A 115,343-nucleotide genomic window follows, 5' to 3' on the forward strand; every position below is an offset into this window, starting at 1 on the left:
TCCGTTGGTTGATGCGGGCGCTGTGGCGCCAATTGCAGGCTGGCGGCCTAAGGCACATTTCTTTGGTCTTGTTCGCCCTATGGGCGGGCTTGATGGTGGGTGCAATGGCGCTGCTGGGCGGCCCGATGGCACACCAGAAGGCTTGGCGACATCAATTCGCACCATAACGGCAAGCCTCACCAGGAACTGCTTCAGTTGCTTGCTTCGGCAAAACGAATTTTGCAGGTCCGACTGCTTACTTGAGCTTGCCCAGCGCCACCCGGTATTCCTCCAGCTTGGCCTCGTAGGCGTCCGCCTCGCCGTAGTCCAGGAAACGGTTGTAGCGCGAGTGCGTGCCGAGGATCTTGTGGGCGTGTTTGATCGGGCAGAAATACTGTTCCGTGCGCGCCAGGATCTCGGCCATATAGCCCATCAAGCCATTGCCATATTCGCAATAGGTGCAGTGGAACTTCTCGATGAAGTTCAGGTAGCCCAGCTGATGGCGGTCAAACACCAGGTAGTCGCTGCGGCGCACCTTGCAGATGCCGTAGATGGGAAAGCAGGCCCATTGGTAGAAGCTGACGCAGGCATCGAGCAGCAGCAGCGGGATCACCATGCCGTAGATCAGCGGCCCGGTGATCAGGTTTTGTGGCCTGTTCGTCACCAGCCAGCGCAAGAAATTGGTCTTGAGCTTGCGATGCGCTTGCCGGACCGAACGCTCAAACTCGACACGCTTGCCTTTGATCTGGAAGAACATGCGGCTCTCCTGATCATGGACGGCGCTGTGCAGCTCCGCTTCGAGGGCGGCCATCTGGGCCAGGATTTGCTTGATTCGATCATTCATCGCTCAGCATAAACCTGTGCAGCCCCGCTTCGCTGCGATATCTGCTGGTCATGCGCGCAAGGGTCTGTCTTGTAGCGGTGGTTCCGTGTGCGGTGTCGAACAGACGCCGCCGCCGCAAGCCCTTAAAACCGTCTCATCGAACCGCCACCGGCTGTTAACGGTGGTGGCAGCAGCAGAGGTCTCGAATCATGCCAAGCACCAACAGCAAGTTAGCTCGCCTCGCTTTCGCGTCGCTTGCCTGAGCAATGTCGAGGCGACTTATCTCGATCGGCCTGCTGGGCGCACTCGTGGCTTGCGCGGCCTTGCCTCCCATTGATGAAGGCGCAGCGGCCAAGCTTGCGACCCCGCTAGCCTGGTCAGGGGCCTATGCGCCTGGCCCGGGCGATTCAAGGGTCAGCACGGCTTCGCTGGTGGCTTGGTGGCAGCGTTTTGACGATGCGCAGCTGGAACTGCTGGTCGGTCAGGCGATGCTGGCCAATACCAGCGTGCAAGTGGCCCGCGCTTCGCTGCGTCAGGCGCAGGCCTTGCGAGATGTGGCCGCCGCAGCCCTGTGGCCCCAACTTGACGGCTCCGCTTCGGCGCAGCGCGGCACGCTGGGCGGCCATAGCAGCGGCAATAGGTTTCAACTCGGCGGCGATGCCAGCTGGCAGATCGATCTGTTCGGCGCCCGCCGCGCCGGCGTGGACGCAAGCGAAGCGCTTGTTGGAGCGAGTCAGTCCAGCCTGGGCGATATGCAGGTGCAGATCGCTGCGGAAGTCGCGCTGAACTACATCTTGCTGCGCACGACCCAGGTGCGCAGCGTGATCGCTGGCGAGAATCTCGCCAGCCAAGAGGAGACGCTGCGGATCACGCTGTGGCGCCAGCAAGCGGGCTTGGTCACCGCGCTGGAGGCCGAGCAGGCGCGCGCCGCCGTCGAGCAGAACCGGGCGCTGCTGCCCCTGCTCCAGACCAGTGCTGTGCAAACCCAGCATGCTTTGGCGGTCTTGACGGGCCAAGCACCCGCTGCGCTGCCAGCGCTCGTGGACGCCCGGCTGGCGCCCACCGTGCCGCAGGCGCGCGAGGGTCTGAGCTTGAACGTCCCGGCCGAGACCTTGCGTCAACGCGCCGATGTGCGTGCCGCCGAATTTCAGGTGGCGGCCGCGCTGGCGCGCGAGGGCCAGGCGCAGGCGCTGCGTTTGCCCAGCTTTGCCATCGGTGGTTCGCTGGGCTTGAGTGCGGTCTCGGTCGGCGCGCTCGGCAACAGCAGCGCGGTGCTCGGCAGTCTCTTGGCCAGCGTGAGCTTGCCGATCTTTGATGGCGGTGCTTTGAATGCCCAGGTGCGGGTACAGCAGGCGGCCCTGACTCAGGCGCAACATCAATATCGCGCCGCTGTGCTCAGCGCGTTGCAGCAGGTGGAAGATGCCCTGGAGGCCTTGCGTGGCGACCGGCAGCGGCTGGACAGCCTGCGCTTGGCCGCCGACGCGGCCAACAATGCCGCTTTGCTGGCCCGCCAGCGCTACGGAAGCGGCCTGATCGATTTTCAAACCGTGCTGGAAACCCAGCGCACGCTATTTGCAACTCAGGACGGCGTGGCTCGTGCCAGCGCCGATGTCGGCAGTGATCAGGTGCGCTTGTTCACGGCCTTAGGGGGCGGTTGGTCGCCCACAGCGGGAACCCAGAACAGATGAACGCAGCCAGCCCAGCGGTGGATCCGCCGACCGCAGCGACGATCCCGCCCGTGTCGACCGCCGTGCCCGGCGCCGACATGAACACGCTGCTGGGTGAGCCGGCTGCGCTGCCCTGGTACCGCCGCCGCTGGCTGTGGATCGCCGTTGGGGCCGCGCTGCTGGCGGCGGCAGGCCTGGGCTGGTGGCTGATGGGGCGCGCTGCCAAGGCCGCGCCCAGCTACAGCACCGCGCCGGTCACGCGCGGAGACCTCACGCTCAGCGTGACCGCCAATGGCACGGTGCAACCGACGCGCTCCATCAATATCGGCAGCGAGCTGTCCGGTACGGTGTTGAAGGTCAATGTCGATGTCAATGACCGTATCAAAAAAGGCCAGGTGCTGGTGGTGCTGGACACCGCCAAGCTGCGCGGCCAGATCCAGCGCTCACAAGCGACCCTGGCGGCCGCGCACTCCCGCCTCGAACAGACCGGTGCAACCGTCGCCGAAGCCCGCGCCGCGCTGGGGCGCCTGGAAGAAGTCGCGCGGCTGTCCGGTGGCAAGGTGCCGTCCAAGGCCGAACTCGACAGCGGCAACGCCACGCTGGCCCGCGCCATCGCTGACCAGGGCAGCGCAAAGGCCGGCATCAGCGATGCCTTGGCCGCCTTGTCCACCGACCAGATCAATCTCTCCAAAGCCTCGATTGCCGCGCCGGCCGACGGTGTGGTGCTGACCCGCGCGGTCGAGCCGGGCAATGCAGTGGCGGCCTCGCTGCAGGCCGTGACCCTGTTCGTCGTGGCCGAAGACTTGGCCCGCCTGCGCCTATGGGTCTATGTGGACGAGGCCGATGTGGGCGCGGTCAAGGTCGGCCAGACAGCGGTGTTCACGGTCAGCGCCTACCCGAGCCGGCCGTTTCCGGCGCGCATCACGCGGGTGGGCTTTGGCTCGACCATCACCGACAACGTCGTCACCTACCTGACCTACCTCGATGTGGACAACGCCGACCTGAGCCTGCGCCCGGGCATGACGGCCACGGCCACCATCGTCGCCACCCAGCGAAAAGATGTGCTGCTGGTGCCCAATGCGGCTTTGCGTTATGCGCCCAGCACGGCAGCCGCCGCCGCGAAGAAGGGCATTGCGTCCGGCATAGCTTTCGGCCCGCCCAAGACCGAGAGCCGGCGCCGGGGCGCAGCTGATGGCGCCAGCACGGCAGCAGCGCGCCAGGTCTGGGTCTTGCCGCTTGATGCCGAAGGCGTGGCCATCAGCGGCGGCGCGCCCAAGGCCGTGGCCGTGGTGCCCGGCATCAGCGACGGCCATATGACCGAGATTGTTGGCGGCGAGCTGAAAGTCGGCATGCGGGTCATCACCGCGCAGCAGACGGCGAGCGCCAAATGAACGAGCACCTGAGCGAGCAATTGATCCAATTGCGCGGCGTCAGCAAACGCTATGGCAGCGGCGCGGCCGAGCTGTTGGCGCTGAAGGGCATAGACCTGGACATTGCCGCCGGCGAGTTTGTCGCCATCATGGGGCCGAGTGGCTCGGGCAAGTCCACCGCCATGAACATCCTGGGCTGCCTGGATACGCCCAGCAGCGGCCAGTATTTGTTCAAGGGCGCGCATGTCGAAGCGCTGTCGCGCGATCAACGCGCGCGGCTGCGCCGGCGCTATCTGGGCTTTGTGTTTCAGGGCTTCAATCTGCTGGCGCGCACCTCGGCACAAGAGAATGTGGAGCTGCCGCTGCTGTACCGCGGTGACAGCGCGGCCGCGCGCCGCAGCGCGGCCGCCAAGGCCTTGGCCGATGTGGGTCTGGCGGGCTGGGAGCAGCACACGCCGGGCGAATTGTCGGGCGGCCAGCAGCAGCGCGTGGCGATTGCGCGTGCCATCGTCACCCAACCTGCCGTGGTGTTGGCCGACGAGCCCACCGGCAATCTGGACACGCAGCGCAGCCACGAAATCATGGGCTTGCTTATGGCGCTGAACCGCGATCACGGCATCACCGTGCTGATGGTGACGCATGAGCCCGATATGGCGGCCTACGCGCGGCGCATGGTGACGTTTGTCGATGGCCGCATCGCCAAAGATGTGCTCAATCCGAACCCGACGACTGCCGCGCCGGCTCTGAGCGCCGTGGAGACCGTCTGATGCTGTTCAGCGTCTTCATGCTCGCCCTGCGCTCGGTGCGGCGCAATGTGCTGCGCTCGTTTCTGACCGTGCTGGGCATCGTCATCGGCGTCAGCGCCGTCATCACCATGGTGACCCTGGGCAATGGCGCCACCCAGGCGATCGAGCAGAAGATCACCAGCCTGGGCACCAATTTGCTGATGGTCAGCCCGGGTCAGCGCATAGGCGGCGGTGGCGGCGGTGGCGGCGTGCCGCAGTTTGTCGAAGCCGATGGCGAGGCGATCTCAGCACAGATCGGCGGCGTGGCGGCCGTCGCGCCGCAGGGCCGCTCCAGCGCCACCGTGGTGGCGAATGGGCGCAACTGGGCCACCACGGTGGTCGGCAGCAGCAACGCCTGGTTCGAGACCGGCAATTGGGAGCTTGCCAGTGGGCGGCTGTTTGCGGCCGATGAGCAGTTGTCGGGTGCGGCCGTGTGCATCATCGGCGAGACGGTGCGGCGCGAACTCTGGGGCGCCACGGTCGGCCAAACAGGGCTGGGTCAGCAGTTGCGGGTGAAGAATTTTTCCTGCGAGGTCGTCGGCATCCTGGTCCCCAAGGGCCAAGGCGGCATGGGTGACCAGGACGACACCGTGCTCTTGCCGCTGCACACGCTGCAGCGGCGTGTGACCGGCAGCCGCAAGGTCGGCGTCTTGCTGGTGTCCATGCAAGACGGCAGCGACAGCGCGCCGCTCAAAGCCAGCTTGCGCCAACTGCTGCGTGAGCGGCGCCACCTGGCGGACAGCGACGACGACAACTTCAATATCTTCGACACCCAGCAACTCGCCGAGACCCTGTCCAGCACCATGGGCGTGCTGACCAGCTTGCTCGGCGCGGTGGCGGCGGTCAGCTTGCTGGTGGGCGGCATTGGCATCATGAACATCATGCTGGTCAGCGTCACCGAACGCACGCGCGAGATCGGCCTGCGCCTGGCCGTGGGCGCGCTGGAAAGCGAAGTGCTGCTGCAGTTCCTGATCGAGGCGGTGGTGCTGTCGGCGCTGGGCGGGCTGATCGGCGTCATCATTGCCACGGCGGCGTCCTATGTGCTGTCGGGCGTGATGGGCGTGCCCTATACCTTCGATCCCGCTATCAATCTGCTCTCGCTGCTGTTCTCGGCCGCCATCGGCATGGTGTTTGGTTACTTTCCGGCGCGCCGTGCGGCGCGCATGGATCCTATCGAAGCGTTGCGGCACGAATAGTCCCGGCAATGTCCGAACTACTTATATTTACGGAGACCGAGCGATGCGCCGTCATACTGAAAATCACCGCAGCGAGCGCATTGGCTGGCTGCGCGCCGCCGTGCTGGGCGCCAATGACGGCATCGTCTCGACCGCCAGTCTGGTGCTCGGTGTGGCCGCGGCCGGTGCCGAGCCTCGCTTGATTTTGCTGACCAGTGTGTCGGGGCTGATTGCCGGCGCGATGTCGATGGCGGCGGGCGAATTCATCTCCGTTCATTCGCAGCAAGACACCGAGCATGCCGACCTGGCGCGTGAGCGCGCCGAGCTGCAGCAAGACCCCGCCGCTGAGCTGCGCGAATTGACGGGCATTTATGTGGGCCGTGGTCTGGACAAGGACTTGGCCGAACAGGTTGCCAAGCAGTTGACGGCCCGAGACGCGCTGGGCGCGCATGCTCGCGATGAGTTGGGGCTGTCCGACACGACTGCCGCGCGTCCGACCCAAGCCGCGCTGGCCTCGGCCGCCAGCTTCGCGGTCGGTGCGGCTCTGCCGATCGCCGTCGTCGCCACGGCCTTGTCGGCGTCGTTGATTGTCTGGGTGTCGGCCTCTTCGCTGGTTTTTCTGGCGGGCTTGGGCGCTGTCTCGGCCCAGGCCGGCGGGGCGCCGATTTGGAGCGGCACTTGGCGTGTCGCGTTCTGGGGGGCTGTGGCCATGGCCGTCACCGCAGGAGCAGGGGCCTTGTTTGGTGTGGTGGCTGGTGCTTGAACCCTGAAAGCCGGCATCAAATGAGCCTGCAATAAGGCAATCAGGCGGGCTCGCGTTGCTGGCTCTGCTACTGCTGCCGGCCCATCCTGAAGGCCCAGGATGCTTGCGGCCCGCAGCTGCGGGCCGGCAAAGCCAAACTCAGGACTGGCCCGAAGCCTGCTGCTGTTCACGCCGGTTGCGGCGCAGCAAGAATGCCGCCAAACCCAGGCCTGCCACCCACAGCGGGGAAGCGGCACCGCCGCCGCCACCGCCACCATCGCTAGGAGCTGGCGTTGGGGTAGGCGTTGGAGTAGGAGTTGGAGTTGGAGTTGGAGTTGGCGTCGGAGTCGGAGTGGGCGTGGGCTCTGGTGTTGGCACTGGCGGTGTGAAGGCGGTGCTGCCCTGCAGCGTGCCGCAGCTCTTCAGTGCGGCGCTGTTCAGGATCAGCGCATCGCGCTTGGGTGCGGCGTAGCTGCTCGGTGCGTGGGCAAATTTCAGTGCTTCTTCGGCGTCCAGCAAGCCCGCCCCGCAGGTATCGGATGTGCAGGTGCAGCGGCTCTTATTGCTGACCGTGCAATAGCCCAATGCAGGGGCCAGCACATGCGGCCTGGCACTTGCTTTCAGGCCGGCTTCGATTTGGGCCAGTGTCAGGGTTGGATTCAAGCCCCACATCAGCGCAGCTGTGCCGGCGACTTGCGGTGCGGCGAAGCTGCTGCCGCTGACGGCCGCGTGATAGGACGGCGGTGTGCTGGTGAGATTGGGCTTGTAGGTCGAGACGATGCCGCTGTCGGCCAGCAAGCTGTCGCAAGTGGCGCCGCTGTCGCGGTCACCACCCGGTGCGGCCAAGGCAATCTGTTTACCGAAGTTGGAATAGATCGTCTTGAAGCCTTGCTTGTTGACGGCAGCCACGCCCATCACGCCGGCGCAATTGGCCGGCCGGCCTACAGCGCCGCGCAGATTGCCGGCCGCCGCGACGATCAGCACGTTCTTGGCGCGCAGAGCGGCAATCGTATCGGTGTAGAGCTTGGCGGCGGCCGCCACATCTTTGTCGGCATCATTGATATCGCACGAGGTCAGACCTGCGTAGCCAATCACCAGCACCTTGGCTGGGTGCGGGTTGGTGGGCACGCCGCTAACGGGCAATCCCACCGACCAGCGCATGCCGTCGACCATATCGGCTACGGCCGCGCCGCACTTGCCCGACACCCGCACCGGCATCACCTGCGCGTTCCAGTTGATGCCGGCCGAGCCGGCCTTGTTATTCGTCCATGCGCCAATCTGGCCGGCCACCAGGGTGCCGTGCCAACTGCTCTTTTCGCTCACCAGGCAGCCGTCCCAAAGCGCCTTGTTGGCGTCGAACTCGGCCTGCGTCAAGGCGTCGCCGGGGTCGATGGTGTTGGCGCTGCGACCGGTGCCGCCGTTGTTGGCGTATTCGGGTTTGCTGACGAAGTTGTAGCCGTTCACCAGCTTGCCAGGGGGCAGCTCGGGGTGGTCGACCAAGCCGGAGTCCAAGACGGCCACGACGGGCGAGCCCGCGCCGGTGCTGATGTCCCAGGCCTTGGTGAAGTTGGCCGCAGCCGGGTTGCTGCTGGCGTTGTAATCATCCAGCCACCACTGCGCATCCTTGGCGTCTGAGGCGCGGAACAAGGTGTCATCCGGCACCATGGCGCGCTGCTCGCGGGCATTGACTGTGACGAAGGCAACACGCTTGTCGGCCCGCAAGCGCTCAAGCAATGCCCGGGCTTGCGTTTGAGTCAGCGCCTGCTGGGCTTGCAGCAAATGCCAGCCCGAGCCCATGCCGCGCTGGTAGTTGAGCCCCAGCTGCAGCTCGGCCAACAAGGCCTTGACCTGCTCGGCCGAGCTGGCCGAACTGCTCAGCTGCAGCAGCAGCCCGGGGGCTTGCGACTGCTTCGCCTGGACCGAGGTGAGGGCTTGGGAGGCGGGCGCGGAGGCTTGCGCACCGAGGCTCGGCAGGCCAACTGTGGCAATTGCGGTAACTGCGAGCAGCTGAAAAAGACGCGCGCGGCCGGCGGCGGCACGCAAGGTGGGGAGGGAATTGGTACGCATGGCGAGCAAGTTAGCGGCGCGCCGTGAAAGGCCTGTGACAGATGAGGCATTCGGCTCATGTTTGGCTCATGTACGGCGGGTTCGGGGCACTTGGCGGGCAAAAAACAAACAAGCGAGAGGGCGCTGATCGGCTTGCGCCTGTCACATCACTGTCATTCACGGCGCAGTCACAGCAGATGAATACAGTCGCGCCACTCGTAGCTCCTTCGGCTCATTGTTCACGGTGTTTTTCAGCGTTTTGTTCGTCATGCCCCAGTTCCTCGTCAGCTATCTCGACTCCGCCCGCCGACCTGCCCAAGCGCAGGTTTCGGCCGTGGACGCGCAAGCCGTGGCGGCGTCGCTGGGGGTGGCGCCCGCAGCCCTGATCTCGGTTCACCCTTTAGGTGGCGGTGAGAACCAATTGAGCTCAGCGCGCAATGTGCAGCGCTTTCCTTTGCGCCAATTCGCGCAGCAGTTGTCGGTGCTGTTGAAGGCCGGCATCCCGCTCTTGGAAGCCTTGATCACCTTGAAACAAAAGGAAGAGCAGGGCGGCGGCAGCAGTACCGCTGCACTCGACGGCGTGATCGCCCGTATCCAGCTCGGCGAGGCCTTTTCGACTGCCTTGCGCAGCCAGCCGCAGGCCTTTGATGCGCTCTTTATTGCGGTGGTCGAATCGAGCGAGCGCAGTGGCCAAATGGCGCATGCGCTGGCCGAGCAGGCCGACTATCTGGCCTGGGCCGAACAGTTGCGCAGCAAGCTGGTGGCGGCGGCCATTTATCCGGCCACGCTGATCGCAGCGGGCACGGCGGTGGTGATGTTTTTGCTGGTCTTTGTGGTGCCGCGCTTTGCCGGCTTGCTTGAAGGCGTCGGCGGAGATCTGCCCTGGGCCTCGCGCATGCTGATTGGCGTCGGGCAGTTCTGCGGCGAGAACCCTTGGGTGGTGCTGGGCCTGGGTTGCGCGCTGCTGGCCGGGCCGGTCTGGGCTTGGCAGCGTGGCCTGCGCCAAGCGTTGCTGTCACGTTTATGGAAGTTGCCCTTGCTGGGGCCAAAGTTGCATCTGCTGGCCTTGGCGCAGTTCTATCGCAGCCTGGCGATGTTGCTGCTGGCCGGTGTGCCGGTGGTGCCGGCACTGCAGACGGCGCGCGGCGTGATTGCTGGCCATCTGCAAGCCCAGCTAGACCGCTGCATCGCTTCTGTCTGCACGGGCGAGCGGCTCTCGCAAACGCTGGAGCGCGAGGGTCTGAGCACGCCGGTGTCGCTGCGTATGTTGCGGGTCGGTGAGCGCAGCGGCGAGATGGGCTCGATGCTGGCGCAGGCGGCGGCGTTCTACGACGAGGAGTTGACACGTTTGAGTGACTTGGTCACGCGCTTGATCAACCCGGTCTTGATGCTCTTGATGGGTCTGGTCATAGGCACGGTGGTGGTGCTGATGTATCTGCCCATCTTTCAATTGGTGGAGCAGGTCAATTGAGTGCCGCCTTAGCTTTGAGCGCAGCGCTGGGCCGCTTGCCCAGCGACGAAGCGCCCTGGGGCTTCAGCTTTGAGCAATGGACTCAGGCCGAGGCGCAGCGCTGGCGGGCAGTGCTGGCGGTGTCGGCGGCAGGCCGGCTGGCGCTGCTGGCCGACCGTGAACATGACGCGATGCTGCTGCAGCGCATCGAAGCCAGGTTGCAGCGCGCGCTGCGCTGGGTCAGCGGCACAGCCGAGGATGTGGACGCGGCGCTCGGCGCTGGTGAGCAGGACTTCCGCGCACTGCAAGATCTCGGTGAGGGCTTTGCGGACGGAGCGGTGGGTGAACAAGCGCAGGAGCTTTCGGCGCTGAATCTGAGCGAGCAGGCCAGTCCGGTCGTGCGCCTGCTCGATGCGACGCTGTATGACGCGTTGCAGGACGGCGCCAGCGACATTCATTTCGAGACTCATCTGCGCGGCCTGAAGGTGCGCTTCCGAGTCGACGGTGTGATGCTGGAGATCAAGAACCTCGACGGCACGCTGGCGGCCGAGCAGTTGGTGTCGCGCCTGAAGGTGATGGCCGAGCTGGACATTGGCGAGCGTCGCCTGCCGCAAGACGGCCGCTTCAAGCTGCGCATGCAAGGGCGCGAGATTGACTTCCGCCTGTCCATCATGCCCAGTGTGTTCGGCGAAGACGCCGTTGTGCGTGTGCTCGACCGGGCGCAGATCCAGGCACAGGGTTCGCTAACGCTGGATTCGCTTGGCTTTGAGCCCGAAGCGCGGCTGGCCATCCGGGCGCTGGCGCGCCAACCGCACGGCATGCTTTTGGTGACGGGGCCAACTGGCAGCGGCAAGACGACCACGCTTTATGCGGCGATCTCCGAGGTCAACACCGGCCAAGACAAGATCATCACCATCGAAGACCCTGTTGAGTACCAGCTGCCCGGCGTCGTGCAGATTCCGGTGAATGAAAAAAAGGGCCTGACCTTCGCGCGTGGACTGCGCTCGGTCTTGCGGCACGACCCCGACCGCGTGATGGTGGGCGAGATCCGTGACGCCGAAACCGCACAGATCGCGGTGCAGGCGGCGCTGACCGGGCATTTGGTTTTCTCCACCGTGCACGCCAACAACGCCTTCGATGTGGTCGGCCGCTTCATGCATATGGGGCTGGACCTTTACAACGTGGTGGCGGCCTTGAACGGCGTGCTGGCCCAGCGCCTGATGCGCATCAACTGCCTGCATTGCCGGCGACCGGTCAGCCCCAGCGCGGCAGAGCTGGAGGCGCAGGATTTGCAAGCACTGGCTGGCGACAGCTTTATGCAGGGCAGCGGCTGCACGCATTGCCGGGGCACCGGCTACAAGGGCCGCCGCGCGGTCTCGGAGCTGCTGTGTTTGGACGATGAATTGCGCGACTTGATTGCGGCCCGCGCGCCCATGAGTCGTATCAAAGAGGCTGCGCGCGAGCGCGGCATGCGCACGCTGCGCGAGGCTGCCGTGGCGCTGGTGCGGCGCGGCGAATCAACTTTGGAGGAACTCGATCGTGTCACGCTTGCAGACTGATTCCGTCTTTTCCCGTTTTATTCAAAAGCTCAAAGCCTGGCAAGTTGCGCGCAGCTTGCCGGTCGCTTCGCTGTACTGGGGCGAGTCGGGTTTGTGGAGCTATGAAAACGCGCGCGCGGGTCAACGCTGGCCCGACTTCGAGCAATGGTGTGCGGCGCATCCGCGCCAGCAAGTGCGCATCTGGGTCGGCGGGGCCTGGGTGCATAACGTCAGTGTGCCGGCCGATATGCCGCTGGCCGATACACAGGCCGTCAGGGCCTATGCCCGACTGCAATTCGTCCATTACTTTGGCGCGGCCGCGCAGGCCTGGCCCTTGGCGGTTTGGTCGCAGGGCACGCAGCGCAATGCGGTGGCGTTGCAGGAGCAGGCGGGCTTGAGTCTGAATGCTTTGACTTCGGCGGCCTTGACGCATGGCGTGCGCATCTTGTCGGTACGCCCGGCCTGGAGCCATGCCTTGGCACAAGCCGCGGCCACCGACAGCGTCTGGGCACAGGCTGAGAGCTCAGGCCTGGGGCTGCTGGAAGGGCGGATGCTGAGCTGGCTGAGCCTGGCGCGCGGCAAGGTGGTGGATGTACAGCAACGCTATCTGGACCAGGGCGATGCGCCCGAGTTGCAGTCCTTGCTGCAGCGTTTGCAGCCTGCAAGCGGCAACAGCCATGCGCCCAAGCTGATGGGCTGGGGCGGCGATACGACCGCGCTGACGCTGGACGCCTCGATTGCCGAAGGTCCACAAAGCGCGCATTGGTTGGCGGCGGGGACCGTGAACTGATGTTTGGAATGGCGATCAGAACCCCAAGTGCAACAACTTGGCCGCAACCCGACTTCATGCCCGCGCCGCAGCGCCCGGGCGTTTTGATGTGGGGCTGGCTGTTGATTTCCGCCGCAGTCCTGCTGGCTCTGGCTTGGCGCTGGCAGGACTTGCAGGGTCAGCGCGGGGTCTTGGCCGAACAGGCCGCCCTCCTGAATAAATTGGCCGCTGTTGAGAGCCGTATGGCGAGCGGCGTGGCGCCCGCAAACGCGGCCGAGCTGCAGCGCCGTGCCTGGGGCTTGTACGCGCAGCTTCAGCCCAAAGCGGGCGAGGATTGGGCCAGCCGTTGGCTGGCGCTTGAACAGGCCTTGCCGGCGGGTTTGCAGCTGCAGGCCTTGGAGATGGTGGGCGCAGAGATGCGTCTGGAAGGGTTGGCGCCCAGTGCCGACCTGGTGATGCAGCTGGTGGACAGCTTGGCCCTGCAGGTGGCGAATCAGCAAGCCGCTGCAGCAGAAGCTCGGCAGGAAGTGGTGCTGACTCGCTTGCAGCGGCCCGAAGGTGTGGCCGAGGCGGAGGCCGGCAATGCCCTGCGCTTTGAAGTGGTGCGCCGACGTGCAAGCGCGCTGGGGCAGCGTTCATGATCAGCCCGAGCTTGCTGCTCCAGGCCCAAACCGAACGTCTGCCCGAGCCACTTCGGCAGGGGCTGGCGCGTATGGGTTGGCCGGGTGCTTTGGCAGCCTTGCTGAGCCTGCTAGTGTTGTTGCTATTGCTGTGGCTTTTGCCTGCCCAAGAGAGGGCCTTGGTGTCGCAGCGCGAGCACATACTGGCCCAACGCCAAAGCCTCAAGCAAGAGCAGCTGCGGCGCAAACAGCAGTCGCCGCTGCGATTTGTGCATAGCTTTCCTGCTGACAGCGAGCGCCAGGCCCGTACTGCCGCGCTGCTGGCGCTGGCCACCGAGCTGGGACTGCCCTGGCCGCGCAGCGAGTTTCGCTATGCCGCCGAACCGGCCTCGGGCCTGGGCTTGGCTCAGTACCGCATCTCGATGAATGTGAATGGCAACTACGAACAAATCAGGCGTTATGTCAGCGAAGCCCTGCGCTTGGACCCGGCGCTGAGCTTGGAACTGCTGAAGCTGCGCCGCCTGCAGCCCGGCGCGCCCGAATTGGCGGCCGAGCTGAGCTGGGTTTTGCATATGCAGATGCCTGGGCAAGTCGCAGAGGCTGCAGAGTCTGCAGCGGCGGCCCCGGCCGCCTCGGCCCCACTGGAGCGCAAGCCATGAGGGCACAGCTGCGCAGCCGCTTGTTGATGGGGGCATTGTCCCTGAGCTTGGCGGCGACTGCCTGGGTGGCGAGTCGCGAAGAAGAAGAGGGCGCTGCATCCAACACTGCCGCGCAGGGTCTGCCTCGAGTGGGTCTGGCGAAACCGGCGCCGCCAAAGTCGCAAGCATGGCCGGCGGGCTGGCCTGCGGCGCTCGCTGCGCCTACGAGCAAGGACGGCCCGGCTTGGCCGGAAGCTGCTGCAATAGCGCGCCAAAGTTGGGGCCTCGCCGCTGTTGCTGAAGCAGACATTGCGTCCGCGCCGGCGCCGAGCAAGGCCAAGGCCGGCCCCGGAGACAGCGCCGCCGAGGCTGCGCCTCCTGCGGCCCCGCTCATGGACTATCAACTGCTCGGCCGCATGGACGAAGCCGGCCGCCCCCGCATCGTGCTGAGCAATGCGCAGCGCACGCTGGTGCTGGGCGTGGGTGAGTTGATTGACCAGCAATGGCGTATTGATGCGATCGGACCGACCGGCGCCCAGCTCACCTGGCTGGCCGGTGGACAAAAACAAAACCTGGCCTTTTCGAGCCCTTAAAAATGACGTTTCCTGTCCCTTCAGTTCGCCACCTCGCTGGCCTGAGCCTTGTGTTGATCTTGGCGGCATGTGCAGCGCCGGCGCTGCGCGAATCGGATGCGCTGCTGCAGCGCGGCGAACACGAAGCCGCCTGGCGCATGTTGCGCGATGCCAGCGCGGCCGCGCCGCAAGACATGTCACTGAGACTGGCCTACGCGCGCCAGACCGAACGCAGTTTGCTCGCGCTGGCCACGCAGGCGGAGACGGCCCGCGCTGTGGGTCAACTCGACCTGGCCGAAGCGCTGGTGCAGCGCATGGAGATGGTCGATGCCCAGTCGCCTCGCACCAAGGGCCTGCGGCAGTCCATTCAGCGTGCTCGCTTGCATGAAGCTCAGGTGCGTCAAGCCAGTCAGCAGCTGCAGGCCGGGCAGCTGGACCAGGCGCGCGCCACCGTGCAGCAAGTACTGGCCGAAGACCCCGGCCAATCTGGCGCGCTGGCGCTGAATCAGCAGCTGCGGCAGAAATATGCGCCGCCGCCGCTGCCTTCTGCCCTGGCTGCAGCTTTTCAAAAGCCGATCAGCCTGGAGTTTCGCGATGCGCCATTGCGCACCGTGTTCGAGGCGATGGGGCGAGGCGCCGGCGTCAACTTTGTGTTTGACAAGGAGGTGCGCGGCGACGCGAAGGTCACGATTTATCTCAAGGAAGTCACGCTGGACGAAGCGATGCGGGTGATCCTGTCCACGCAGCAGCTCGAGCGCAAACTGCTGAACGACAAATCGGTGCTGATTTACCCCAACACCCAAGCCAAGCAGCGCGAGCATCAGGAACTGGTGACGCGCAGCTTTTACCTCAATAACGCCGACGTCAAGCAGGCTCAGGCTTTGGTGCGCATGATGGCCAAGACGCGCGATATCTTCATCGACGAGCGGCTCAATCTGCTGGTGGCCCGCGACACGCCGGAGGTGATCGCGATGATAGAGCAGCTGATTGCAGGTCTTGATTTACCCGAGCCCGAGGTGATGCTGGACGTCGAGGTGCTGGAGATCGAGACCAACCGGGACGATCAGTTCGGCCTGCAATGGCCTTCTGAAGTTAACTACGGACTGCCGGGTGTGAGTGGCTTGGTCGAGTTAGGTCAGCGCAGCGCTTTTCGCAGCATGGTGGCCAACCCGGTGCTGACAGCCAAGCTCAAGGGCGGTACCGGCGCCAGCAATGTGTTGGCCAACCCCAAGCTACGCGCTCGCAACAAAGAAAAAGCCAAGATCCAGATTGGCGACAAGGTGCCGGTGTTCACCAGCACATCGACTGCCAATGTGGGCGTGTCCACTTCGGTGACCTATATCGATGTGGGCTTGACGCTGGAGGTGGAGCCCAGCATCCAGCTCGACAACGAGGTGGTGATGAAGGTCAACCTCGAGGTCAGCAACCTTGGCCTCAAGGAAAGTTCGGGCGGTGCCCAGCCGACCAGCGCCTACCGCATCGGCTCGCGCAAGGCCAGCACCTCGCTGCGCCTTCGGGACGGCGAGACGCAGGTCTTGGCCGGCCTGATCAGCGATGAAGACCGCAAGAGCATCAGCGGCCTGCCTTACTTGTCCGAGGCGCCGCTGCTGGGCCGCTTGTTCGGCGTGCAGGGCGATAACCGCAAAAAGAGCGAGATCGTGCTGCTGATCACGCCGCGTGTTCTGCGTAACCTGAACCTGCCGGAAGCCAGCCGCACGGTGCTGGCCTCGGGTTTCGATGCCAACCCGGGCGCCGAGGGCGCGCGCCTGCGGCCGGCCGCAGCGGTGGCACTGCCGATGGCGGGCTCGGGTGGGGTGATGGGCATCAATGCCACTTCACCAAATTCACTGGCTCTTTCGCCAGCGGGGCAGGTTTATGGTCAAGTCCCGCCTGGCACCCCCGTTTCCCAAGCTGAACTTGAAATTCAAACCACCGGCAATACTTCGGTTGGCGACACCCTGTCGGTGACGCTATACAACGCATCGTCGGTCAAGTTGCGTGGCGAAATGCGTTTCGATGTTAGTGTTTTTATGCAGGCCGAAGCCGCAGTGCCAGGTAGTGTTGCATCCAACGGCTTGATTGAATTTGAGTTGGCGGGTAGCGGCGAGAGGGTCGTCGTGCTGAGGGCTCGCCCAGGAACAGCGGGCAATCAATCCAATATTGAATTGAGTAACTTGGTTGCCATCAGCCCACAGGGCGAGACCTTGCCGGTTCGCGTAAACGGAAACACCAGTGTTTCGGTCACCGACAACTAGAACAAAGCCGCACATACGCGGCTTTACCCTGGTCGAAATGTTGGCCGTGGTGACCATCGTCGGCATCCTGGCGGCTGCCGCCCAGCCGCTCAGCGTCTGGATGAACAAGCGCCATAAAGAAGGCGAGTTGCGCCAGGGGCTGCGCACGCTGCGGCTGGCGCTGGATGCTTACAAGCAGGCGAGCGTGAACGGGCAGATCGTGGTGGCGGCCGATGCCAGCGGCTACCCGCCGAATCTGAATGCCTTGGTCGAGGGTGTGCCCGATGCCAAAGATCCCAAGGGCCGCAAGATCTACTTTCTGCGCCGCCTGCCGCGTGACCCTCTGGCCGACCCAGGCTTACCGGCGGCGCGCTCCTGGGGCTTGCGCAGTTATGACAGCCCGGCCGATGCACCGCAGCCCGGCCGCGATGTATTCGATGTCTACTCCCAGGCCAGCGGCATCGGCTTGGACGGCACGCGCTACCGCGACTGGTGATCTGCAGCATGACCCATCGACGCATCAGCCCTGCGCAGGCAGGCAAAGGTTTCACCCTGATCGAGCTGATCGTGGTGATGGCCATCGTTGCCTTGCTGGCCAGCATTGCCGCGCCGCGCTACTTTGCCAGCGTTGACCGCGCGCGTGCCAATAGCTTGCGCACTTCGCTGCAAGTGATGCGTGGCGCGATCGATCATTTCGTCGCCGACAAAGCCCGCTATCCAGAGTCTCTGCAAGAGTTGGTCGATGCGCGCTATCTGCGTCAAATTCCCGAAGACCCGCTGACCAGCAGCGCATCGACCTGGATCGCGCTGACGCCGCCGCCCGAGGCGGAGACGCTCGGCCAAGTGTTCGATGTGCGCAGCGGCAAGGCCGGCCGTGCGCCGGATGGGAGCTTGTATGCGGATTGGTAAAGGGAAGCCTGCAACAAACCGCGGCTTCACCTATTTGTGGCTGTTGTTCGTGGTGGCCTTGGGTGGTGTGGCCTTGGCGAGCCTGGGCCAGCGTCAGCAAACCGTGCAGCAGCGCGAGCGCGAGGCCGAACTGCGCTTTCGCGGCGAGGCGATTGCCAGGGCCATTGAAAGTTATGTTCGTTCTAGCCCGGGTGATACCAAGGCCTTGCCGCAGCGGCTAGAAGAACTGCTGGAGGACAGGCGCAGCGGCACGGTGCGGCGACATTTGCGCCGCCTCTACCTTGACCCCTTTACCGGTCGTGCCGACTGGGCGCTGATTCAAGGACAGCTGGCGTTGAAACCTGCGGCACAGAACGGCGCCGTCGACGAAAGTGAACAGCTTTTGCACAAGCGGCCGGAGTTCGGCGCGGCACCGGGCATCACTCCCAACCCTGCGCTTGGCAGCGTCACGATCAGCGCCGAGCAAGGCGCAGCGCTGGCCAGCGGCATCGTCGGCGTCAGCAGTCGTTCGCGCGCGCTGTTGCTGGCCACCGACGCTTTGCCCAATGGAGTTGGCGCTGGATTCGCGCCAAGCAGCGCAGGGCCCAAGGCTTCAAAACCGAGGGTGTCCCAGCTGCAGTTTCTCGCCGCGAGTGATGTTGTGCAGTCGGAATGAGCCGAAATGATCCGAACGGCTCATATCCATTTGTATTTTTAAACACCCGGTCATCTGGCCTCACTAAAGTCCACCCGCAGCCAAGTGCTGTTGGTCCAAGGTTCTTTCTATCCCCCGTCGCGCCTATGTCAACCCCACCATGCACAACTCTGAAATGAATGACGCTGTGCTGCTGAGCAACAGCCATATTGAAGCCATTGTGCGTGCGGCCGAGCAGTCTTTGGACGTGCGGCGCCGCTACCAGTTTTTTGTCTGGACGCAAAGCAATCTGCAACTGCTGATCCCGCACCAGGTCGCCATCTGTGGCGCCTATCAGCGTGCGCAGCGAGAGCTGGTGTTCGATGCCTTCAACAACGTCACGATCGCCGACGAAGTGCTGCTGAGCCTGACCGCGCCGCGCTGTGTGCTGATGCAGCAGTTGCAAGGCCTGTGGCTGGAAGCGCGTTGCAAGCCGGTTCGAGTGACGGTCGAGCAGTTGGAGGGTCAGGCCTTGCAGCCGCAGTTGGCCGGCTTGCGCGCGGCCGGCATCCTCGAATTGCTGGTGCACGGCGTGTCGCGCCCGCAGCGGCCCAGCGAGATTGAGAGCTTCTTTGTATTTGCACTGCAAAACGCCAAGCTAACGCCGCAGCACAGCAGCTATCTGGAGCTGATGATGCCGCATATTCACGCCACTTGGCAGCGCGTGCAAGTGGTCGAACGCGAGGTTAATACCGCGCCGCAGCCAACCCCCGTCAACGGTGCACGCCAGTCCGGCATCACCGAGCGCGAACGGCAGATTCTGTCCTGGCTGCGTGAGGGCATGAGTAATCAGCAGGTCGGCGAGGTCTTGGGCATCAGCGCGCTGACGGTCAAAAACCATGTGCAAAAAATCCTGCGCAAGCTCAACGCCGCCAACCGCGCGCAGGCGGTTGCGCGGGCCATGTCGATGAATTTGCTGGACCGCGCGCCCGTGGAACAGGTCAAACCTGCGGCAGTGGCTGTTAGCGCAGCGGCGGTCATTTGAAATTTCTTCTTGTTGTTTTTCGCCAGGGCCGACCCCCTGAACTAGGGGGGTCTCGGTTCAATCCATGCATCTACCTAGTCCGATCGGACCGTGAATTACTACCGAAGCTGCGTCATGTTGTCACAGGCGCAGGTCAAACTTCGGGTTGTACCTGAGGGCGCAGCTCTCAACTCGTTCTTTGTTTTTGGGGTCACTCGACCCAGGCGCCCAAAGTCACCGCCAAACACAAGCTTGCTTCTAGTCCCCCAAGTAGAAGAAAGCATGAGTTTCAGGGGAGGCAGTACAGGCGTAGCGAGTTGGCCCGGGGTGGTCTCGGTGCTGGCTCCAAGGCTCTGTAAGTTGTTTTACAGAAATTGACCTGTTTCCTAACGGAGAAAATTATGCAATTCAAGAAAATCGGTTTGGCCGCATTGGCTGCAGCCTCGTTCACTCCTGCATTCGCGACTATCGCCACCGGCTGGGGCGCCGCGACAGGTGATGCCGAGTTGGTGTTCATTGCCTATAACGACAAAGGTTCGTTCACCAAGGATCTGGGCATCACGACCAACCAGTTCCTTGTTCAAGGTCTCAACGTGAGCGTGCTGGGCAGCGAGTACAGCCGCTTCCAAGCGCTGGGCGGCACAGGCACGGTCTGGTCTTTGCAAGCGACCAACCAAAACGACTTTGGTGCCAATCCCTTTGAAATCAACACTTGGATCACCAAGAACAGCAGCCAAGTTGCCGGCAACCTGACCAACGCGCTGTTCAACAACGCGTCGCAAAATTTGGCTGGTTTCTTCGCTCAATCAGACCTGTCGGCCAATAACGCTGGCATCGGTCTTGATGCAGGTGTGAACAACATCGAGTGGACAGGTTTGGTTGGCACCGAAGACTACGCCAATGGCTACACCAACCTTGGCAATACCTACGGTGCGAGCAGCGCTGTTGGTGAAGCCGCCGACATCGTTTACCTGACAAGCTCGGGCCCATTTGCTAGCTCAAAGGTTCTCGTTGTTCCGTTCACAACGGTCCAGGTCAATTTTGACGGGTCGACCATTACTGCTGCAGCGACTCTGGCTCCAATTCCAGAGCCAAGCACCTACGCCATGTTGATGGCCGGCCTGGTTGGTCTGGGCTTTGTTGCTCGCCGCCGCCAAGCCTAAGGTCTAAGCCTGGCTCGAGGGCCAGGCCTCCTTGAAAGAGACGCCCAAGCTGCAGTAGCAATGCAGCAGCTTGAGGCGTAGCTACGCCCAAAATTTAAATATTGATAGGTCTCACATGAACATCATTCGCACATCAGCCATCGCAATGGCTTGTTTGGCCGCCATTGGTTCAGCCCACGCGTTGACCCCTAGCGAAGTCGTCGCCGCGCGCACCGCTGGCACCTTGAAAGAAATCAAGATCACTGGCGCGTCCGCCCTGCGTTTGGCTTTGGGTGGCTTCATCCAGGCTGACTTGGCCGACGTTTACCCTGCCGGTCACCCTAAGGCCGGCCAGCCTTCGTTGGACGTGTTCTACAACGACGCCGCAGGCGCAAATCACCGTGCCTACTCCTTCTTGCTGAAGACTGCCGTCGGCGGCTGGCCAGTCGGTACACCAGTTTTGATCACTAAGCGTGACCAAGGCGGTTCCGGCCAAGGCGTTGGCCCGCTGATCACGGCCGATGCGACCCAGTTGCACATGAAGGTCGATGCAACTTGCACCACACCAGCGGGTAGCGTTTCGCCAGCAACCGACATCCAAAAACCCGGTTTCCTGTGCGCAGGCACGGTTGCTGGGATGGCCGACGCTGGTCTGTCCGACGTCGAACCCTCGTTGCTGGAAAACAGCATCAACGCCGGCTTGGGTCGCTCGGTTGCTAATCTGGATTCCGTTGGCTTTGTGCAGAATATCTTCGGCGTCGCCGTCAACAAGAATCTGTACCTGGCTTTGCAAAAAACCCAGGGTTTGGTTCCAGTGACTGCAACTGCCATCGACGAATCTGCTGCCAAGCAGCCTAGCCTGCCTATCCCGTTTGTGCGTGGTGTCTTGACCGGCCAACTCCAAGGTAGCACCACTGCCAAGAAGGGCTGGAATCTGGTTGTCGACGCTACGGCTGACGCCAACGCCGTGAACAAAAAAGTTAACGTCTGCCGCCGCGCCGCCAGCTCGGGCACGCAAGCTGCGTCAAACGCATTCTTTGCCCAAAATCCATGTGGCGGCGGTGACAAGTATCCCGTGGCTGGCCCGGCACTTTCCACTGGCGGTACTACTGGCGTCTTGGGTGCCCTCGGGTCAGCCGCTTACAAGGCTGATACCAGCACTGGCGGGGTTGAAACCTGCCTGGGCACGACAGTGCAGAACATCGTCGGCGCTTATGGCTTGGCTGTGATTGGTCGTGAGAATAACCCAACCCCTAACGTCAATGGCGTTGTGGGCGACAAGGGCTACCGTTATGTCAAGCTGAATAACGTCGCTCCTGAGCGTGCCAACGTTGTCGATGGTTCTTACGAGTTCGTGTATGAGTCCACGATGCAATGGGCCAAGAGTGGTGCAAACGCACCGGCCGGCGACAAGCTGACCTTGCTGCAACTGTTGCGCAATAACATGGGCAAAGCCGCTGTTTTGTCTGGTTTGGATGTTGACTTCCAAGCCGGCCTGGCCGCTGTGCCTGCCAGCTTCACTGGTGCTTGGGCTGATCTGCCAAAAGCCACTCGCGACTTCACTTCGCACTCCTCGCGCAAGTCCGCTGCTTCTTGTACTGCAGTGACGACCCAGTATTGATGGTCGTTGGCTAGATCAACTGCCGCACCAGCTCAGTTGATCTGAATCCAGGGGCGAGCGGAAGCCTGGCTTTTTGCTCGCCCCTTTTTGCCGTCATTGAGGTCATAGACGATGACTCCAACGACAAGTTGGGTGCTGTGGTCGCGGAATGCTAAGCCCACATCTGAACGACTGTTTGAATGAATGACTGACTGATTTTTTTGATTGCCTGATCGAGTTGCCGACCATGAAAAAACCTGTTCAACCCCTGCTTCGCGCCACAACCCTGAGTCTGGCAATCCTGGTGCCCAGTGCCTCACATGCACTGATTTCTGGTGATGGCACCTCCGAATCCGGCGTCTTTCCGGAGTTGGTGCTGGTGGTGTTTGATCCGGTCAAAAGAGTTTCCTATACCAAGGACCTGGGTTTGCTTGTAGCGCCTGCCAAGGCCTGGGACGAGGGCGTCCCCGTGCTTGATCCCGCCAAGAATTTCTTTGTTCAGGCCCAACAGGACGGTGGCTACCAAAAATTTTTCGACCCGCTTAATACGGACCCAAATTTCCAAGCATTTCTCAACAAATCAACCGAGTCTGTCAATCAGGTATGGGGTGTCTATGCCGGCTACGGAGTTGGTGTGATCGGTTTTGTGCCCACCAATTTTTATACCACGCTGAGAGTCGACGACAGCACGGGTGGTCCAGGGAAGCTGGTCAACCCTGAATACACTGCGCTGACGAAGTATAAAAATGGCGTTGCGGCAAATGCCGCTTTGAATTGGGTTAGCTATGTGGCCGACTTGAACCTTGGCGGCTCTCAAAACCCGAACAATAGTCATGGCAACATTGATACGGCACATGAGCAAGCAAACTACGATTTGCAGGGTTCAAGTTTCGATCTCGAAAGTTCGAACAGTTACGCCGGACTCTTTTTCTCACCCTCGGGTGAGCCGAGCAATCCTGGTGGGACGCTCGGCACCTTCAATCCTGTCGGCAGTTCGTCGTGGTTCTATAGCTTGAAGCCGTCAAGCGAAACCGCGAACGGCGTTGTTGATATCGACGAATTCGACAATCTGAGTCATGACGGATATTGGGGTTTGGCCACTGTCAAGGACGAAAGTACAGGCGGCACTCAATACATCCTTAGTTTCACCTTGGAAGCGCATTTGACCCCTACATTTTCGGCGTTAGGCCAGCAGCGCCGCAACTTGACCGATTTCTCCGCCCTTTATGGTGGCGCGCGCGTGTTGGCGGCCTCGAAAGATGAGTTCGCAGGCTGGACACCGAGCAAGACACTCGATGTCAGCCCGGTGCCAGAGCCTTCGACCTATGGACTTTTTGCCCTTGGCCTGTTGTCCTTGGGGTTGCGCGCTAGGCGCCAGCAAGTCTGATAGTTATCGCCGCTATTCACTCCCCCTGTACTGCGGGGGTTTCTAGCGAGCCGGCATGAGCCGAACGGCTCATGCCTTTCACAACCGATTCACCGGCCCTGGTGACACTGCGTCCATGGAACTTTTTCACAAGATCCGCGCCCAAACTTGGGCGCGGCTTTATTTTCGGCGCGGCTTTTCTGTCGCCATGCTGCCGCTGGCTGGCTTAGCCATCGGCTTAGCATCATCTGCGCCTGCGTTGGCCCAGCCCGCTGTAGAGGGCGCAACGGCTCCGGCTGCAGCAGCCATTACGGCGCCAAAGTTCGATATCTTCGAGTTCGAAATCGAAGGCAATTCCCGCCTCAGCGAGATGCAGATCGAGGCCGCGGTATTGCCTTTTCTGGGGCCGCAACTCGGCATGGCCGAGGTCGAGGCGGCCCGAGCGGCGCTGGAGAAGGCCTACCAGATGGCGGGTTATTTGACTGTGTTTGTCGACGTGCCCGAACAGCGGGTGGATGGCGGCGTGATTCGTTTGACGGTGTTGGAAGGTCGCGTGGGCGCCATGTATGTGACCGGTTCGCAGTATTACGCGCAAGGCCGTATTCGCGCCGCAGTGATCGAGCTGGCGCCGGGCCAGGTGCCTAACTTCAATACCGTGCAGCAGCAGATCGCCTCGGTCAGCCGTGGCGAAGAGAGGCGCGTGCAGCCGGTGCTGCGGCCGGGCCGCGTGCCGGGCACTGTCGAGGCGGAGTTGAAGGTCGAAGACAAATTGCCGCTGGGCGGCAGCGTCGAGATTAGCAATGCGGCGGCAGCCAACACCGATCCGGTACGCATGGCGGTCAATCTGCATTACGACAATTTTTTGCAGCGCGACCATGTGGTCTCGCTCAGCCTAATGGGCGCTCCGCTTAGCCCGAGAGAGTCCCGCGTGCTGGTGTTCAACTACACCGCGCCCTTGGCTGGCGGCGACAGCCTGACTTTCAGCGCGATTGATTCGAGCAGCGATCTGGAGTCACTGGGTGGCACGCGCGTGCTCGGCCGCGGCACCACGCTTGGTTTTCGATATGGCATGAACCGCTCCTTGGCTGAATCGGTGCATTCCATGAGTCTGGGCTTTGATTACAAGAACCTGACCGAAGATGTGCGCACCAGCGGCGGCGTGATCGCATCGCCGCTGCAGTACATGCCCTTGCAAGTGGGCTACAACGGCGCCTGGTGGGGTGAGGCACTGCAACAGCAACTCAGCGTGACGGCGGTGCTAGGCCTGCGGCCGCTGCTGCAAAAGACCCGCGACGACTGCCAGTTGCTGGACGGCAGCTTTGGTCAAGCCGATCAATTCGCCTGCAAGCGGCGCGGCGCCGATGGCGGGTTTGCTACGCTGCGCGGAGATTGGCGTGCGACACAGCGCTTTGCCTCTTCCGAGCTCGGCCTGCGCTTGAGTGGCCAGTTAGCCAATCAGGCGCTGACTAGCGCCGAACAATTCTCTGTCGGTGGCGCCGATACGGTACGGGGTTATGACGAGGGAGCGGTCGCTGGTGATCGCGGCCTTTTGGCTTCGCTGGAGCTGCGCAGCCGCAATCTGGCACCTGGCCTTTTGGCGGTCTTTGAAGGCGCCACGCTGCCTGCCTTCAGCGAGATCGTGTTCTACGGCTTTGCCGACGCCGCGCAGGTGAATCTGTTCAACCCCGAACCCGGTCAGCAAGGGCGCACCCCGCTGCTGGGCACGGGCTTGGGTTTTCGTTTGGCGGTGCAGCCTGGCCTGAGCCTGAACTTCGACTGGGCGCAGCGCCGCAAGCCGGTACCGAGCAATCCGGTCGCGTCTTCCGAGCATGTGCATGTGCGGGCCGGCCTGCGCTTCTGAGCGGATCGCGCCAAGACCCGCCTGAACACCCGCGCCTTTTGAATCCAACGCTTCGATAGCAGTAACAGACACCCGCCATGGCCTCCATTCTCATCACGACACCGAACCACAAGTCCGCGCCGGCTGCGGCGCGTAGTCGCGCTTTGGGCCGGTGGATGCTGCATCCCTTGGTGGCGGCCTTGTCGGCGGCCTTGCCGCTGAACGCGCAAACAGCGCCGGCCATTAATGCGGTGCCCAAGGCCGTGCCGGGCACGAGCTTGCAGGGTTGGCGCGTCAATGGTAGCGGTCAAGCTGCCTTGCCCACGGCAATCCCCAATGCCGTTGGCGGGCTGGATATGCGTATCCAGCAAGACAGCCAACGGGCGATTTACAAATGGCAGAGCTTTGATGTTGGTGCGGCCAGTTCGGTCACCTTCGACATGGCGCAGCCGGGGGCCAGTGCCCTCAACCGCGTCAGCGGCGGCAACCCGAGCCAGATCTTCGGCAAGCTCAGGGCCACCAATGGTGGCGAGTTGTTGATTTACAACCCGAACGGCATTCTGTTCGGCAGCGGCGCCAGCGTGGATGTGGGCAGCTTGCTGGCCACCACGCTGGGCCCGAAGAACGCGGACTATTTGAACGGCTTTGTCGGCAATATCACCGGCGGCTCGGCGGCGTTTCGCTACGACAGCGCAGACGGCGCGCCTTATGTCGCCAGCTCCAGCTTTGTTCGTGTCGAGCCTGGCGCCGAGTTGAAGACCGCCGAGGGCGGCCGCATTTTCTTGTTCGCCAAACAAGTCGAGAACAAGGGAAGCTTGACCGCGCCCGGAGGCCAGGTGGTCTTGGCCGGCGGCGCCGAGGTTTATTACAAGCAGCCCAAGGACGAGGCGGTTTATGCCTCCGAGGTCAATACCAATGTGCCGGCCTTGCGCGGCTTGCTGGTCGAGGTGGGCAAGGCTGGCATGAGCGGCCCGGATGCTGCTGGTGCCGCGATCAACAATACCGGTGGCGTGATCAACACGCCACGCGGCAACACCACGCTGGTCGGCATGGCAGTTAATCAGTCCGGCCGAATCAGCGCCAGCACAAGCGTCAGCCAGAACGGCTCCATCATGCTGCTGGCCCAGGGGGACGCGCTCGATGCAGCCGGCGACAACATCAGTACCGGCGACCCGCGCTATAAGCGCGCGTCGAACAGCGGAAATTTGCTCCTGGGCTCCGGCAGCCGCACCGAGATCTTGGCGGACGGCCTGGGCGCCGACGGCAAGCCCCTGCTGTCGGACGATAACGCGACCTTTGTACGTTCGCGCCTCGATTTGGCCGGCGCAGATATCAACATCGCCCAAGGTGCCGAGATCGTTGCACCCGGCGCAATAGCGCAACTGCAGGCGCTAAAGACTCCCAACTATGTGGCCGGCTTGGTGGACAGGCAGCGCCTGGACCTGAGCGGTCAAAGTGGGCGCATCGTCATCGACGCAGGTGCCCGCATCGATGTCTCCGGCACCCGCGACACTGAATTAAGCGTGGCCCGCAACTTCGTCACCACCGAGCTGCTGGGCAGCAATGATTTGAAAGATGCGCCACTGCAAAAAGAAGGCCTGCTGTACCGCAACAAGGTGACGCTGGACATCCGCCAAAGCTCGTCCATCCTGGGCGACCTGGAAAGCTATCGCAAGGGCGTGCAGCGCAGCGCCAGCGAGCGCCTGGCCAGCGGCGGTAGCCTGCGTTTGCTGGCTGGCGAGGGTGTCTACAGCCATGCCACGTCGATGCTGTCGGTGGCCGGTGGACAGGTGAGTTATGCGGCCGCCGAGGTGCGCCCGACGTTGGTGTTTGGCAGCAACGGCCAAGCCTACACGATGAACAATGCGCCCAAGGAACTGTTGTACACGGGCATCAGCAATGCCGGCGTCAACAAGGTCAAGTACGATCGCTGGGGTCCGGTGGTGACTTATGGCAGCTTGTTGTCGGCTCAAGCTGAGGCAGGCTATCTGGAGGGCCGCGCGGCCGGCAGCTTGACCATCATTGCCCCCCACGTGACGCTGGACGGCGGCCTGGCGGGCGGCACGGTGCTGGGGCGTCGGCAGGCGGCCAGCCTGGATGCATTGGCGGCGGCAGGGCAATTGCGTCTGGGTGCCTTTAAGCATGTAAGTGACTTCGGAGACGGCAGCTATGACGGCGCGATTCTTGAGCGTTTTGTGCTGGGCGGCAGTGCCGCTCGGCTGAGCGAGTCGCAATGGGCTGATCTGCGCAGCAATTTGCAAGCGCCTCTGATTTCGCCGTCAGGTTTGTCAGCCTCTCGTCTGATGGCCTCGAACTTCGGCGATGTGGTGGTGGTGGCAAAGCAGGATGTCAGCCTGAGCGATAACCTGACCCTGGCGGCTGGGGCCAAGCTGAGCTTGCTGTCCGAACAAGGCTTGGTCAAGGCGGGTGCGGACGTGCGGGCGCCGGCGGGTTCTCTGACGCTGCGCAGTCTTGGCGGTGTAGTCGAAGTCGCGCCGTCGATCAAGCTCGATGTGTCGGGGCTGTGGGTCAATGCTGCGCACGATTCGCAGGCGCCGCTACAAGGTTTGACCGGTGGCATCCTGACGCTGCAGTCTGGCAGCTCGGTCACGTTGGGCCAAGGCGCGGTGCTGGATGTGTCCGGCGGGGCCTTGATGACCGGCGCGCTCAAGCTGGGTGATTGCTCCGCCGATCGTATTTGCGGCGCTGCGGCCGGGGCCATTGTGCTGAGCAGCGGTGTGGCGAGCTTTACCGAGGATGCAGCTTCGCGTCGGCTGGATTTGAGCAATGCGGCGCTGCGCGGCTATTCAATGACGCAGGGCGGCAGCTTGAGTTTGGTGGCTGCTTCGGTGCAACTGACTGACGGCGTTAGCAGCAAGCCCGACGCAAATCTGCAGCTTGGCAGCGAGTTCTTCAGCCAGGGCGGGTTTCAAAACTACACGCTAGATGGCCGCAGCTTTCTGACCATCGCCGGCGGCTTTCAACTCAAACCGCAATTGCAGCTTTGGCAGGCCTCCGCTGCGACCCGCGTGGCGGCCAGCACGGCGGACAGCGCCAAGGTGCAAGCGCTGATGCAGGCCGGCTCGCAGACCACCGGCTTCGCCAAACCTGTCAACATCAGTTTGGCCTCCAGTGGACTCGGCGTCGCCCGTCCGGAAGGGCAGCTGAATATGGCCACTGGCAGCGCCATCTCGCTGGCCCCGACGGCCAAGCTGAACTTGGCTGCAGGCACGAGCCTGATGGTGGACGGCAGCCTGACGGCCCCCGGCGGCCAAGTCAATCTGCGCCTGAGCCGCAACACCAATGTCCAGGACGTCAACACCCCCCGCTATTTGTGGTTGGGTGGCAATAGCCGCATCGATGTGGCCGGCCAGCGGCAAATGCAGCCCAGCAACGACGGGCTCTTGCAGGGTCGAGTTTTGCCCGGCGGCAGCGTCAACCTGGAGGTCGCAGGCAGCTTGGCCTCAAGCCTTGTCTGGCAGAGCGGCGGAAAGATCGATATCAGCGGTGCGGTGGGAGAACTGGACCTCAAGCAACGCGTGGCGGGCAGCGAGCAGCTAACGCGGCAGACCGTCGCCAGTGGCGCCGGCAGCCTGACAGTGCGTGCCAATCAGGACTTGTTGCTGGAAGGGGACTTGCGAGCTTTTGCCGGCGCCAAAGATCAGGCCGGCGGCAAAGTGTCTGTGCGGCTTGAGCTCGGCACGCTCACCGGCAACACCGATCAGTTGCCGCCGCTGCGCGAGTTGCGCGTGGGCCAGCAACAGACCCAAATCGCTGCCAATCTCAGCCCCGAGCAGTTGAAGGGAGCGACCGAGTTGAAGGGCAGGGCGCTTCTATCGGCCGCCGCCTTGCAAGCGTCGGGGGCGGACGAACTGAGCCTGAGCGCGCGTGAACGTATCGCCGTCGATGGCGGCGTTAGCCTGAATCTGGCGCGCGCCATCAGTTTGGATGCGCCTGTGGTGGCCATGTCTGGCGACACTGCGGCCAGTTTGTCTGCCTCCGATCTGGTTTGGGCCAATACCCAGGCGATCGTGGAAGCCACTGCAGGCAAGCGACCGTTGCCGCAAGCCAGCACAGGTGCGTCCAAGCTGACATTGCAGGCCAGCGAGCGTCTGCTTTTGGACGGCGAACTGGTCACCCAAGGTCTGGGCAATTTGAGCCTGCTCAGCGGCGGTGATCTGCTGCTGCAGAGCCATAGCTACAAACAAGGTTTGCTGTTCGGCAGCTTGACGACCTTGGCCGATGTGCGCCTGAACGCAGCGCAAATCTTCCCCGCTACAGATACCCAATTCCAGTTGTCTGCCAGCGGCCACAGTATTGAATTTGGCCTGCAAGGCACAACCACGCCTGCCGCTCCCTGGAGCGCAGGCGGCTCGCTGCTGGCACAGGCTGACACGATTGCGCAGGGCGGGCGCTTGCGCGCGCCCGCCGGCCGCATCGAGTTGCAAGGCGCCAAGAGCGTTGGTTTGCTCAGCGGCAGTGAGACCAGCGTCAGCGCCGCCGGCCAAGACTTGCTGTTCGGCAATTGGTCGGGTGAGAAATGGTTTGCACCAGGTGCCGAGTCGGCCGTGCTGACGGCCAGCGCCACGCCGGCCAAGTCGCTGGTGTTGAGCTCGGCTCAAGGCAAGGTTCGGGTTGACGCCGGCGCCAAGCTTGATTTGAGCGGCGGCGGCAGCTTGCAGGCCTGGCAGTTTGTGCCCGGCCCCGGAGGCTCTACAGACGTGTTTAGCGGCATTGACGGCGCTTTTGCCATCGTGCCGGCCGTCGCCAGCGGCGGCCACGCCGACGTCAAACTGACAGAAGCATCCACAGCGCCAAGTTCTGGACGCCAGATCACGATCGGCACCGGCGGCCCGGTTCCTGCCGGGACTTACACCCTCTTGCCGGCTCGTTATGCCTTGCTGGACGGCGCGTTCTTGCTGCGCCCTGCCGCAGCGGGTACGCCGCTGGCGCTGGGCACGGCGCTCAAGCGTGATGACGGCACGGTGCTGGTGGGTGCGAAGTTAGGTGTAGCCGGCACGCAAGTGCTGGACGCTCAAAGCAGCACCTGGCAAGTCCTGACCCCCGCGCAGGCGCGCAAGGCCAGCGAGATCCGCATGGCCGAGGCCGACTCATTCTTCAGCGCCTTGGCAGCCAAGCAGGACCGCGCCACACCGGCGATGAGCCGCGACGCTGGCAGCCTGGTGGTGACCGCTCAGCGGGTTGACTTGCAAGGGGCGATGCGCTTTGACGCGGCCAAGAACAAGGCAGGCTTGCAAGGCAGCGGCGGGGCGGCGTTCTTCGCTGCCGATCGTATCCAGGTCGGCGGCACGCCGTCGGCGCAGGACGTTGACATGCTGTGGCTGAGCCCGGCACAACTGTCCGACCTCGGCGTGCAAAGCCTGGTGCTGGGTGCCGCACCGGCCAGTTTGAGCGAGCCGCTCAAGCTGAACGTTCGCAGCAGCACGGTCAAAATTTCGAGCGACGCCACCCAGCCGCTGCGCACGCAGTCGCTGCTCTTGCTGGCCAAGGACAGTTTGAGTTTGGGCCAGGGCGCCACCATCAGCGCTTTTGTACCCGAGGGCCCAGCTTCCTCTAATTCATCCGCAGGCCAGGATTGGCGCGTTGCTGGTGACGGTGCGGCCATTTTGCTGAGCGGCAATGCCGCCACTGGCATGACGCGCAGCGAGGCCAAGCGCGAGATCGGTAGCCTCAGCATCGCCGATGGCGTGAGCTTAACTGCGAGCTCTGGCAGCCTGCTGCTCGATGCCACCTTCTCCAGCAGCTTCGGCAGCGGCGTGAACCTGGCTGCATCGCACATCGGCATTGGCGCACCGCGCATCCAGATTGGCGGCACTGCCGCCGTGGTCAGCGACAGCCTGCTGTTGGACGGCGCTCTGTTGACCAAGGTCAGCCGCGCAGATCAACTCATGCTGCGCAGCTATTCCAGCATCGACTTGTTGGCCGGCGCCAGCCTGGGTTCGGCCAGCCTGGGTCAGCTGAGCCTGGATACACCGCTGCTGCAAGTGTTAGGCGATTCCAATGCCGGAGCTGGCCGCGTGCAAGCGGCCAGTCTGGTGCTGGGCAATAGCACGGGCCTGCTGGCGCCCGCACCGGTCGAAACAGCGCAAGGCAAGCTGTTGCTGACCGCTGGCGACAGCATCGTGGCCAGCAAGGACCGCGGCAACGTGATGCTGGCCGCAGGCGAGCAACGTTGGCATGTCGCGCAGGCTGAAGTGTCGGCCGAGCGCGCCTTGCTGCTCAGTGGCAAGAGCCGCCTGAACGTGGACGGTGAATTGCTGGTGCGCACGCCCGTGCTGAAGGCCAGCGTGCTGGCCGATGCCGATTGGCAGGTGCGCGGTGCTGCTAGCCTGTTGACTCATCCCGCGCAGCCGAGCGTGAGCCTTTCGGCGGCCGACGCCGTTGTGGCCAGCCGTTTGGCCATCAAGGCTGCATCGCTGGGCCTGAATACCTTGATTGATTTGCCGGCGGGGCAGCTGAGCCTGCAGGCGACTGGGCAAGACGCCGATGTGGTTTTTGACAACTCGGCGCGGGTGAATGTGGCCGGCCGCAGTGTGGCCATAGGCACGGCGCCTAACGCACCGGTGGCGCAAGTGGCCGCAGGCAGCCTGACGGTTCGCAGCGAGCATGGTGATATCGAAATGCGCGCCGGTGCGCTGTTTGATTTGTCGGGCTCAGGACGTGAAATTGGCGCCGAGGGCGGCGATGCCGGGCGGCTCGAGCTGAGTGCGCCGGAGGGTGGCTTGACTCTGCGCGGTGAGCTGAGCGCGGCGGCGGGTTCTGCCAAGCGTGGTGGCAGTTTGAGTCTGGATAGCAGCGTCGCGCTGGATATGGCGGACTTGAGTCAGGCTTTGAAGCAGGCCGGCAACTACGCCTTTGCCGAAAGCATTGCGGTGCGCAATCGCGTTGGTGCTCAGATCCTTCCCGCAGCGGCAAGCTTTAGCGCCCAGCGCATTGCGCTGACGACGGATGGCGGGGCCTTGACGGTTGCCGGTAGCCTGAGCAATGCATCTGCCGCCGAGGCGGGCTATATCGCCCTCAATGCCCGAGATGACATCACCGTCCTGGCAGGTGCCAAGCTGAGCGCCAAGGGAGGCGAGGGTGGCACGGTCAGCCTGAACAGCCAGCAAGGCTGGCTGAATTTGCAGGCCGGCAGCATTGATGTGTCCAATGCTGCCGGCCAGACCGGCAGCGGTGAACTCTTGTTGCGCGCCGCACGCCAGGGACAGGATGTGCGGGTCTCGGCAATCCAATCCAGTTTGACCGGTGTCAGTCGCGTCGACGTTGAGGCCTTCAAGGTCTATGACGGCGTCAAGCAGTTGTATGACGGCGTTGCGCCAACAGCTGCGCCGACCCTCGCGCCCACTTTGGTACCTACGGCGGGGCCGACCAAGGCGCCTACTGCGGGACCGACACTGGCGCCAACGTCAGGGCCGACCAAAGAACCCACAACTCCGCCAACGGCGCCGTCCGACGGTAATGGCGCAACGACCGGCAACGAAAAGCCACCGGTGTCGCCAACGCCCCCGCCCGGCCTGTCCGCTCAGCCCAGCGATGCCGGTGTCCCCGGCTCGGGCGACCAGCCCTCGTCGGGAACGCCAGGAACGACCAAGGATACCAAGCCGCCGCCCGCACCTACCGGGCCGACGGTGTCGCCCACTGCCTCACCTACGGCTGTGCCGACCGTTGCACCTACGGCTGCGCCGACCGCTGCGCCTACGGCTGCGCCGACCGCTGCGCCTACGGCTGCGCCGACCGCTGCGCCTACGGCTGCGCCGACCGCTGCGCCTACGGCTGCGCCGACCGCTGCGCCTACGGCTGCGCCTACGGCTGCGCCGACCGCTGCGCCTACGGCTGCGCCGACCGCTGCGCCTACGGCTGCGCCTACGGCTGCGCCGACCGCTGCGCCTACGGCTGCGCCTACGGCTGCGCCCACCAACCCCTCTGCCGGCAATGGCGGTACGACTGGTACCGTGAAGCCCCCGGCGCCGCCCACCGGGCCAACTGTTGCGCCCACCGCAGGCCCAACTGCTGCACCAACCGCCGCACCAACCGCCGCACCAACCGCGAGCCCAACGATCGCTCCGACAGTGGCGCCAACTGTGCAACCGACCGCTGCACCGACGACCGCCCCAACGGTCGTGCCGACCTCGACCCCAACAGTCGCCCCGACGGTTTCACCCACGGTCGCACCAACCATTGCTCCGACGGCTGCACCCACCAACCCCTCGGCCGGCAATGGCGGTACGACGGGCACCGTGAAGCCGCCGGCACCGCCGACTGGGCCCTCGACCGGGCCAACTGTGGCGCCAACCAGCGCACCGACCGATCCCTCGGCGGGCAATGGGGGCACGACCGGCACCGTCAAGCCGCCGGCACCACCCACCCAACCGTCCGTCGCGCCAACCGGCGGCCCGACGGTGGCTCCTACTGCGACCCCAACCGTCGCACCGACGGCGACGCCAACGGTAAGCCCGACGGTCGCTCCAACGGCCGTCCCAACGGTGACTCCGACTGTTTCACCCACGGTCGCACCGACGATTGCCCCAACCGTTGCACCAACGGTGGCACCTACCCTGAGTCCCACCGTGGCGCCGACTGTTCAACCCACCGTGCAACCAACCACGCCACCGGCCGATCCAGCAATGCTGGCTCTCAGCCAGGTCGTGGCCGACAACCGCGCCTTCATGGGCACCGACAACGGCAGCGCCGAAACAATTGCTGCCCGACTCAGCAATGGCAACACCGACCTGAAGCGCATCTTGCTGGTGCGCCCCGGCGCCGAGATCCGTGGGGCCGAGGACCTAAAGCTGCAAAGCAACTGGGCCATGCCAGTGTTGAGCAAGGCGCAGGTTCAACAGGCGCCACATGCCGGCGAGGCGGCGATCACGTTGCGGGCGGCCGGAGATCTGTTCCTTCAGGCAGATTTGAGCACTGGCCTGCGGCCCTCGCCGATTGAGGGTCAGGACTTGATTGGCACCTCTGAACGCGCCGGCGCAATCCGCCTAGTGGCCGGCGCCGATTTGAGCAGCGCCGACCCGATGGCAATCCAGGCCCTGGACTCGCAGGCGCAAGCCAAGGGCTCGCTCTTCATTGGCCAGACTTCCGGCGCGGCGGTCAAGCTGCGCAGCACGGTCGGGCGCATTTCACTCGCGGCTGCGGGTGATATTCAGTTGTTGAACCCTGGCGCTACCGTGCTGAGTCTGGGCGCGCCGGTCGGCGTGCTGGACGTGGTGGTCGAACCCACCGATCCGACAAGCCCCGAACTGTCACCGTCCGATGCGGGCGCCGAGGGCTTGGCCGCAGTCGGTTCGCTATTGCGCGCGCAGGCCGCCGCTAACGCCGTTATCTTGGCCGAGGGCGACGCTACTGAGCCCTCGACCGGCAATGGCAACAGCACGGGCAATGTGAAGCCCCCCGCGCCTCCGACTGTACCGGGGCAGACGGCGGAGCCCACGACGACGCCGACACCCGGGCCAACCCAGTCACCGACCGTGGCGCCCACCCCTAGCCCAACAGCGCCGCCAGTCGTCATCGACCCCTTGCCGGTCACGACCCATCAATTCATCCTCGAAGGTATCAGTCAAGATCTGGGCAGCAGCGGTGTCAGTCCCTTCACCCAGGGTGGGCGAGGCATCACCTTGCAGGCTGGGCGCGATATCAAGGGTGCGGCTCCGGTGGAGTCGCAGCGCTATGTCAGCGATTGGCTGTGGCGTGCCCGTAGCAGCGATGTGAACCGAGCCTGGTTTGCCCGCGCCGACAAGTTCCAGCAGGGCTTTGCGACGCTGGGTGGCGGCAATATCAGGGCCGAGGCGGGCCGTGATGTCTCGCAATTGCGCGTGGCTGCTGCAAGCAGCGGCTACGCCGGTTTGTCGGCCGATGCTGCTGCTGCGATGAAAGCTGCAGGCACGACAGCGATCAACCAGCAGTTCGGCGGCGGCTCCGTCTCCGTACTGGCTGGGCGCGACGTGATCAGCGGGCAGTTCATGGCGGCGCGGCAAGGCCTGGATTTGAAGGCGGGCGGCGTGGTGCGCAGCGACACCGCGCTCAGCACCAATCTGGATCCCGGATTGCAATTGATTTATCAGGACGGCCAGGTGCGGGTGCAGACTGGCGGCAATGCGACCGTGGCCAGCGTGCGCAACTTTGCATATGCCTATATCAACCCCGACAACAATTTGGGCCGCGACCTGAGCCTGCCGGCGCTTGATTTCAACGCGAGCTTGTTCTTGCAAAGCGCCGGCGGATCGATTAACTATCTGGGTGCCGATCAGGTGCGGGCAACCGGGGTCAGAGGCAATGAAGTGTCCTATGTATTGCCGGCTGATCTGCGCATCTTGGCGCCAAAAGGCTTGGTCAATATGGGCACGTCGCTGCAATGGAGCGCGGCAGCCGATCCTGGCAAGGCCCGCACTGTACTTGCGGCCGAGCAAGACTTGGATTTGGGCCGATTTGAGGTGTTGGCCTTGGCGGCTCAGCCTGGGCAGGCTGCCATAACCGGCTCTGACATGCTCAGCTTGGCACTGGGTTTGCAAGAGGCGCGCACCTTCATTCGCGATACAAATCGGTTGGCAACTTTGGATCAGAGCAATCGAGTTCCTGTCCAACTGGTCTCGGGTGGCGGCGATGTGAGGGTTGACAGTGTGCTGGTATCGGCGCGGCCGTTGGAGCTGACGGCAGGTCGGGATGTACGGTTTGCCCAGTCCGGTCAGGTCTCAATTCAACACCAACCGGCTGCTACGGGGATGGCACAGGAAAGCTCGGTCATCAAGGCAGGCCGTGATCTGGCCTTCAGCAGCAGCAACTCCACCGCCGGCATCAACATCGCTGGCCCAGGTGAACTCTTGGTGCTGGCAGGTCGCGACATCGACTTAGGGGGCGGTGCCGGCATCGTCGCCAATGGCAATCTTGCCAATAGCGTCTTGCTGCCCGCGCAGGGCAGCAATGTGACCGTGGTGGCTGGCCTGCGAGAAGACGGCGCCGACTACCTCGCGGCCACTCAGCAGGGCTTCCATGTGCTGGGTGCATCCGGCTTGACCGGCAAACAGGGCTTGGCCTTCAAGTTGCTCGGCGGGACAGAGGCTGATTTCGATCGCCTGAGCAGCTCTGCTCAAATGGACGCACTGCGCGGGCTGCTCGGCGATGCGCGTATGGACGCTGCGCTGGTGAGTTATGTACGCGGTTTGCCGGCGCGCTCCAATGCGGCCGAACAGCGCTTGCGTATGGCTAACTTGCTGGGCAAGCCGGTTGCCGATGCGGCAGTGGATACGGCCTTGAAAGACGTTGTCAGCTTGGTCGAGCCCGCCTGGTCAAGCCTCAGTGCGGCCCAGGCGCTCAAGTTCAGCGTCGAGCTGAGCGAGGCGCAGCGCGCGTATGCGGTCAATCGGGTCTTGCTCGCCCAGCTCAGCGCCCTGCCGGCATCCAAGCGAACTGCGCTCTTGCAAGCTCTGGGTGATCCGGCGCAACTGAAGGCCTTGGCCAGCTATGTGCAGACCAACACCGGGGAGGCCTTGACCATCGCGCCCGAGCAGGCCTTGGCACGCTTTGAGGCCTTGCCTGTCGAACGGCAGATGCCATGGCTGAATAGCGTCCTGATGGCTGAATTGCGCTCGGCCGGCCGGGCGGCCTTGCAACTCGATGGTGACGAGCGATGGAGCCGTTATGGCAGTGCCTATATGGCGATCGACATCTTGCTGCCTCAGGATAGGCCTAAGGCACAGATCTTGATGTCGTCCAGCCAGATCAAGACCATGCAAAAGGCCGACATCACCGTCATCAATCCGGGCGGTGGTGCGGTGGCCGGTGACTTGGTGGCCAAATCGGTCAAGGCCGGCGGCAAGAGCGCCACCGATCTGGGCTTGGTCACGGTCAGCGGGGGCGATATCAACACGGTGGTGGCCGGCAACTTCGAGGTCAACTCATCGCGTGTCTTCACGCTCGCCAAGGGCAATGTCTTGATGTGGTCCTCGGCCGGCAATATCGACGCGGGCCGTGGTGCCAAGACCGTCAGCGGTGCTCCCGCGCCGGTTCTGCGCCTGGACGCCGAAGGCCGCCTGGTGTTTGACACCTCCGGCTCCTTCAGCGGCAGCGGCATTGCCGTCTTGAGCACCGGCAGCGATCTCGACTTGCATGCGCCGACCGGCGAAATCAATGCCGGCGAGGCGGGCATTCGCTCCAAGGGCAATGCCTTCCTCGGTGCCGAGCGTCTGGTCAATGCGAATGACATCAAGGTCGACGGCGCGCGTTCTGGCGCCGCGCCCGAAGTGGTGGCGGCCGCTCCCATCACGGTGCCGGCGAGCGACGCGGTGACCAATGCCGCCTCCGGCCTCAACAGCGCGGAGAAGGACGACGACGAGAAGAAGCGCCGCCGTAGCCGCCGCAGCCTTTTGCTGGAGTTCCTCGGTTTCGGCAATAGCTGAGCCTGCCCAGATTCACACATTCATGCCTTCAGTCAAATTCTTCTGGATCATCAAAATGCGCAAAGCAAGTTTTCGTACCGGCCTCTTGGCCCTCGCTCTGATCGCCTCTGCCATGCCGGGCGCCGCCCATGCCTGGTGGAACGCTGACTGGAGCGGCCGCACCCGCATCACCTTGAACACCTCGGCGCAGGGCACCGAGACCAAGGAGGCCGCCAGCAATGTGGCGGTGGCTGTGCGTCTGCATTCAGGCAATTTTGATTTCACTTCCGCCAAGGAAGATGGCTCCGATCTGCGCGTGATCGCGGCCGACGACAAAACGCCACTGAAGTTCAGCATCGAGCGTTTTGACGGTGTCAACGAACTGGCTGTCTTGTGGGTGCAGATGCCCAATGTGCTGCCGGGCAGCGACAAGAATCAGTTCTATGTCTATGCCGGAAATGCCAAGGCCACCGCCGAGCCCGGCGACTCGGTCGCGGCGGCGGGCTTTGATGCGGCCACCGTGGCGGCCTTTCATTACAGCGACAAGGCCCCGGCCGGAGCTGACCATCAAGGTGGCGTCAAGCCGGAGTCCATCCTAACGATTGAGCCCAACGGCTTGCTGGCGGCGAGTGCCAAGCTCAGTGGTGCGCCCATCGTTTATCCCTTGAGTGACAAAACGATTGTCGACGGCGGCAATCAGTTGACGGTCAGCCTGTGGGTCAAGCTCGATGATGTGGCGAATGCCGGCGTCTTGAACTGGGGTGGGCTGAATTTGCGTGTCAAGGGCGGCAAATTGATCGCCAATGCGGGCAAGACAGAGCTGTCAGGTGGTGAGGTTGCGGCCGCCAAATGGACCCATCTGGCCCTGCGCTTGGGGCTGGGCAAGGCGACCTTGTTTGTTGGCGGCGTTCAGGTGGCGCAGGGCGATATGGCCACGCCGACCTTGGGTAGCAGCTTGAAAGTCGGCGAGGGTGCCGTGGGCTTGCTGGATGAGTTGCAAGTCTCCAGCAATTTGCGCAGCGCCGAGTGGCTGGCGGTGTCGGCCGGCGCGCAAGGTGCGGAGAGCCGCTTGGTGGCGTCACAGCGCGAAACAGCCGAGAGTGGCGACGGCGAAGAACATGCCGGCCATTTCGCTATTCTGGTCAAGAACCTGACTGTTGATGCCTGGGTGGTCATCATCATTTTGGGCATTATGTTTGTGATCGCCTTCTGGGTGACCGTCAGCAAAGCGATCTTGGTCAGCCGTGCAGCCAAAGACAACCTGAGCTTCTTGAAGCGCTTTCGCGATGCCGACAAGGACTTGTTGACGCTGGCTGCGACGCGCAAGCACAAGCACTCGCCCTTGTTCCGCCTCTATGAAGCCGGCATCGTCCAACTGGAAAAACGCAAGGTGGGCCAGGCTGGTGGTCCGGTCTTGAGCGGCCCTGCGATGAATGCAGTCAAAGCCTCGGTGGACGCCGACTTTGTGCGCGAGAACGCCCATCTGAACTCGAACATGGTGCTGCTGACGATCGCGATTGCCGGCGGCCCCTTCCTGGGGCTGCTGGGTACGGTGGTCGGCGTGATGATCACCTTCGCTGCGATCGCGGCCGCCGGCGACGTGAACGTCAATGCCATCGCTCCAGGCATTGCATCGGCCTTGCTGGCCACGGTGGCGGGTCTGGCGGTCGCGATTCCGGCGCTGTTTGCCTACAACTACCTGGCCGCGCAGATCAAGAACGTGTCCTCGGACATGCAAATCTTTATCGACGAGTTCATCACCCGTGTGGCTGAGCTGCACGGTGCGCCCTGAACTTCATCGCGTCCCCGAATTCATCCTCGCCCTGATCCGGAGCAACAGCTATGTCGGCCGACGTCAAAAGTGACAACCAACCCTATGACGACATCAACGTCACGCCGATGCTGGACCTCGCCTATGTCTTGCTGGTGGTGTTCATTATTTTGACCACCGCCTCGGTGCAAGGCGTCAAGGTCAAGTCGCCGACGACCCATGCGACCAGCAATCTCGCCAAGCCGCAAACGCGTGCGATCACCATCACCGCCGACGGTGCCGTGTATTTAGATGCCTATCCGGTCGACATGGATCAGTTGCGTGACACATTGGCGCAGTACAAAGCAGGCAATCCGGCTTTGCCGGTGGTCTTGAAGGCTGACGCGGCGGCGCAGTACGACAAGGTGATGCAGGTTTTGGAAGTGGCCAAGAAGCTGGATATCACCGAGATCGGCTTGGTCACCAAGCGCGCCGCCCCCGAGTAAAAAGAATCAGGCACAAGCCATGCAAGTACAAAATGAAGTCAAGCCGATAGACACGATCAACGTCACGCCGATGTTGGATCTGGCCTATGTGCTCTTGGTGGTGTTCATCTTGATGACCACCGCCTCGGTGCAGGGCATGTCAATCACCATGCCCAAGCCCAGCAACAAGCCCAGTACCGAAAAACATGATCTGAAGATCGTCCAGGTGATGGAGGGCGGCGGCGTCTTGATCAACGGTGTCGGCGTCACGCTGGCCGAACTGGAGGCACAGCTCTCTCAGGCCAAGAGCCGCGACCCGCAAATGTCAGTGGCCATCAAGGGCGACGCGCGCACCCAGTACGCCAGCGTGGTCGCGGTGATCGACCTGTGCAACAAGCTTCAAGTCAATATGGGCTTGGTGACGGCCCGTATCGGCACCTGAGCCGGCAGCCGAAGGATTGAATCATGAGTGGATTGGCAGAAGATCATCTGGATGACGCGCCCGGCCGCAAATGGCTGATCAGGCTGGGCGTGGCCTTGGCATTTTTGGCTGTAGTGGGTGCCGGCATATGGGCCGTCAAGGGGCTCAAGAGCAATGAAGCGCCCAAACAAAAGGTCGCCAAGATCAGCATCTTGCCCGACAGCCCGCCGCCCCCGCCTCCGCCGCCTAAGCCCGAGCTGAAGAAGCCCGAGCCGCCCAAGGACGAGCCCAAGCAGGTGATGCGTGACGAGCAGATCAAGCAGGCCGAGGCGCCCAAACCGGCCAATGAGCCGCTGAAGATGGAAGGCGCTGCGGGTGATGGGCCGAGCGCTTTTGCGGCCGGCTCGGTCGGCAAAGACTACAGCGGCGGCACGCCGGCCAGCGGCCCGGCTGGCGGCGGCGCCACCCCCGCCGACCGTGCGCAGGAGCGCTTTTACGCCAACAGCGCCAAGCAACTGCTGCGCGATGAACTCGAGCGCCGGCTCAAAAGCGACGCCGCACAACTGACCGCCACGTTCGCCATCTGGTTGGAGCGTGACGGCAGCATTCAGCGTTATGAATTGACACCCAGCGGTGACAACGGCAATGACACGGCGATGCGCCTGGCGCTGGATGAAACCAGCCGCCAGTTCAAGTTGCCCCCGCCGCCGGCGCTGACCCAGCCAATGCGCTTTCGACTCAGCGTGCGTCCGCAAGCTTGACGCTTGAAGACCAGCTATCGACCGAAATTTCCTTTCCCCTATTTGTTCCCCATCATGACCAAAGCCAAGCAGGGCACGACGTGCCCGCCATCAAGCTCTAGCGCTCTCAGCCTTTCAGCGCTGGCCATTGCCGCCGCCTTGGGCTGCGCCTTGCCCGCCCAAGCCCAAAGCATCATTAGCGCCGACGAGAAGCAAGAGCTGGCCGCTTTGCGCGCCACCACCCAAGCGCTGATCGAAGCCCTGGTTGGCCAGGGCTTGATCACCCGCGAACGCGCCGACGCGATCGTCAAGCAAGCCCAACAGCAGCAGCAACAAAGCGCGGCACCCCAGTGGGGCACGCCCCTGGCTGCTGGTGCTGCCGCTGGTGCTGCCGCCGGCGCAGGCACGGCTTCCAAGGTCGTGCGCGTGCCCTATGTGCCGGAGACCGCACGCCAGCAAATGCGCGACGAGATCAAGACCGAGGTGCTGGCGCAGGCCAAGAGCGAGCGCTGGGGTGAGCCGGGCGCCATGCCCGATTGGTTGGGCCGCATCCGCATTGGCGGCGATATGCGCGTGCGTGCGCAGGGCGATATGTTTGACGACGGCAACGTGCCGGCTGCAATCTACCGCGCTCAGACCAGCTCGCCCGCCTGGGCGCCCGACCTCAGCAACACCAACACCAATCGTGAGCGCTTGACGCTTCGAGCGCGCCTGGACGTGGATGCGCTCTTGTCGGACCAAGTGCAAGCCGGCATGCGCTTGTCGACCGGCGGCCTGACCGGGCCAACGTCGACCAGTCAAACCTTGGGAGGCAATGGCGGAGGCTTCAATCGCTACAGCTTGACCTTGGACCGCGCCTGGTTGCACTGGCAGCCTCCGGTCGGCTTCCAGGGTTTGAGTGCCGACTTTGGCCGCATGCCCAACCCCTTTTACAGCAGCGACCTGACCTGGTCGGATGACCTGAACTTTGACGGCATTGCCGCCAATATGAAGCATTATGTTTCACCGCAGCAGGGCTTCTTTGCCAATGCAGGTCTGTTCGCGCTGGAGGAGCTGAATCTCAGCAGCCGCGACAAATGGCTGATGGGCGCGCAGATCGGCGGCGAGTTCACGCTGGCCAAGGGCACGCAGCTCAAGCTCGGCTTGGCCATCTATGATTTCAAACACATTGAGGGCGTGCGGGAGACCGATCCGCCGCCGAGCGGCCCGCGTGCCGGCACTGTGAACTACTTTGCCAGCCAATATCCGGCCGGCTGGCGCCAAAAGGGCAATACGCTGATCAATATCAATGACCCGACCAGCGTGGCCGCGCCGACCTGGGGGCTGGCCTCCAAATTCAGGCCAGTCAATTTGACTGCAGGATTGAGTGTGGCGGCGCTCGCGCCGGTGATGTTGAACTTCAACCTGGACTGGGTCGAGAACACCGGCTTTGATTTGAACGACGTGCGTCAACGCGCCGGCATGGCGCTGAGCGACTTGGCCGCTAAGACCACCGCCGTGCAAGCGCGCGCGCAGGCGGGCAGCGCAAAACTGGCCAAGCGCGGCGATTGGCAGAGTTTCATCACCTACCGCTATATGGAGCGTGATGCCTGGGTTGACGCCTTCACGGACACCACCTGGCATCTGGGCGGCACCAACTACAAGGGCTGGTCCATGGGTGCTAACTACGCCTTTGACCGCAACTTCTGGTTAAGCGGGCGCTGGACCAGCACCCGCAATCTGGACGATAACGTGCGTTTCCTGGCGGTGCCGGGCGACCCGACTTCTGTCAGCGGCAACCTCAGCAGCGCGCCGCTGCGCATCGATGTGATTCAGCTCGATCTGAACGCGCGCTTCTAAGGGGTTGAGGATGAAGCCATATTTGAAGAAGCTCTTCTTGCTGTCTTGCTGTGCGGGTCTGTGTGCGGCCTTGCCTGCGCAAGCCCAGGACGCCAAGGTTTCCAAGGAACGTGAAGCGCTGCGCCGCACGCAGTCTGCGCTGAAGGCGGCGCAAGAACAGCAGTCCAGCTTGACGGCTGAGAAGGCCAAGCTAGAGCAGGAAAAATTGTCGGCCGAACAAGAAGCCGGCAAAGCGCGCGCCCAAGCCTCCGGCCAGGCGAGCAAGCTCAAAGGCTTGGAGCAGCAACTGCAAAAGCTGCAGGCCGATCTGCAAGCCAGCGAGGCTGCGAAATCAGCCTTGGAGGCTGCGGCCGGGACGAGGGAGAAGGAGTTGCAGCAGCAGTTGTTGGCGGCCCGCCGCGAAAGCGCAGAGCGCCAGCAGGCGGTGCAAGTGACCGCGCGTCTGCTGGAGCGCAGCACGCAGGCCTTGCAAGACGCCGAGGCCAAGAACCGTAAGCTGTTTGCGGTGGGTGAAGAAGCGATCAAACGCTATCTGAGCCGCACGCCCTCGGAGATCACCGGCATCAATGATCCCCTGTTCGGCTTCAATGACATCCGCCTGGAGAACGTGGCGGAGGACTTGCGAGGGCAGATGGATGCGCAGCGGGTGATCACCACGGCGCAGTCGAGCTCAAAATGAAGAGCAGGCTCTAAAGCCCAAATACTGGCCTCGGTTTCTTGCTCAGTAGCCGAAGCGTGCCTTGTAACTCAGCGGTGCAATGCTTCGGGCCGCGTAGTCGATGCCGCTGAAGGCGGCGTAGTCGGCTAGGCTGCGCTCTTGCCCCAAGCCGTACTGCCCTAAATCTGCGCCATGCCACAACAAATGAGCCAGACGGCGGTTGGCGGCTTCGCTGAGCACGCCTGAGCGCTGCTGGCGCTGCGCGTCCAATTCGGGCGACCAATGCATGGGCCGGCCCGAACCGCCGGGGCCGACATAGTGGTGATAGAGCGGCACGGCGGGTACGTGGAAGATGTCCCAGCCGCGTGTCCAGGCGCGCAGCGCGAAGGCTTGCTCCTCACCGTGAAAGTACAGAAAAGGATCGTAGGGCAGGGCGTTCACCAACTCGCCCGGCGCAAACAAGCAGCCGGCCGCGATGTGCAGGCCCAGCACCGGTTGATCGCTGGCCACCGGTACCGCTTCGAAGTAAAGCACCGGGTGCTCGGCCGTGAATGCACAGTCGGTCTTGACCACATGGGCCAGTACTTGCTTGGACACCAGTTGCGCGACCGGTTGGCCGTCCTGCATCTGAAAGGGGTTGGGGTAGGCGGTGATCAGGCAGCGCGGGTTCAGCACTTGGCAGGCATGGCCCCAGCGCACAAGGCGCTCGTCCCAGCCGGGCTCGAACCAGGTGTGGGAATCGACCTGCAGGAACCAACGCTCGCCTTGGTAGAGCGACATCGCGATCGCACGCGCCCAGCAAGGGCCGCGGGCTTCGAGCGGGTTCAGGTGCACCATGCGCAGCTGCTGCGCGTAAGGCTCAGGAATCTGCAGGCGCAGTGTGGGCATTTGTTGATCGACCACGCCGATGAAGACCCGCTCCGGTCGGCTGGCCTGGCTCAAGGCGCTGCGAATGGTGAACTCCAGGAGCGGATCGCAAAAAGACGCGATGCTGATGAAGATGCTGTCCTCTAGCAAGGCGCCGGCCGATGGATTGCTCACGCCGGCCGGTAGACGGTTTCGCGCCAGTGATTGACCAGGCGCAGGCGTGCAGGGCGAACCAGCGTTTGCGGATCGTGGAATTCGTGAATCGGCACGGCGCCTGCGTTGATTTGCTCCACCAGTTGTTTCAGACTCACGGGTGCAGGCAAATAGCCGCGCAAGAGAAAGATCGACACCGAGCGGCAGTTGTCCCAGGCCCACAGGTCATGCCAGCCCAGATCGCGCTCGCTCCAGACCGACACATGGGCCTCGGAGATCACGCCGTCGACAATGCCTTGCAGCACGAACTCGGGCGAGATGACCAGCGTATAGGCGCTGCGATAGGCAAGGAAGTTGAGTAAATCAAGGCCCGCGCTCTTGGGCATATGTTCGATGCAGTCGCCCAGGATCGTCAGGTCATATTGGCGGTCCAGCGCCTGGTGCTGCCAGTCGGCGGCTGTGCCGACGTGGAGCTCGTGATAAAGCTCGCGCAGGCCAAAACGCTCGATATAGCTGCTTTCCGCCTCGATGGCGCTGCGTTTGCAGTCGGGTGCCAAGCGGCTCAGCAATTGGCCATATTTGCCTGCGCCGCAGCCGATGTCGAGCGCAGTTTGCGGTGCAATCGCCGCAATGAGTTTTTCCACCAGGGAATCGAAGACGACAAAGGATCCGGGCATCGCGCCATTGTCGGCAAAAGATATGACGGCGGTTTGACGGTCGATCTGGAAAAGTCGCCAGCCCCAAAGCAAAAAACCTGCCGAGGGCAGGTTTAATGTGTTGAATCTGAAGGGGTGGTTGACGAGCCTTACCCCGGCACTGGTCACAACGGTTGGGGCTGCTTCGTTCCCGACCTGACCCGGTTGGCCGCGCTTCCATGCGAGGAGGCCCGTCAAGGCGGATTGTAAACGATGGCCCGGCTGGCTTGCGCCGGGCTGTTGGAAATCCGCTCAGCGCAGCTGCAAATCGTCGTCGCTAAAGCGTATGTTCAGCGGTTCGATCAGCAACTGTTTCGGGCCTTCTTCCAGCTGGCCGGCAATGATGGCGTCGATGCCGCAGGCCTTGGCGACCTCGACCGTGCGGGCCGCATCTTCGGCCTTCACAAAGATCGCAAAGCCCGCACCCATATTTAGCGTGGAATAGGCCTCGCGGTCGTCTTGCTTGGCTTGCTCCTGCATGAAGCGCAGCACCGGCGTGACGGGCGGTACGCTGTGAATACGGTATGTGAACTGAGCCTGATGGCGCAGCAGCTTGCGCCAGCCGTGGCCGGTGATATTGGCGCAGTAACGCGGCAGGATGCCGGCCTTGAACAGCGCCTCGGTGACCGGCGAGTACAGCGTGGTGGGCGCGAGCAGCGCGTCGCCATAAGTCAGGCCGGGGGCAATCTCGGTCAGATAGCCTTGCGGCAGGCGCTCGACCAATTTGCGCGCCAGGCTCAGGCCATTGGCATGGATGCCGCTGGAGGCCAGCAAGACGATGACGTCACCGGCGCCGAGCTTGTCGCCCACCGACAGACGTTCTTTCGGGTTGATCAAGCCGGTGCAAGATGCGGCGAGGTCGATACGACCGGCTTCGACGATGCCGGCCAGGGCCGGGGTCTCACCACCGCCCCAGGCGACCTGGCAGGTGTCGCAGGCGCGTTTCCAGCCTTCGACCAGGCTTTGTGCGCGTTGCTTGTCGCCGAACCAGTCCGAGCCGCCGGCGGCCCAGTAGGCTTGTACGACCAGCGGCGTGGCGCCGACGGTGATCAGGTCGTTGACGGCCATCGCAATGGTGTCCTGCGCGATGCTGTCGTAATAGCTTTTGCCGGTCAGCTCGCGCATTTCGTCTGCGACCAGGGTCTTGGTGCCCAGGCATTCGACGATGGAGGCGATGTAGAACGGGCCAACGTCGACCACATAGGCCGATTCGCCGCGCGAGGCCAGCACTTCGGTGAAGCCGTGCGCCCCGAGGTGAGCGCCGGTGGCGGCGGCTGCGCGCTGGGCGCTGATCTTCAAAGGATCGATCAAGTCGTAGTTGACACCGGCTTGGCTGTAGCTGAGGGTGTCGGCGGAGGAGGGGGCTTCGTGCGTGCTCATGGGGCGGGATTATCGGTCACTCTGTGCGTGTCGCGGCGCGCCTGCTGCTGATTGTTTCCGCTGGGTCGCTAGACCCAGCTCGCCCGGGGACTTGTTGAGAGGCCCGTAGAATCCACGCCCATGAGCTACCAGGTCCTCGCCCGCAAATATCGCCCCCACAGTTTTGAAGAGCTGGTGGGTCAGGAGCATGTGGTGCAGGCCTTGGCCAATGCCTTGACGCAGCAGCGTCTGCACCATGCTTATTTGTTCACCGGCACACGCGGTGTCGGCAAGACCACGGTCTCGCGCATCCTGGCCAAGAGCCTGAACTGCACCGGTGCCGATGGGCAAGGCGGCATCACGGCCACCCCATGCGGCGTTTGCGATGCCTGCCGCGATATCGATGCGGGCCGCTTCGTCGACTACATCGAACTCGATGCGGCCTCGAACCGGGGTGTCGAGGAGATTTCGCAGTTGCTGGATCAGTCGGTTTACAAGCCGGTGATGGGTCGCTTCAAGGTCTATATGATCGACGAAGTCCATATGCTCTCGAATACCGCCTTTAACGCGATGTTGAAGACGCTGGAGGAGCCGCCTGACTATTTGAAGTTTGTGCTGGCCACCACCGACCCGCAAAAAGTGCCGGTCACCGTTTTGTCTCGTTGTTTGCAGTTCAACTTGCGTCCGATGGCACCGCAAACCGTGCTGAGCCATCTGCGCCAAGTCTTGCAGGCCGAAAACGTGCCGGCCGACGCCGGCGCCTTGCGGCTTTTGAGCCGCTCGGCACGTGGTTCGATGCGCGACGCGCTGTCCTTGGCCGACCAGGCCATTGCCTTCGGTGCGGGCAGTCTGGTCGAAGAGGGTGTGCGGCAGATGCTGGGCAGCGTGGACCGCGGCCATGTGATCGCGATCCTGGATGCTCTGATCGCGGCCAATGGTGCCGATGTGGTGGCACAGGCCGATGGTTTGCGCAGTTTGGGGCTTTCGGCCGCTGGCACACTGGAGGATTTGGCCGGCTTGCTGCAGCAAATGGCAGTGGCGCAAGCCGCGCCGGGCGCCTTGGATGAGCAAGACCCGGATACCGCTGAAGCCGAGCGTTTGGCCGCGCTGCTGCCGGCCGATGAGATACAGCTGATGTACAGCATGGCGCTGCACGGCCGCCAAGAGCTGGCCCTGGCACCGGACGAGTACGCTGGGCTTTTGATGGTCTTGTTGCGCATGCTGAGCTTTCGGCCTGTAGGCACCAGCGGCGCACAGCCCAGCAAGCCCAGCAAGCCCAAGCCGCAGGCGGCTCCCTCCAGCGCGCCTTTGCTGCGGCCGCAAGCGGCGCAAGCTACGGTGCGGGCGCCGCTACCTCCTCAAGCCTCCCTTGCCCCCGCCGATTCACCCGTCCTTGCGCCGAAAGTGGCCGTTGAACAGCCGCCCGTAGCGACGCCATTGCCCAGCCCAAAGTTGCCTGATGATGCTGTAGCCGAGGTCGGCCAGGCGGCTGAGTCTGCAGCGCTGAGCTTGCATGTGGTACCTGTCGTCGCGCCTGTGGTGGCCTCGGCGGCAGCCCCTGCGGCTGCCCCTTTTACGGCCCCCTTTACTGCACCTGCGGTCAAGCCGGCCCTGCTGGAGCGTGAACCTGCGGCCGGCGGCCACAGTGCGCGTCTGCGCCCCCGGGCCGTCGAGGCCAAGCCCGCTCCCGCTGCTGTTGCGTCGCCCGAGGCGAGCGACGAAATGCCACCCTGGATGGATGCCCCACCTGCCGACGATGAAGGCGGCGGCGCAGAAGAATCGTTTTATGAAGCGGCAGACGATGGAGATGGTGAGCCGTCGTTGCAGGGCCAGGCTTATGCCTCCACTGCCGGTGCCGATGTGGCGCTGCACCCAACACCGCTTGGCGAGCGCTGGGCCGAACAAATTCGCCCCATGGGCTTGTTGGCCTTGACGCGTGAATTGGCCGTCAGGTCGGAGTGCGTCGCTGTGGAAGAGCAGGGCGAAACCTTGCTATGGCGCTTGCGGGTGGAGCGCGAATCCCTGCGCCAACCGGCGCTCAAGGACAAGTTGCAGGCGGCGCTGGCGGCATTTTTGCAGCGCCCGGTGCTGATTGAATTGGAGGCCGGCGTGGCGCATGATTCGCCCGCGCTGCGTGATGCCGCGCAAGTGCAAGCGCGTCAGCGGGCGGTCGAGCAGATCGTGGTTCAAGACCCATTGGCTCAGCAGTTGCTGGCCCAGTTCAAAACAGCGCGCATCGTGCCGGGCTCGATCCGGTCGCATTGAATTTTTTTGGAAAAAAGAGGAGTACGAAGATGATGAAGGGTCAACTCGCAGGTCTGATGAAACAAGCTCAGGCGATGCAAGACAATATGAAGAAAGCGCAGGACGAACTGGCGCTGGTCGAGGTCGAGGGTCAGTCGGGCGCGGGCTTGGTTAAGGTCGTGATGACCTGTAAAAACGACGTTAAACGCGTCACCATCGACCCCAGCTTGCTGGCGGACGACAAAGACATGTTGGAAGATCTGGTCGCCGCGGCCTTCAATGATGCGGTGCGCCGCGCCGAAGAAGTCAGCGCGCAGAAAATGGGCAAGCTGACGGCCGGCATGCCGATGCCGCCCGGCATGAAGTTCCCGTTTTGAACTTCATTTGATGATGCGCTGATTGGTGACTGCACTCGAAACCCTGATCGAGGCGCTCAAGCGCCTGCCCGGCGTGGGCCAGAAATCTGCTCAGCGCATGGCTTATCACCTCTTGCAGCATGACCGGGACGGTGCCGCGCGCCTGTCCCTGGCGCTGCGCGCAGCGGCCGAGCAAATCGGCCATTGCCGGCGCTGCCATACCTTCAGCGAAACCGAGATTTGCAGCATCTGTGCCGACGTCAGCCGCGACCCGGCGCTGCTTTGCGTGGTGGAATCGCCAGCCGATCAGGCGGCCCTTGAGCGCACCAACTCTTACCGGGGTTACTACTTTGTGCTGCTGGGGCGGGTCAGCCCCTTGGACGGCGTAGGCACGGCGCAAATCGGGGCGGCGGAGTTGCTCTTGCGTGCGGCCGAAACCGGGGTGGCGGAAGTGATCCTCGCTTGCAGCTTTACGGCCGAGGGCGAGGCAACGGCCCATGTCTTGGGCGAAGCGCTGCGCTCGCGCGGCATCCGTGCCACCCGCTTGGCGCGTGGCGTGCCGGTCGGCAGCGAATTGGAGTATGTTGATTTGGGCACGATTGCCCATGCCTTGGTCGACCGGCGCTGACGCGCTGGCCGCCTGCCTCACCCACTTAGAGGATTTTCATGACGATTGCCAACTATTGCATCTTGCTGGCCTGCGCCTTGCCGATTGTTTGCGCCGGTCTGGCCAAGTCGGGCAGCTTCGGGCGGCCGCGTCGTGAGGGTGGCTATGACAACCACGACCCGCGCGCTTGGGCGGCCCAGCTGACAGGCCGCAAGGCGCGCGCCAACGCCGCTCAGGCGAACAGTTTTGAGGCCTTGCCGCTGTTCATCGCGGGTGTTTTGGTGGCGCAGCAGATGAGCGCGCCACAAGGCCTGGTGGACGCGCTGGCGCTGGGCTTTATTGCCGCCCGCGTGGCCTATATTGCGGCCTATCTGGCCGACTTGGCCAGCCTGCGCTCGGCCATCTGGGCGGTCGGCGTGATCTGCAGCGTGGCGCTGTTTTTCAGCGCCAAGTAGGCGCTAAATAAACGCGCCACCTCGGCGCCAAGCCCGGCTCAATCAGCGTTTGCTCATCTGCCGGGCGGCGCTGCTGGAAGTCGGTGATGCGCCGCCGCCCGATTTGATTGCCACCGTGCGCGCTGCGCCGGGCTTGCCACCGGTCTTGGCCGCTGGTGCCGCCTTGGCCGCTTGGCCGGGCTTGCCCGCTGCATTGCCGGGCTTGGCCATGGCAAGCCGCTTGGTCGGGAAGGCTTGGTACATCACCACGGTCTGGCCCGGCTTGAAGCTGGCCTTGACCCCGACCTTGTTCCACTCGGCCACCTGCACCGAGCTAACGCGGTAACGGCTCGCCAAGCTCTCCACCGTTTCGGCCTTGCCGGCCTTGACGCTGATGCGGCGCAGCGGCGGCGTGTCGGCGGCCAGGTTGATCGAGGCGTTCTCGGCCATATGCTCGGACACGTCTTCGATGCGATGCGCCGCTCGCGGCACCAGCAGCGTCGAGCCCTGCAAGACCCGCATGCGCGGCGGAATCTTATTGATCTCGCGCAGCTGCGCTTCGCTCATGCCGACTTGCTTGGCCGCAGCGGCTGGGCTCATCGTCTGCGTGACGGTCCAGGCGGTCCAACTCGCCAGCGGGCCGCGGTGCGCGGCCAAGGCCTCGGCAAAAGTCTTGGCGTTGTCGTAAGGCAGCAGCATCTGGCCTGTCACGGCCGCCAGCATCACTGGCTTGTTCATCTGAGGGTTGAACTGCTTGAATTCCTCGACCGTCATGCCGGCCAAGCGCGCGGCCAGATCGACGTCGATATCGCGGTCCAGCGTCACGCTGAGGAAGTAGGGGTGGTTGGACATGGCCGGCAGATTCAGGCCGAATTTTTGCGGCGCCAGCACGATGTTCTTGACCGCCTGCAGCTTGGGCAGGTAGTAGCGTGTTTCGTCCGGCATCTTCAGATTGTCGTAATCGGTCGGCAGGCCGGCTTTTTGGTTGCGGGCAATGGCCTTTTGCACATTGCCCTGGCCCCAGTTATAGGCCGCCAAAGCGAGTTGCCAATCTCCACCGAACATCTTGTTCAAGCGGGTCAGGTAGTCGAGCGCGGCGCGGGTGGAGGCGAGCACATCGCGCCTGTCATCGCGGAAGATGTTTTGCTTCAGGGCGAAATCTCGGCCCGTGGCCGGTACGAACTGCCACATGCCCGAGGCCTTGGCGGTCGACATCGCTTGCGGGTTGAACGCACTTTCGATAAAGGGCAGCAGCGCCAACTCGGTCGGCATGCCGCGCTTTTCGACCTCTTCGATGATGTGAAACAGGTAGCGGCCGCCGCGCTCGGTCATGCGCTGCACATAATCGGGCCGGCTGCTGTACCAAGTTTCGGCACGGCGTACGCCGTCGTTTTCAAGCTCAGGCATGGCGAAGCCGCTGCGCAGGCGCACCCAGAGGTCGGCCGAGGCGCGCGCCTCGTTCAGATCGATGGCGACGCCCGGCTGAAGACTGTCTTCCAATACGGGGTGAGCGCTGTCCGCTGGCTTGGCGGTGTCAGCAAATGCAGCAGGCTGTGCAGACGCGCTGGCCGTGGGGCTCCAGGCCCGCGGCAAGGCATTGCGATCGCTGCCGGGGCTCAGGTCTTGCTGCGGCGGGCTGCTGGCGCAGGCGCTGAGCAAGCCGGCGATGACGATAGCGCTCAAGCGCTTGAGCAGCGCTGGCAACTGGACTTTTTTCATCGGTAGTCGTTCTTCCATTGACGCAGCTGTGTGAACACTGCGACCGGGTCAGAGACCCGGGTCTGGTTTGAAAACGCTTGAGCCGCCGCCATCACGGCCGGCTCGCTGCAGCGCAAAAAGGGGTTGATCTGCAACTCCAGAGCCAAGCTGGAGGGCAGGGTGGGCAGGTCTTCACTGCGGCGCTGTTCGCACCATTGCTGATAGGCCGCCAGTTCGGGGTTGTCCGGTTCGACCGCGCGCGCAAAGCGCAAATTGGCCAAGGTGTACTCATGCGTGCAGCAAACGCGGCTGGCGCTGGGCAGCGCCGCTAGGCTTTGCAGCGAGGTAAACATCTGCGCCGGCGTGCCTTCGAACAAGCGACCGCAGCCGCCCGAGAACAGGGTGTCGCCACAGAACAGCAGCGGTGCGGCGCCGTCACTGGGGCTTTCCAGATAGAAAGCAATATGGCCGGCGGTATGGCCCGGCACGTCGATGACTCGAAAATCTTGGCCCAGCAGGCGGAAGCTATCACCGTCTTGGCAGGGCGTTATGGGAACAGGCATCTGCTCATGCGCCGGCCCAAAAACAGGCGCCTGCTGATGCGCCAGCAAGGCACTCAGACCGCCAACATGGTCGCCGTGATGATGCGTCACTAGAATGCCAGCCAGACGCAGCGAGCGCGCTGCCAAGGCGTCAAGTACCGGGGCCGCGTCACCCGGGTCGACCACGAGGGCTTCGGCTCCATCGTGCAACATCCAGATGTAGTTGTCCGCAAAGGCAGCGATGGCCTCAAGTTTCATGCAGTCAAACCCAGATCTGTTCCCACTATTTCACGTCCATGGCCAGTGAAACCGCAATTATAGAGTTGGCCGCATGGCTGCAGACCCCGCCCGGGCGCTATTTGCTGGCCTGGGAGCAAGCGCAAATGGACGCGGCCGTGGTGGATCTGTTCGGCTTTCATGCCTTGCAGCTGGGTTTGCCTGAACTGCCGGGGCTGCGCAGCAACCGCATGCCGCATCGCTGGGTTGCGCTCCAGCACCCTGAGCAGGCCCAGGCCGGCGCCCTGGCCGGCCCCGGTGTGGCCCTGCACTGCGAGTTTGACAGCCTGCCCTTCGAGAGCGGCAGCTTGGATCTGGTGGTCTTGCCGCATACGCTGGAGTTGGCGCATGACCCGCATCAAACGCTGCGCGAGGTGGAGCGGGTCTTGCGGCCGGAAGGTCGCTTGGTGATTTTGGGGCTCAATCCGGCCAGTCTTTGGGGGCTCAGGCAAAATCTGGGCCAAGTGCTGCCGGGTGGTCCTCGGATTTATCTGCCGCAAGACGGTGATTTCATTGGTTACTGGCGCTTGCGCGACTGGTTGCGTTTGCTCAGTTTTGATGTCGAGGCCGCGCAATTCGGCTGTTATTGCCCGCCTTTGCGCTCGGCTGCTTGGCTGGAGCGCTGGGCCTGGGTCGAGCCTATCGGCGGGCGCTGGTGGCCGGTGCTGGGTGCGGTGTATTTCATCAAGGCGGTCAAGCGTGTGCACGGTATGCGCTTGATCGGGCTTGAGCGAAAGCGCGTCGCTAGGCGCAGCGCTGCACCGGCGGTCGCGGTGCAGCAACAACATAAAGAACAAGGTCCATGAATCAAGCAGTTACTCCTTCCCCTACATTGGCCGGTTCGGCAGCACCGGCAGCAAAGATCGCCAGGCCCGTGGTCGTCATCTACACCGACGGTGCATGCAAGGGCAATCCGGGCCGCGGCGGTTGGGGCGCATGGCTGAGTGCCGGCGGGCATGAGAAAGAAATGTCCGGCGGCGAGGCCAACACGACCAATAACCGCATGGAGCTGACCGCAGTGATCGAGGCCTTGGCCTCTCTGAAGCGGACTTGCGACATCACCGTGTTTACCGACAGCGAGTATGTCCGCAAGGGCATGACCGAATGGATTGGCGGCTGGCAGCGGCGCGGCTGGAAGACGGCCGATAACAAGCCGGTCAAGAACGCCGACCTCTGGCAGCGACTGGACGCCTTGCGCAAGCTGCATCAGGTCGAATGGCGCTGGGTCAAGGGGCATGCGGGCGACCCTGGCAACGAGCGTGCCGACGCGCTGGCCAACCAAGGCGTCAACGGCGTCTCTCGCTGAGGGTTGCCGAGCGGCCGCGCTGGCTTTGCTTGAGGCTCGCGTTCAAGTTCAGGTTCAGGTTCAGGTTCAAGTTCAAGTTCAAGTTCAAGTTCATTTGAAATTTGTGCGTTGTGCGTACGCTTGTCGTCGCTGACAGCCTCAAACACGTATTTCATGCCATTTGCTCGGCGAGGCCTGTGGACTGCCGCTAGAGTGCGCACCGGAGACTCGCATGACTGTTCACAGAAAATTTCACACCGTGGTGGCCCTTGTGGCTCTTGTTGGACTGAGTGGCGCCGCTTATTGGTGGCAGCACCGGCCGGCTCAGGCGCAAACCGCCCAAGCCTCTGAGGCGAAGCCGGATGCAAAACCGGGCTCGAAGGCCCCGGGCGCAGCCGGTGGCAAGGAAGCCAGCGGCCCGATACCGGTCGAGGTGGGCAGGGTCGAATCGGTCTTGCTGCCCGATGACGCGCAGACCGTCGGCACCCTGAAGGCGCGCCAGTCGGCGCTGCTCAGGCCCGAGGTCAGTGGGCGCATCGTCAAACTGGGCTTCACCGATGGTCAGCGCGTGCGCCAGGGCCAGTTGCTGGTGCAACTCGATGACAGCTTGCAGGCGGCGCAGCTGCAGCAGTCACAGGCGCAGGCCAGCATTGCGCGCTCCAGTCTGAAGCGCAATAACGAGTTGCTGGCGCAGGGTTTTGTCAGTGCCAGCGCGGTTGAGCAAGCGCAGTCGGTCTTGCAAGTGGCGGAGGCGCAAGTGGCGCTGAGCCAGGCGCAACTGCTGCGCATGCAGGTGCGCGCGCCATTTGATGGCGAGATGGGTATTCGCAGCGTCAATGTGGGCGACTACGTCAAGGACGGCAGTGATCTTGTCAGCATCGAAGACAGCTCCATGATGTGGGTGGACTTCCGCCTGCCCGAACGCTTTGTGCCGCGCCTGAAGATGGGACAACAGGTCGAAGTGATGCTGGACGCGCTGCCAGGCAAGTCCTTTACGGCCCAGATTGCGGCCTTGGATACGCAGCTTGATGCTAATGGCCGCTCGCTGCTGGTGCGGGCCAAGTTGCCCGCCGGCACGCCCGAGCTGCGCTCCGGCTTGTTTGCCCGTGTGCGGGTGTTGTTGGCCGTGCATCAAAACGCCTTGCTGGTGCCCGAGGAGGCCTTGGTGCCGCAAGGCGGCAAGCAATATGTGATCAAGCTGCTGGAAAACGGCGCTGCGCCGCCGACTGCCCAGCGCATCGAGGCCAAGCTGGGCCTGCGCTTGCCGGGTAAGGTGGAAATTTTGGAGGGCTTGAAGGCCGGTGAGCGCGTGGTGACGGCCGGCCAAGCCAAGCTGATGCGCGGCGAGGGTCAGGTCTTGAAGATCATCGACGTCGATAAGCAGGGCGTCCCGCGCGGTGCGCCAGCCTCCTCGTCCCCCGGCATCTCTGCCAGCGCGGCCAGCCGCTGAAAGGCCCGCGATGCGAATTTCCGAAATCTCTATCCGTCGCCCTGTCTTTGCGACGGTGATGTCGCTGCTGCTGATCCTGGTCGGCATCGTGGCCTTCGGGCGCCTCTCCTTGCGCGAGTATCCGCGCATCGACGAGCCGGTCGTGACGGTCAGCACTCGGCTGGTGGGCGCCTCCAGCGAAGTGATCGAAAGCCAGATCACCAAGCCGCTGGAGGATTCGATCGCCGGCATCGACGGCATCGAGGTCTTGACCTCGAGTTCGCGTACCGAGTCGAGCCAGATTACCGCCCGCTTCAAGCTGGAGAAGAACCCCGATGACGCCGCCGCCGATGTGCGCGACCGCGTCGCCCGCGTGCGCGGGCGCCTGCCCGATGCGGCCGATGAACCGGTCGTTGCCAAGGTCGAGGCGGATGCGCAGCCGACCATCTGGATTGCTTTCTCCAGCGAGACCTTGAGCCCGCTGGAGATCACCGATCTGGTCAACCGCATCGTCAAGCCGCGCTTGCAGACCATCCCCGGCGTGGCCGATGTGCAGACCGGCGGTGACCGCAAATACGGCATGCGGATCTGGCTCGACGCCGACCGCCTGGCCGCCTACAAGCTCACCGTGCAGGATGTCGAAGACGCACTGCGGCGCCAGAATCTGGAAGTGCCGGCCGGTCGGATCGAAAGCGAGCAGCGCGAATTCAGCGTGACGGCGCGTACCGACCTGAACACGGTGGCCGAGTTCTCTGAGGTGATTCTGAAGCAGACCGGTGGCTTCGCCGTGCGCCTGAAGGATGTGGCTCGGATCGAGGAGGCGGCGTCGAGCGAGCGCTCCCGCGTGCGCTTGAACGGCGTGTTGTCGGTGTCATTGGGCGTGATTCGCCAGGCCACGGCCAACCCCTTGGAAGTCTCTGCTGCGGTGCGCGAAATGATGCCCAAGCTGCAGGCCGATCTGCCCGACAGCATCAAGGTGCTGCCGGCGAATGACAACTCGGTCTTTATTGACCGCTCGATCAAGTCGGTCTACTCCACCATTGTTGAATCGGTGGTCTTGGTGGCATTGGTGGTGTTCGTGTTCTTGCGCACGCTGCGCGCCTCCATCATTCCCTTGGTGACGATCCCGATCAGCTTGATCGGCTCCTTCGCGTTGATGGCCGCCGCCGGCTTCACCGTCAACACCTTGACCTTGCTGGCGCTGGTGCTGGCGATCGGCCTGGTGGTAGACGATGCGATCGTGGTGCTGGAGAACATTTTTCGCCATATCGAAGAAGGCCTGGAGCCTTTCCAGGCGGCGCTGAAGGGTGCCAAGGAAATCGGCTTTGCGGTCTTGGCGATGACGCTGACGCTGGCCGCAGTGTTCGCGCCGCTGGCCTTCACGCCCGGGCGTACTGGTCGCTTGTTTGTGGAATTCGCCTTGACGCTGGCAGGGGCGGTGATCGTGTCAGGCTTTGTGGCGCTGACCTTGACACCGATGATGTGCAGCAAATTGCTGCGCCATAACGCCAACCCAAGCCGGTTTGACCGCGGCATGGAGCGCGTCTTGGTGTGGGTGTCGGATAGCTATGCGCGCGTCTTGCGTTATGTGCTGCGGGCACGCTGGTTGGTGGTGCTGGTGATGCTGGCATCGGGCGCGGGCAGCTGGTATTTGTTCAACACCATGAAGTCCGAATTGGCACCGATGGAGGATAGAGGCGTGATCGTGATGCCGATCAGCGCGCCGGACGGCTCTACGCTGGCCTTTACCGCGCGTTATCTGGACGCGGTTGATCGCATCGCGGCGCAGTACCCGGAGTTCGACCGGGCCTTTCTGTTCTCGGGCGGCGGCGGCGTATCTTCGGGGTTGGCGATTTTGCGTACCGTTGATTGGTCCGAGCGCAAGCGCAGCACGCAGGAAATTGCACGGCTGATGCTGCCGCAGGTCAGCAATTTGCCCGGTGTGCAGGCTTTCCCGACCACGCCGGCCAGCTTGGGTCAGGGTTTTACCGCCAGGCCGGTGAACTTCGTCGTGGTCACCAGTGACAGCTATGCCAATCTGGCCAAGGTCACGCAGGCTATGATGGCCGAGATGGGCAAGAACCCGGGTCTGAGTCAGCCGGACAATGATTTGCGCTTGAACAAGCCCGAGCTGTTCATGGAAATTGACCGCGAGCGCGCGGCCGATCTGGGTGTGTCGGTGGAAGCGGTGGCGCGCACGGTTGAGACAATGTTGGGCAGCCGCGCGGTAACCCGTTACAAGCGCGGTGCGGATCAATACGATGTGCTGGTGCAGACCGAGGCAGCGGGGCGTGCCACGCCCGAGCAGATCGAGCGCCTGTTTGTGCGCGGCCGAGGTGACACCATGGTGCCCTTGTCCAGCCTGATCAAGGTCAACGAGGCGGTCAGCCCGCGCGAGTTGAATCACTTCAACCAGCGCCGCTCGGTGACGCTCACCGCCAATCTGGCGCCCGGCTATTCCTTGGGCGAGGCGCTGAGCTTTATGGATCAGACGGCCGCCAAGGTCATGCCGGTCGGCTACGCGACCGAGTTGAACGGCGTGTCGCGTGAATTCAAGTCCAGCAGTGGCGCGCTCGGCCTGGTGTTTGTGTTGGCGCTGTTGTTCATCTTCCTGGTCTTGGCGGCGCAGTTCGAGAGCTTTGTCGACCCGCTGGTGATCATGTTGTCTGTGCCTTTGTCCATGGTCGGCGCCTTGGCTGCGCTGCAATGGTCGGGCGGCACTTTGAACGTCTATTCGCAGATCGGTTTGATCACGCTGGTGGGCTTGATCACCAAGCATGGCATTTTGATCGTCGAGTTCAGTAATCAGTTACGTCAGCAGGGGCGCGGCGTCCACGCTGCCGTGGTCGAGGCGGCCGCCTTGCGTTTGCGACCCATCTTGATGACCACCGGTGCGATGGTGCTGGGTGCCTTGCCTTTGGCGCTGGCCAGTGGCGCTGGCGCCGAGAGCCGCCAGCAAATCGGCTGGGTGATTGTCGGCGGCATGAGCTTTGGCACCTTGCTGACCATCTTTGTCGTGCCGACCATGTACACGCTGTTTGCGCGCAAGAGCACGCCGGGAGAGATCACGACGCCGGCCTTGTCGAACTGACTCGAACTGATTCGGGCCAGCCTCTAAAATGCCGCGATACACCCTGGGGAATTACAGATGAGCATCAAGAGCGATAAGTGGATACGCCGTATGGCCGAGCAGCACGGCATGATCGAGCCGTTTGAGCCGGGCCAGGTGCGCGCCAACGCGGCCGGCGAGAAAATCGTCAGCTACGGCACTTCCAGCTATGGCTACGACATCCGCTGCGCGCCCGAGTTCAAGGTCTTCACCAATGTCTACAGCTCCATCGTCGACCCGAAGAACTTCGATGAGAAGAGCTTTGTCGACATGGAGGGCGACTACTGCATCATCCCGCCGAACAGTTTTTGCCTGGCCCGCACGGTCGAGTATTTCCGCATTCCGCGCAATGTGCTGACGGTGTGCCTGGGCAAAAGCACTTATGCGCGCTGCGGCATCATCGTCAACGTGACGCCGTTTGAGCCCGAGTGGGAAGGCTATGTGACGCTGGAGTTCAGCAACACCACGCCGCTGCCGGCCAAGATCTATGCGGGCGAGGGCTGTGCGCAAGTGCTGTTCTTCGAGAGCGACGAGGTCTGCGAGACCAGCTACAAGGATCGTGGCGGCAAGTACCAGGGTCAGCGTGGCGTGACGCTGCCTAAAACTTGAAAGAAGGACTTACGCAAAACCGCCCCAGCGTCGTTCCGACGCCTTGTCGTACAAGGCGTACTGCCTTTGGCGTCATGCCTAGCTGGAACAATTTTGCGTAAGTCCCAAGAAGAAAACTTGAATCGAATCAGCGGGTGAAAGGCCGGCTTTTTCGGATTTAAGTTTTTGCTCAGGCCGGCATCATGGAGCTATCCAAGCCCCAAGCCGAGGAAACCATGAGCAACGTCTATCGCCTGACACCAGATCTGCCGCTTAGCGCACCGATCTATTTCGATCTGCGCGAGGCCTCGCCCGATTACGTCTTCAATGGGCATTCGTTCGATCCGGCGCTGCGCCCACAGTCCTCGCTTGAATTCGGCTCACCGATTGTTGGGCCGGTAGATGGCGGCGATCTGCAACGCTTTCACGCGCTGATGGCGCATGAGGGCTTGGCCCTGCAGCCGACCCGCATGCTCTATGACCGCCTGTATGCCTGCGAGCGCTTGGCCCAGGGTCACGCCAGCGCTAATGCGAGCTTGCGTGAATTGGCGATGCGCATGTTCAATAATTATCAGCAAGCCGGGGAATGGATAGGCTTGATCCACTGAGTCAGCCTTCGTACTGCGCGATCAAAGAGCCCTCGTAAGAGGGCTTTTTGTTGCTGGGTTCACAGCGCCGTTAGCCAGTCGCAACGCAGGCGCCCGCTGCGATGCAGCCGAACTCGCCACGAGGCGTAAAAGCCCGGCAGCAAAAAACCCGCCGGGCATAAGGGCAGCAAGGCCCATTCATGGATCAGCAGCAGCGCCGGCAGAGCCACCCAGCCGATCACCCAGGCCGTCAGCACCATGTCCCAGGCACACAACTCAAGCGGGTGTCGGCGGCCATGCAGGAACAACCAGCGCTTGATCTGAGTCAGCTGAACCAGGGTCATGGCACACCTCCGTGCTTGCGGGCGACTAGGTGTCAGTTTCATGTCAGCTTGGCAATCGGTCAAGGCTGGGGGAATATCCAGTCGAAGCGCGGTGCCGACGGTGAAAACCCATGGAGCCTTACTTTTGGCATGGGGCTAACCACGGTGTAGGCTGCGAGCCTCTTTGAAAAGGCTTGCCTCTCGTGCGCATCAAAAAATTTAAGATTTTGGGACTTATCTCGGCCATCGCCGCCATGGCGCAAATGCCTGCTCAGGCCGCCGAAGGCATGTGGATGCCGCAGCAATTGCCGCAGATTGCCAGTGGCTTGAGAGCCGCCGGTCTGAAGATCGAGCCCAGCCGTCTGTCGCAGCTGACCGAGTTCCCGATGGGGGCCGTCGTCAGCCTGGGCGGCTGCACGGCTTCGTTTGTGTCACCGCAAGGGCTGATCGTGACCAACCATCACTGCGCCTACGGCAGCATCCAGTACAACACCAGTGCGCAGCGCGACTTGCTCAAAGACGGGTTCTTGGCCGCGAGTTTGAGCGAGGAGTTGCCCGCCGAGCCCGGCAGTCGGGTCTATGTGACGGTGGCGGTGACGGATGTCAGCGCGCAAGTGCTGGATCGCAAGGTTCAAGCCTTGCGAGGCAAGGCGCGTTTTGATGCGATCGAGGCGATTCAAAAACGCTTGACCGCCGATTGCGAGGCCGATGCTGGGCACCGCTGCGAAGTGAGCAGTTTCTATGGCGGCTCGCAATACCAGTTGATCAAGCAGCTGGAGTTGCGTGACATCCGTTTGGTGCACGCGCCCGCGCTCGGCGTGGGTCTGTTCGGCGGCGATGCCGACAACTGGATGTGGCCGCGCCACACCGGGGACTACAGCTTCTATCGCGCTTACGTCGGGCCAGACGGTCGCCCGGCCGACTTCAGCCCCGACAACAAGCCCTTCGAGCCCAAACATCATCTGAAGTTGGCCAGGCAGCCGCTCAAGGAGGGAGATTTTGTGATGGTGGCCGGCTACCCCGGACATACCAACAGGCACCGTTTGCCGGCCGAGGTGGACTTCACCTTCTCTGAGTGGCAATCCAGCCACATCCGCTTGATGGGCGAGCAACTGGCCCTGATCAAAGCCGCAACCGCCGGCCGGCGCGAGGCCGAGATTGCACTGGCTGACCGGGTCGCCGGTATCAGCAATGGCCACAAGAATATGCAGGGTCAGCAAGCCAGCTTTGAGCGCAGCGACATCTTGGCGCGCAAATCGCAAGGCTTTGCTGATTTGAAGCGCTGGGTAGCTGCCGATGCAGGCCGCCAAGCGCGGTACGGCGCCGATCTGGCCCAGGTTGAACGCTTGCTGGCACAGCGTCAGGAGATTGTCCGTGCCGAACTCTTGTTGGATTATGTGGCGCCTCAATTGCTGGACACAGCGCGCAGCCTCTACCAACACGCGCAGCAGCAAGCCTTGCCTGATGCGCAGCGCAAACCTGGCTTTCAAGCCCGCGACAGCCTGGCCTTCAGCCAGAGCTTGGAGACGCTGCAACGCCGCTATGACGAGCCGGTGGATCAGGGGCTGAGCGCGCATTTCTTTGCCCAGTATTTGGCCTTGCCGGCCGCGCAACTGAACCAGCCTCTGCTGGCGGCCTTGGGGCTGCAGCCCGGCATGATTGAGGCGGCCATCAAAGCCCGCTTGTTGCCCATTTACAGCGGCAGTCAGTTGCAGCAGCAAACCGAGCGCATGGCCTGGTTGACGCGCGATGTGGCGGCGTTCAAGGCCAGTGACGACAGCTTCATCAAGGCGGCGGTGGCCTTGTATGCCGATGATGAAACGCGCGAGTCCCGTGACAAAGAGCTCAGCGGCCAAATCGGCCAAGCCTATGCCGGCACCATGCGGGCCTTGATCGCCTACAAAGCCAGCCAAGGCGAGGCGGTGTACCCGGACGCCAACAGCACGCTGCGGGTCGCATACGGTCATGTTCAAGGGCGCAAGGGCGCGGTGGACGGCGCCGATTGGCAGGCCTTCACGACGCTGCGCGGCATTGCTGCCAAGCATACCGGCGAGGGTGAATTCAATGCGCCGGCGCCGCAGTTGGCGGCCATCAAAGCGCGTCAGTTTGATGACTACAAGGTGGCTAGCCTGGATTCGGTACCGGTCAATTTTTTGGCCACCCTGGACACCACCGGCGGCAACTCCGGCTCGCCGGTCTTGAACGACCGGGCCGAGTTGGTGGGCTTGCTGTTTGACGGCACGCTGGACAGCGTCATCGACAGCTGGGACTTTGATGCCAAGCGCTCGCGCAGCATCTGCCTGGATGCGCGCTATATGCTGTGGCAGATGAAAGTGGTGGACAAGGCCGAGCGCTTGTTGCGAGAAATGAAGGTCTTGTAGAAGTCACGTGCTGGCGTAGGCGTCTATGTCCATGGCTCTGCCTATGTCGGCGACACTGTGCGCAATCAGTCAGCCGGAGTCGCCATGACGCAGCCTCTTCACAGCCAAGCCGAAGACAGCCCCCGTTCGCAACGCCTGGTGCAGCTGCATGCGCTGCAGACCATGGAACATGGCAAGGTGGTGGCCGCTGCCGAGGCGGTGGCGCTGATTCATGACGGCGATTGCCTGGCCACCTCGGGCTTTATCGGCATCGGCTTCGCGGAGAACTTGGCGGTGGCGCTGGAGGCGCGCTATTTGCGCAGCGGCCGGCCCCGTGATCTGAGCCTGGTTTATGCGGCGGGGCAGGGCGACGGCAAGCAGCGCGGCCTCAATCACTTCGGTCACAAGGGTTTGCTCAGGCGCGTCGTGGGCGGGCATTGGGGGCTGGTGCCGGCCTTGCAAAAGCTCGCGCTCGACGGCGATATCGAGGCCTGGAATCTGCCGCAAGGCGTGATCAGCCATCTTTACCGCGACATTGCTGCGGGCAAGCCCGGCCATCTGAGTCGCGTCGGGCTGGATACCTTTGTCGACCCTCGCCATGGCGGCGGCGCTGTCAACGCGCGCAGCACCGAGGCCTTGGTGCGCTTGATGGAGATCGACGGCGAGCCGTATCTGTTCTACAAGGCTTTCCCGATTGATGTGGCCTTGCTGCGCGGCACCACGGCGGACGCCGACGGCAACATCACCATGGAGCGCGAGGCGCTAACGCTGGATTCACTCGCCATCGCAATGGCTGCGCGCAACAGCGGCGGCATCGTGATCGTGCAGGTCGAACGTTTGGCCGAACGCGGCAGCCTGAATCCGCGCCAGGTCAAGATTCCCGGCATCTTGGTCGACGCGGTGGTGCTGGCCGAGAAGCCCGAGTTCCATATGCAGACTTTCGCCGAAGCCTACAGCCCCGCATTTGCTGCCGAGTTACGGGTGCCGATGGCGGCCTTGCAAACAATGGCCCAGGGTCTGCGCAAGGTGATCGCCCGCCGCGCCGCGCTGGAGTTGCAAACGCACGATGTGGTCAACCTCGGCATCGGCATGCCCGAGGGTGTGGCGGCGGTGGCGGCCGAGGAGCATATCTCCGACCTGATCACGCTCACGGCCGAGGCCGGCGTGATCGGCGGCCTGCCGGCCGGCGGCCTGAACTTTGGTGCGGCGGTCAATACCCAAGCCGTCATCGACCAGCCTTATCAGTTCGATTTCTATGATGGCGGCGGGCTTGATCTGGCGGTCTTGGGGCTAGCGCAGGCCGATGCTCAGGGCAATGTCAATGTCAGCCGCTTCGGCTCGCGCCTGGCCGGCGCCGGCGGCTTTATCAACATCAGCCAGAACGCCAAGCGCTTGGTTTTTGTCGGCAGTTTTTTGAGCGACGGCAAGCCCAAGTTCCTGGCAGAAGTGGAGCAGCGCACCTTCTCGGGAAGAGAGGCGAGCCGGCGCGGCCAGCAGGTACTCTATGTGACCGAGCGTTGCGTGCTCAGGCTAGCTCCCGAGGGTTTGATCCTGTCTGAAGTGGCGCCGGGTCTGGATCTGCAGCGTGATGTGCTGGATCTGATGGGCTTTGCGCCCTTGATGCCGACGCCGCCGTCTATCATGGACGCGGCGCTGTTCAAAGACGAGGCGATGGGTTTGCGCGCCAGGCTCTTGATGCTGCCGCTGGCCGATCGTTTCAGCTATGACGCGGCGACGCGGCAACTGTTTCTCAACTTCGAGCGCTTGGCGGTGCGCAGTAGCGACGATGTGGAGGCGATTCGCGCCGAGGTGGAGCGCCGTCTGGCACCGCTGGGGCAGCGCGTTTGGTGCGTGGTCAACTATGACCATTTCCACCTCGACCCCGAGGTCGCCGACGCTTACGCTGCGATGGTGCGGGAGCTGAGTGACCAGTTCTATGAAAACGTGACGCGCTACGGGACGGCCGGTTTCAACCGCAGCTTGCTGGGTGCTGCGCTGGCAGCGCGCGGCGTCGAGCCGCAGATGTTTGACTCGGCCGAGCGCGCCTTGTTGGAAGTCAAGCCTGTCTGAGGCTGTGCCGCGCCGCGCGGGCTATGGTTAATGCCACTTGCATGCGCGCCTCGGCTGGTGGACAGTCTCGGCTGAGCAAATTTCCATGAGCATTTCAGTCCGTGTCCTCTCTCACTCCTGGCGATCTTCGCCTTAAACAAGACCGAGCCTTTCTCGGTCATCCCGCCGGCCTGGGTTGGCTGGCATTCTGTGAATTCTGGGAGCGCTTCTCCTATTACGGCATGCAGGCGCTGCTGGTGCTCTACCTCAGCAACTACCTGTTCCTGCCCGAGAACATCGGCAATGTCGCCGGCATCGACGCCCTGCGGGCCTTTATCGAGCGGGCCACCGGGCCGCGCTCGCCGCAGCAACTGGCCTCGGCCGTGTTTGGCCTTTATGCGGGCCTGGTCTACCTAACGCCGATATTTGGCGGCTTGCTGGCCGACCGGCTGCTCGGCCGCACCCGCACCGTCGTGATAGGCGCCAGCCTGATGGCGCTTGGGCATTTCTTGATGGCGTTTGAGGCGAGCTTTTTGCTGGCCCTGGCTTGCTTGCTGCTGGGTGTGGGCTGCTTCAAGGGCAATATCGCGGCGCAGGTCGGCGCGCTCTATGCGCCCGGTGATAAGCGCCGCGCCAGCGCCTTCCAGATTTTCATGCTGTCGGTGCAGATGGCGGTGATCCTGGCGCCCATCGTCTGCGGCACGCTGGGCGAGAAGGTGGCCTGGCACTGGGGCTTTGGTGCGGCCGGTGTGGGCATGTTGATCGGTTTGGTGGTCTACCTGGCCGGGCGGCGCTACTTGCCGCCCGAGGAGGTTCGTGTCAAGACGGCGGTGCGCAGCGAGGGCGAGGTCAAGCCCCGTATGACGAGCCAAGAAAAGGCCAGACTCGTGCTGCTGATCGCGCTGATCCCGGTGCTGATGCTGTCCATCGTCGGCAACCAGCAGTTCAACAATGCCTACCCGCTGTGGTCGCAAAAGCATATGGACCTGCTGCTGTTTGGCTTTCAGGTGCCGGTGAGCTGGCTGCAGGCGGTGGACGCGTTGATCAGCACCTCGACCATGGTGGCCTCGATCGCTTTTTGGCGCTGGTGGGCGACGCGCCGGCGTGAGCCCGATGAGCTGACCAAGATGGCTTTCGGTGCCTTGCTTGCGGCCTGCGCGCCGGCGCTGCTGGTGATTGCCGCCGGCTCGATAGCCGGCACCAACGAGAAGGTCAGCTTCGTCTGGACGCTGGGCTACACCTTGATCAACAACCTGGGCTTCGCCAATATCTTGCCGGTTGGCATCGCGCTGTACTCGCGCGCCGCACCGCGCCGGCTGGAGGGCTTGATGATTGGCATTTACTACCTGCATCTGTTCCTGGGCAATAGTTTTGTCGGTTGGCTGGCCGGCTTGCTCGACGAGATGCCCGGCACCGAGTTTTGGGGCCTGCATGCGGTCTTGGTGGCCAGTGCCGGGGTCTTGCTGCTGGCGGTCAAGTTTTTGTTTGGGCGGGTTCTGTTGCCGGATGAGCAAGCGCCGCCGCAAGGCGTGCAAAAAGGAGGGCTTCCTGCATGAGAGGCAATTCAGTGAAGATTCGGGGTGCGGAAGAAATTGCCAAGGCCAGGGAGGCCGGCCGCTTGGCCGCCCAGGTATTGCAGATGATCACGCCGCATGTGCAGCCCGGTGTCAGCACCGATGCGCTGGACAAAATCTGCCATGACTACATCGTCGATGAGTTGGGCGTCACGCCGGCCAATATCGGCTATCACGGCTACCCCAAGACGCTGTGCAGCTCGGTCAATGAGGTGGTCTGCCATGGCATCCCCTCGCCGACAAAAATCCTCAAAAATGGCGACATCGTCAACCTCGATGTGGCGCTGATCAAGGACGGCTGGTTCGGTGACACCAGCCGCATGTATTTTGTCGGTGAGCCCAAGCCGCAAGCGCGCCGCCTGGTCAACACCACTTACGAGGCGCTGCGGGCCGGCATCCTCAAGGTGCGCCCCGGTGCCACGCTGGGTGATATCGGGCATGCGATCCAGAGCGTTGCGCACCGGGAGGGCTTCAGCGTCGTGCGCGAGTACGGTGGCCACGGCATCGGCGACGTCTATCACGACCAACCCCATGTCAACCATTTCGGCCAGGCGGGCGAGGGCATGAAGCTGCAGGCCGGCATGATCTTCACCATCGAGCCGATGATCAACGCCGGCAAGCGCGGCATCAAAGAACTCGCCGACGGCTGGACCGTGGTCACCCAGGACCGCAGCCTGTCGGCGCAATGGGAGCATATGGTGCTGGTCACCGCCAGCGGCTTCGAGTTGCTGACCCCTTGGCCGGAAGGGTTTGGAGACTATCCCGTCATAGCGTGAGCGGTGGCGGGGCGCCGTGAAGCGAATGTGCTTTGCTGCGACCCTGTCAACTATGCCTATACCCGGCCCGAGCCAGGGGCGAGGACACTGCCGGCGCTGGCCACAAGCGCGGCGAACCCTCAACACCTTGCTCGGAGACTCTCACTATGTACAAAAGAAGATCGCTGGCCCTGGCGGCCATGCTGTCCCTCGCCGGCCTGACGCAGGCCCAGCCTGCCGATCTTGCCAATGCTTTGAGCGTCGATATTGGCAGCGGCGAGCAAGTCATTCAGGCCTTGCGCGATCAGCACAAGGGCGCGCGCACGACTTTTTTCCGCACGCTGGGGGCCGATTCGCTGGCCGTACACATCAAGGACTTCTTTGACAAGAACGGCCAAGTTTCGATCTCCGGTCATGCGCTGGGCAATGCGAACTCGGTGTTCTTTTTGAAGGGCAATAGCAAGAAGCTGCATGGTTTTTTGGCCCTCAATGACGGCCGCAAGGCCTTCGAGTACAGCAGCAATGAACTGGGGCAGGTGACGGTGCGCGAGGTGCCGTACACCAAGGTATTCCCCGACTTCGAGGAGAAGTTTCAGCGCGACTATGCCTTGGCGCAAGGGGTCAGCACTTTGGCCGTGGCCGCGCCGACGTACAGCCCGATGGCTCTGCGCCAGGCGCCGCATATCGGCCCCTACGCCAATCAAGACGTCACCAAGCTGGAGAGCAAGCCCGGCAGCCCCTGGGTGTTCTATCTCAACACCGCAGCGGTGATGAGCGGCAGCACGCCGCTCAACGGTGTCAGCAAGGAGCAGATGTACCGGGCCTGGCAATCGGTGGCCGATCAGTATTCGATGCTGAATATGAACGTCACCACCAACCGGACCGTCTATGACGCTGCGCGCGCGGCCAATACATTGCGCACCGGCATCATCAATTTCGTCAACCAGGATGGCCGCTCGTTTGCGCCGCTGCAGTCCTTCGGCACCACCTCGGCCGGCACGCTCTACCGCAACCCCTCGGCCGGTTTTGACTATGGCTACGGCATCGGCATGACGGGCGCGCATGAGGTCGGCCACCAGATGGGCATGTCGCATGACGGCGGCGGCTCGGGCGGCGAATATTTCGAGGGCATTGCGGCCTACCAATGGGGCCCCATCATGGGCAATTACTGGATGGGGGGCAGCTGGGCCAACCAGTTATTTACCTGGAGCCGTGGCGAGTACAGCACGGCCAATAACCAGGAAGATGATTTCCGCATCATGACGGTCAATGAGTCGGTGCCCTATGTGGCGGATGACAACGTCAGCGGCAAGGCGCTGGCGTTGCGCGCTGCCGGGGAGATCAACCCGCAGGACAACTGGGGCCAGATCGAGCGCAATAGCGACAGCGATGTCTTCAACTTCTCGGTCGCGGCCTCGGGCGTGCTGAATCTGCGCATCGACCCCATCGAGTACCTGCGCATGCTTGACGTGGACGCCTCCATCATCAATGCCGCCGGCCAAGTGGTGGCGCGCAGCAATCTGGCCGTCAACCGCTCGGCCGAGTTCAAGAACCTGCAACTCGGGGCCGGCAGTTACCAGCTCAAAGTTCAGGGCGGCGCCGAGGGCACACCGCAGAATGGCTTTTCGAACTATTCCTCGGTGGGCTACTACGCAATGCAGGGCAGCTTGACCGGCGGCACCGAGATCCCGGCCACACCGTTGAGCAGCGGCGTGCCCCAGCTCAATCAAAGTGGCGCCACCGGCGTTTGGAGCTATTACGCTATCAGCTTGCCGAGCGCCGCGTCCAAGCTGACGGTCGCCGTCAAGGGCAGCAATGGCGACGCCGATCTCTTCGTGCGTAAAGACAGCCGGCCCACCACCGCCAGCTATGGCTGCAAGAGCGACGGCTCCACCAGTGCAGAGACCTGCAGCATCACTTCAGCGGCAGCAGGTACCTATTACGTCGGCGTGTACGGCTATAGCGCCTACACAGGCTTGAGCGTGACGGCCACGGTCACGCCTTGACCTGATCGCGGCTTCACTCCAGCGTCGCAGCAATCCCGATGATCAAGGTCGATACGGCAAACAAGGCCAAGAGCAGCGGCCAGACGAAGCGCAGGTATTTGTCGTAGCCGACCTTGGCGATGGCAAGTCCGCCGACCAGCACCACGCTGGTCGGCGCCATCAGCAGCGCCAGGCCGTGACCCATGATCCAGGCGGTGATGGTGCTGGCCCGGCTGACCTGCGCAAAGTCGGCCAAGGGCGCCAGCAAAGGCATGGCCAGCGCGCCATGGCCGGAACTGGACGGAATCAAAATGGCCAACGGGATATTCACCAACACGGTCAGGAAGACGAAAAAGCCCGCCGACGCGCCGGTCACCAAGCGTTCCATAGAGTGCAAAATGGTGTCCAGCGTTTGCGTGTTGTTCATGATCACCGACACCCCGCCGGCCAAGAGCACCACCATGGCCGGGCCCATCATGTCGGAGGCGCCGGCGGCAATCAGCCGCACCGTTTCTTTCTCTCCCATGCCTGCGACGATGCCGACCAGCACCGAGGCCAGGATGAAGAGCATGGCCAGCTGCGGAAACCACCAATTCAGCTCGAACCAAAAAGGCGTGGCGCCTACGACCTCGTGCAGGCCGTAATAGTCGGCCGCACCGGCGCGGCCACCGAGCACGCTGGACCAGGGGATGACGGAGAAGATCATCAGCCCAAAAGCCAGCGCTGTGATCAGCAGCACCCATTTTTGCGTGCCGGTCAGCCGGGCTTGCGCTTCAGCACTTGGGCTTTGTTCGGCGGCCGCAGCGGTGTCCTGCTGCGTATCCCAACCCACCAGCGACGCCGAGGGGTCCCGGCGCACCTTGGCCGCATAGCGCAGCACCCAGCCTATGGACATCGCCGTCAGCACCACCCACAGCACAAAACGCAAGCCAATGCCGTCGCCAATCGAGATGCCTGCCTCGCCGGCAGCCACGCCAATGGAAAAGGGGTTGACGGTCGAGCTCATCACGCCGACCAGGGCGCCGATGATGATCATGGCCGCAGTCACCAGTCTGTCGTAGCCGAGGGCTGTCATCAGCGGAATGAAGAGTGCGTAAAAGCCCAGCGTCTCGACCGAAAAACCCATGGTGGAGCCGAGGAGCGAGAACAGCGTCATCACGGCGGCGATCAGCATCCAGCCTTTTTCGCGCAGCCGGTCGGCAAGTGCTGCCACCGCCACCTCCAGCGCGCGGGTGGCGAAGCTGACCGAGATGAAGGCACCGATAGCCATGATGAACACGATCACGCCGATCTGCCCGAACATGCGGCCGACGGTTTCGCTGTCCACCCGCTTGGTGTTTGAGTTGTGCAAGCCGTAAACGCCATTGACCGGCGCCAGCACAAGTTGCTCGGCCGCTTCCTTGAGGCTCAAAGGAGAGGCTTGCTGCTGGAAGGTGCCGGGGATGGGCGAGCCATGCTCATCAAGCTGGTATAGACCGGAAGGAATAAACAGCGTCGCGACCCAGACCAGCAAGGTGACGATGGCCAGCGTGGTGACGGCGCCGGGGAACTTGAAGCCGCGCTTGGGTGTCGCTGCTTTGCTATCGCCATCGGTGCCGCTACTGCTGCCTGCCATTGTCATTCCCCATGCTTGCTTATGTAAGCGCAGTTTAACCAAGCATTCGTACGGTATGGCCGCCTGCTCGCCTGTTTTGCACGCTGGTTTGCAGGCACTTGCTGACCCTGAATTGCCCCATGTTTGAATGCGATCCGGGAATGCTATGCTGAATTAACCCAGACCAGAGTGACAGAAACCCGATGCCACATCACTGCAAAACCCTTGGCTCAGCAATCGGCTTCAGCCTCCTGCTTCCCTGCATTGCTGCGCTGGCCCAGCCGGCGTCGCCGCAACAATGCCGAGCATTGCCGGATGCTCAGGCTCGCTTGCTTTGCTATGACACTTGGGTGGATGGGCAGGCGGCGGCCCTAAAGACGCCGGGCCAAGTTGCCCCGGCTCTAGCTGCGGCTGCGGCTGCGGCGCCTGCGCTTGTTCCTGCAACTGTATCGACTGCAGCGCCTGCCGCTGCCAGCTTTGGCCTCGAGCAGCAGGCCCGCAAAGCCGAAGCTCAGGAGGTCGAAAGCGAGATCAGCGGGCTGTTTGAAGGCTGGGGCCCCAAGCATGTGATCCGATTCGCCAATGGCCAGCTTTGGCAGATCGTGGACGGCAGCTCGGCCGTGCTCTATTTGAAGAACCCCAAGGTCAAGGTGCGCCGCGGCATGTTGGGCACTTACGTGCTGGAGTTCGAGGCCAGCAACGAGACCGCCAAGGTGCGGCGTTTGGAGCGCTGAAGTCTGAGCGCTTCAGCGCAGTCTGGGCGGCAGCAAAATGTCCGGCCCGACCTGGTCGATCTGCGTGTGGCCGCAAAACGCCATGGTCAAGTCCAGCTCCTTGTGGATGATCTCCAGCGCCTTGGCTACGCCGGCTTCACCCATGGCGCCCAGGCCATATAAAAACGCCCGGCCGATATAGGTGCCGCGTGCGCCCAGGGCGCGGGCCTTGAGCACATCCTGCCCCGAGCGGATGCCGCCGTCCATATGCACTTCGATCTGGCGGCCCACCGCGTCCACGATGGCCGGCAGTGCATGGATGCTGGACTCGGCGCCGTCAAGCTGGCGCCCGCCATGGTTGCTGACGATCAAGGCATCGGCGCCGGAATTGACGGCCAGCCTTGCGTCTTCTACGTCTTGGATGCCCTTCAGAATCAGCTTGCCGCCCCAACGCTTTTTGATCCACTCGACATCGCCCCAGTTGAGCGCGGTGTCGAACTGTTTGGCCGTCCATTCGGACAGCGAGCCCATGTTCTCTACGCCCTTCACATGGCCGACGATATTGCCAAACTGGCGCCGGGGTGTGCCCAACATGCCTAGACACCAGCGTGGCTTGGTCATCAGGTTGATCAGGTTGGCGATGGTTGGCTTAGGCGGCGCCGACAGGCCGTTCTTGATGTCTTTGTGGCGCTGGCCGAGGATTTGCAAGTCCAGCGTCAAGACCAGCGCGCCGCAGCGCGCCGCCTTGGCCCGGTCGATCAGACGCTCGATATAGGCGCGGTCTTTCATCACATAGAGCTGGAACCAGAACGGCGCTTGGGTGCGGGCCGCCACGTCTTCGATCGAGCAGATGCTCATCGTTGACAAGGTAAACGGGATGCCGAACTTCTCGGCCGCGCGCGCCGCCAGGATTTCGCCGTCGGCATGCTGCATGCCGGTCAGGCCGGTCGGTGCAATTGCCACCGGCATCGCCACATCAACGCCAATCATCTGCGTCGCGGTGGAACGGTTTTCCAGATTGACCGCAACGCGCTGGCGCAGCTTGATGGCCTGGAAGTCCGCCGAATTGGCGCGGTAAGTGCCTTCGGTCCATGAGCCGGAATCGGCATAGTCATAGAACATGCGCGGCACGCGCTTTTGAGCCAGAACGCGCAGGTCTTCGATGCAGGTGATCACGGGCATGTGGGAGTCTCTCGGTGTTTTATGGTCTTGTTGGCGGCAATGCTAGCGGAGCTAGCTGAGAGAATGTTGAACGGGAACGCGGTTTGTCGTTTCCATGTTTGCCACCCATGAGTCGCTGATGCCTGTCGCTGAGAATTTTGCAAATCCCTTGCCCACCTGGCAGCGCGTGCTGTGGCTGTTGGCCGGCATCGCGAGCTTGGTCTTGGGCTTTGTCGGCATTTTTGTGCCGCTGCTGCCGACCACGCCTTTTGTGCTGTTGGCGGCGTTTTGCTTTTCGCGCGGCAGCAGCCGCTGCGAGCGCTGGTTGCTCAACCACAAGCTGTTCGGCCCTATGGTGCGCGACTGGCGCGCAACACGCGCGGTGCCGCTGCGCGCCAAGCAGTTGGCCAGCGTGATGATGTTGTTCGGCTCGGTCACGGCCTGGTTCAAGCTGCCGCTGCTCTGGGCTTGGCTGCCCGCCGCGTCTTGTGCCTGCGTGGCTTGGTGGTTGTGGCGCTTGCCGACGCGCAAGCCCTGATTCCAGGCCTCAGCCCTTGTGGGCAAGCAGCGGCAAATGCAAGCGCACGCACAAGCCTTGTTCGACCTCGGGCATTTCGATGCTGCCGCCGAGGCGCCCCATGATGGAGTGAACGATGTACATGCCCAGGCCCGAGCCCCCCTGGCCGCGCTTGGTTGTGAAGAAGGGCTCGAAGATGCGTGCCCGCACCGCCGCACTGACGCCGACACCGTCATCGGCCACATCCAGGCAAACCTGTTGCCCGTCCAGGCTCGCGCTGATTCGAATCTTGCCGCCGCGCCGGTCGGGGAAGGCGTGGTGGATGCTGTTCATGATCAGGTTCGAGATCACCTGCGTCAGCAGCCCCGAGGCCATGCACAGTTCGATGCCGGGATCCACATTGACGCTGACCTCCACGGCTGCCTTGCGCAGTGCTGGGCTGAGCACTGAAATCACGCTGTTCAAGTATTCGGCCAAGGGGAACTCGCTGACCGCCTCCGAGGCCTGATCGACGGTGACCTTCTTGAAGTTGCCGATCAGGCTTGCGGCCCTCTCCAAATTGCGCTCGACCAAGTCTGAACCGGTCTTCAGGCGAATCGAGAGCTGCTGCAGCTCGCTGCGGCTGATGCGTTCGCTGGCCAGCATGTCAACCAGCCGCTGCGCGTTGTCAGACACGCTGGAGGCTGCCGTGACTGCCACGCCAATCGGCGTATTGACCTCATGTGCCACGCCGGCCACCAGGCGTCCCAAGGCATCGGCTTTTTCCTGTTCCATCAAGGCCTGGGTCTGCTGGGCCAGGGCCAGGTCGGCACTCAGAAGCACACGCTCGAACACCTTGCCCAGATGGCTAGCCTGTAGCTGGTCTTGGCGCGACCAGGCGCGCTGCTGCCCATGCTGGGTCAGCCAGAGCACGGCACGCAGTTGCTGCTGCACAAAAAGTGGGATTTCTATTTGCGAGGCGGCACCTTGCATGGGCGCCAGGCCGATCAATTCCTGCAGGCAGGGGTGCAGGCTCAAGTCGGCCAGGAACAAGGGTTCGCGCCGCTGGGTGAGCAGTTTCAAGTAGGCGGCCTGCGTAGGCTCGCTCAGGCAGGTGCTTTCAGCGCCGTCGCCATTTTCCGTCGTACTTGGGTCCCCACAATTGGCCCCTGGCTCGACCATATCCGATTGATGTTGCAACAGGGGGTAGACGCCGGGCGTCTCATGGGCCCACCATAGGCTGACTCTGTCCAGCGCCAGGATTTTGCCGGCTTTGGTGCTCAGTTCCGCAAATGCCTGCTTGAGTTCGGCGGCACTGTCGAGCGGCCATTGCTGGTTCGAGAGTTCCAGCAGCATTTCGTCGGGCGGCTTGCGCGAAAGGTCGTAATGAGCCAGCTTGGCCAAGCGCTCGGGCAGGCTCAGGCGCTCGATTTCGGCTTGCACCTCGACATGCTTCCACAAATGGCCCAGGGCGGCTTGCAGCTGGCCTTGTGATTGGTAGAGCTGTGCTAACTGCTGATGTGAACGGCTCTCCTGCGCACGCGACTGTATGCGCAGCGCTTGCTCCAGCGCGTGTTGAGCACTCTTCAGGGCCTCGGATTGGTCGTTGCGCGCCAGCGCAACTTCGGTCCAGGTCTGGCTGGCGACGCTCTCCAGCCATAGATGCCCCAGGCGTCTGGCCAATTCCAAGGCCTGGTGGCACTGGTGTGCGGCCAAGTCGGTCTGCCCACGCAGCAGGGCTGCGCGGGCCAGATGCCAAAGGGCTTCGGCCTCAAACTCCAGGTGCTGGCCGCGGCGGGCTGCCGCAAGACCTTTGCTGAATTGGGCCTCGGCCTCTTCCAGCTGCGAATTCTCGTAATTGCCCACACCCAGATTGAGGGCCAGCTTGGCCTCCAAATAGCTGTCATCCAGGCTGGACAACAAGGCTGCGGCGTCGCGATGAAAGCGCCGCCCGTTGTCCCAGGCGCCCATGGCGTAGTGGATCTGGCCCAGGCCAATGCGTGCCGCAACGCCGATGCGCAACTCGCCGACCAATTGCGCCAGATCGAGTGCGCGCGTCCATTTTTCGGTCGCCAACAAATAGTCGCCGGTTTGGTAGGCGATGCGCCCCAGGGCTTCAAACATGCGCGCGGCCTGGCATTGCAAGCCGGCTGATGCGGCCTGGGCTTGGGCCTGTGTCAGGCTGCCTTGCAACTGCTGCGCCCGGCCCATGTGTTCGAGCAGATTGAAGCGGATGTAGAGCAGGTCGATGGCGCACGCTAAATCGCCCCGGCCGCGTGCCGTCTGTTCAAGTACCTCGTAGCGGCGCAATGCGCATGAGGGGTGCCGTTTAGCCAGCCGTGCGAGACGCATCAGCAGTTCATCAAATGCTGCGGACTGAACGGGCGCTGGCACTGCGTCTGACACTTGCTCGACACTCCTGGCTGATGTGCAACAGCACACTTGAGCGCCACTGCTTGTGGCGCGACGCAAGGATAAGGGCTTTGCGGCGGCTTGTCAGTGTGTGGCCCCATTGCGCTGGTCTGGATCAAGCCCCGCAAGACCGGAAAACAACAGTCAGAACAAGGCGAGGTTTTCCGGCCTTGGGCCGGCGGTGGTGCTTGCGACCTTGCGCGGCTTGCTGCCCAGGGCGTCAATGGCACCGGGCCGGCTCAAGCCTCCCACTCGCACGCCGAGCAGCCGAATTCGTTTGTCCAGCGGCACGCGCTTCAGGCAGGCTCCGGCGGCGCGGCGGATGGCTTGCGCATCTTGCGTCGGCTGGGGCAGCGTCAGGTCACGCGTGACGGTATGAAAGCCCTCGAAGCGCAGCTTCAAACCTATGGTGCGGCCCTGATAGCCCTTGCGCAGCAGGTCGCTGGCCACTTGCTCGCACAGTCGGGTGAAGATGGCGCTCAGCTCGGCCTTGTCATGCACGGCATGCAGGTCGCGCTCAAACGTGGTCTCGCGGCTGATCGATACGGGCTCGCTGTGCGTGACCACCGCGCGCTTGTCGCGCCCATGCGCCGCCTCATGCAGCCAGGCGCCAAAGCTGTTGCCAAACTGATTGATCAGCATCTGCGGTTCGGCGCCCGCCAGTTGCTCGACGGTTTCAATCCCCAATCCCAGCAGCTTGGCCGCCGCCTTGGGGCCGATGCCATTGATTTTGCGCACGCCCAGCGGCCAGATGCGCGTCGGGATATCGGCTTCGGTCAGGAGCGTGATGCCGTCGGGCTTGTCCAGATCGGAGGCGATCTTGGACAGCAGCTTGTTGGGGGTGATACCGATCGAGCAGGTCAGGCCGGTGGCACGAAAAACGGAGTTCTTGATCTCGCGTGCCACTGCGCGCAGGCCGCCGAGTGGGTCATGGCCGACGGTTTCTCGGATGCCGGGTATATCACTCAGGTCGATGTAGATTTCGTCAATACCCCTGTCCTCAATCACCGGCGCCAACTCAGCCACCGCCGCTTTGAACAGGCGCGAGTAAAGGCGGTAGGCGTCAAAGTCGGTCGGCAAGAGGATGGCATCAGGCACCCGCAGGGCCGCCTTCATCAGGCCCATGCCCGAGAACACGCCCAGATCACGGGCGGCGTAAGTGGAAGTGGTGATGACGCCACGGCCGGTGTAGTCGCGCAGCCGCGAGTAGCGCCGGCTGCCGTCTTCCAGTGTCACCGGTGCATGGCTGCGACGCCCACCGATCACGACCGCTTGGCCCCTCAGATCGGGGTAACGCAGCAACTCCACGGAGGCGTAGAACGCGTCCATGTCCAGATGCGCAATCAAGCGCTCGGGCAGTATGGTCGAGGTCAGCGTCGGTGTTGACATGCGCGCATTGTCGGCGCCCCAGCTGTCAGCGCTTGTCAGCAGTGCCGTGCGGCTCAGTGCGCGTCAATGCAGCTGTCAACGCTTGGTGTTCAGCCGTACCTTCAGCCGCAGCTGCCGCTACCGCAGGAGCTGATCGGCTCGGCGCCTACCAGGGCTGGTGTGCTGGCCGTCCCGGTTGCGGGGTCAAAACCAACTTGGCTCATGTGATAAACCAAGGCCGCGTCCATCATCTCGGCGTGGGCCGGAAACCAATTGACCAGTTCCGGCAGCAGATTGCGCATAGGCTCAAGATCCTGCTCGGCATGGGTATGCACCAGCACCTGGCGCATCACGTCCAGCACCATGGCGTGTTGCTTGCTGTGGCAGTTGTCCGGGGCGAAGCCGGTCGCGGCCATATAGCCCTCTTCCATCGCGAAGTGCTGTTCCGTGTGAGTCAGCAAGCGCTGGTAGGCGGGCAGGGCGTCTGCGGGCTCGGTGCAAGTCGGCAAGAGTTCAGCCAACTCGTTGAGCAAGGCCACGAATTCATGGTGGGTTTGATCGATCTGCGGCTGATTCAGCGTCAGCGCGTCGGTCCAGGTCAATGTACTTGGGGTATTCATGGGGTCAGCAGCTTAAACGATGGCTGCGCACTGTGTGACCGCGTGAGGACGGCAGCGCTCCTTTGAGCGCGTAATCTTTGCGCTGAGTCAAGGCTGCGTGCATTGGCTGAGTGCATTACATGGGCACGGGGGCTTCGGCCCAGGACTTGACGTCGACTTCAAATCGAACCTCGGGGCCCTTGCCGCGTATCGTGGCCTTGATTTCTCCGGTCACCTTGTTAGCCAGTGAGCGTTCTTTGCTGGCAATTTCGTAATGCGAGCTGAGGTCCAAACTCAGCACCATCAAAAAGCGACCCTTGATATCGATGCGGTGAGGGCGGCCTGTTTCGGGCTCGACCCAAGCACGCATCAGGACGTCGCGGCCAAAACCTTTGTCCTGCGCTTCAAACAGAGTCCAGAGTTTGCCGTCAAGGCTCTGCCCATCGCTTCGCTTGACCGGGGTGTTTGGCAACAGCAGCTGATTGCCTTGGCCCAAGGCAGATGAAATCTGCTGATCGGCCTTGTTGGCGCGGGTGATGCGCAGATCATCGTCGGTCCAGATCGGGGGCTCGGCGGCCACGATCTCGTAGCTGGGTTTGCCGTCTTTCCATCCACTGAGTTTGCGGCTGATGAAGTCCCGCTCGCCGGTACCGCCGGCCTCGCGCGGCAGCATCAGCATGGTGTCCGACTCATCCGGTACCACCTGCTTTTGCGCCTGTAGGTGCGCAAGCAACTGCAGCCACAGGGGGTCAGCGACTTGGGCTTGGCTGGTTTGTACCCCGGACAGCAACAGCGCCAGGGCCAGCAAAAAGGTTCGAATCATGAGGGCAGGGGGGCGATGAAGCCCGCAGCGTGAGTTTGCGGCCAGTTTCGGCCGAGGCTTCACTTAGCGCGGCCGGCTGCCGCGCGGTTGACAAGCCTGCCGAATTGGGCTGTCTCAGCCCAAATCAGCCCAAGCGCACCCGGTGCCGCGCAATCTGTGCCCTCACCTGCGCCGGCGCGGTGCCGCCCAAGATGTTGCGAGCATTCAGCGAGCCGCGCAGAGATAAGACCTCGAACACATCCTCACCAATGCGGGCGTCGAATTTCTGTAACTCACTCAAGGGCAGGGCCGATAAATCAAGGCCGGTGCCGATCGCGGTTTTGACCGCATGGGCGACGATTTCATGCGCATCGCGGAAGGCCAGACCTTTCTTGACCAGGTAGTCGGCCAGGTCGGTCGCGGTGGCATAACCCTTGAGCGCAGCGCGCTCCATGGCCTCGGGCTTGACGGTCAGCCCGCCCATCATCTCGGCAAAGATGCGCAGCGTGTCCTTGAGCGTGTCAACGGTGTCGAACAGCGGTTCCTTGTCTTCCTGGTTGTCCTTGTTATAGGCCAGCGGCTGGCCCTTCATCAAGGTGATCAGGCCCATCAGGTGGCCGACCACGCGGCCGGTTTTTCCCCGTGCCAGCTCCGGTACATCGGGATTTTTCTTCTGCGGCATGATGGAGGAGCCGGTGCAAAAGCGGTCCGCCAGGTCGATGAACCCAAAGCTCTGGCTCATCCACAAGATCAACTCTTCGCTGAGGCGCGAGATATGCACCATCACCAAGGAGGCGGCGGCCGTGAACTCGATCGCGAAGTCACGGTCGGAGACGGCATCAAGGCTGTTTTGGCACACAGCCTCCATGCCCAAGGTCTTTGCCACACGTTCACGGTCAAGTGGGTAGCTGGTGCCGGCGAGTGCGGCCGCACCCAGCGGCAAGCGGTTGACACGCCGGCGCACGTCGGCGAAGCGCTCTGCATCGCGCGCAAACATCTCCACATAGGCCAGCAAATGATGGCCAAAGGCGACCGGCTGGGCGACTTGCAAATGGGTGAAGCCGGGCAGGATCACCTCGGCGTTCTTCTCGGCCACATCGACCAGCGCGGTCTGCAGTGCGTTCAACAAGACGCTCAGCTCATCAATCTCGCCGCGCAACCACAGCCGCACATCGGTGGCGACCTGGTCATTGCGGCTGCGCCCGGTGTGCAGGCGTTTGCCGGCAATGCCGATCAGTGCCGTCAGGCGCGCTTCGATATTCAGGTGCACATCTTCCAGGTCCAGCTGCCACTCGAAGCTGCCAGCTTCGATCTCGCTCTTGATCGTCGCCATGCCTTGCTGAATGGCGGTGTGGTCTTCGGCACTCAAAATCCCTTGCGCCATCAGCATCTCGGCATGCGCCAAGCTGCCTGCGATATCGGCCGCCCAGAGCCGCTTGTCGAAGAAGACGCTGGCGGTGTAACGCTTGACCAAGTCGCTCATAGGCTCCGAAAACAGCGCGGACCAGGCTTGGGCTTTGTTGGCGAGGGGATTTTCTGAGACTGAGGACATGGCGGGCGGTCTGGCGGTTAGTAAAGAGGCGGGCCGGCTTGACAGACAATCCGGCGCAGCGCGATTCTATCGAGCCGCACTCCCACCAGGCGCCGCAGAGCGAAAGCAAAATCTTGAAACCCAGCAGCAAGCGACCGGACTGGCCCGACAGCGGCAACCTGAGCAGCATCCTCGGCTTCGCGCCCAGCGATGGCGGCGAGGCCACGGTCCTGCCCTTGTTCGACCCCGCGCGGGTTTTCGATGTGTGCCATGTGGGCCTCGTGCTGCGTGCGGTGTTGGGCGTGCAGGGCTTGCTGGCCTTGGGGCTGGCGCTGGTCTCGCGCGATCTGGGCCACTGGATGCAGAACATGGCCAGCGGCACGGTGGTGACGATGTCGGCCGTGCTGGCCTGGCTGCTGCTGGTGTGCAGCGCGCGCCGCCAATTGGCCGGTTTGCGTGGGCTGTGGCAATGGACCGTATTGTTGGCTTTGGGGGCGCTGTGCGCCTTGGCGGGTTGGGAGTTGTTGAATCTGGCCAATGATGAGCCCAGCAGCGGGTTTCGGCTGATCAGCGTGAGCTTGGCCGGTGCGGCCTGCGCGGGCCAGCTCTTGCTCTGGCTGAAGCAGCGCGAACGGGCGCAGCGCCCGGCAGACGCGATGGCGCAATTGGTCGAGTTGCAAGCGCGCATACGGCCGCATTTCTTGTTCAATACGCTGAACAGCGCGATTGCGCTGGTGCGGCTGGACCCGCACAAGGCCGAGGGGCTGCTGGAGGACTTGAGCGAGCTGTTCCGTGTCGCTTTGGCCGATGCCACGGCCGTGGTCAGCCTGGACGACGAGATTGAGCTGGCGCGCCGATACCTCGATATTGAGCAGATCCGCTTTGACGGGCGCTTGCGCATCCATTGGCGCTTAGATCCGGCCGCCGGCGCCGCCAAGGTGCCACCCTTGTTGTTGCAGCCCCTGGTCGAGAATGCGGTGCGTCATGGCGTCGAGCCTAATGAGGCGGGCGGTGACGTCGAAATCAGCACCCGGCGTCTGGGCAGCGAGGTGGAGATCTGCGTGGTCAACACGGTGGGGCTGCCGGCCCAAACATCCGGGCATGGTTTGGCGCTGCGCAATGTGCGCCAGCGCCTACGCCTGATGCATGATGTGGCCGCGCGCTTTGAGCTCAAGCGCGAGCCGGAGCGCTTCAGCGTGCGCATCATGTTGCCTCGCTGATGGTTTTCAATGGAGCTGCCCGATGTCTGTGCCGTCCTTGTTGAAGGTTTTATTGGTCGATGACGAGCCCTTGGCGCGGCTGCGTTTGCGCAGCTTGCTCGAAGGCTGTGTCGACCCGCGTGCCGAGGTGCTGGCTGAGGCCGGCAGCGCTTCGCAGGCGCAAGCTTGGCTGCGCGAGCATCGTTGCGACCTGGTCTTGCTGGATGTGCAAATGCCCGGGCCCGACGGGTTGCAACTGGCCGGCGCCTTGCGGGCGCAGGCTCAGCTGGGCGGAAATAGCCCGGCGGTGGTGTTCGTCACCGCCCATGCCGAGCATGCGCTGCAGGCTTTTGAACTGGAGGCGACCGACTACTTGAGCAAGCCGGTACGCCGCGAGCGCCTGCAAGCCGCTTTGCTGCGGGTCGCTCAGCGCCTGGCCGAACGTGCCGCCATGCAGGCCCAGCCAGAGGGTCGGGGCTTGCCGCTTGGCGAGCCAGACGGCGTGATCAATGTGAGCGACCGCGGCCGGCTCTTGCGCGTGCCCTTGGCCGAGGTGCTGTATTTCAAGGCCGAGCTGAAGTATTTGACCCTGCGCACCGCTACGCAAAGCCTGGTGATGGACGGCAGCTTGTCGGACCTGGAACCGCGCTTGGGCGAACGCTTTCTGCGCGTGCACCGCAATGCTTTGGTGGCCAAGGCGGCGGTGCGCGAGTTGCAGCGCCATGCGGTCAGCCATGCCGGTGAGGACGAAGCGAACAGTGACAGCGCCGACAGCGCCGACGGTGCCGACGGTTGGGCGGTGCGGATTGCCGGCGTCAACGAGTGGTTGGCGGTATCCCGGCGGCAAGTTGCGGCCGTGCGTGAAGCGCTGGCGGGGCAGGGCGGCTGATTATTCAGGCCGTCAAGGCTCAGGGCAGCCAGATCTCGAATTTTGTGCCGCCTTCCGGGCGCGGCGCCAGCAAGACCCGACCCTGCCGCTCGCCGTTTCTATGAGCGCGAGCGACCGCCGCGCAGAGCTCCATCCCCAAGCCGGTGGATGAGCGGCTGGATGGGTCTTTGCTGCCCAGACCCAGCCCGTCATCCTCGACCGAGAGCACCAGGTAAGCGTCTACTTGAGCGGCGCCTAGCAAGACATCGGAGCGGGCAAAGCGCCAAGCATTGTGCAGTGCCGCCTCCATGGCCAACAGCACCAGGCGGGCGTCAAAATACCAAAAAGGCGGCGCCTGGCTCACTTCGCCCAAGCGCAGCGGCGCGCCGTCCGGCCGCGAGTCCACCTTCAAGAGCTTTTGCAGAAACTCCAGCGGCGATTCATCTTCGGCCTGTGCGCTCATGGGCCTGTCGTCCGAGGCGTAGAGGGTCAGATAGGCGATCAGTCGCTGGCGCAACTGCGAACAATGCTGGTGGGCGCGGTGGGCGCGTGCCCGGTCGGGCTCGGCCTCTAGCAAGTGCAACTCGGCCTCAAGTACACCCAGCTGGTTCTTGATGTCATGCACGAACAGGGCCAACAACTCTCGGTTCATGCCACTATTTCACCAGTTTGCCGAAGCTGGATGCCGGGCTGTTGGACAACTCCACCGCTGCACCCTTGGTCTGCAAGGCGGCCAGCGTCTCGCGCAAATAGCGGCGCATGCTGGCCACGCGGTCATTGGCTGGCAGCAGTTTTTCCAACCGTGCCAGATAATCGCGCACCTGCTCGACACGGCGCTCGTCCAGTGATTTTTTCAGGCGCAGCGACATGCAATTCATCTGCGCGCATTCCAGCAAGACGGTGGTGTTGTCGGGGTACTCCGACAATTCAGCTTCAATCGCCTCCAGGGCCGCATCCAGCTCGCCGGCCCGCAGCAGGCGCTTGGCCTCATGCAGCCGGGTCTTCAGGCCTTGGGTGGCGGCCTTGACCAGCAACTCAACTTGCTCGGGGTGGCCGGTGTCGACCAGGGCTTTGCAGATCAGTTGCTGGACGCGCGAGTTTTCATGATCGGCATTGACTGCTTGACGCAGCAGCGCTAGGCCGGCCTCGACATGACCGGCCTGCAGCGCGGCGCGCGCCACGGTGACGGTGGCAAAGTCAGCCTTGCCTTGGGGCAGGCCGGCGAGTGCCGAGGCGGCTTCTTTTTCCGCCTTGGCCGTGTCGCCCTGCAGCGCATGGGCTTGCGCGCGTATGGCCAAGGCTACATTGTCAAATTCGGGCGTGTGGGCGCCTCGCGTGGCGGCTTCGCTGAGGGTCTCCAAGGCCTCCTTGGCCTCGCCCATATCGACTTGGGCCTGCGCCATGGTCAGCAAGTCTTGCGAGTTCGCGGTCATGGCGCCCTGGCTGGACTTCAAGGCCTTGGCCAAGCTGGCTTTTGCCGTGACAAGGTCTCCATTGCGATAGGCGCTCTCCGACAGCACACGCAGGCGTTTGGCCGAAGGCACGACTTGCGCGGCTTGCTTCATCAGCGCCAGCGCGCTGCCGGTGTCGCCCAGTGCCTCCATCGAGGCGGCCACCAGGTCAAAAGCGGCCAGGCATTTGGCACCTTCCGCGCTGCCCAAGATTTCTTGGCCCAGGCGTTTGGATTCTTCGAACTTGCCCGAGGCCTTGGCGGCCTTGACCAGGCCCAGCTGCGCCCACATCAGTCCATCGCGCAAGGCCAGCGCATCCTGGTAGATGCGCTTGGCGTCATCGGGGCAGCCCAGATCGAGCAGGGCCTGCGCCTTGATTTGCAGCGCATGCATATACCAGCGGTCTTTTTTGGCCAGTAAGGCGTCGCAGGCCGCCACGGCGGCGGCTAAATCGTTTTTGTTCAGCTGGCGGTTGATCTCCAGCAGCGCCTGGCGCTTGTCGAGTTGATTCTTCAGTCGGTCCTCGATATCGCCGGCGGTGATGGGCTTGAGCAAATAGGCGTCGGGCATATGCTCGCTGGCGGCCGCCACCGAGTTGTAATTGCTTTCGGCCGTGATCATGAAGAACAGGCAATCGGGGGCGAGCAGGCGCTGCTCGCGCAGCAACTCGAACAGCTGCTGGCCGTCGGTGCGATGGTTGAGGTTGTAATCGCACAGAATCAGGCCGTAGCGTTTGGCCTTGATCATGCGCAGCGCATCTTCGGCCGAGCCGGCCGCGTCAATCTTGCCCACCCCCACCATGCCCAACTGACCACGCAGCGTGGTTTGCTGGGTGGCCATATCGTCAACCACCAAGGCTTCGATCTTGGCGTAGGGAGTTTCAATATGCATGGGCTGTGGCCTTGGTCGAGCGCCTAACTCTGTGATCAGGCGCAACGCATAGAAGTTTGCTCGCAAGCCAGAGCTTAACGGACGAATCGCTGCGCGGCACGGCGAGCATGCCGAAGCCCAATATTTTTCAGGCGTAGGTGTTCAGTCGGGTTCCGAGCGACCCGCTGGTGGCCAGCGCAGGCTGTGCTGGCGTAGGCGGTAAGCTGCCCAGCAAGTCCATCACCCCTTGGGCCTGCAGATTGATGGCTTTTTTGAGCACCATCATTTGCGCGGAGCCTTGCACCGAACCCGGCGAGGCCGATCCGGCGTTATTGACCAGGGCGGTGTTGGCGAGATCCATGACGCATGCTCCTTGAGGGGGATGCTTTCGTCATCGGCAAAAAGGCCGCTCAACTTGAGCGGCCCGCCAGCTTTAACCGGTATTGCGCAACCCCGCCGCAATCCCGTTGATCGACAAATGAATGCCGCGCTGCACGCGCTCGAGTGCCGGATCTTCTGTCCGCTTGTCCGCCGGAATGGCGCGGTAGCGCCGCATCAGCTCGACCTGCAAATGGTTCAGCGGGTCGATATAGGGGAAGCGGTGCTCGATCGAGCGCGCCAGCGCCGGGTTGCCGGACAGGCGGTTGGCTTCGCCGGTGATCAGGCTCAGCGCTTGTTGGGTGCGCTCGAACTCCGCCTTGACGGCAGCGAAGATCCTTTTGCCCAGGCGCTTGTCCTCGACCAGTTCGACATAGCGCTCGGCAATGCCCAGATCGGTCTTGGCCAAGACCATGTCCAAATTCGACAACAAGGTGCGGAAGAAGGGCCAGCCCTTGAGCATGCGCTTGAGCAGGGTCAGGTTTTGCGTGTGTTGAACCGAGCCTTCTTCACCCAAGAACTCCAGCACCGCAGAGCCGAAGCCACACCAGCCGGGGAGTGCTACGCGGCTCTGGCCCCAGCTGAAGCCCCAGGGGATGGCGCGCAGGTCTTCGATCGCGCGGGTCGCCTTGCGCGAAGCGGGGCGTGAGCCGATATTCAACTCGGCAATTTCGCGAATCGGCGTGGCGGCAAAGAAGTATTCGGCAAAACCGGGCGTGTCATAGACTAGGCCGCGATAGGCCTTGAAGCTGGCGTCGGACAGCGTTTGCGCCGCCTCCAGGAAGCTCTTTGGCGCGTTCTTGGTCGGGTGCAGCAGCGTGGCTTCCAGCGTGGCCGCCACCAGCGTCTCCAGATTGCGCCGGCCGATTTCGGGGTTAGCGTACTTGGAGGCAATCACCTCGCCCTGTTCGGTCAAGCGGATCTGGCCGTTGACGGTGCCCGGAGGCTGGGCCAGGATGGCCTGGTAGCTCGGGCCGCCGCCCCGGCCGACCGTGCCGCCGCGGCCGTGGAACAGGCGCAGCGTGATGCCATGCGCGGTGCGCAGCTTCTCGAACATCTCGACCAGCGCGATCTCGGCGCGGTAGAGCTCCCAGCTGCTGGTGAAGACGCCGCCGTCCTTGTTGGAGTCGGAGTAGCCCAGCATGATGTCTTGCTCGGCGCCACTGCGGATCAGCATGTCGGCGACACCCGGCAACTCGTAGAACTCGGCCATGATGGCCGGCGCCTCGCGCAGGTCACCGATGGTCTCGAACAGCGGCGAGACGATCAGGTCGTTGACGGCGGTGCCGGTGTCCAGCGTGCCGCGCAGCAGGCCGACTTCCTTCAGCAGCAGCAGCACTTCCAGCAGGTCGCTGACCGACTCGGTGTGCGAGATGATGTAGTGGCGCAGCGACTCGCGGCCGAAGCGCTGCAGCGATTCGCGCGCTGCCTCAAAAACCGCCAACTCGGTCAAGCTGCGTTCGCTGTATTCGGCACCGTGCACGCGCAAGGGACGAGCGTCGTTCAGCAGCTTGAGCAGCAACTCGCGCTTGTGCGCCTCGTTCAGGCTGGAGTAATCCGATTCGATGCGGGCGATCTGCAGCAGCTCGGCCAGCACGGCCTCATGCTGATCGGAGCTTTGGCGCAGATCCAGCGTGGCGAGGTGGAAGCCAAACACCCGCACCGCACGCATCAGCGGCTTCAGGCGCGGCGCGATCAGGGCCTCGGCGTGGTTGCTGCGCAGCGAAGCTTCGATCACGGCCAGATCGGCCAGCAGCTCGTCGGCGCTTGCATAGGGCTCTTGGGGTGCGACCGCATGGCGCATCGCCTCGGTGCCGGTCAGCTGGTGCAAGGTGGCGGCGGCGCGCGCATACATGCCCGTCAAAGCTCGGCGATAGGGCTCGTCCATGCGGTGCTCGTTGCGGTCCGGGCTGCGTTCGGCCAAGGCCTGCATCGCGGGCGAGACCTGTGCCAGCCTTGCCGAAATCGACAGCTCCGCGCCCAGTTCATGCAGCTCGGTCAGGTAATGGCGCAGCGCCACCTCGCTCTGGCGCGCCAGCGCATGGCGCATGGTGGTGGCGGTGACATTGGGGTTGCCGTCACGGTCGCCGCCGATCCAATGGCCCATGCGCAAGAAGCTGTTGAAGTCGTGCCCCGGCAGCGCTTCTTCCAGCTCGGCATAGAGCTTGGGGATCTGGCGCAAAAAGGTTGACTGGTAGTAGGACAGCGCGTTTTCGATCTCGTCGGCGACTGTGAGCTTGCTGTAGCGCAGCATGCGGGTCTGCCAGAGCTGGGTCACGCGGGCGCGGATGGCGGCCTCGTTGTCACGGTGCTCGCGCTCGGTGTGCAAGTCATCCCTCTGCTCGACCAACTGCGCGACGGCGCGCTCGGCGTCCAGAATGCTTTTGCGCTGCACCTCGGTCGGGTGGGCGGTCAAGACGGGCGAGATGAAGCCGTGGTGCAGCGTCTTGGCGATCTCGGCCGGGCGCACGCCGGCGTCATGTAGGCGCTCCAGCGCGAATGCCAGCGAGCCGGCTTGTTGGCTACCGGCGCGTTCATGGATCTCGCGCCGGCGCACATGGTGGCGGTCTTCGGCGATATTGGCCAGATGCGAGAAATAGCTGAAGGCGCGGATCACGCTGACCGCTTGCTCGCCGCTCAGGCTCTTGAGCAGCTTGTCAAAGCTTTTTCCCGCCTGTGCGTCGGCCTTGTGGCGATACGCGACCGAGAGCTTGCGGATGCGCTCGATCAGCTCATAGGTGTCGCGCCCCTCTTGCTCGCGAATCACCTCGCCCAGAATGCGGCCCAGCAGACGAATGTCATCCATCAAGGGCAGGTTTTTGTCGGCAGCAGTAGGTGCAGACTTTTTGGCGCGGGACACTGGGCTTACTGGCTTGGGCGGCATGGCGGGGCTCGTCAGAAGGGTGAAACATGCATGTAACCAAGTTACATGTTTCTGACTTTAACAGTTTCTTTGCGCCTTGCCAGCCCAGCCTGTGCAGATTAGGGCGAACTGTTGAATCCGTCCGACAGCGTGTGCAAGAAAGCGACCAGATCGCCCACATCTTGAGGGCTCAAGGCCGGCGGCTGATTGGCGCGCCGTCCGAACGGTGGACCCTGGTGAACATTGGCCCGGTAGGCAACGGGCAGGTCGTTGAAGCGCTGCACCTGGCCGGCCACGACCGGGTACCAGCGTGCTGGGTCGCTGTCGCGGGTGGCGTAAAAGGCCACGGCATCCTCCAAGGTCTTGACGGCGCCGTTGTGAAAATAGGGCGCGGTCAAGGCCACATTGCGAAGCGTCGGTACTTTGAACATGCCGCATAAATCGCTGCGGCCGCTCAAGTCGCTGCGCTGCGGGCCGCATAGACCGAGGTCGAAAAAGGCGGGGTCAGCCGTGGCCTGGCTGCTGTTGCGCGGCACGCCGAGGGCGAAGTAACGGAAGTTGGTGAAGGCGGCGGGCTGGCCGTTAGGCCTGGGCGAGCTGTCATGGCAGGCCGCGCAATTGCCGCGCTGCGGGTCATTGAAGGTGGCCAGCCCGCGTGCCTCTTGGGCCGTGAAGCTGGCGCGGCCGGCCTGCACCGCGTCGAACTTGCTGCTGTGCGCGTGGAAGTCAATATCGGTGGTTTGATAGGCCGCCAAGGCGCTGGTGACGGCCTGCAGCAATTGCTCGTCGCTGGCGCTGACGCTCAGATTGGCGCTGCGCACAAGGTCGGGGAAGTAGCTCAAGGCGCGCAGCTTGTTGCTGAAGGCCGGCCCTTCCGTATTGGCCATCTCTTTGGCGTTGAACAAGGGGCCACGGGCTTGCGCCTCACGGCTGTCGGCGCGGCCGTCCCAGAACAGACCGCCCTGTGGGTCGCCTTGGGCATTGAAGCGGAAGGCGCCCGCGCCTTCGAGGTAGTTCAGGCTGGGGCTGCTGCGCAGGCCTTGCGCCTGACCATCGATGCCGCCCAGCGGCAGGAAGCCACCGGCGGGGTCGGCATGGCCAGCCGCTTGCACATGGCAGCCCGCGCAGGACAGCTTGCCGCTGGCCGACAGGCTGACTTCATTGAACAGGCGATCGCCGACTTCGCTCAGGGTCAGTGGCGCAGGGTTTGGTGCCGGCGCAGGAGCAGGAGCCGGGGCCGGGGCCGGGGCCGGCTTGGCCATCGGGGCTACTGTTGTGTCGCTTGCGCCTCCGCCGCTGCCTCCGCCACAGGCACTCAAGATCAGTAATGCGCCAGCGCCAAAGTGGGCGAACAAGGGGCGGCGAATTTTGCTGGGGCCGTTCATAGGGTTCTCCGTCAAGCCAAGGGGTGAGCGCAAGCTTGGCCAGAGTCTGTGCACAGAGGATGGATGAAATGTGGAGATGGGCTCCATAGTTGCCGATCAATGTCTGCGTAAGATGGCGTTTCACTCCCTTGCGGTCCACTCCTTTGCGCATTCGCTTACGCTTGCTTCATCAACTTTCGCTGCTGTTGCTGGCCAGCACGGCCTTGGCGGTGTTGGCGATGGCGGGTGTAGTGGCGTGGAATTTGCGCGCTGGCTTCAGCGACTATTTGCGCGCCCAAGATGGCCAAATGCTGGATCGCCTGATGCTGCTGGCCGAGCAAGACTTGGCGCAGCGCAGGCAAGTGCCGGGCTTGTGGCCCGAGCGACCCGAACAGTGGCGGCCCGTGCTGAGGCAGTGGTTGGACGGCAGCCTTGACTTGAGTGATGGCCGTCGTGCGGGGGGTGGTTTTGATGAACCTGATGCCGGACGGCCGCCGCCGCGCCGGCCACCTCTTTTGGGAGGCTGGCGCGATCGGCCACCACCACCTCCTCCTCCACCGCGGCCCAATGGTGACCCCAATTTGTTCGGGCCCCGTCTCGTGCTCCTGGACGCAAGTGGTACGCGGGCGCTGGCCGGTCACCGAGAAGTGATCGATTTGCCCGGGCAGCTGCGTGCGCTCAAAGTTGAGGGCGACACCGTCTTGATGTTGCGTTTGGCCGAGCGGGCCGGCCCCGCGCAAGGCGTCGATGCGAGCTTTTTGCGCCGTCAATATTGGGGCTTGGGCGGCATGGCGGTCTTGTTGATTGCGCTGGCGCTGTTGGCGGCGCGCTTGCTTGCGGCGCGTTGGGTGCGGCCGCTTCAAGCGGCGCAGGCGGCGACCCGCAGAATCGCCCATGGCGAGTTGACGGTGCGTATAGCCAAACAGCGCGATGACGAGCTGGGCGAACTCAGCGAGGACATCAATGCCATGGCTGCGGCGCTGGCGCGGCTGGAATCGAGCCGGCGGCGCTGGATTGCCGAGCTTTCGCATGAGTTGCGCACGCCCTTGGCGGTGCTGCGTGCTGAGTTGGAGGCCTTGCAAGACGGCATCCGGCCGCTGGACGCTGCGGCGCTGCCGTCACTGCAAGATGAGGTGCAGCGCTTGAGTCGGCTGACCGATGACTTCCATACCCTGGCGATGTCCGAACTGCAGGAGTTGCCTTGCAGTTTCGCGCCGACCGATGTGCCTGCCCTGTTGAGCGAAGCCTTGGCGCGGATTCGCTCGCGCGCGGTGGCTGCCGGTTTGACCTTGCAGTCCGATTGGCCGCAGGCCTTGCCTCAAGCGCTGTGGGACGGAGAGCGCATCGCTCAGATGATGGCTAATCTGCTTGAAAACAGCTTGCGCTATACCGATGCGCCGGGCTTGGTGCGCCTGAGTGCCAGGCTCCTGGGCGAGCATATCGAGGTCAGCCTGGAGGACAGCAAGCCGGGCGTGCCGGCTGCCGCCTTGGCGCATTTATTCGAGCCGCTTTACCGGGTGGATGCCTCGCGCAGCCGGCAGGCCGGCGGCAGTGGCTTGGGGCTGGGTGTGGCGCAGGCCATCGCCCGCAGTCACGGCGGGCATCTGCAGGCTGAGCCTTCGAGCTTGGGCGGATTGACGCTGCGCCTGACCTTGCCCTTGCGGCCGCCGGCAGCAAAGGGGACGGCATGAAACATGAAGAGCGACGCATTCTGGTTGTTGAAGATGAGCCCAAGCTAGCCGCTGTGCTGTGCGATTACTTGCACGCCGCCGGCTATGTCTGCGAATGGCTGGCCGATGGGCGGGAAGCCTTGCAACGCGTGCAAGACAGCAGCCAGGCGAAGCCGGCGGCGATGTTGCTGGACTTGATGCTGCCGGGCCTGGACGGTCTGGAGGTGTGCCGGGGCGTGCGCCTGCTGTCCGATCTGCCCATCGTCATCATCAGCGCTCGGGTCGATGAGCTGGACCGACTCTTGGGCCTGGAGTTGGGTGCCGATGACTATGTCTGCAAACCATTCAGTCCGCGCGAGGTCGTGGCTCGGGTGCGGGCTTTGTTGCGGCGCGCCGATGGCCGCTTGACGCCGGCCGGGCAGCAAGGTCCTGCTCAGCCCTTGATCGGCGGCTTCACCGTGGACGAAGCAGGCCAGCGCCTGGCTTGGGAGGGTCAGGTCTTGCATCTGACGCCGGTGGAGTTCAAATTGCTGCGCTTGCTCTTGTCGCAGCCCGGCCGTGTGTTCGAGCGCAGCCAATTGCTGGACGCCATCCATGAAGATTTCCGCGACGTCAGCGACCGCGTGGTCGATAGCCATGTCAAGAACATCCGCCGCAAGTTGGCCGCGCTGCAGCCGCCGCAGGATTGCATCAGCGCGGTCTATGGCGTCGGCTATCGCTTTGATCCGGCTGCTATTGCTTGAAGCAGGGTGGGTGACTCGCCTGATAGCATTCGGTCATGACCGAAAACATCATCATCGCAACCCGTGAAAGTCGCCTTGCCCTGTGGCAGGCCGAGCATGTCAAAGCCTTGCTGGAGCAGCGCCTGCAATTGCGGGTCGACCTGCTGGGCATGACGACCCGCGGCGACCAGATTCTCGACCGCAGCTTGTCCAAGGTGGGCGGCAAGGGACTGTTCGTCAAGGAGCTGGAAACCGCCTTGGAGGAGGGCCGGGCCCACCTGGCCGTGCATTCCTTGAAGGATGTGCCGATGGAATTGCCGGCCGGCTTCGAGCTGGTGGCGATTCTTGAGCGCGAAGATCCGCGTGACGCCTTTGTTTCCAATCTCTATGCCAGCCTGGCCGAATTGCCGCAGGGGGCGGTGGTCGGCACTTCCAGTCTGCGCCGCGTGGTGCAGCTCAAGGCCTTGCGGCCCGACCTGCAGATTGAGCCCTTGCGCGGCAATCTGGACACCCGCTTGCGCAAGCTCGACGAGGGCGGTTATGCCGCGATTGTCTTGGCCTCGGCGGGGCTCAAGCGGCTTGGGCTGGCATCGCGCATTCGCTGCTGCTTCAGCGTTGAGGAAATGATTCCCTGCGCCGGCCAAGGTGCGCTCGGGATTGAGGTGCGTGCCGACGCGCTTGGCCTGAAAAGCAGTCTGAGCGGCTTGATCGATACCCCCACCTGGCTGGCAACACAGGCCGAGCGTGCTGTTTCACGCAGCCTGGGCGGCAGCTGTAGCATGCCGCTGGCAGCGCATGCCCATTGGGTTGGGGCCGAGCTGCACATGGCCGTCGCCCTGGGCGACGCGGAGCAGACCGAGCGCCCACTGCTGAAGGCTTCTATTCGGGCCGCCGTGCAGTCGGTCGAGCAGGCCTTGAGCTTCGGCGAGCAGGCCGCGCAGGCCTTGCGGGATTTGGGTGCGCAAAGCTATTTGCCGCACGCGTGAAAGTTCGCTGTGAGCGAGGCTGAACCGACGCTATTGCTGACCCGCCCCAAGCAGCAGGCGGGTGAATGGCTGGCACGTATGGCGGCATTGGGGGTGCAGGCGGTCAGCCTGCCCTTGATCGACATCGTGCCGACCGACGGGCAGGCGGCTCGCGCCGCCGGAACCTTGTTGCCAACAGCTGCTTTGGCGGTGTTTGTCAGCCCGAATGCGGTGACGAATTTTTTTGCCGCGCAAGCGCCGGGTTTCGCGTGGCCCGCGCACACCCTGGCGGCTTGTGTAGGCCCGGGCAGTGCGCAGGCCTTGCGCGCAGCCGGCGTTCCGGCGGCCTTGATCGTGCAGCCGCCGGCCGATTCGCCGAGCCTGGACTCCGAACATCTGTGGCCCCAGCTGCGCGAGCGCGCTTGGGGCGGCCGGCGTGTGCTGATGATCAGAGGCGACGGTGGGCGTGAATGGCTGGCCGATCGCTTGCGCGAGTTGGGCGCCATGCCCGAGTTTTTCAGCGTCTACCAGCGGCGCTGCCCAGAGCTGACGCCGCCCGAGCAGGCCTTGCTGCAAGCGGCACTGAACGCGCCCGGGCGCTATGTTTGGCTGTTCAGCAGTGCCGAGGCGATTGGCCACTTGCAGACGCTGAGCGGGCCTGCTGTTGATTGGCGACATGCACGCTGCATTGCGACTCATGCGCGAATTGCGGCGCGCGCCGAGGAACTTGGCGTGGGGCATGTGGTTTTGGCGCGACCCGATGCACGCGCAGTGGCCGAAGCCTTGGGTGTGATGCGAGGCCGGCCCCTACAATCATTTTCACTGTGAGTGAAACCCAACAAACCCCTCAAGAGACCGGCCCCGCGCCCGCCGTCTCGTCCGCCGCACCTTACCCTGTGGCCGCCCCAAGCGCCGCTTTGCCCGGCTGGTTGCCGGTGACGGCGGTGATCTTGGCCCTGACATCATTTGGCGGCCTTGGCTTGGCCTGGCAAGGCCTCAGCCGGCAACAAGCGCTGGAGCAGGAATTGGTGCGCCGCCAAGCTTTGGTGCAGGCCGATGCCAGCGAAGCCAAGGCAGCATCCAAGCAGTCGCAAGACTTGACGCGTGATACCGCGGCCAAAGTGGCTTTGCTCGACGCACGCTTGGCCGAAGTGGCCTTGCAGCGGGGCCAGTTGGAGGAGTTGATTCAATCGATGTCGCGCTCGCGGGATGAGAATGTGATTGGCGATATCGAGGCTTCCATCCGTGTCGCCTTGCAGCAGTCCAGCATCACCGGTAGCGCCGAGCCCTTGATCGCGACGCTGAAGCAGGCCGAGGAGCGCCTATTGCGCTACAAGCAGCCGCGCATGGAAGGCGTGCGCCGGGCCGTGGCGCGCGACCTGGACCGGGTCAAGGCGATCAGCGTGGTCGATATGTCGACGCTGACGATCAAGCTCGACGAGGTGGTGCGTCTTCTGGATGAATTGCCCTTGATGGCGAGTGCCGAGCGTTCCGACGGCAAGGGCCGCGAGGACAAGGCGGCGGCGGCCAACACGCCGAAAAATACCCGTAGCCAAGGTACAGGCGCCAAGCCTGCCGCGCCAGCCGATGGTACGTTGGCGACTTGGTGGTGGCAGGCCAAAACCGGCTTGAGCGAAGCCGCCGGCTTGGTGTGGGGTGAGGCCAGAACCTTGTTGCGCGTGACCCGGATCGATCATCCCGAGGCTGCCTTGCTGGCCCCGGATCAAGCCTTTTTCTTGCGCGAAAATCTGAAGCTCCGTCTGCTCAATGCGCGGCTGGCCTTGTTGAGTCGACAGTTTGATACCGCACAAGCCGACCTGCGCGATGCCCAAGAGGCCTTGGCGCGCTACTTTGACCCGCAATCGCGCAAGGTGGTGGCGGCTAATGACTTGATCCGTCAAGTGGCGGGCCAAGCGCGTCAAGTCAACGTGCCCCGACCCGACGACACGCTGGCGGCCTTGGCCGCCGCAGCGGCCGGACGCTGAACGGGGGCAAGGGCGATGCGCACCGTTATTTGGTTGATTTTGCTGTTTGCCGTGGCTGTGGTTGCGGCGCTGGTGCTGGGACGCAACGACGGCCTGGCCAGTTTCTATTGGAATGGCTGGCGGCTTGATGTCTCGCTGAATCTGTTCTTGTTGGTTTTGGTGGGTTCCTGTTTTGCGCTGGTGACCGCGATTCAGACGCTGCACGCCTTGACGACCTTGCCCGAACGTGCGCGAGCCTGGCGCCTTGCGCAGCGCGAACGTTCGGCACAGCTGGCGCTGCGTGAAGCCTTGGCCGAGTTTTTCGGTGCGCGCTATGGCCGCGCTCAAAAGGCCGCTCAGCGGGCCTTGAGCATTCACCAGCAGACGCCGGAACTGGTGCAAGACCCAGGCTTCACCGCGCTGGGTCATTTACTCTGCGCCAGCAGCGCACATCGCCTGCAGGACAGGCGGCGCAGGGATGAGCAGTTGCAGTTGGCTTTGGAGTTGTCCAAGCGCAGCTCAACCACCCGAGCCCAAGAAGAGGGCGCCTTGTTGCTGGCGGCCGAATGGGCCTTGGATGACCGCGATGCCGGCCGTGCGCTGGACTTGCTGGCTGACTTGAATCCGGGCGTGGCGCGTCGCACACAAGCACTGCGTTTGAAGCTGCAGGCCACTCGCTTGGCCAAACAGCCCTTGGAGGCCTTGCGCACAGCTCGTTTATTGGCCAAGCATCAGGGCTTTTCCAAGGCTGCAGCGCAGGGCTTGCTGAGGTCGCTGGCCTTTGAGGCGCTGGACGGCGCGCGTGATGCGGATCAGCTCCGCGCTGTTTGGCAGCAACTCGACAATGTCGACAGGCGTGATGTGGTGGTCGCCGCCCGCGCCACTCAGCGCGCCGCTGCGCTGGGCGCACCGGAAGATGGCCGCGGCTGGCTGCGTCCGTTCTGGGACGATATTGCCGACCTGACGCCAGATGACAGGGCGGTGCTGGCCGAGGCCTTGGTGCCGGTCTTACCGGGGCTAGGCCCGGAATGGCTGCAGCGTCTGGAGTCTGCGGTGCAGCGCTTCCCGCGCGACAAATATCTGGCCTATGCCCTGGGTCATGCGCTGGCCGAGCGTCAGCTCTGGGGCAAAGCCCGCATGATGTTGGAGCAGGTGGGTGAAGACCATGCCATGCCTGCTGCGGCGCGGCGGCGGAGTTGGTTGATGTTGGCGCAGATGGCCGATGGCGACGGCAATCAAGAACGACGTGCGCGCTGCCATGAGGCTGCAGCCTTGATTCAGTAAAACTGTTTGGGCCGAAAGGCTTGCAAGCCAAGTAAAAATCGTGCTACACTGCGAGGCTTGGCGGCTGTAGCTCAGTTGGATAGAGTACTTGGCTACGAACCAAGGGGTCGTGGGTTCGAATCCTGCCAGCCGCACCAAAAATAAGAAGTACCGAAAAGTACGCTAATAAGAAACTGAAAAGCACTCATGAGAAATCATGGGTGCTTTTTCAATTCCTGCCGAGGATTTTGAGTGGCAGTTTTGTGAAGAATATTTGATTCTTTTGCTTTGGTCGATAATTCGATGCTATAGTAGAGGGCTTGGAGCGGCTGTAGCTCAGTTGGATAGAGTACTTGGCTACGAACCAAGGGGTCGTGGGTTCGAATCCTGCCAGCCGCACCAAAACCATAAAAACGGGAAGGGCCAGTGAGAAATCACTGGCCCTTTTCTATTTGTACTTTGGTTTATCCAATTGCAAATTGGCCACCAGTTCTGGGGCGCCAATTCAGGCAGGCGCCATTTGTTTGATTTGTTCCAAATTGAAGCCCAGTTCGAGCAGCAACTCCCTGCTGTGTTGCCCCGGCAGCGGCCCCGCTTGTGGCGGCCGAGCTTGACTGCGTGAAAAACGCGGCGCGGCGGCCGCTTGAAGTTCGCCCATTACCTCCACAAAGTTGCCGCGCCAGCGGTTGTGCGGATGTTCGGCGGCTTCGTCCAAGGTCAATACCGGCGCAAAGCAGGCATCCGAGCCTTCCAGCAGCTCGCACCATTGCGTGCGCGTTTTGCTTTTGATCCGATCAGCCACGCGCGCTCGTAGGCTTGGCCATTGGGCGGCGTCATATTGCCGGGCCGGGTCAACGTCGCTGAGTTCGAGCAAACGCAACATCTCGCGGTAGAACTTTGGCTCCAGCGCGCCCAGGGTGATGTAGCGGCCGTCCGCGCATTCAAAGCTGTCGTAAAAGGGCGAGTTGTGCAGGAACAGGTTTTGCTCCGGCGTGGCGGGCCACATGCCACTGCCCCGCATCGAATGGATCAAACCGCTGAGCGCACTGACGCCGTCGATCATCGCAGCGTCCACGACCTGACCCCGGCCGCTGCGCTGGGCCTCCAGAATGGCGCAGAGCAGACCAAAGGCGAGAAACATTGCGCCGCCCGCCATATCGCCGATCAAGGTGGCGGGCAAGCTGGGCGCCGCACCTGCCCGTGAGGCAATAGTGCTGACGCCGCTCAGGGCGACAAAATTGATGTCGTGGCCCGGCGCTTGGGCGAGCGGCCCGGTCTGGCCCCAGCCGGTGACGCGGCCAAACACCAGCTGCGGGTTGCTGACCTCGAAAATTGCCGGTGCCAGGCAGAGATGCTCCATCACGCCGGGTCTATAGCCTTCAATCAAGGCGCTGGCGCCGTTGATCAAGGTCTTGGCAGCCTGCAGGCCCAGCGCTGACTTCAGGTCCAGGCAGATCGAGCGTTTGCCGCGGTTGATTGCGTTGCCGGTGTTCAAACCCCTCAAGGCCGCAGGTCGCTCGATCACGATCACGTCGGCGCCCATGTCGGCCAGCAATCTGCCGCAAAAGGGCGCTGGGCCGAGGCCGGCCATCTCGATCACGCGCAGACCTTGCAGTGGACCCTTGGCAGCTTGATTGCTCATCGTTCGGATAACCTGGTTGAAGTGCGTGGGCGATTGGCTTGGCGCCACAATACACGCATGAACAAGGCATTCACCAAAGAAAGCGACCATCAAGACGATGAAGAGGAGGGCGCTTCAGGCGCGCTACCTGCCTTACCGCAAGGCACTCGCAACTACATGACGCCCGAGGGCTATGCCCGCATGCGGGCGGAGTTTATGACGCTGCTGGATGAGGAGCGTCCCAAGATCGTCGAAATTGTTTCCTGGGCCGCCAAGAATGGTGACCGCTCCGAGAATGGCGATTATTTGTACGGCAAGAAGCGCTTGCGCGAAATTGACCGCCGCTTGCGCTTTTTGACCAAGCGGCTGGATATCGCTGAGGTCGCCGACCCCAGCATCCACTACGGCAAGGATCAGGTCTTTTTCGGCGCGACCGTGACCTACTCAAACGCCAAAGGCGAAGAGCGCACCATCACCATCAAGGGCATTGACGAGTCTGACAGCTTGGCCGGCGAGGTCAGCTGGATTGCGCCGATAGCGCGTGTGCTGCTGAAGTCACGCGAGGGGGATGAGTTGCAGCTGATGACGCCGGGCGGGCTGGAGCAGATCGAGGTCCTGGAAGTGCGCTATCCGGCACCTGGTTCTTCGGGCGCATAGGCCGAATTGAGTCGAAGAAGGCCGGACGCCGGGCCGCCCCAAGGCAGGCCCTGTGCCGATGTGATCGTGGGGTAACCCCCGCGATCATCGGCGTCCCCTCGGGGGACCGCCTGCGTACTCGCAAATCAACGGGAATTGGGGCCTACGGCTTGACGCGCCAAACCCGCAATACGGCCGGAGAGCGTTTCAAGGTGCGCAGCACATCGGCCAAGTGCAGACGGTCGCGCACCGACAGCAGCAGATTCATCTCGGCGGTTTCGCGCTGTTGCGACTCGTCGCTCATCAAGATATGTGTGATGTCGGCTTCGGCCGCGCTGACGGCGGCAGCGACTTGCGCCAGCACACCCTTGCCGTTGTTGAGCAGCAGCGAGACGGCGGCTTCAAAGGGGCGGGTCAACTCATCGGCCCAGTGGACGGCAATCCAATGCTCGCTGTCACGCGCAAACAGCTTGCGGCCCACCTGGCATTCGGCGGTGTGAACCAGCAGGCCTTCGCCGCGGCCCAAATAGCCCTTTACCTCATCGCCGGGGATCGGCCGGCAACAAGTAGCTAAGCGCACCGAGGCGCCTTCGCTGCCGTCCAGCGTGACCTGCCCCTGGGCCGGCTCGGCGTCAGCGGCGAAGCGCCCCATGCTGAGCATCACGGCGTCGGGCCGCTGGCCCTGCGCGGACAACATGCGGGCCAGCTTCTTGGCCACGATGGTGGCGATCTTGCGGCCCAGGCCAATCTCCACCAGCAACTCGTCCACATGGCGGTTGCCGGCCCAACGCGCCAGTTGCTGCCAGAGCTGGGCGGCACTGTCGGTGCCGGCGGCTTCTTCGGCGTCCTCATGCAGGCTGGGCAAAGCCAAGCCTTCGGCACGCAAGGCTTGCGAGAGCATTTTTTCGCCCAAATCGCGCGATTCGTCTTGCTCCAGATTCTTCAAGAAATGCCGGATCTTGGAGCGTGCGCGGCCGGTGCGTACAAAGCTCAGCCAGGCCGGATTCGGGCGAGCCCCGGCCGCAGTAACGATCTCGATTACATCGCCGCTGCGCAATTCAGTCCGCAAAGGCACGGCCTCGCCATTGATTTGCGCCGCCACGCAATGGTCACCCACATCGGAGTGGATCGCGTAGGCAAAGTCCACCGGCGTGGCGCCCTTGGGCAGGGCCATGATCTTGGACTTGGGCGTGAAGACGTAGACGGCGTCGGGGAATAGGTCGATCTTGACATGCTCAAGAAACTCGTTGGCGTCACGGGTTTCGTCTTGAATCTCGATCAGTGACTGCAACCAGCGCGCACCCATTTGCTGTGCGCTGTGCGCGCCGCCACTGTCCTTGTAGAGCCAATGTGCGGCGACACCTTTTTCGGCCACCATATGCATGGCTTCGGTGCGAATCTGGAACTCCACCGGCGTGCCCAGCGGGCTCACCAGGGTGGTGTGCAGGGACTGATAGCCATTCGGCTTGGGGATGGCGATGTAATCCTTGAAGCGGCCAGGCTGTGGCTTGTAGAGTTGGTGCAGCACGCCCAGGCTGAGGTAGCAGTGGGGCAGGTCGGCCACGACGACCCGAAAGCCAAAAATGTCGCTGACCTGAGCAAAACTCAGGTGCTTGTCCTTCATCTTTTTATAGATGGAATAGATGGTCTTCTCGCGGCCGTCGATCTCTGCTTTGTATTGCGCGCCCTCAAAGGCCTTCAGCACATCTTTTTCAATCCGCGACACCAGATCGCGCCGATTGCCGCGCGCCTTGGAGATGGCCTTGCTCAAGGCGGCATGGCGCCATGGGTTGATATGCTGGAAGGACAGGTCTTGCAGTTCGCGGTAAATCTGGTTCAGACCCAGGCGATGCGCAATCGGGGCGTAGATGTCCAGCGTTTCGCGCGCGATGCGGCGGCGTTTGATGGCGGCCATCGCCTCCATGGTGCGCATATTGTGCAAACGGTCGGCCAGCTTGATCAGGATTACGCGCACATCGCGTGCCATCGCCAGCAGCATCTTGCGAAAGCTCTCGGCCTGCGATTCTTCCTTGGTCGAGAACTGCAGCTTGTCCAGCTTGGTCAGGCCGTCGACCAATTCCGCTGTGGGTGCCTCGAAGCGCTCGATCAACTCGGTCTTGGTGACGCCGCAATCCTCCATCGCGTCATGCATCAGCGCAGCCATGATGGCTTGTGCGTCGAGACGCCATTCGGCGCAGATGCCGGCCACCGCGATCGGATGGGTGATGTAGGGTTCACCGCTGGCGCGGAACTGGCCCAGATGGGCCTCGTCGGCGAATTTATAGGCCTCGCGCACGCGCTTGATATCGGCCTTGGGCAGATAGCTCAGCAGATGCAGCAAGGCGTCGAAAGACGCCGCTTCGGCAGCGGTCGGCTCGATGGGCGAACGCAGGCCTGGTAGGCCGGTGAGGGCCGCAGGCAAACGGGAGGCAGCAAATGATCGAAAACCCATAGCGCCTAATTTAACGCATCAGCGGGGCAAGCTAGCGCACAGGGGCACACAGAAACGACAACGGGCGCCCGAAGGCGCCCGCGTGCAGCGAAATTTATCGCTCGGTGCTGCTTAGACCGGCACCTTGCGCAGCATCTCGATGCCAACTTCGCCGGCAGCAATTTCACGCAAGGCGGTCACGCCTGGCTTGTTCTTGCTCTCAATTTTTGGCGTGTGGCCTTGGCTCAACATGCGAGCGCGGTAGGTTGCAGCGAGCACCAACTGGAAGCGGTTAGGGATCTTGGTCAGGCAGTCTTCAACAGTGATGCGGGCCATTTTGGGTTCCAGTACAGGTGTTCGGTGAAAAACTAGGGCAGATCGAGCGCCAGGAAAACGGCGGACCGATTTCTGCGCTGAGCCGCGTATTTTAACCGCTGCGCGTGAACAATCGCCTTCAAATCAAAAACAGCGGTGTCAAAGACGGCATTTACCACCACAAAATCGAACTTTTGGGCCTGTGCTACCTCGATGCGGGCGTTGGCCATGCGTCTGGCGATCACCGCCGGGTCGGTGTCGCCGCGCCGGTTCAAGCGCTGCTCCAACTCTTCCCAGCTGGGCGGCAAGATGAAAACCAGGACCGCGTAGGGGAACAGCTGCTTGATCTGCAAAGCGCCCTGAAAGTCAATCTCCAGCACCACATCGTCGCCATGAGCCATGCGGGCTTCGATCGCGGTGCGCGAGGTGCCGTAGAGATTGCCGTGTACTTCGGCCCATTCAAAGAACTCGCCGCGCGCGGCCATCGCCTTGAATTCTTCGACCGTGGTGAACCAGTACTCGCGGCCATGTTGCTCTTGCCCGCGTGGCGCGCGCGAGGTGTGGGAGATCGAGACGTCCAGCTTGGCGTCAAGCTCCAACAAGGCTTTGACCAAGCTGGACTTGCCGGCCCCGCTGGGTGCTGCGACGACGAATAAATTGCCTGGGTATTCCATGCTCTATCGATTCTTTGGCTTATTCAATGTTCTGAACTTGCTCGCGCAGTTGTTCGACGGCGACCTTCATCTCGACCGAGATATTGGTCAGCTCAAGTGCGGCTGCCTTGGATCCCAAGGTGTTGGCCTCGCGGTGCAGCTCTTGGATCAGGAAGTCCAGCCGCTTGCCAATCTCTCCGCCTTTTTTCAGTAGGCGAGCAATTTCTTCCAGATGTGCGCGCAAACGAGCGAGTTCCTCGGCCACGTCGATCCGGATCGCATAAGCGGCCGCTTCATTCAGCGCGCGCTCTTTGAGATTCTCCTCGGGGATGGTCTGGGCCGCGCCGGTGCTGGCCAAGGCTTCTTGCCAGCGCTCCAGGAAGCGCTGCTGCTGACGCTGCACGATGGCGGGCAGCATGGGTTCGGCCGCGTCGGCCAATTCGCGCAGTTTGGAGACCCGCTCCATCAGGATGGCAACCAGTTTTTCGCCTTCGCGCTCGCGCGCTTCCAGCAGCCCCTCCACGCATTTGCGGGCGGCTTCCATTGCCGGCTCATCGAGCTTCTCGGTCGCCGCGCCACCGCCCTTGCACCACTGCAAGGCCTCATGGACCGACAGCGGCTGCGCCTTGGGTAGCCAGTTTTGCACCGTGCCTTCCAGGCGTGACAAACGGTTCAATTGATCGGACTGCGGCTGCGGCCATGAACCTTCGACATCGCGCTGGGTGTTGATGCGCAACTCGATCTTGCCGCGCTTGAGCTTGCCCGTCAGCAATTCCCGCAAGGCCGGCTCAAGCCCACGCAGGTCTTCCGGCATGCGGAATCCCAGGTCAAGAAAGCGGCCGTTGACGGAGCGCAATTCCACCGTCACGGCCGTATGGACGGCTGCGCTGGCGGGGCTTGCGACCCCGGAAGATTCGGTAGGGGCGGAGGGCTGCGAGCTGGCGCTGGCATATCCTGTCATGCTGTAGACTGGCATCTAGCGTCCGGTAAGTAGATAAAACTCGATTATGTCAAAGCCTAAACCGGCGCCCCTGCCTGCAGGCACCGTCGTTGGGGGCTACCAGATCATCAAACGACTGGCAGCAGGTGGATTCGGCGTGGTTTACCTCGCCGAAGACCCCGAACACCACCTCGTCGCCCTGAAAGAATACCTGCCTTCCAGCTTGGCCGAGCGTTCGCCGGGCGAGCTGACGCCGCGCGTGCGGCCCGAGAAGCAGCCGCTGTACCGGCTCGGCCTGAAGAGTTTCTTTGAAGAGGGGCGCTCGCTGGCGCAGATCTCGCACCCCAGCGTGGTCTCGGTCTTGAACTTCCTGCGCGAGAACGAAACCGTCTACATGGTGATGAATTACTTGCAGGGCGACACCTTGCAGGACTTCATCGTGACGGCGCGCGACATGAAGCGCGACAAGGTCTTCCGCGAGTCCACCATACGCAGCTTGTTTGACGAGATTCTGCGCGGCCTGCGCATCGTGCATCAGCACAAGATGCTGCATTTGGACATCAAGCCGGCCAATATCTTCATCACCAATGAAAACAAGGCGGTGCTCTTGGACTTTGGCGCCGCGCGCGAAGTACTGTCCAAGGAAGGTAACTTCATCCGGCCGATGTATACGCCGGGTTTTGCCGCACCCGAGATGTACCGTCGCGATGGCGCTTTAGGCCCCTGGACCGATATCTACGCGATCGGTGCGTGCATCTACGCCTGTATGCAGGGCTATCCGCCCAACGATGCACCTCAGCGCTTAGAAAAGGATAGGTTGGCGCTGAGCCTGTCTCGGCTGCGCAATGTCTACTCCGACAATATGATCGAAGTCGCCGAGTGGTGCATGTCGCTGGACCCTTTGGCGCGCCCGCAAAGCGTGTTTTCATTGCAAAAGGAACTGGCGCGCGAGACCGAGAGGCGCTACACCAAGCTGAGCTTCAGTGAGCGGCTGAAGCTGCAACTGGAAAATCTCAAGACCGGAGCAAAAGCTTGATGAGCCCCCTCGCTCACTTTCGTTCGCTGCCCCCCGAGGGGGCTGAATGGCGCGGCTCCGAGTCGACCTGCGTCGACTTGGACGCCATGAAGGCCGGCAGCGTCCCGCTGCCGGCGCAAAGCCCCCTCGGGGCGGCCCGTCGGAGGCTTTCGTGAGATTCACCACCTACCAGGTCAGCCGTCGCGGCGGGCGCGAGAAGAACGAAGACCGCATGGGTTATTGCTACACCCGTGAGGCCGGTCTGTTCGCGCTGGCCGACGGCATGGGCGGACACCCGGAGGGCGAGGTGGCCGCGCAGCTGGCCTTGCAGACCTTGGCGGCGATCTTTCAGCGCGAGGCCAAACCGGCGCTGGCCAATCCGGCGGCATTTTTGCAAGACGCGATTCTGATCGCGCAGCAGCAACTGCTGCGTTATGCGGCCGACAAAGGCATGTCGGACACGCCGCGCACCACGATCGTCGCCTGCGTGCTGCAAGGCCGCAAAGCCTATTGGGCGCATTGCGGTGATTCGCGTTTGTATCTCGTGCGCGCCTCCAAGCTGATTGCCCGTACGCGCGATCACTCCTATATCGAACTGCAAGCCGCCTTGGGGCGTTTGCCGCAAAGCGCCGAGGGCTTCAACCGTAACGTGCTGTTTACCTGTCTGGGCAGTCCGGGCAAGCCGATGATTGATATCCACGGGCCCATGTTGCTGGAAGCGGGCGACCGTTTGCTGCTGTGCTCGGACGGGCTATGGGGCACGGTCACCGACGACATCATCACGGAACAACTCGCTACTCGGCCGATCTCTGATGCGGTGCCCGAGTTGGTCGAGCAGGCGCTGCGCAATGGGGGCCCGCGTTGCGACAACGTGACCGTGCTGGCGCTGGAATGGGACGGCATTGGCGAGCCGGACGCCGGCGAAGATTCCGTCGCAGTGTCCACCCAAGCGCTCGAAGACCAAGGCTTTGCCTCGACGATCCAGGGTCGCGAAGTACCGGATAGCGCGGACCGCAGATTCGAGATGGACGAGGCTGAGATCGATCGCTCGGTGCGAGAGATCAAGGAAGCCATACGCCTCGGCAATGAACGAGCCCGCGCCAACGAGAGCACGGCCAAGAAGAAATCCTGAAAGAAAATCGATGACTGTTGAATTGAATGCTGCCCGCGCCGGCGGCCGTGCGCCCAATGCCTTGCGCGCTGTGACCATCACCCGCAACTACACCCGCCATGCCGAAGGCTCGGTGCTGATCGAATTTGGCGGCACCAAAGTTTTGTGCACCGCTTCGGTGGAAGAAAAAGTACCGCCGCACAAGCGCGGCTCTGGCCAGGGCTGGGTCACGGCTGAATACGGCATGTTGCCGCGCGCGACCCATACGCGCAGCGACCGTGAGGCTGCACGTGGCAAGCAAAGCGGCCGCACACAAGAAATTCAGCGCCTGATTGGCCGCTCGCTGCGCTGCGTGTTTGACCTGAGCTTGTTGGGCGAGCGCACGATCGCGCTTGACTGCGACGTGATTCAGGCCGACGGTGGTACCCGCACGGCCGCCATCACCGGCGCGTATGTGGCTGCCCATGACGCGGTGACTTGGCTGCTGGCGCAAGGCAAGATCACGCAGTCGCCGATCCGCGACGCGGTGGCGGCGATCTCGGTCGGCATCGTGGGCGGAGTGCCCTTGCTGGACCTCGAATACACCGAAGACTCGGCCTGCGATACCGATATGAATGTGGTGATGACCGCCGCCGGTGGCTTTGTCGAGCTGCAAGGCACGGCCGAGGGCGTCGCTTTCAGCCGCCAAGAAATGAATGCGCTGCTGGACTTGGCCGAGCAGGGCATCACTGATTTGTTGGCTGCGCAACGCCGCGCCTTAGGGATCTGATCGCCATGGATTTGGTACTGGCCTCCAACAACGCCAAAAAGCTTGCTGAGCTGCAGGCCTTGTTCGCGCCCCTGGGCGTCAACTTGCTAACGCAGGGCTCGCTCGGCATTCCTGAGGCGGAGGAGCCGTTTGAGACTTTCGTCGAAAACGCCCTCACCAAGGCGCGGCATGCGTCCCGGCTGAGCGGGTTGCCGGCCTTGGCCGATGACTCCGGCCTGGCGGTCGAGGCCTTGGCAGGAGCCCCCGGCGTGCTGTCGGCGCGCTATGCAACGCTGTTCGGCCAAGCAAAGTCGGATGCGGACAATAACCGCGTGCTGCTGGAGCAGATGGCCAGCTTTGCCGCACCCGACCAGCGTGGCGCGCGCTTTGTGTGTGCGCTGGTCGCGGTGCGCAATGCGGCCGACCCCGAACCCTTGATCGCCCTGGGCCGCTGGCAGGGTCAGATCTTGCCGGCCCTGGCGGGCGAAGCCGGTTTCGGCTATGACCCCTTGATGTGGATTCCCGCCTTGGGTCGCAGCGTCGCGCAACTCAGTGCGGCCGAGAAGAATGCCCAAAGTCACCGGGCCCTGGCGTCGGCAGACTTGGTGCGGCAAATGCGTGAGGCCTGGCATCTTGGCTGACATCAAGCCCCCACGCCCATTTCGTGGGCTGTCCCCTCAGGTGACGCAGCCGATGTTGGGGAAGGCCCTGCGCCATGGCTGATGTCCTGCATATGATGCGGCCCGGCACCTTGAGCTTGGCCGCTTTGCCGCCGCTGTCGCTGTATGTGCATCTGCCTTGGTGCCTGCGCAAATGCCCATATTGCGACTTCAATTCGCATGAATTGCCGGGGCCGAACGGCAAGGTCATCCCCTTGGCGTCCGCAGGCACTGCACCTGTCAGCACCCAGCTGTCGGTGGAGACGGCGCGCGCCTATCTGGCCGCCTTGCGCCTGGATCTGGAAGCGGCACTGCCCTTGATCTGGGGTCGGCCGGTGGTCAGCATCTTCATCGGCGGCGGCACGCCCAGCTTGTTTGCGCCCGAGCAGATTGCCGAGCTGATCTCCGATCTGCGCGCGCGCCTGCCCCTGGAGCCGGGCTGCGAGATCACGCTGGAGGCCAACCCCGGCACCTTCGAGCGCGACCGCTTCAAGGGCTTTCGTGCTGCCGGCGTGACGCGTTTGTCTATCGGGGTGCAGAGCTTTGATGATGCCAAGCTGAAGGCCTTGGGCCGCATCCACAGCGCCGAGCAAGCCAAAGCGGCGATAGCTGAAGCCGCGCAGGCGTTTGATACCTTCAATATTGACTTGATGTACGCCTTGCCCGGGCAGACCCTCGCGCAGCTTGACGCTGAGCTGAGCACCGCTCTGGCATTCAAGCCGCCGCATCTGTCGGTCTATCACCTGACGATCGAGCCCAATACCCGATTTGCGACGGCGCCGCCCGCACAGCTGCCCGATGCCGATCTGGCCAGCGAGATGCTGGACCTGATCACGGCGCGCACCGGCGCCATGGGGCTGGAGCGTTATGAAGTGTCGGCCTTTGGGCGTGCTGGACACCGCTGCGCGCACAATCTGAACTATTGGCAGTTCGGCGACTATCTTGGTATTGGTGCTGGCGCGCACAGCAAGCTGTCCTTCCCGCACCGGGTCTTGCGCCAAGTGCGTTGGCGCGAGCCGGCCGCTTATATGAGCAAGGCAGCTGAGGGTGTGGCTGTGTCGAACGAGAGCGAGGTCAGCCGTGCTGACTTGCCGTTTGAATTCATGCTCAATGCCCTGCGCCTGCGTGAGGGCGTGCCGCTGACGTCCTACCTGGAGCGCACCGGCCTGCCGCCGTCCAGCATCGCAAAGGCGCTTGATGCTGCGCGCGCCAAGGGTTTGCTGGAGCCGGACGCGGCCCGCTTGGCCGCCACACCGCGCGGTTTTGATTTCCTCAATGATTTGCAGGAGCTGTTTCTGGCACCCTGATCGAGTGCTTAAGCGGCCATCACATACACGCTGAGCTGCTCATGCTTGGCATGGCGCTTGGCAGTGGCGGCGGCACTGGCCACTTGCTCTGGCCGCTGCAAGGTGCCCGGTGCTATTTGCACCGCGCCAATGCTCAGCGTGGTGCAGGGGTGAAAGCGCATATCGCCGTGGCGGTCTTCGGCCATGATGCCACCGGCTTGCAGCGCGGCGGCGTCGAAGAGATTGCGCGCCAAGTCATTGAAGCGCGTGACGATTTGCTCGCAGCGCAGCTCCCAATCGTCGCTTTGAAACAGCATCACAAAGTCGTCGCCACCGACATGGCCGAGAAAGTCGCGCTGACTGTCGCAATGGCTGCTGGCCACGCGCGCGACCAGGCGGATCATCTCGTCGCCGCGCCAATAGCCATACTCGTCGTTGAAGGGCTTGAAATGGTTCAGGTCGGCATAGGCGGCCACAAAGCCGCGCCCGCTGGTCAACAGGCGGCCGATGTGCTGGCTGATCGGAATATTGCCGGGCAAAAAGGTCAGGGGGTTGGCGTGGCGCGCCGCTTCAATGCGCGCCTCGGTGACCGAACGCACCAGTTGTTCGCCCGTGCCCAGGCCCAGGTAGCGGCCCTCGCGCGTGATGATGAAACCTTCCCGTAGATAGCGCTGATCGGCCGAGGTCAGCACCGTGGTCAAGGCCTCGATGCCGGTGTCGGCGTCGACGATCAGGGGCGATGGGTTGGCGAACAGCGTGCAGGCGTGGCGACCATACAAATCGTTGAAGAAAGGCTTGGCCCAGCGGTTGATGAACTGGCTGCGGTCCACCAAGGCGACCGGCTCATCCTTTGCATTGAGCACGGCGATCGCGTGCAACTGCTCATGTTCGTTGAAAAGGCGGAACAGCTGCTCATGGCTGGCATCTTCGCGCACAGTCACGGCTTCCATCATCAAGCGCTCGGCCGTAACGCCATTGCTCGACGCGCGGCGCAGCTCGGGCAGCACGGCGATGTCGCTGCTGGCCAGCACTGTGCGAGCGCCCGGCAGGGCTTCAGTTGCACCTTCGCGGCTGGGACGGCCAATCAACCAACCTTGGCCGAAGGTCACGCCCAGATCACGCAGGACGCGCAGTTCCTCGGCGCTCTCGATGCCTTCGGCGATCAGCTGCGCGCCGAAGGTCTCGGCCAGTTGCAGCAGCGCGCGGAAGGTCTGCAGCTTCTCGGCGTGGGCCGGCAGGTCATGGCTAAAGTACTTGTCGATCTTGACGATGTCGGGCTGAATCTCGGACCACAAGCGCAGCGAGGAGCGCCCGTCGCCGAAGTCGTCCAGCGCGATGCCCACACCTTGGCGGCGCAAGGCGGTGATGGCGCGGCGCAGGCTCTCGATATCGGTGACGCGCTCATGTTCGGTCAGCTCGATCATGATGCTGCCCGGCGCCACGCCAAAAGCTTCATCGCTGAACAGGCCGCCACGCCCCTGTTCGTCATGCAGCGCGTGGGTCAGGGCAGCGGCACTCATATTGATCAGTAATCGGCCGCCGAGCTTGTGCCGACTCCAATCTTTCAAAGCTTGGGCCGCGCAGCGCACCTCTAGCTCTACCGTCAGGCCTTCGCGGCGACCGGCGGCGAAGAGGGCGTCGGGGTATTCCAAGGCGCTGCCAGCAGGTCCGCGCACTAGCGCTTCGTGACCGTAGATCAAGCCGCAGTCCAGCTGCACAATTGGCTGGAACAAGGTGGTCAACAGGTCTTCGGAGATCAGCGTCTGAACCCGCAGTGGGGCGGGGCGCTCAAGGCTGCGGCTGGGGGCAGGGTAGATCAAGGTCGTCATGCCGGCATCTTGTCTGCCGACTATGACAGCGCCACGAAACGGCGCACCGTTTGAAACACAAATGGCTGGCCCGTGACAAATTGCCCGCGGCCGGTTATGACCAGTCGTGCTAGGCAGGCGCTCCTAGACGCGATTCATCGACATGCCGGCCGTGCTGCGCAGGCGCTCGATCAAGCGCGTGGCAATTTGCGGCAGCGGCAACACTTCGTCCGCCGCTCCGGCGGCAATCGCTTCGCGCGGCATGCCGAAGACCACGCAAGTCGCCTCGTCCTGCACGAAGTTATAGGCCCCGGCATCTTTCATGACCTTCATCGCCTTGGCGCCATCCGCGCCCATGCCGGTCAGCATGATGCCCAGTGCGTTTTGCCCCACCACGCGCGCGGCGGAATTGAACAAGACTTCGACCGAGGGCTTGTGGCGATTCACCGGTTCGCCGTCTTGCACTCGCGCGATGTAGTTCGCGCCGGAGCGCTCCACGCTGAGGTGAAAGCCACCGGGGGCGATATAGCCGTGGCCCGGCAGAATCCGCTCGCCATCGGTCGCTTCCTTGACGCGAATCCGGCACAGGCTGTCGAGCCGCGCCGCATAGCTCTTGGTGAAGCCGGGCGGCATATGCTGGGTGATGACCACCGCAGGGCAATCGGCTGGCAGGTTGATCAAGACATCTTTGGTCGCTTCGGTGCCGCCGGTGGACGCGCCGATGAAGATGATTTTTTCGGTCGACAGTCTGCCCAAGCTGGCCATGGTCACCGGCTTGGCCGGTGCGCTAACGCCGGCGTGGGCGCCGCCGCCGGTGGCTGCAGCGGGCGCGATCGCCGCATGGCTGCGCCGGATATGGGCTTTTGAGGCGATGCGGATCTTGTCGGTGATGTCATCGGCCAGCAAGCGGATGCCATCGGCCACGCCGATCTTGGGCTTGGCGACAAAGTCCACCGCGCCCAGCTCCAAGGCCTTCATGGTCACCTCGGCACCGCGCTCGGTCAGCGTGGACACCATCACCACCGGCATCGGCCGCAGACGCATCAGGCGTGACAAAAAGTCCAGCCCGTCCATCTTGGGCATCTCAATGTCCAGGGTGATGACATCGGGGTTGAGCGAGCGGATCATTTCGCGCGCCAGCAGCGGGTCGGCCGCAGCGCCTATGCATTCCATATCGGGTTGGCGGTTGATGATTTCGGTCAGGATGCTGCGCACCAGCGCCGAGTCATCCACCACCACAACAGTGATTTTGGCCATCGAATACTTCTCCTAGCGAGTGGGGGCTCAGAACAAATCGACCGAGCCGCCCGTGGCGACAACCGGTTGAGCCTTCTGAGCGGCGGCGCGGTCTTGTTGCACCAAGGCGTCGGTGTTGGCCGGAGCCAAACGCTTGACCATGGCCTTGCCGCTGTGCGGCAGGAAGCAGACCTTGCGCGGGTAAATGTCCATCACGTCTTTGGAGACGATGGGAATCCGTTCGGTCTTCAGATAGTCGATCACGAAGTTGGTGTTGCGCTCGCCGACGTTGATGGTGTTCATGCCGGCAATCACGGCGCCGCCGCCAAAAATCTTGGCTTCCATGCGGCTTTTGGCAGCGCCGCGCTTCATCATTTCATTGATCAAGAGCTCCATCGCAAACGAGCCATAACGGCCAGAATCCCCGCTGCCCTCCGGCAGCATGAAATGATTCATACCGCCGATCTGCGCGTGCCGGTCCCATAGGCAGGCCGCAATGCATGAGCCCAGCGTGGTCATGACCAGAATGTCTTCGTTGTCGACGAAATACTCGCCCGGCAAGATCTTGACGGCCGCGTTCTTGAAATGTGCGTCGTAGAAAAAGAAGGAAGCCTCGCCGTTTTTGCGCGGCATGGACTTCAGCTGGTTGACCCTGGCGGCACCCGGGCTGCTGGATAACATCGAGCCGGAGCCGGCACCGGTGGAGGCGGGGGAGGTGCTCATTTGTTTTGGGCTTGCCGCGAGGCTGCTGACTGAGGGGTTTCGACAGCGCCTGACATCAGACGCGCTCGTAGATGGTCTTGCCACGCAGGCGGAACAAATCTTTGGACTCGGTGAAGTTCTCCGAATGCCCAACAAACAAAAGCCCGTTCGGTCGCATCACCTTGTGAATGCGTTCCAAGACCTTGCGCTGCGTTGGCGGATCAAAATAAATCATCACATTGCGGCAAAACACAATGTGAAAGGGCTCTCCCAACGACCACTGCGTATCCATCAGATTCAAGGAGCGGAAGTCGATCCAGCGCTGCAACTCCGGCTTGACGCGAATGCGCCCGGCGTTGTCGCCGGTGCCGCGCATGAAGAAATTGCGCAGCCGGGTCTGGTCCAGGCCGCGAGCGTCGGCGTTGTAGACGCCGCGTTTGGCGGTGTTGAGCACATTGGTGTCGATGTCGCTCGCGCTGATCTGCACCTGCGCATTGGCGCCAAGTGCCTCGCTGCAAGTCATGGCGATCGAATAGGGCTCCTCGCCGGTGGATGCTGCACAGCACCAAATCCTGACGGGCTTGCCGGTCAGCGGCTTGAGGTCGTCGATCAAGGCGTGGAAATGATGCTCCTCGCGGAAGAACGAGGTCAGATTGGTGGTCAGGCAGTTGACGAATTCCTGCCACTCCTGGGTGCTTTGGGCGCCGGTAGAGCTTTCCAGCCACTGCAAATAGGCGGAGAAAGACTTGTGACCGGTATCACGCAGGCGGCGCGACAGACGGCTGTAAACCATCGCATGCTTACCTTCATGCAAGCTGATGCCGGCATGCTTGTAAATCAGCTCACGCACACGGTCAAAGTCGGTCCGGCTAAAACCGAACTCGTGGTCAATCACTTCTGCGCCTGAGGCGCTTGGTGCAGTGGACATGTGTTGGGCTCGCTTGTTGTTCGGGTCAGCTCTGAATGAGCCGGGATCTGATTTTGCTCTGGCGGCAAGTTTGGCCCGAGAGCGCTTGTCAGCATAGAGCAAACAGGCCCATCAACACAGGCTTGTTTGCATGCTGGGGCGAGTTTTTGTGCTGCTAGACTGGCTTCGCACCAGGCTTGTACTGGCCTTCAAACACCTTGGCACACCTTGGAATACCTTGGATTCAAGCTCCCAATCCCCTCCATTCGATGCTCGCCTCTTGCAGCTCGACCTGGCCTTGCAGCTCTTGCAGCAGGCCGGAGCCTTGCTGCCCGAGGCCGAGCCCTATAGCGAGATCTGGGTTCAGGGCGTGATCGACGCTCTTTGCGATTTGTCCAGCAAGGACGCCCTGACGGGCCTGGTCAACCGGCGCAGTTTCGAGATGGCTTTGTCGCGTGAGGTGGACCGGGTGGCCCGCTCGGGCGAGTCGGCGCTGTTGCTGGCAGTGGACATCGATCATTTCAAGGCCGTCAACGACACCTACGGCCATGCGGCCGGTGACTTGGTCATCAAGGCCGTGGCCGGTGCCCTGAACCAAGTGGTGCGGCCGATGGACACGGTGGCCCGTGTCGGGGGCGAAGAATTTGGCATCGTGCTGCCCAAATGCGCCGCGAGTTTTGGCGCGATGGTGGCCGAGCGCTTGCGTGAGCGAGTCTCTGAATTGCGCGTCGAGGTGGCCTCGGGGCAGATTTTGGCGGTAACGATCAGCTTGGGCGGTGCTTTTGCGCCGCAGTGGGTGCGCTCGTCGTCGCTGTTGTGGATGGAGCGTGCCGATCGGCAGCTCTACCGCGCCAAGGCCGAGGGGCGTAACCGTGCCTGCCTTGAGACACAAATTGAGTCCTTGGTCAGTGCCGAGGAAAAGGGCATGTTGTTTGCAGTAACGCAACAGGACAGTGAATGAGTACGACAACAACAGATCCTGCTGTACCTGGCGCTGGCGCTTTCTCGCCGGGCTCATCCCGCCCCGTGACGGGTAAAGGTGGCGCTCGCACGCTGGCCGTCACCAGTGGCAAGGGCGGCGTGGGCAAGACTTTCGTCACCGCCAATCTGGCCGCTGCATTGGCCATGCGTGGGCAAAAAGTGCTGGTCTTGGACGCCGATCTGGGCCTGGCCAACTTGGACGTGGTGCTGAACCTGCACCCCAAACTGACGCTGCACGATGTGTTCACCGAAAAGGCGACGCTGGAGCAGGCGATTTTGCCGGCCCCTTGTGGTTTCTCGGTGCTGTTGGCGGGCTCCGGCATGGTCGAGTATTCGCGTCTGACCCCGGATGTGCGCGACAAATTGCTGCACATTCTGGAGCTGGTCAAGCCGCGTTTTGACTGGGTGTTGCTCGATACCGGCGCCGGCATCTCGGATGTCGTGCTGTTCTCGATTTCGATGGCCGCCGATGTCTTGGTGGTCGCCACGCCAGAGCCGACCTCCCTGACCGACGCCTATGCCACCATCAAGGTGCTGGCTACGCAGCAAGGCCGCCGCGAAGTGGGCTTGCTGGTCAATCAGGCCAATCGGGTCGGCGAAGGCAAGCTGATCTGCGGTCAGCTGCAACAGGTCTTGCAACGCTTTGTCGGCTCGCAGCCGGGTCACCCCTTCAAGCTGGAATTGATGGGCGAGGTCAAGAATGACCAGACCGTGCGCCAAGCGGTGCTCAAGCGCCAACTGGTGCTCGAGCATTACCCAGGCAGCGACGCCGCACAGGCCATCAAGGCCCTGGCCAACAAGCTGCTGGCCTGAGAGCTCAGCCGGCGGCCGAGCACCGCGCAAGAGGCACGTTCAAGCGCCCCGGTTGCGCATCCAGTCAGCGGTGGCATGGAAGGACTCCGCCAGCCGCTGCTGCAGCCCGGCTTCGATGCCGCTGTCTTGCATCGCCAGGCTCATGCAGATTAGCCATTGGTCACGCTCGGCAATGCCGATCGAGTAGGGCAGGTGGCGCGCCCGCAAGCGCGGGTGCCCGAAGCGCTCGATGTAGAGATCCGGCCCGCCCGACCAACCGCACAAAAACCAATGCAGTTTGTCGCGCGAGCCGCCCAGATCGGCCGGGTGCAGCGCTCGGATCAAGGTGAATTGCTCGTCCAGATCCATATGGTCATAAAAAGCATCGACCAGGCGGCGGATGCCGGCCTCGTTGCCGAGCAGATCAAACAGGCTGAGAGTGGGGGAGTTGTCTTGCATGGGCCTATTGTCGGCGGGGCTCGCCGTCGTGCTAATCCACCTGTTGAAGCAAGACCATCAGCGCGCCGCTGCCGCCGTCGCTGGCACGCGCCTGCACAAAGCCCAGCACCTGCTGCTTTTGCACCAGCCAGCGCCGCACACGGGCCTTCAAGACCGGCTCGCGGCCGGGTGAGCCGTGACCCTTGCCGTGCACGACGCGCACGCAGCGCAGGCCGCGTCGGGCGCAGTCCTGTACAAAGCTCCCCAGCGCCTCGCGTGCTTGGTCGGTGCGCAGTCCGTGCAAATCAAGCTGGGCCTGCAAGCTCCAATGACCCCGGCGCAGCTTGCGCAGCACTTCTTGGCTGATTTCGGGCCGCCGAAAGGACAGGCTGTCGTCGGTTTCCAGCAGGGATTCGACGTCGAAATCATCCGACAAGGCCTGCTGCATCACCAAGCGCTCATCGGCCTCGCGCTGCAGCGGCTCGGGCCGAGGCAGGACCCTGTGCTGCGGGGCTTGCGCTTGCACGGTCAGCGGCGTGATGGCGCCCACGCTGAGCTCGAACAGGCGCCGTTCCTGGTCCGCGGCCCGCGCCGCTGCGGCCAGGCGCGCGGCTTGTTCTTCTGCGGCTTGGCGGCGCTGGGCCAGTTCGCGCTGAAAAACTTTGAGTTCTTGCAGACTGTGCAGCGTTGGGGTTGGGGCCGGCTTCACATCAGCCCTCGTTCGGCCATTGAAATCACTTCGCCCGAGCCGACCACCAGATGGTCGAGCACGCGCATATCGACCAGGGCCAGGGCTGCTTTCAGGGCCTGGGTCAACAGTTCGTCCGAGCGCGAGGGCTCGGCCACACCGGACGGGTGGTTGTGCGCCAAGATCACGGCGGCAGCGCCCAGGTCCAGCCCGCGTTTGACCACTTCTCTGGGGTAGACCGAAGTCTGGGTGAGGCTGCCGCGAAACATTTCCTCCATCGCAATCAGCCGGTGCTGCGCGTCCAGAAACAGCACGGCGAAGATTTCGTGCGTCAGGCCGGCCAGTTTGAGGCGGATGAATTGCTTGACGGCGTCGGGTGCGTCGAATACCGGGCGCTGCGCCAGTTCTTGCAACAAGGAGCGGCGCGCGATCTCCAGCACGGCGGCGATTTCGGCCCGTTTGGCCGGCCCCAAGCCTCTGACTTTGGCCAAGTCACTCACGCCAGCGTGCAGCAAACCATGCCAGCCGCCAAATTGGTCGAGCAGGTTTTGCGCCAGTTGCAGCACCGGCGTGCCGGCAATGCCGGTTCGCAGCAGCAGCGCCAGCAGCTCGGCGTCAGCCAGCGCTTGCGGGCCGCGCGCGAGCAGCTTTTCGCGCGGTCTGGCGTCGGGGGGCAGGTGGGTCAGGGGCATGAGAAAACGGCAGTTCGGTGGGCTTGTTCCGTGAAGGGGGCGCGGGTCGCGCCTGCAGTGGCCCTAAAATCCGCTCAGTCTAGCCACCATTGTCCCCATGAATCTCATCCAAGCCGGATCCTTTTTGACCTTGCACTACCGTTTGGCCGGTCCCGACGGCAGCGATGTGATCAATACTTTTGCCGATAAACCCGCAACTTTGTCGCTGGGCAGTGGGCAGTTGTCGCCCGCTATCGAGGCCAGGCTGATGGGCATGGCCGAGGGCGTGCGCACGCAGATCGAGCTGGCCCCGGGCGAAGCTTTTGGTGATCACAACCCGCAGCTGCTGCAGCGCGTCAAGCTGAGCCTGCTGCATGAGCTGGGTGACCCGGACGAGCAATACAGCGTCGGCGACGTGATCCAGTTCCCAACGCCGGACGGGCAGAGCAGCTATGCCGGCAGCGTGCGCGAAGTCGGCTCCGATTGGTTGCTGTTCGACTTCAACCACCCGCTTGCCGGCCAGCCGGTCAGCTTTGAAGTCCATGTGATCGGGGTGCTGTGAGATGAGCGACGCCCTGTTGTCAAACCCGCAAGAGGTCTTGCTGGCCGAGCCGCGAGGCTTTTGCGCCGGCGTGGACCGCGCGATTGAGATCGTCGAACGTGCGCTGGTGAAGTTCGGCTCGCCGATCTATGTGCGCCACGAGATCGTGCACAACACCTATGTCGTCAACGATCTGAAGTCGCGCGGCGCCATCTTCATTGAAGACCTGGCCGAGGTGCCGCCTGGCGCCACGCTGGTGTTCAGCGCGCATGGCGTCAGTCAAGCTGTGCGTGCCGAGGCCGCAGAGCGCGGTTTTCAGGTCTTCGATGCGACCTGCCCCTTGGTCACCAAGGTGCATGTGGAAGTGGCCAAGCTGCACCGCGAGGGTTACGAGTTCATCATGATTGGCCACAAGGGCCACCCCGAGGTCGAGGGCACCATGG

94 protein-coding genes, 2 tRNA genes and 1 other RNA gene (1 of these 97 running past the window's edge) are annotated in these 115,343 nt (G+C 63.0%); 64 read left to right on the plus strand and 33 right to left on the minus strand.

Translation table 11 applies throughout. The annotated features are described in order from the left end of the window. Window positions 1-235 precede the first annotated feature (235 nt). A complete protein-coding gene (locus tag PRZ03_RS05350) occupies window positions 236-823 on the minus strand; it encodes a hypothetical protein (RefSeq protein ID WP_273599354.1) in 588 nt (195 codons plus the stop codon). Between the two features lie 245 nt (window positions 824-1,068). On the opposite strand from PRZ03_RS05350, the gene PRZ03_RS05355 reads away from it, so the two are divergent. Genes PRZ03_RS05355 through PRZ03_RS05375 form a run of 5 tightly spaced genes read left to right on the plus strand, consistent with a single transcriptional unit; the run spans window position 1,069 to window position 6,562 of the window. Then, complete coding sequence (locus PRZ03_RS05355) at window positions 1,069-2,490, plus strand: efflux transporter outer membrane subunit (protein WP_273599355.1); 1,422 nt, start codon at window positions 1,069-1,071, stop codon at window positions 2,488-2,490. Continuing rightward, on the plus strand, window positions 2,487-3,860 hold the full coding sequence (locus PRZ03_RS05360) for an efflux RND transporter periplasmic adaptor subunit (RefSeq protein ID WP_409993927.1): 1,374 nt from the start codon (window positions 2,487-2,489) through the stop codon (window positions 3,858-3,860). Before PRZ03_RS05355 ends, PRZ03_RS05360 begins: the two co-directional genes overlap by 4 nt. Then, entirely contained in the window at window positions 3,857-4,606 is a 750-nt protein-coding gene (locus tag PRZ03_RS05365) for an ABC transporter ATP-binding protein (RefSeq protein ID WP_273599356.1), read from the plus strand. The genes PRZ03_RS05360 and PRZ03_RS05365 overlap by 4 nt, the downstream gene beginning before the upstream one ends. Further along, window positions 4,606-5,820: an ABC transporter permease gene (locus PRZ03_RS05370; protein ID WP_273599357.1), complete on the plus strand. Its 1,215-nt coding sequence runs from the start codon at window positions 4,606-4,608 to the stop codon at window positions 5,818-5,820. The genes PRZ03_RS05365 and PRZ03_RS05370 overlap by 1 nt, the downstream gene beginning before the upstream one ends. 43 nt (window positions 5,821-5,863) lie before the next feature. Further along, window positions 5,864-6,562, plus strand: coding sequence for a VIT1/CCC1 transporter family protein (locus PRZ03_RS05375; RefSeq protein WP_273599358.1), 699 nt, complete (start codon window positions 5,864-5,866; stop codon window positions 6,560-6,562). A gap of 138 nt (window positions 6,563-6,700) precedes the next feature. On the opposite strand, the gene PRZ03_RS05380 is transcribed toward PRZ03_RS05375, so the two are convergent. Continuing rightward, the gene (locus PRZ03_RS05380; protein WP_273599359.1) at window positions 6,701-8,608 is read right to left on the minus strand and encodes a S8 family serine peptidase; all 1,908 of its coding nucleotides are present in this window, start codon (window positions 8,606-8,608) and stop codon (window positions 6,701-6,703) included. A gap of 247 nt (window positions 8,609-8,855) precedes the next feature. Between PRZ03_RS05380 and PRZ03_RS05385 the strand changes: the two genes are divergently transcribed. The 22 genes from PRZ03_RS05385 to PRZ03_RS05490 all read left to right on the plus strand — a co-directional run bounded on the left by PRZ03_RS05385 (window position 8,856) and on the right by PRZ03_RS05490 (window position 43,214). Further along, window positions 8,856-10,058, plus strand: coding sequence for a type II secretion system F family protein (locus PRZ03_RS05385; RefSeq protein ID WP_273599360.1), 1,203 nt, complete (start codon window positions 8,856-8,858; stop codon window positions 10,056-10,058). After that, window positions 10,055-11,596, plus strand: a complete 1,542-nt coding sequence (locus tag PRZ03_RS05390) for a GspE/PulE family protein (protein WP_273599361.1) — start codon at window positions 10,055-10,057, stop codon at window positions 11,594-11,596. The genes PRZ03_RS05385 and PRZ03_RS05390 overlap by 4 nt, the downstream gene beginning before the upstream one ends. After that, a complete protein-coding gene (locus tag PRZ03_RS05395) occupies window positions 11,586-12,365 on the plus strand; it encodes a hypothetical protein (RefSeq protein ID WP_273599362.1) in 780 nt (259 codons plus the stop codon). Before PRZ03_RS05390 ends, PRZ03_RS05395 begins: the two co-directional genes overlap by 11 nt. An 8-nt stretch (window positions 12,366-12,373) precedes the next feature. Next, window positions 12,374-12,985 (plus strand): PilN domain-containing protein, encoded by a 612-nt coding sequence (locus PRZ03_RS05400; protein WP_273599363.1) that lies wholly within the window; start codon window positions 12,374-12,376, stop codon window positions 12,983-12,985. After that, the gene (locus tag PRZ03_RS05405; protein WP_273599364.1) at window positions 12,982-13,623 is read left to right on the plus strand and encodes a hypothetical protein; all 642 of its coding nucleotides are present in this window, start codon (window positions 12,982-12,984) and stop codon (window positions 13,621-13,623) included. The genes PRZ03_RS05400 and PRZ03_RS05405 overlap by 4 nt, the downstream gene beginning before the upstream one ends. Further along, on the plus strand, window positions 13,620-14,195 hold the full coding sequence (locus tag PRZ03_RS05410; RefSeq protein WP_273599365.1) for a hypothetical protein: 576 nt from the start codon (window positions 13,620-13,622) through the stop codon (window positions 14,193-14,195). The genes PRZ03_RS05405 and PRZ03_RS05410 overlap by 4 nt, the downstream gene beginning before the upstream one ends. Before the next feature lie 2 nt (window positions 14,196-14,197). Further along, window positions 14,198-16,429, plus strand: a complete 2,232-nt coding sequence (locus PRZ03_RS05415) for a secretin N-terminal domain-containing protein (protein WP_273599366.1) — start codon at window positions 14,198-14,200, stop codon at window positions 16,427-16,429. Then, window positions 16,407-16,904 carry a type II secretion system protein gene (locus PRZ03_RS05420; protein ID WP_273599367.1) on the plus strand — a complete coding sequence of 166 codons (498 nt, stop codon included), beginning with the start codon at window positions 16,407-16,409 and terminating at the stop codon, window positions 16,902-16,904. The genes PRZ03_RS05415 and PRZ03_RS05420 overlap by 23 nt, the downstream gene beginning before the upstream one ends. Before the next feature lie 8 nt (window positions 16,905-16,912). Continuing rightward, window positions 16,913-17,317 (plus strand): type II secretion system protein, encoded by a 405-nt coding sequence (locus PRZ03_RS05425; protein ID WP_273599368.1) that lies wholly within the window; start codon window positions 16,913-16,915, stop codon window positions 17,315-17,317. After that, a complete protein-coding gene (locus PRZ03_RS05430) occupies window positions 17,304-17,972 on the plus strand; it encodes a type II secretion system protein (RefSeq protein ID WP_273599369.1) in 669 nt (222 codons plus the stop codon). Before PRZ03_RS05425 ends, PRZ03_RS05430 begins: the two co-directional genes overlap by 14 nt. A gap of 139 nt (window positions 17,973-18,111) precedes the next feature. Then, on the plus strand, window positions 18,112-18,975 hold the full coding sequence (epsA, locus tag PRZ03_RS05435) for an XrtB/PEP-CTERM-associated transcriptional regulator EpsA (RefSeq protein ID WP_273599370.1): 864 nt from the start codon (window positions 18,112-18,114) through the stop codon (window positions 18,973-18,975). Window positions 18,976-19,376: 401 nt separating this feature from the next. Further along, the gene (locus PRZ03_RS05440) at window positions 19,377-20,117 is read left to right on the plus strand and encodes a PEP-CTERM sorting domain-containing protein (protein WP_273599371.1); all 741 of its coding nucleotides are present in this window, start codon (window positions 19,377-19,379) and stop codon (window positions 20,115-20,117) included. A 115-nt stretch (window positions 20,118-20,232) separates the two neighbouring features. Beyond that, the gene (locus tag PRZ03_RS05445; RefSeq protein ID WP_273599372.1) at window positions 20,233-21,717 is read left to right on the plus strand and encodes a hypothetical protein; all 1,485 of its coding nucleotides are present in this window, start codon (window positions 20,233-20,235) and stop codon (window positions 21,715-21,717) included. 226 nt (window positions 21,718-21,943) lie between these two features. Continuing rightward, on the plus strand, window positions 21,944-23,083 hold the full coding sequence (locus tag PRZ03_RS05450; protein ID WP_273599373.1) for a PEP-CTERM sorting domain-containing protein: 1,140 nt from the start codon (window positions 21,944-21,946) through the stop codon (window positions 23,081-23,083). Between the two features lie 115 nt (window positions 23,084-23,198). Further along, a complete protein-coding gene (locus tag PRZ03_RS05455) occupies window positions 23,199-24,923 on the plus strand; it encodes a ShlB/FhaC/HecB family hemolysin secretion/activation protein (protein WP_273599374.1) in 1,725 nt (574 codons plus the stop codon). 77 nt (window positions 24,924-25,000) lie between these two features. Then, window positions 25,001-37,321 (plus strand): filamentous haemagglutinin family protein, encoded by a 12,321-nt coding sequence (locus PRZ03_RS05460; RefSeq protein WP_273599375.1) that lies wholly within the window; start codon window positions 25,001-25,003, stop codon window positions 37,319-37,321. Window positions 37,322-37,376: 55 nt separating this feature from the next. After that, window positions 37,377-39,092, plus strand: coding sequence for a MotA/TolQ/ExbB proton channel family protein (locus PRZ03_RS05465; RefSeq protein ID WP_273599376.1), 1,716 nt, complete (start codon window positions 37,377-37,379; stop codon window positions 39,090-39,092). A 50-nt stretch (window positions 39,093-39,142) separates the two neighbouring features. After that, window positions 39,143-39,556 (plus strand): ExbD/TolR family protein, encoded by a 414-nt coding sequence (locus PRZ03_RS05470; protein ID WP_263557344.1) that lies wholly within the window; start codon window positions 39,143-39,145, stop codon window positions 39,554-39,556. A gap of 19 nt (window positions 39,557-39,575) precedes the next feature. Continuing rightward, complete coding sequence (locus PRZ03_RS05475; RefSeq protein WP_273599377.1) at window positions 39,576-39,977, plus strand: ExbD/TolR family protein; 402 nt, start codon at window positions 39,576-39,578, stop codon at window positions 39,975-39,977. A 23-nt stretch (window positions 39,978-40,000) separates the two neighbouring features. Continuing rightward, a complete protein-coding gene (locus PRZ03_RS05480; protein WP_273599378.1) occupies window positions 40,001-40,717 on the plus strand; it encodes a TonB C-terminal domain-containing protein in 717 nt (238 codons plus the stop codon). Window positions 40,718-40,771: 54 nt separating this feature from the next. After that, window positions 40,772-42,535 (plus strand): putative porin, encoded by a 1,764-nt coding sequence (locus tag PRZ03_RS05485; protein WP_273599379.1) that lies wholly within the window; start codon window positions 40,772-40,774, stop codon window positions 42,533-42,535. Window positions 42,536-42,545: 10 nt separating this feature from the next. After that, complete coding sequence (locus tag PRZ03_RS05490) at window positions 42,546-43,214, plus strand: hypothetical protein (RefSeq protein ID WP_273599380.1); 669 nt, start codon at window positions 42,546-42,548, stop codon at window positions 43,212-43,214. 42 nt (window positions 43,215-43,256) lie between these two features. On the opposite strand, the gene PRZ03_RS05495 is transcribed toward PRZ03_RS05490, so the two are convergent. The 4 genes from PRZ03_RS05495 to PRZ03_RS05510 all read right to left on the minus strand — a co-directional run bounded on the left by PRZ03_RS05495 (window position 43,257) and on the right by PRZ03_RS05510 (window position 46,288). Next, complete coding sequence (locus PRZ03_RS05495; protein WP_273599381.1) at window positions 43,257-44,234, minus strand: GlcNAc-transferase family protein; 978 nt, start codon at window positions 44,232-44,234, stop codon at window positions 43,257-43,259. After that, entirely contained in the window at window positions 44,231-44,890 is a 660-nt protein-coding gene (locus tag PRZ03_RS05500) for a class I SAM-dependent methyltransferase (protein WP_273599382.1), read from the minus strand. The genes PRZ03_RS05495 and PRZ03_RS05500 overlap by 4 nt, the downstream gene beginning before the upstream one ends. A 117-nt stretch (window positions 44,891-45,007) precedes the next feature. Beyond that, window positions 45,008-45,104: signal recognition particle sRNA small type (ffs, locus tag PRZ03_RS05505), an RNA gene on the minus strand. A 56-nt stretch (window positions 45,105-45,160) separates the two neighbouring features. After that, entirely contained in the window at window positions 45,161-46,288 is a 1,128-nt protein-coding gene (locus tag PRZ03_RS05510; RefSeq protein WP_273599383.1) for an AIR synthase related protein, read from the minus strand. A 120-nt stretch (window positions 46,289-46,408) separates the two neighbouring features. On the opposite strand from PRZ03_RS05510, the gene dnaX reads away from it, so the two are divergent. From dnaX to PRZ03_RS05530, 4 genes are read left to right on the plus strand one after another with little or no spacing between them, the layout of a single operon-like run. Beyond that, window positions 46,409-48,532, plus strand: a complete 2,124-nt coding sequence (gene dnaX / locus PRZ03_RS05515) for a DNA polymerase III subunit gamma/tau (RefSeq protein ID WP_273599384.1) — start codon at window positions 46,409-46,411, stop codon at window positions 48,530-48,532. 29 nt (window positions 48,533-48,561) lie between these two features. Next, window positions 48,562-48,888 carry a YbaB/EbfC family nucleoid-associated protein gene (locus PRZ03_RS05520; RefSeq protein ID WP_273599385.1) on the plus strand — a complete coding sequence of 109 codons (327 nt, stop codon included), beginning with the start codon at window positions 48,562-48,564 and terminating at the stop codon, window positions 48,886-48,888. 22 nt (window positions 48,889-48,910) lie between these two features. Further along, window positions 48,911-49,495, plus strand: a complete 585-nt coding sequence (gene recR / locus PRZ03_RS05525) for a recombination mediator RecR (RefSeq protein ID WP_263533348.1) — start codon at window positions 48,911-48,913, stop codon at window positions 49,493-49,495. 38 nt (window positions 49,496-49,533) lie between these two features. Beyond that, window positions 49,534-49,929 (plus strand): MAPEG family protein, encoded by a 396-nt coding sequence (locus tag PRZ03_RS05530; protein ID WP_273599386.1) that lies wholly within the window; start codon window positions 49,534-49,536, stop codon window positions 49,927-49,929. A gap of 42 nt (window positions 49,930-49,971) precedes the next feature. On the opposite strand, the gene PRZ03_RS05535 is transcribed toward PRZ03_RS05530, so the two are convergent. Together PRZ03_RS05535 and gloB are read right to left on the minus strand one after the other, a co-directional pair. After that, window positions 49,972-51,645: a transglycosylase SLT domain-containing protein gene (locus PRZ03_RS05535; protein WP_273599387.1), complete on the minus strand. Its 1,674-nt coding sequence runs from the start codon at window positions 51,643-51,645 to the stop codon at window positions 49,972-49,974. Next, a complete protein-coding gene (gene gloB / locus PRZ03_RS05540; protein ID WP_273599388.1) occupies window positions 51,624-52,406 on the minus strand; it encodes a hydroxyacylglutathione hydrolase in 783 nt (260 codons plus the stop codon). Before gloB ends, PRZ03_RS05535 begins: the two co-directional genes overlap by 22 nt. A 38-nt stretch (window positions 52,407-52,444) precedes the next feature. Here gloB and PRZ03_RS05545 point away from each other — a divergent pair, with 38 nt between their 5' ends. The 6 genes from PRZ03_RS05545 to PRZ03_RS05570 all read left to right on the plus strand — a co-directional run bounded on the left by PRZ03_RS05545 (window position 52,445) and on the right by PRZ03_RS05570 (window position 59,443). Next, window positions 52,445-53,230: a class I SAM-dependent methyltransferase gene (locus PRZ03_RS05545; RefSeq protein WP_273599389.1), complete on the plus strand. Its 786-nt coding sequence runs from the start codon at window positions 52,445-52,447 to the stop codon at window positions 53,228-53,230. Next, window positions 53,227-53,730, plus strand: coding sequence for a ribonuclease HI (rnhA, locus tag PRZ03_RS05550; protein WP_273599390.1), 504 nt, complete (start codon window positions 53,227-53,229; stop codon window positions 53,728-53,730). Before PRZ03_RS05545 ends, rnhA begins: the two co-directional genes overlap by 4 nt. A gap of 211 nt (window positions 53,731-53,941) precedes the next feature. Beyond that, complete coding sequence (locus PRZ03_RS05555) at window positions 53,942-55,159, plus strand: efflux RND transporter periplasmic adaptor subunit (RefSeq protein WP_273599391.1); 1,218 nt, start codon at window positions 53,942-53,944, stop codon at window positions 55,157-55,159. Window positions 55,160-55,169: 10 nt separating this feature from the next. Further along, window positions 55,170-58,229, plus strand: a complete 3,060-nt coding sequence (locus PRZ03_RS05560; RefSeq protein ID WP_273599392.1) for an efflux RND transporter permease subunit — start codon at window positions 55,170-55,172, stop codon at window positions 58,227-58,229. A 57-nt stretch (window positions 58,230-58,286) separates the two neighbouring features. After that, window positions 58,287-58,856, plus strand: a complete 570-nt coding sequence (gene dcd, locus PRZ03_RS05565) for a dCTP deaminase (RefSeq protein ID WP_263533340.1) — start codon at window positions 58,287-58,289, stop codon at window positions 58,854-58,856. Between the two features lie 215 nt (window positions 58,857-59,071). After that, complete coding sequence (locus PRZ03_RS05570) at window positions 59,072-59,443, plus strand: hypothetical protein (protein ID WP_273599393.1); 372 nt, start codon at window positions 59,072-59,074, stop codon at window positions 59,441-59,443. 59 nt (window positions 59,444-59,502) lie between these two features. Here the strand turns inward: PRZ03_RS05570 and PRZ03_RS05575 are convergent, their stop codons facing one another. Next, window positions 59,503-59,766, minus strand: a complete 264-nt coding sequence (locus tag PRZ03_RS05575) for a hypothetical protein (protein WP_263533338.1) — start codon at window positions 59,764-59,766, stop codon at window positions 59,503-59,505. Between the two features lie 233 nt (window positions 59,767-59,999). On the opposite strand from PRZ03_RS05575, the gene PRZ03_RS05580 reads away from it, so the two are divergent. The 5 genes from PRZ03_RS05580 (at window position 60,000) to PRZ03_RS05600 (ending at window position 68,489) form a co-directional block, all read left to right on the plus strand. Further along, a complete protein-coding gene (locus PRZ03_RS05580; protein WP_273599394.1) occupies window positions 60,000-62,126 on the plus strand; it encodes a S46 family peptidase in 2,127 nt (708 codons plus the stop codon). 162 nt (window positions 62,127-62,288) lie between these two features. Beyond that, window positions 62,289-64,175, plus strand: a complete 1,887-nt coding sequence (locus PRZ03_RS05585) for an acyl CoA:acetate/3-ketoacid CoA transferase (protein ID WP_273599700.1) — start codon at window positions 62,289-62,291, stop codon at window positions 64,173-64,175. 101 nt (window positions 64,176-64,276) lie between these two features. Beyond that, window positions 64,277-65,710: a peptide MFS transporter gene (locus PRZ03_RS05590; protein WP_273599395.1), complete on the plus strand. Its 1,434-nt coding sequence runs from the start codon at window positions 64,277-64,279 to the stop codon at window positions 65,708-65,710. Beyond that, a complete protein-coding gene (gene map, locus PRZ03_RS05595; RefSeq protein WP_273599396.1) occupies window positions 65,707-66,504 on the plus strand; it encodes a type I methionyl aminopeptidase in 798 nt (265 codons plus the stop codon). Before PRZ03_RS05590 ends, map begins: the two co-directional genes overlap by 4 nt. Before the next feature lie 146 nt (window positions 66,505-66,650). Continuing rightward, window positions 66,651-68,489 (plus strand): pre-peptidase C-terminal domain-containing protein, encoded by a 1,839-nt coding sequence (locus PRZ03_RS05600; RefSeq protein ID WP_273599397.1) that lies wholly within the window; start codon window positions 66,651-66,653, stop codon window positions 68,487-68,489. A 13-nt stretch (window positions 68,490-68,502) separates the two neighbouring features. Here the strand turns inward: PRZ03_RS05600 and PRZ03_RS05605 are convergent, their stop codons facing one another. Further along, window positions 68,503-70,083 (minus strand): YfcC family protein, encoded by a 1,581-nt coding sequence (locus PRZ03_RS05605; protein ID WP_273599398.1) that lies wholly within the window; start codon window positions 70,081-70,083, stop codon window positions 68,503-68,505. Window positions 70,084-70,370: 287 nt separating this feature from the next. On the opposite strand from PRZ03_RS05605, the gene PRZ03_RS05610 reads away from it, so the two are divergent. Further along, complete coding sequence (locus tag PRZ03_RS05610; RefSeq protein WP_273599399.1) at window positions 70,371-70,796, plus strand: hypothetical protein; 426 nt, start codon at window positions 70,371-70,373, stop codon at window positions 70,794-70,796. 12 nt (window positions 70,797-70,808) lie between these two features. Here the strand turns inward: PRZ03_RS05610 and PRZ03_RS05615 are convergent, their stop codons facing one another. After that, window positions 70,809-71,957 (minus strand): alpha-hydroxy acid oxidase, encoded by a 1,149-nt coding sequence (locus tag PRZ03_RS05615; protein WP_273599400.1) that lies wholly within the window; start codon window positions 71,955-71,957, stop codon window positions 70,809-70,811. A gap of 118 nt (window positions 71,958-72,075) precedes the next feature. Here PRZ03_RS05615 and PRZ03_RS05620 point away from each other — a divergent pair, with 118 nt between their 5' ends. Beyond that, window positions 72,076-72,474 carry a YbaN family protein gene (locus PRZ03_RS05620; protein WP_273599401.1) on the plus strand — a complete coding sequence of 133 codons (399 nt, stop codon included), beginning with the start codon at window positions 72,076-72,078 and terminating at the stop codon, window positions 72,472-72,474. 9 nt (window positions 72,475-72,483) lie between these two features. Here PRZ03_RS05620 and PRZ03_RS05625 read toward each other — a convergent pair whose 3' ends face one another. From PRZ03_RS05625 to argH, 5 genes are all read right to left on the minus strand, one after another. Continuing rightward, a complete protein-coding gene (locus PRZ03_RS05625; protein ID WP_273599402.1) occupies window positions 72,484-74,784 on the minus strand; it encodes an ATP-binding protein in 2,301 nt (766 codons plus the stop codon). Between the two features lie 204 nt (window positions 74,785-74,988). Then, window positions 74,989-76,233 (minus strand): DNA polymerase IV, encoded by a 1,245-nt coding sequence (dinB, locus tag PRZ03_RS05630; protein WP_273599403.1) that lies wholly within the window; start codon window positions 76,231-76,233, stop codon window positions 74,989-74,991. A 101-nt stretch (window positions 76,234-76,334) separates the two neighbouring features. Next, a complete protein-coding gene (locus tag PRZ03_RS05635; protein ID WP_273599404.1) occupies window positions 76,335-76,832 on the minus strand; it encodes a hemerythrin domain-containing protein in 498 nt (165 codons plus the stop codon). Between the two features lie 115 nt (window positions 76,833-76,947). Then, entirely contained in the window at window positions 76,948-77,634 is a 687-nt protein-coding gene (locus PRZ03_RS05640; RefSeq protein ID WP_273599405.1) for a hypothetical protein, read from the minus strand. 124 nt (window positions 77,635-77,758) lie between these two features. Continuing rightward, window positions 77,759-79,165 (minus strand): argininosuccinate lyase, encoded by a 1,407-nt coding sequence (gene argH / locus PRZ03_RS05645; RefSeq protein ID WP_263533326.1) that lies wholly within the window; start codon window positions 79,163-79,165, stop codon window positions 77,759-77,761. Between the two features lie 113 nt (window positions 79,166-79,278). Between argH and PRZ03_RS05650 the strand changes: the two genes are divergently transcribed. Further along, window positions 79,279-80,364, plus strand: a complete 1,086-nt coding sequence (locus PRZ03_RS05650; RefSeq protein WP_273599407.1) for a sensor histidine kinase — start codon at window positions 79,279-79,281, stop codon at window positions 80,362-80,364. Window positions 80,365-80,386: 22 nt separating this feature from the next. Next, the gene (locus PRZ03_RS05655) at window positions 80,387-81,232 is read left to right on the plus strand and encodes a LytR/AlgR family response regulator transcription factor (protein ID WP_273599408.1); all 846 of its coding nucleotides are present in this window, start codon (window positions 80,387-80,389) and stop codon (window positions 81,230-81,232) included. 19 nt (window positions 81,233-81,251) lie between these two features. On the opposite strand, the gene PRZ03_RS05660 is transcribed toward PRZ03_RS05655, so the two are convergent. The 5 genes from PRZ03_RS05660 to PRZ03_RS05680 form a co-directional block, all read right to left on the minus strand. Next, window positions 81,252-81,863 carry a sensor histidine kinase gene (locus PRZ03_RS05660; RefSeq protein ID WP_273599409.1) on the minus strand — a complete coding sequence of 204 codons (612 nt, stop codon included), beginning with the start codon at window positions 81,861-81,863 and terminating at the stop codon, window positions 81,252-81,254. Window positions 81,864-81,867: 4 nt separating this feature from the next. After that, window positions 81,868-83,553: a response regulator gene (locus PRZ03_RS05665; protein ID WP_263533322.1), complete on the minus strand. Its 1,686-nt coding sequence runs from the start codon at window positions 83,551-83,553 to the stop codon at window positions 81,868-81,870. Window positions 83,554-83,680: 127 nt separating this feature from the next. Next, window positions 83,681-83,893 (minus strand): putative motility protein, encoded by a 213-nt coding sequence (locus PRZ03_RS05670; RefSeq protein ID WP_273599410.1) that lies wholly within the window; start codon window positions 83,891-83,893, stop codon window positions 83,681-83,683. A 72-nt stretch (window positions 83,894-83,965) separates the two neighbouring features. Continuing rightward, on the minus strand, window positions 83,966-86,794 hold the full coding sequence (gene ppc, locus PRZ03_RS05675; RefSeq protein WP_273599411.1) for a phosphoenolpyruvate carboxylase: 2,829 nt from the start codon (window positions 86,792-86,794) through the stop codon (window positions 83,966-83,968). Between the two features lie 98 nt (window positions 86,795-86,892). After that, window positions 86,893-88,158, minus strand: a complete 1,266-nt coding sequence (locus PRZ03_RS05680; RefSeq protein ID WP_273599412.1) for a cytochrome-c peroxidase — start codon at window positions 88,156-88,158, stop codon at window positions 86,893-86,895. Window positions 88,159-88,319: 161 nt separating this feature from the next. Here PRZ03_RS05680 and PRZ03_RS05685 point away from each other — a divergent pair, with 161 nt between their 5' ends. The 8 genes from PRZ03_RS05685 (at window position 88,320) to PRZ03_RS05720 (ending at window position 95,123) form a co-directional block, all read left to right on the plus strand. Then, on the plus strand, window positions 88,320-89,828 hold the full coding sequence (locus tag PRZ03_RS05685; protein ID WP_273599413.1) for an ATP-binding protein: 1,509 nt from the start codon (window positions 88,320-88,322) through the stop codon (window positions 89,826-89,828). Continuing rightward, a complete protein-coding gene (locus PRZ03_RS05690) occupies window positions 89,825-90,550 on the plus strand; it encodes a response regulator (RefSeq protein WP_273599414.1) in 726 nt (241 codons plus the stop codon). The genes PRZ03_RS05685 and PRZ03_RS05690 overlap by 4 nt, the downstream gene beginning before the upstream one ends. A 35-nt stretch (window positions 90,551-90,585) precedes the next feature. Then, the gene (gene hemC, locus PRZ03_RS05695; protein WP_273599415.1) at window positions 90,586-91,515 is read left to right on the plus strand and encodes a hydroxymethylbilane synthase; all 930 of its coding nucleotides are present in this window, start codon (window positions 90,586-90,588) and stop codon (window positions 91,513-91,515) included. Between the two features lie 9 nt (window positions 91,516-91,524). Beyond that, window positions 91,525-92,322, plus strand: coding sequence for a uroporphyrinogen-III synthase (locus tag PRZ03_RS05700; RefSeq protein ID WP_273599416.1), 798 nt, complete (start codon window positions 91,525-91,527; stop codon window positions 92,320-92,322). Continuing rightward, on the plus strand, window positions 92,319-93,479 hold the full coding sequence (locus PRZ03_RS05705) for a uroporphyrinogen-III C-methyltransferase (RefSeq protein WP_263533314.1): 1,161 nt from the start codon (window positions 92,319-92,321) through the stop codon (window positions 93,477-93,479). Before PRZ03_RS05700 ends, PRZ03_RS05705 begins: the two co-directional genes overlap by 4 nt. 15 nt (window positions 93,480-93,494) lie before the next feature. After that, the gene (locus tag PRZ03_RS05710; RefSeq protein WP_273599417.1) at window positions 93,495-94,742 is read left to right on the plus strand and encodes a heme biosynthesis HemY N-terminal domain-containing protein; all 1,248 of its coding nucleotides are present in this window, start codon (window positions 93,495-93,497) and stop codon (window positions 94,740-94,742) included. A gap of 60 nt (window positions 94,743-94,802) precedes the next feature. Further along, window positions 94,803-94,879, plus strand: a tRNA-Arg gene (locus PRZ03_RS05715). Window positions 94,880-95,046: 167 nt separating this feature from the next. Continuing rightward, window positions 95,047-95,123 (plus strand) — tRNA-Arg (locus tag PRZ03_RS05720). A 103-nt stretch (window positions 95,124-95,226) separates the two neighbouring features. Here PRZ03_RS05720 and PRZ03_RS05725 read toward each other — a convergent pair. After that, window positions 95,227-96,363, minus strand: a complete 1,137-nt coding sequence (locus PRZ03_RS05725; protein ID WP_273599418.1) for a CaiB/BaiF CoA transferase family protein — start codon at window positions 96,361-96,363, stop codon at window positions 95,227-95,229. 57 nt (window positions 96,364-96,420) lie between these two features. Between PRZ03_RS05725 and greB the strand changes: the two genes are divergently transcribed. Then, window positions 96,421-96,999 (plus strand): transcription elongation factor GreB, encoded by a 579-nt coding sequence (gene greB, locus PRZ03_RS05730; RefSeq protein ID WP_273599419.1) that lies wholly within the window; start codon window positions 96,421-96,423, stop codon window positions 96,997-96,999. A gap of 142 nt (window positions 97,000-97,141) precedes the next feature. Here greB and PRZ03_RS05735 read toward each other — a convergent pair whose 3' ends face one another. The 4 genes from PRZ03_RS05735 to PRZ03_RS05750 form a co-directional block, all read right to left on the minus strand. Further along, window positions 97,142-99,430 (minus strand): RelA/SpoT family protein, encoded by a 2,289-nt coding sequence (locus PRZ03_RS05735; RefSeq protein ID WP_273599420.1) that lies wholly within the window; start codon window positions 99,428-99,430, stop codon window positions 97,142-97,144. A gap of 111 nt (window positions 99,431-99,541) precedes the next feature. Next, the gene (rpoZ, locus tag PRZ03_RS05740) at window positions 99,542-99,745 is read right to left on the minus strand and encodes a DNA-directed RNA polymerase subunit omega (protein WP_124452325.1); all 204 of its coding nucleotides are present in this window, start codon (window positions 99,743-99,745) and stop codon (window positions 99,542-99,544) included. A gap of 32 nt (window positions 99,746-99,777) precedes the next feature. Then, window positions 99,778-100,398, minus strand: coding sequence for a guanylate kinase (gene gmk, locus PRZ03_RS05745; protein ID WP_273599421.1), 621 nt, complete (start codon window positions 100,396-100,398; stop codon window positions 99,778-99,780). A 19-nt stretch (window positions 100,399-100,417) separates the two neighbouring features. Next, entirely contained in the window at window positions 100,418-101,338 is a 921-nt protein-coding gene (locus PRZ03_RS05750; RefSeq protein ID WP_409993928.1) for a YicC/YloC family endoribonuclease, read from the minus strand. A 46-nt stretch (window positions 101,339-101,384) separates the two neighbouring features. On the opposite strand from PRZ03_RS05750, the gene PRZ03_RS05755 reads away from it, so the two are divergent. The 5 genes from PRZ03_RS05755 (at window position 101,385) to hemW (ending at window position 106,157) form a co-directional block, all read left to right on the plus strand. Then, window positions 101,385-102,353, plus strand: a complete 969-nt coding sequence (locus PRZ03_RS05755) for a serine/threonine protein kinase (RefSeq protein WP_263533307.1) — start codon at window positions 101,385-101,387, stop codon at window positions 102,351-102,353. Between the two features lie 151 nt (window positions 102,354-102,504). Next, complete coding sequence (locus tag PRZ03_RS05760) at window positions 102,505-103,464, plus strand: PP2C family protein-serine/threonine phosphatase (protein WP_273599423.1); 960 nt, start codon at window positions 102,505-102,507, stop codon at window positions 103,462-103,464. Window positions 103,465-103,474: 10 nt separating this feature from the next. Beyond that, window positions 103,475-104,212 carry a ribonuclease PH gene (gene rph, locus PRZ03_RS05765; RefSeq protein WP_273599424.1) on the plus strand — a complete coding sequence of 246 codons (738 nt, stop codon included), beginning with the start codon at window positions 103,475-103,477 and terminating at the stop codon, window positions 104,210-104,212. A 5-nt stretch (window positions 104,213-104,217) separates the two neighbouring features. After that, window positions 104,218-104,832 (plus strand): RdgB/HAM1 family non-canonical purine NTP pyrophosphatase, encoded by a 615-nt coding sequence (gene rdgB / locus PRZ03_RS05770; protein ID WP_273599425.1) that lies wholly within the window; start codon window positions 104,218-104,220, stop codon window positions 104,830-104,832. A gap of 74 nt (window positions 104,833-104,906) precedes the next feature. Next, entirely contained in the window at window positions 104,907-106,157 is a 1,251-nt protein-coding gene (gene hemW / locus PRZ03_RS05775; protein WP_273599426.1) for a radical SAM family heme chaperone HemW, read from the plus strand. A gap of 8 nt (window positions 106,158-106,165) precedes the next feature. Here hemW and PRZ03_RS05780 read toward each other — a convergent pair whose 3' ends face one another. From PRZ03_RS05780 to PRZ03_RS05795, 4 genes are all read right to left on the minus strand, one after another. After that, the gene (locus tag PRZ03_RS05780) at window positions 106,166-107,965 is read right to left on the minus strand and encodes a GGDEF domain-containing protein (RefSeq protein ID WP_273599427.1); all 1,800 of its coding nucleotides are present in this window, start codon (window positions 107,963-107,965) and stop codon (window positions 106,166-106,168) included. 123 nt (window positions 107,966-108,088) lie between these two features. After that, window positions 108,089-109,201, minus strand: a complete 1,113-nt coding sequence (locus PRZ03_RS05785) for a protein-glutamate methylesterase/protein-glutamine glutaminase (RefSeq protein ID WP_263533301.1) — start codon at window positions 109,199-109,201, stop codon at window positions 108,089-108,091. Window positions 109,202-109,228: 27 nt separating this feature from the next. Then, the gene (gene cheD, locus PRZ03_RS05790) at window positions 109,229-109,903 is read right to left on the minus strand and encodes a chemoreceptor glutamine deamidase CheD (RefSeq protein WP_409993929.1); all 675 of its coding nucleotides are present in this window, start codon (window positions 109,901-109,903) and stop codon (window positions 109,229-109,231) included. Between the two features lie 55 nt (window positions 109,904-109,958). Next, window positions 109,959-110,810, minus strand: a complete 852-nt coding sequence (locus tag PRZ03_RS05795) for a CheR family methyltransferase (protein ID WP_273599428.1) — start codon at window positions 110,808-110,810, stop codon at window positions 109,959-109,961. 259 nt (window positions 110,811-111,069) lie between these two features. Between PRZ03_RS05795 and PRZ03_RS05800 the strand changes: the two genes are divergently transcribed. Both PRZ03_RS05800 and PRZ03_RS05805 read left to right on the plus strand, forming a co-directional pair. Further along, window positions 111,070-111,750: a GGDEF domain-containing protein gene (locus PRZ03_RS05800; protein ID WP_273599429.1), complete on the plus strand. Its 681-nt coding sequence runs from the start codon at window positions 111,070-111,072 to the stop codon at window positions 111,748-111,750. Next, a complete protein-coding gene (locus PRZ03_RS05805; protein WP_263533298.1) occupies window positions 111,747-112,583 on the plus strand; it encodes a MinD/ParA family protein in 837 nt (278 codons plus the stop codon). Before PRZ03_RS05800 ends, PRZ03_RS05805 begins: the two co-directional genes overlap by 4 nt. Window positions 112,584-112,622: 39 nt before the next feature. On the opposite strand, the gene PRZ03_RS05810 is transcribed toward PRZ03_RS05805, so the two are convergent. Genes PRZ03_RS05810 through radC form a run of 3 tightly spaced genes read right to left on the minus strand, consistent with a single transcriptional unit; the run spans window position 112,623 to window position 114,380 of the window. Beyond that, a complete protein-coding gene (locus PRZ03_RS05810) occupies window positions 112,623-113,021 on the minus strand; it encodes a group II truncated hemoglobin (protein ID WP_273599430.1) in 399 nt (132 codons plus the stop codon). Between the two features lie 31 nt (window positions 113,022-113,052). Next, window positions 113,053-113,709, minus strand: a complete 657-nt coding sequence (locus tag PRZ03_RS05815; RefSeq protein WP_409993930.1) for a Smr/MutS family protein — start codon at window positions 113,707-113,709, stop codon at window positions 113,053-113,055. Next, on the minus strand, window positions 113,706-114,380 hold the full coding sequence (radC, locus tag PRZ03_RS05820) for a RadC family protein (RefSeq protein WP_273599431.1): 675 nt from the start codon (window positions 114,378-114,380) through the stop codon (window positions 113,706-113,708). Before radC ends, PRZ03_RS05815 begins: the two co-directional genes overlap by 4 nt. A 97-nt stretch (window positions 114,381-114,477) precedes the next feature. Between radC and PRZ03_RS05825 the strand changes: the two genes are divergently transcribed. Both PRZ03_RS05825 and ispH read left to right on the plus strand, forming a co-directional pair. Then, window positions 114,478-114,921: an FKBP-type peptidyl-prolyl cis-trans isomerase gene (locus tag PRZ03_RS05825; RefSeq protein WP_263533294.1), complete on the plus strand. Its 444-nt coding sequence runs from the start codon at window positions 114,478-114,480 to the stop codon at window positions 114,919-114,921. A 1-nt stretch (window position 114,922) separates the two neighbouring features. After that, window positions 114,923-115,343 carry the 5' end (the start) of a 4-hydroxy-3-methylbut-2-enyl diphosphate reductase gene (gene ispH, locus PRZ03_RS05830; protein ID WP_273599432.1) on the plus strand. 566 nt of this gene lie beyond the right edge of the window, so 421 of the gene's 987 nt are visible here — the first part of the coding sequence; its start codon is at window positions 114,923-114,925; its stop codon lies beyond the right edge, outside the window.

The organism is Roseateles albus, from assembly GCF_028595345.1.
GTDB lineage: Bacteria > Pseudomonadota > Gammaproteobacteria > Burkholderiales > Burkholderiaceae_C > Paucibacter_A > Paucibacter_A albus.

Excerpts from the sequence above, each read along its gene's own strand:
- PRZ03_RS05580 (WP_273599394.1), top strand. The coding sequence starts at position 60,000 with ATGGCGCAAATGCCTGCTCAGGCCGCCGAAGGCATGTGGATGCCGCAG.
- PRZ03_RS05480 (WP_273599378.1), top strand. The coding sequence starts at position 40,001 with ATGAGTGGATTGGCAGAAGATCATCTGGATGACGCGCCCGGCCGCAAA.
- PRZ03_RS05400 (WP_273599363.1), top strand. The coding sequence starts at position 12,374 with ATGGCGATCAGAACCCCAAGTGCAACAACTTGGCCGCAACCCGACTTC.
- PRZ03_RS05375 (WP_273599358.1), top strand. The coding sequence starts at position 5,864 with ATGCGCCGTCATACTGAAAATCACCGCAGCGAGCGCATTGGCTGGCTG.
- PRZ03_RS05370 (WP_273599357.1), top strand. The coding sequence starts at position 4,606 with ATGCTGTTCAGCGTCTTCATGCTCGCCCTGCGCTCGGTGCGGCGCAAT.
- PRZ03_RS05600 (WP_273599397.1), top strand. The coding sequence starts at position 66,651 with ATGTACAAAAGAAGATCGCTGGCCCTGGCGGCCATGCTGTCCCTCGCC.
- PRZ03_RS05405 (WP_273599364.1), top strand. The coding sequence starts at position 12,982 with ATGATCAGCCCGAGCTTGCTGCTCCAGGCCCAAACCGAACGTCTGCCC.
- PRZ03_RS05735 (WP_273599420.1), bottom strand. The coding sequence starts at position 99,430 with ATGGGTTTTCGATCATTTGCTGCCTCCCGTTTGCCTGCGGCCCTCACC.
- PRZ03_RS05385 (WP_273599360.1), top strand. The coding sequence starts at position 8,856 with ATGCCCCAGTTCCTCGTCAGCTATCTCGACTCCGCCCGCCGACCTGCC.
- PRZ03_RS05605 (WP_273599398.1), bottom strand. The coding sequence starts at position 70,083 with ATGGCAGGCAGCAGTAGCGGCACCGATGGCGATAGCAAAGCAGCGACA.
- PRZ03_RS05555 (WP_273599391.1), top strand. The coding sequence starts at position 53,942 with ATGACTGTTCACAGAAAATTTCACACCGTGGTGGCCCTTGTGGCTCTT.
- dnaX (WP_273599384.1), top strand. The coding sequence starts at position 46,409 with ATGAGCTACCAGGTCCTCGCCCGCAAATATCGCCCCCACAGTTTTGAA.
- PRZ03_RS05470 (WP_263557344.1), top strand. The coding sequence starts at position 39,143 with ATGTCGGCCGACGTCAAAAGTGACAACCAACCCTATGACGACATCAAC.
- rnhA (WP_273599390.1), top strand. The coding sequence starts at position 53,227 with ATGAATCAAGCAGTTACTCCTTCCCCTACATTGGCCGGTTCGGCAGCA.
- PRZ03_RS05475 (WP_273599377.1), top strand. The coding sequence starts at position 39,576 with ATGCAAGTACAAAATGAAGTCAAGCCGATAGACACGATCAACGTCACG.
- PRZ03_RS05680 (WP_273599412.1), bottom strand. The coding sequence starts at position 88,158 with ATGAACGGCCCCAGCAAAATTCGCCGCCCCTTGTTCGCCCACTTTGGC.
- PRZ03_RS05725 (WP_273599418.1), bottom strand. The coding sequence starts at position 96,363 with ATGAGCAATCAAGCTGCCAAGGGTCCACTGCAAGGTCTGCGCGTGATC.
- PRZ03_RS05795 (WP_273599428.1), bottom strand. The coding sequence starts at position 110,810 with ATGTCCACTGCACCAAGCGCCTCAGGCGCAGAAGTGATTGACCACGAG.
- PRZ03_RS05365 (WP_273599356.1), top strand. The coding sequence starts at position 3,857 with ATGAACGAGCACCTGAGCGAGCAATTGATCCAATTGCGCGGCGTCAGC.
- ppc (WP_273599411.1), bottom strand. The coding sequence starts at position 86,794 with ATGCCGCCCAAGCCAGTAAGCCCAGTGTCCCGCGCCAAAAAGTCTGCA.
- PRZ03_RS05445 (WP_273599372.1), top strand. The coding sequence starts at position 20,233 with ATGAACATCATTCGCACATCAGCCATCGCAATGGCTTGTTTGGCCGCC.
- PRZ03_RS05620 (WP_273599401.1), top strand. The coding sequence starts at position 72,076 with ATGCCTGTCGCTGAGAATTTTGCAAATCCCTTGCCCACCTGGCAGCGC.
- epsA (WP_273599370.1), top strand. The coding sequence starts at position 18,112 with ATGCACAACTCTGAAATGAATGACGCTGTGCTGCTGAGCAACAGCCAT.
- rpoZ (WP_124452325.1), bottom strand. The coding sequence starts at position 99,745 with ATGGCCCGCATCACTGTTGAAGACTGCCTGACCAAGATCCCTAACCGC.
- PRZ03_RS05415 (WP_273599366.1), top strand. The coding sequence starts at position 14,198 with ATGACGTTTCCTGTCCCTTCAGTTCGCCACCTCGCTGGCCTGAGCCTT.
- PRZ03_RS05635 (WP_273599404.1), bottom strand. The coding sequence starts at position 76,832 with ATGAATACCCCAAGTACATTGACCTGGACCGACGCGCTGACGCTGAAT.
- cheD (WP_409993929.1), bottom strand. The coding sequence starts at position 109,903 with ATGAGCACCTCCCCCGCCTCCACCGGTGCCGGCTCCGGCTCGATGTTA.
- PRZ03_RS05780 (WP_273599427.1), bottom strand. The coding sequence starts at position 107,965 with ATGACGACCTTGATCTACCCTGCCCCCAGCCGCAGCCTTGAGCGCCCC.
- argH (WP_263533326.1), bottom strand. The coding sequence starts at position 79,165 with ATGTCCTCAGTCTCAGAAAATCCCCTCGCCAACAAAGCCCAAGCCTGG.
- PRZ03_RS05535 (WP_273599387.1), bottom strand. The coding sequence starts at position 51,645 with ATGGAAGAACGACTACCGATGAAAAAAGTCCAGTTGCCAGCGCTGCTC.
- gmk (WP_273599421.1), bottom strand. The coding sequence starts at position 100,398 with ATGGAATACCCAGGCAATTTATTCGTCGTCGCAGCACCCAGCGGGGCC.
- PRZ03_RS05360 (WP_409993927.1), top strand. The coding sequence starts at position 2,487 with ATGAACGCAGCCAGCCCAGCGGTGGATCCGCCGACCGCAGCGACGATC.
- dinB (WP_273599403.1), bottom strand. The coding sequence starts at position 76,233 with ATGTCAACACCGACGCTGACCTCGACCATACTGCCCGAGCGCTTGATT.
- radC (WP_273599431.1), bottom strand. The coding sequence starts at position 114,380 with ATGCCCCTGACCCACCTGCCCCCCGACGCCAGACCGCGCGAAAAGCTG.
- PRZ03_RS05570 (WP_273599393.1), top strand. The coding sequence starts at position 59,072 with ATGAGCAACGTCTATCGCCTGACACCAGATCTGCCGCTTAGCGCACCG.
- map (WP_273599396.1), top strand. The coding sequence starts at position 65,707 with ATGAGAGGCAATTCAGTGAAGATTCGGGGTGCGGAAGAAATTGCCAAG.
- PRZ03_RS05380 (WP_273599359.1), bottom strand. The coding sequence starts at position 8,608 with ATGCGTACCAATTCCCTCCCCACCTTGCGTGCCGCCGCCGGCCGCGCG.
- PRZ03_RS05710 (WP_273599417.1), top strand. The coding sequence starts at position 93,495 with ATGCGCACCGTTATTTGGTTGATTTTGCTGTTTGCCGTGGCTGTGGTT.
- gloB (WP_273599388.1), bottom strand. The coding sequence starts at position 52,406 with ATGAAACTTGAGGCCATCGCTGCCTTTGCGGACAACTACATCTGGATG.
- PRZ03_RS05655 (WP_273599408.1), top strand. The coding sequence starts at position 80,387 with ATGTCTGTGCCGTCCTTGTTGAAGGTTTTATTGGTCGATGACGAGCCC.
- rph (WP_273599424.1), top strand. The coding sequence starts at position 103,475 with ATGACTGTTGAATTGAATGCTGCCCGCGCCGGCGGCCGTGCGCCCAAT.
- PRZ03_RS05490 (WP_273599380.1), top strand. The coding sequence starts at position 42,546 with ATGAAGCCATATTTGAAGAAGCTCTTCTTGCTGTCTTGCTGTGCGGGT.
- PRZ03_RS05750 (WP_409993928.1), bottom strand. The coding sequence starts at position 101,338 with ATGACAGGATATGCCAGCGCCAGCTCGCAGCCCTCCGCCCCTACCGAA.
- hemC (WP_273599415.1), top strand. The coding sequence starts at position 90,586 with ATGACCGAAAACATCATCATCGCAACCCGTGAAAGTCGCCTTGCCCTG.
- PRZ03_RS05810 (WP_273599430.1), bottom strand. The coding sequence starts at position 113,021 with ATGCAAGACAACTCCCCCACTCTCAGCCTGTTTGATCTGCTCGGCAAC.
- PRZ03_RS05410 (WP_273599365.1), top strand. The coding sequence starts at position 13,620 with ATGAGGGCACAGCTGCGCAGCCGCTTGTTGATGGGGGCATTGTCCCTG.
- PRZ03_RS05625 (WP_273599402.1), bottom strand. The coding sequence starts at position 74,784 with ATGCGTCTCGCACGGCTGGCTAAACGGCACCCCTCATGCGCATTGCGC.
- PRZ03_RS05670 (WP_273599410.1), bottom strand. The coding sequence starts at position 83,893 with ATGGATCTCGCCAACACCGCCCTGGTCAATAACGCCGGATCGGCCTCG.
- hemW (WP_273599426.1), top strand. The coding sequence starts at position 104,907 with ATGGCTGATGTCCTGCATATGATGCGGCCCGGCACCTTGAGCTTGGCC.
- PRZ03_RS05825 (WP_263533294.1), top strand. The coding sequence starts at position 114,478 with ATGAATCTCATCCAAGCCGGATCCTTTTTGACCTTGCACTACCGTTTG.
- PRZ03_RS05660 (WP_273599409.1), bottom strand. The coding sequence starts at position 81,863 with ATGAACCGAGAGTTGTTGGCCCTGTTCGTGCATGACATCAAGAACCAG.
- PRZ03_RS05785 (WP_263533301.1), bottom strand. The coding sequence starts at position 109,201 with ATGGCCAAAATCACTGTTGTGGTGGTGGATGACTCGGCGCTGGTGCGC.
- greB (WP_273599419.1), top strand. The coding sequence starts at position 96,421 with ATGAACAAGGCATTCACCAAAGAAAGCGACCATCAAGACGATGAAGAG.
- PRZ03_RS05520 (WP_273599385.1), top strand. The coding sequence starts at position 48,562 with ATGATGAAGGGTCAACTCGCAGGTCTGATGAAACAAGCTCAGGCGATG.
- PRZ03_RS05755 (WP_263533307.1), top strand. The coding sequence starts at position 101,385 with ATGTCAAAGCCTAAACCGGCGCCCCTGCCTGCAGGCACCGTCGTTGGG.
- PRZ03_RS05350 (WP_273599354.1), bottom strand. The coding sequence starts at position 823 with ATGAATGATCGAATCAAGCAAATCCTGGCCCAGATGGCCGCCCTCGAA.
- PRZ03_RS05805 (WP_263533298.1), top strand. The coding sequence starts at position 111,747 with ATGAGTACGACAACAACAGATCCTGCTGTACCTGGCGCTGGCGCTTTC.
- PRZ03_RS05665 (WP_263533322.1), bottom strand. The coding sequence starts at position 83,553 with ATGCATATTGAAACTCCCTACGCCAAGATCGAAGCCTTGGTGGTTGAC.
- PRZ03_RS05465 (WP_273599376.1), top strand. The coding sequence starts at position 37,377 with ATGCGCAAAGCAAGTTTTCGTACCGGCCTCTTGGCCCTCGCTCTGATC.
- PRZ03_RS05510 (WP_273599383.1), bottom strand. The coding sequence starts at position 46,288 with ATGAGCACGCACGAAGCCCCCTCCTCCGCCGACACCCTCAGCTACAGC.
- PRZ03_RS05430 (WP_273599369.1), top strand. The coding sequence starts at position 17,304 with ATGCGGATTGGTAAAGGGAAGCCTGCAACAAACCGCGGCTTCACCTAT.
- PRZ03_RS05455 (WP_273599374.1), top strand. The coding sequence starts at position 23,199 with ATGGAACTTTTTCACAAGATCCGCGCCCAAACTTGGGCGCGGCTTTAT.
- PRZ03_RS05485 (WP_273599379.1), top strand. The coding sequence starts at position 40,772 with ATGACCAAAGCCAAGCAGGGCACGACGTGCCCGCCATCAAGCTCTAGC.
- PRZ03_RS05585 (WP_273599700.1), top strand. The coding sequence starts at position 62,289 with ATGGAACATGGCAAGGTGGTGGCCGCTGCCGAGGCGGTGGCGCTGATT.
- PRZ03_RS05575 (WP_263533338.1), bottom strand. The coding sequence starts at position 59,766 with ATGACCCTGGTTCAGCTGACTCAGATCAAGCGCTGGTTGTTCCTGCAT.
- PRZ03_RS05425 (WP_273599368.1), top strand. The coding sequence starts at position 16,913 with ATGACCCATCGACGCATCAGCCCTGCGCAGGCAGGCAAAGGTTTCACC.
- PRZ03_RS05460 (WP_273599375.1), top strand. The coding sequence starts at position 25,001 with ATGGCCTCCATTCTCATCACGACACCGAACCACAAGTCCGCGCCGGCT.
- PRZ03_RS05545 (WP_273599389.1), top strand. The coding sequence starts at position 52,445 with ATGGCCAGTGAAACCGCAATTATAGAGTTGGCCGCATGGCTGCAGACC.
- rdgB (WP_273599425.1), top strand. The coding sequence starts at position 104,218 with ATGGATTTGGTACTGGCCTCCAACAACGCCAAAAAGCTTGCTGAGCTG.
- PRZ03_RS05500 (WP_273599382.1), bottom strand. The coding sequence starts at position 44,890 with ATGCCCGGATCCTTTGTCGTCTTCGATTCCCTGGTGGAAAAACTCATT.
- PRZ03_RS05560 (WP_273599392.1), top strand. The coding sequence starts at position 55,170 with ATGCGAATTTCCGAAATCTCTATCCGTCGCCCTGTCTTTGCGACGGTG.
- PRZ03_RS05615 (WP_273599400.1), bottom strand. The coding sequence starts at position 71,957 with ATGCCCGTGATCACCTGCATCGAAGACCTGCGCGTTCTGGCTCAAAAG.
- PRZ03_RS05450 (WP_273599373.1), top strand. The coding sequence starts at position 21,944 with ATGAAAAAACCTGTTCAACCCCTGCTTCGCGCCACAACCCTGAGTCTG.
- PRZ03_RS05355 (WP_273599355.1), top strand. The coding sequence starts at position 1,069 with ATGTCGAGGCGACTTATCTCGATCGGCCTGCTGGGCGCACTCGTGGCT.
- PRZ03_RS05690 (WP_273599414.1), top strand. The coding sequence starts at position 89,825 with ATGAAACATGAAGAGCGACGCATTCTGGTTGTTGAAGATGAGCCCAAG.
- dcd (WP_263533340.1), top strand. The coding sequence starts at position 58,287 with ATGAGCATCAAGAGCGATAAGTGGATACGCCGTATGGCCGAGCAGCAC.
- PRZ03_RS05530 (WP_273599386.1), top strand. The coding sequence starts at position 49,534 with ATGACGATTGCCAACTATTGCATCTTGCTGGCCTGCGCCTTGCCGATT.
- PRZ03_RS05640 (WP_273599405.1), bottom strand. The coding sequence starts at position 77,634 with ATGATTCGAACCTTTTTGCTGGCCCTGGCGCTGTTGCTGTCCGGGGTA.